The sequence below is a fragment of the Cellulomonas sp. NPDC055163 genome (assembly GCF_053607065.1).
Genome location: NZ_JBSGSU010000013.1, coordinates 1 through 86,537, shown reverse-complemented (window position 1 = coordinate 86,537; position 86,537 = coordinate 1). Strand labels below are relative to the sequence as shown.

Annotated in this window: 74 protein-coding genes and 1 tRNA gene; 49 read left to right on the top strand and 26 right to left on the bottom strand. The window is 72.7% G+C overall.

Annotation, left to right across the window (positions count from 1 at the left end):
* The 3 genes from ACWFNE_RS19820 to ACWFNE_RS19810 form a co-directional block, all read right to left on the bottom strand.
* The coding region (locus tag ACWFNE_RS19820; RefSeq protein WP_452124139.1) for an NAD(P)-binding domain-containing protein at positions 1-236 on the bottom strand (236 nt) is incomplete at its 3' end.
* Between the two features lie 222 nt (positions 237-458).
* Positions 459-1,115 (bottom strand): trimeric intracellular cation channel family protein, encoded by a 657-nt coding sequence (locus ACWFNE_RS19815; protein WP_452124138.1) that lies wholly within the window; start codon positions 1,113-1,115, stop codon positions 459-461.
* Positions 1,116-1,165: 50 nt separating this feature from the next.
* On the bottom strand, positions 1,166-2,305 hold the full coding sequence (locus ACWFNE_RS19810; RefSeq protein ID WP_452124137.1) for an ROK family protein: 1,140 nt from the start codon (positions 2,303-2,305) through the stop codon (positions 1,166-1,168).
* 201 nt (positions 2,306-2,506) lie between these two features.
* Between ACWFNE_RS19810 and ACWFNE_RS19805 the strand changes: the two genes are divergently transcribed.
* From ACWFNE_RS19805 to ACWFNE_RS19790, 4 genes are read left to right on the top strand one after another with little or no spacing between them, the layout of a single operon-like run.
* Positions 2,507-4,738, top strand: coding sequence for an alpha-galactosidase (locus tag ACWFNE_RS19805; RefSeq protein ID WP_452124136.1), 2,232 nt, complete (start codon positions 2,507-2,509; stop codon positions 4,736-4,738).
* A 30-nt stretch (positions 4,739-4,768) separates the two neighbouring features.
* Entirely contained in the window at positions 4,769-6,028 is a 1,260-nt protein-coding gene (locus ACWFNE_RS19800) for an ABC transporter substrate-binding protein (RefSeq protein WP_452124135.1), read from the top strand.
* Positions 6,028-6,957: a carbohydrate ABC transporter permease gene (locus ACWFNE_RS19795; protein ID WP_452124134.1), complete on the top strand. Its 930-nt coding sequence runs from the start codon at positions 6,028-6,030 to the stop codon at positions 6,955-6,957. The genes ACWFNE_RS19800 and ACWFNE_RS19795 overlap by 1 nt, the downstream gene beginning before the upstream one ends.
* Positions 6,957-7,907, top strand: coding sequence for a carbohydrate ABC transporter permease (locus ACWFNE_RS19790; RefSeq protein WP_452124133.1), 951 nt, complete (start codon positions 6,957-6,959; stop codon positions 7,905-7,907). Before ACWFNE_RS19795 ends, ACWFNE_RS19790 begins: the two co-directional genes overlap by 1 nt.
* 268 nt (positions 7,908-8,175) lie before the next feature.
* Here ACWFNE_RS19790 and ACWFNE_RS19785 read toward each other — a convergent pair whose 3' ends face one another.
* Positions 8,176-9,765 (bottom strand): CYTH and CHAD domain-containing protein, encoded by a 1,590-nt coding sequence (locus ACWFNE_RS19785; RefSeq protein WP_452124132.1) that lies wholly within the window; start codon positions 9,763-9,765, stop codon positions 8,176-8,178.
* 147 nt (positions 9,766-9,912) lie between these two features.
* Positions 9,913-10,800: a universal stress protein gene (locus ACWFNE_RS19780; RefSeq protein ID WP_452124131.1), complete on the bottom strand. Its 888-nt coding sequence runs from the start codon at positions 10,798-10,800 to the stop codon at positions 9,913-9,915.
* Positions 10,801-10,938: 138 nt separating this feature from the next.
* Between ACWFNE_RS19780 and ACWFNE_RS19775 the strand changes: the two genes are divergently transcribed.
* Positions 10,939-11,592: a response regulator transcription factor gene (locus tag ACWFNE_RS19775; RefSeq protein WP_452124130.1), complete on the top strand. Its 654-nt coding sequence runs from the start codon at positions 10,939-10,941 to the stop codon at positions 11,590-11,592.
* A 60-nt stretch (positions 11,593-11,652) separates the two neighbouring features.
* On the opposite strand, the gene ACWFNE_RS19770 is transcribed toward ACWFNE_RS19775, so the two are convergent.
* A complete protein-coding gene (locus ACWFNE_RS19770; protein WP_452124129.1) occupies positions 11,653-12,195 on the bottom strand; it encodes a flavodoxin family protein in 543 nt (180 codons plus the stop codon).
* Between the two features lie 537 nt (positions 12,196-12,732).
* On the opposite strand from ACWFNE_RS19770, the gene ACWFNE_RS19765 reads away from it, so the two are divergent.
* Positions 12,733-13,317, top strand: a complete 585-nt coding sequence (locus ACWFNE_RS19765; RefSeq protein ID WP_452124128.1) for a DoxX family protein — start codon at positions 12,733-12,735, stop codon at positions 13,315-13,317.
* Positions 13,318-13,534: 217 nt separating this feature from the next.
* Here ACWFNE_RS19765 and ACWFNE_RS19760 read toward each other — a convergent pair whose 3' ends face one another.
* Both ACWFNE_RS19760 and ACWFNE_RS19755 read right to left on the bottom strand, forming a co-directional pair.
* On the bottom strand, positions 13,535-14,392 hold the full coding sequence (locus ACWFNE_RS19760; RefSeq protein ID WP_452124127.1) for a phosphotransferase: 858 nt from the start codon (positions 14,390-14,392) through the stop codon (positions 13,535-13,537).
* Between the two features lie 58 nt (positions 14,393-14,450).
* Entirely contained in the window at positions 14,451-15,401 is a 951-nt protein-coding gene (locus ACWFNE_RS19755; protein WP_452124126.1) for a sugar-binding transcriptional regulator, read from the bottom strand.
* 98 nt (positions 15,402-15,499) lie between these two features.
* Between ACWFNE_RS19755 and ACWFNE_RS19750 the strand changes: the two genes are divergently transcribed.
* From ACWFNE_RS19750 to ACWFNE_RS19730, 5 genes are all read left to right on the top strand, one after another.
* The gene (locus ACWFNE_RS19750; protein WP_452124125.1) at positions 15,500-16,903 is read left to right on the top strand and encodes an ABC transporter substrate-binding protein; all 1,404 of its coding nucleotides are present in this window, start codon (positions 15,500-15,502) and stop codon (positions 16,901-16,903) included.
* A 70-nt stretch (positions 16,904-16,973) separates the two neighbouring features.
* Positions 16,974-17,939, top strand: a complete 966-nt coding sequence (locus tag ACWFNE_RS19745) for a carbohydrate ABC transporter permease (protein ID WP_452124124.1) — start codon at positions 16,974-16,976, stop codon at positions 17,937-17,939.
* Positions 17,936-18,829 carry a carbohydrate ABC transporter permease gene (locus ACWFNE_RS19740; RefSeq protein ID WP_452124123.1) on the top strand — a complete coding sequence of 298 codons (894 nt, stop codon included), beginning with the start codon at positions 17,936-17,938 and terminating at the stop codon, positions 18,827-18,829. The genes ACWFNE_RS19745 and ACWFNE_RS19740 overlap by 4 nt, the downstream gene beginning before the upstream one ends.
* Positions 18,826-20,322 (top strand): mannitol dehydrogenase family protein, encoded by a 1,497-nt coding sequence (locus ACWFNE_RS19735; RefSeq protein ID WP_452124122.1) that lies wholly within the window; start codon positions 18,826-18,828, stop codon positions 20,320-20,322. Before ACWFNE_RS19740 ends, ACWFNE_RS19735 begins: the two co-directional genes overlap by 4 nt.
* Positions 20,319-21,395, top strand: a complete 1,077-nt coding sequence (locus ACWFNE_RS19730) for a zinc-dependent alcohol dehydrogenase (RefSeq protein ID WP_452124121.1) — start codon at positions 20,319-20,321, stop codon at positions 21,393-21,395. Before ACWFNE_RS19735 ends, ACWFNE_RS19730 begins: the two co-directional genes overlap by 4 nt.
* A 26-nt stretch (positions 21,396-21,421) precedes the next feature.
* Here ACWFNE_RS19730 and ACWFNE_RS19725 read toward each other — a convergent pair whose 3' ends face one another.
* Positions 21,422-22,318 carry an AraC family transcriptional regulator gene (locus ACWFNE_RS19725; protein ID WP_452124120.1) on the bottom strand — a complete coding sequence of 299 codons (897 nt, stop codon included), beginning with the start codon at positions 22,316-22,318 and terminating at the stop codon, positions 21,422-21,424.
* A 167-nt stretch (positions 22,319-22,485) separates the two neighbouring features.
* Here ACWFNE_RS19725 and ACWFNE_RS19720 point away from each other — a divergent pair, with 167 nt between their 5' ends.
* From ACWFNE_RS19720 to ACWFNE_RS19705, 4 genes are read left to right on the top strand one after another with little or no spacing between them, the layout of a single operon-like run.
* A complete protein-coding gene (locus ACWFNE_RS19720) occupies positions 22,486-23,805 on the top strand; it encodes an MFS transporter (RefSeq protein WP_452124119.1) in 1,320 nt (439 codons plus the stop codon).
* A gap of 3 nt (positions 23,806-23,808) precedes the next feature.
* Positions 23,809-24,378, top strand: coding sequence for a PfkB family carbohydrate kinase (locus tag ACWFNE_RS19715; protein WP_452124118.1), 570 nt, complete (start codon positions 23,809-23,811; stop codon positions 24,376-24,378).
* Positions 24,269-24,823: a PfkB family carbohydrate kinase gene (locus ACWFNE_RS19710; protein WP_452124117.1), complete on the top strand. Its 555-nt coding sequence runs from the start codon at positions 24,269-24,271 to the stop codon at positions 24,821-24,823. The genes ACWFNE_RS19715 and ACWFNE_RS19710 overlap by 110 nt, the downstream gene beginning before the upstream one ends.
* Entirely contained in the window at positions 24,820-25,890 is a 1,071-nt protein-coding gene (locus ACWFNE_RS19705) for a zinc-dependent alcohol dehydrogenase (RefSeq protein ID WP_452124116.1), read from the top strand. The genes ACWFNE_RS19710 and ACWFNE_RS19705 overlap by 4 nt, the downstream gene beginning before the upstream one ends.
* 345 nt (positions 25,891-26,235) lie before the next feature.
* Here the strand turns inward: ACWFNE_RS19705 and ACWFNE_RS19700 are convergent.
* Positions 26,236-26,309 (bottom strand) — tRNA-Leu (locus ACWFNE_RS19700).
* A 111-nt stretch (positions 26,310-26,420) separates the two neighbouring features.
* Between ACWFNE_RS19700 and ACWFNE_RS19695 the strand changes: the two genes are divergently transcribed.
* Together ACWFNE_RS19695 and ACWFNE_RS19690 are read left to right on the top strand one after the other, a co-directional pair.
* Positions 26,421-27,098 (top strand): ANTAR domain-containing response regulator, encoded by a 678-nt coding sequence (locus tag ACWFNE_RS19695; RefSeq protein ID WP_452124142.1) that lies wholly within the window; start codon positions 26,421-26,423, stop codon positions 27,096-27,098.
* Positions 27,099-27,296: 198 nt separating this feature from the next.
* Positions 27,297-28,556 carry an ABC transporter substrate-binding protein gene (locus tag ACWFNE_RS19690; RefSeq protein ID WP_452124115.1) on the top strand — a complete coding sequence of 420 codons (1,260 nt, stop codon included), beginning with the start codon at positions 27,297-27,299 and terminating at the stop codon, positions 28,554-28,556.
* Between the two features lie 507 nt (positions 28,557-29,063).
* On the opposite strand, the gene ACWFNE_RS19685 is transcribed toward ACWFNE_RS19690, so the two are convergent.
* The 4 genes from ACWFNE_RS19685 to ACWFNE_RS19670 are packed head-to-tail and all read right to left on the bottom strand — an operon-like array spanning position 29,064 to position 33,262.
* Entirely contained in the window at positions 29,064-29,918 is an 855-nt protein-coding gene (locus ACWFNE_RS19685; RefSeq protein WP_452124114.1) for an ABC transporter ATP-binding protein, read from the bottom strand.
* Positions 29,915-30,865 (bottom strand): ABC transporter ATP-binding protein, encoded by a 951-nt coding sequence (locus ACWFNE_RS19680; RefSeq protein ID WP_452124113.1) that lies wholly within the window; start codon positions 30,863-30,865, stop codon positions 29,915-29,917. The genes ACWFNE_RS19685 and ACWFNE_RS19680 overlap by 4 nt, the downstream gene beginning before the upstream one ends.
* Complete coding sequence (locus ACWFNE_RS19675; protein ID WP_452124112.1) at positions 30,855-31,841, bottom strand: branched-chain amino acid ABC transporter permease; 987 nt, start codon at positions 31,839-31,841, stop codon at positions 30,855-30,857. The genes ACWFNE_RS19680 and ACWFNE_RS19675 overlap by 11 nt, the downstream gene beginning before the upstream one ends.
* 14 nt (positions 31,842-31,855) lie before the next feature.
* Positions 31,856-33,262, bottom strand: coding sequence for a branched-chain amino acid ABC transporter permease (locus ACWFNE_RS19670; RefSeq protein ID WP_452124111.1), 1,407 nt, complete (start codon positions 33,260-33,262; stop codon positions 31,856-31,858).
* Positions 33,263-33,594: 332 nt separating this feature from the next.
* Here ACWFNE_RS19670 and ACWFNE_RS19665 point away from each other — a divergent pair, with 332 nt between their 5' ends.
* Positions 33,595-34,311: an N-acetyltransferase family protein gene (locus ACWFNE_RS19665; RefSeq protein WP_452124110.1), complete on the top strand. Its 717-nt coding sequence runs from the start codon at positions 33,595-33,597 to the stop codon at positions 34,309-34,311.
* On the opposite strand, the gene ACWFNE_RS19660 is transcribed toward ACWFNE_RS19665, so the two are convergent.
* Positions 34,224-34,640: a PaaI family thioesterase gene (locus ACWFNE_RS19660; protein WP_452124109.1), complete on the bottom strand. Its 417-nt coding sequence runs from the start codon at positions 34,638-34,640 to the stop codon at positions 34,224-34,226. The genes ACWFNE_RS19665 and ACWFNE_RS19660 overlap by 88 nt on opposite strands.
* Here ACWFNE_RS19660 and polA point away from each other — a divergent pair.
* The 3 genes from polA to ACWFNE_RS19645 all read left to right on the top strand — a co-directional run bounded on the left by polA (position 34,639) and on the right by ACWFNE_RS19645 (position 39,567).
* Positions 34,639-37,395 carry a DNA polymerase I gene (polA, locus tag ACWFNE_RS19655; RefSeq protein WP_452124108.1) on the top strand — a complete coding sequence of 919 codons (2,757 nt, stop codon included), beginning with the start codon at positions 34,639-34,641 and terminating at the stop codon, positions 37,393-37,395. The genes ACWFNE_RS19660 and polA overlap by 2 nt on opposite strands.
* A gap of 181 nt (positions 37,396-37,576) precedes the next feature.
* The gene (locus ACWFNE_RS19650) at positions 37,577-37,912 is read left to right on the top strand and encodes a DUF485 domain-containing protein (RefSeq protein ID WP_452124107.1); all 336 of its coding nucleotides are present in this window, start codon (positions 37,577-37,579) and stop codon (positions 37,910-37,912) included.
* Positions 37,909-39,567: a solute symporter family protein gene (locus ACWFNE_RS19645; RefSeq protein WP_452124106.1), complete on the top strand. Its 1,659-nt coding sequence runs from the start codon at positions 37,909-37,911 to the stop codon at positions 39,565-39,567. Before ACWFNE_RS19650 ends, ACWFNE_RS19645 begins: the two co-directional genes overlap by 4 nt.
* 103 nt (positions 39,568-39,670) lie before the next feature.
* Here ACWFNE_RS19645 and ACWFNE_RS19640 read toward each other — a convergent pair whose 3' ends face one another.
* On the bottom strand, positions 39,671-40,498 hold the full coding sequence (locus ACWFNE_RS19640) for a class I SAM-dependent methyltransferase (RefSeq protein WP_452124105.1): 828 nt from the start codon (positions 40,496-40,498) through the stop codon (positions 39,671-39,673).
* A 176-nt stretch (positions 40,499-40,674) separates the two neighbouring features.
* Between ACWFNE_RS19640 and ACWFNE_RS19635 the strand changes: the two genes are divergently transcribed.
* The 11 genes from ACWFNE_RS19635 (at position 40,675) to ACWFNE_RS19585 (ending at position 54,825) form a co-directional block, all read left to right on the top strand.
* On the top strand, positions 40,675-42,306 hold the full coding sequence (locus tag ACWFNE_RS19635) for an ABC transporter substrate-binding protein (RefSeq protein ID WP_452124141.1): 1,632 nt from the start codon (positions 40,675-40,677) through the stop codon (positions 42,304-42,306).
* A 15-nt stretch (positions 42,307-42,321) separates the two neighbouring features.
* Positions 42,322-43,326 (top strand): ABC transporter permease, encoded by a 1,005-nt coding sequence (locus tag ACWFNE_RS19630; protein WP_452124104.1) that lies wholly within the window; start codon positions 42,322-42,324, stop codon positions 43,324-43,326.
* On the top strand, positions 43,323-44,261 hold the full coding sequence (locus tag ACWFNE_RS19625) for an ABC transporter permease (protein ID WP_452124103.1): 939 nt from the start codon (positions 43,323-43,325) through the stop codon (positions 44,259-44,261). The genes ACWFNE_RS19630 and ACWFNE_RS19625 overlap by 4 nt, the downstream gene beginning before the upstream one ends.
* 5 nt (positions 44,262-44,266) lie before the next feature.
* Positions 44,267-46,012 (top strand): ABC transporter ATP-binding protein, encoded by a 1,746-nt coding sequence (locus ACWFNE_RS19620; RefSeq protein ID WP_452124102.1) that lies wholly within the window; start codon positions 44,267-44,269, stop codon positions 46,010-46,012.
* Positions 46,013-46,141: 129 nt separating this feature from the next.
* Positions 46,142-47,167 (top strand): 6-phosphofructokinase, encoded by a 1,026-nt coding sequence (locus ACWFNE_RS19615; protein WP_452124101.1) that lies wholly within the window; start codon positions 46,142-46,144, stop codon positions 47,165-47,167.
* Between the two features lie 199 nt (positions 47,168-47,366).
* Complete coding sequence (gene rpsA / locus ACWFNE_RS19610) at positions 47,367-48,854, top strand: 30S ribosomal protein S1 (RefSeq protein WP_452124100.1); 1,488 nt, start codon at positions 47,367-47,369, stop codon at positions 48,852-48,854.
* Positions 48,855-48,951: 97 nt separating this feature from the next.
* Positions 48,952-49,581, top strand: a complete 630-nt coding sequence (coaE, locus tag ACWFNE_RS19605) for a dephospho-CoA kinase (RefSeq protein WP_452124099.1) — start codon at positions 48,952-48,954, stop codon at positions 49,579-49,581.
* Positions 49,578-50,216: a pyroglutamyl-peptidase I gene (pcp, locus tag ACWFNE_RS19600; protein ID WP_452124098.1), complete on the top strand. Its 639-nt coding sequence runs from the start codon at positions 49,578-49,580 to the stop codon at positions 50,214-50,216. Before coaE ends, pcp begins: the two co-directional genes overlap by 4 nt.
* A 97-nt stretch (positions 50,217-50,313) precedes the next feature.
* Positions 50,314-52,419 (top strand): excinuclease ABC subunit UvrB, encoded by a 2,106-nt coding sequence (uvrB, locus tag ACWFNE_RS19595; RefSeq protein ID WP_452124097.1) that lies wholly within the window; start codon positions 50,314-50,316, stop codon positions 52,417-52,419.
* A gap of 399 nt (positions 52,420-52,818) precedes the next feature.
* Positions 52,819-53,877, top strand: coding sequence for a TerC family protein (locus ACWFNE_RS19590; protein ID WP_452124096.1), 1,059 nt, complete (start codon positions 52,819-52,821; stop codon positions 53,875-53,877).
* Between the two features lie 213 nt (positions 53,878-54,090).
* Positions 54,091-54,825: a Type 1 glutamine amidotransferase-like domain-containing protein gene (locus ACWFNE_RS19585; RefSeq protein ID WP_452124095.1), complete on the top strand. Its 735-nt coding sequence runs from the start codon at positions 54,091-54,093 to the stop codon at positions 54,823-54,825.
* A 57-nt stretch (positions 54,826-54,882) separates the two neighbouring features.
* On the opposite strand, the gene ACWFNE_RS19580 is transcribed toward ACWFNE_RS19585, so the two are convergent.
* A complete protein-coding gene (locus ACWFNE_RS19580) occupies positions 54,883-56,145 on the bottom strand; it encodes an NAD(P)/FAD-dependent oxidoreductase (protein WP_452124094.1) in 1,263 nt (420 codons plus the stop codon).
* Positions 56,146-56,537: 392 nt separating this feature from the next.
* Between ACWFNE_RS19580 and ACWFNE_RS19575 the strand changes: the two genes are divergently transcribed.
* A complete protein-coding gene (locus ACWFNE_RS19575; protein WP_452124093.1) occupies positions 56,538-57,719 on the top strand; it encodes an ABC transporter substrate-binding protein in 1,182 nt (393 codons plus the stop codon).
* Positions 57,720-57,747: 28 nt separating this feature from the next.
* Here the strand turns inward: ACWFNE_RS19575 and ACWFNE_RS19570 are convergent, their stop codons facing one another.
* Positions 57,748-58,044: a YciI family protein gene (locus tag ACWFNE_RS19570; protein ID WP_452124092.1), complete on the bottom strand. Its 297-nt coding sequence runs from the start codon at positions 58,042-58,044 to the stop codon at positions 57,748-57,750.
* Between the two features lie 76 nt (positions 58,045-58,120).
* Here ACWFNE_RS19570 and ACWFNE_RS19565 point away from each other — a divergent pair, with 76 nt between their 5' ends.
* Positions 58,121-58,972, top strand: a complete 852-nt coding sequence (locus ACWFNE_RS19565) for an aldo/keto reductase (RefSeq protein ID WP_452124091.1) — start codon at positions 58,121-58,123, stop codon at positions 58,970-58,972.
* An 82-nt stretch (positions 58,973-59,054) separates the two neighbouring features.
* Here the strand turns inward: ACWFNE_RS19565 and ACWFNE_RS19560 are convergent, their stop codons facing one another.
* Both ACWFNE_RS19560 and ACWFNE_RS19555 read right to left on the bottom strand, forming a co-directional pair.
* Positions 59,055-59,762, bottom strand: coding sequence for an MBL fold metallo-hydrolase (locus ACWFNE_RS19560; protein WP_452124090.1), 708 nt, complete (start codon positions 59,760-59,762; stop codon positions 59,055-59,057).
* Positions 59,759-61,597: a glycoside hydrolase family 15 protein gene (locus ACWFNE_RS19555; RefSeq protein ID WP_452124089.1), complete on the bottom strand. Its 1,839-nt coding sequence runs from the start codon at positions 61,595-61,597 to the stop codon at positions 59,759-59,761. The genes ACWFNE_RS19560 and ACWFNE_RS19555 overlap by 4 nt, the downstream gene beginning before the upstream one ends.
* 119 nt (positions 61,598-61,716) lie before the next feature.
* Between ACWFNE_RS19555 and uvrA the strand changes: the two genes are divergently transcribed.
* Entirely contained in the window at positions 61,717-64,578 is a 2,862-nt protein-coding gene (uvrA, locus tag ACWFNE_RS19550; protein WP_452124088.1) for an excinuclease ABC subunit UvrA, read from the top strand.
* A 73-nt stretch (positions 64,579-64,651) separates the two neighbouring features.
* Here uvrA and ACWFNE_RS19545 read toward each other — a convergent pair whose 3' ends face one another.
* Complete coding sequence (locus tag ACWFNE_RS19545) at positions 64,652-65,188, bottom strand: OsmC family protein (RefSeq protein WP_452124087.1); 537 nt, start codon at positions 65,186-65,188, stop codon at positions 64,652-64,654.
* A gap of 114 nt (positions 65,189-65,302) precedes the next feature.
* Between ACWFNE_RS19545 and uvrC the strand changes: the two genes are divergently transcribed.
* The 9 genes from uvrC to ACWFNE_RS19500 all read left to right on the top strand — a co-directional run bounded on the left by uvrC (position 65,303) and on the right by ACWFNE_RS19500 (position 74,506).
* The gene (gene uvrC, locus ACWFNE_RS19540) at positions 65,303-67,402 is read left to right on the top strand and encodes an excinuclease ABC subunit UvrC (protein WP_452124086.1); all 2,100 of its coding nucleotides are present in this window, start codon (positions 65,303-65,305) and stop codon (positions 67,400-67,402) included.
* Positions 67,403-67,420: 18 nt separating this feature from the next.
* On the top strand, positions 67,421-68,365 hold the full coding sequence (gene rapZ / locus ACWFNE_RS19535; RefSeq protein WP_452124085.1) for an RNase adapter RapZ: 945 nt from the start codon (positions 67,421-67,423) through the stop codon (positions 68,363-68,365).
* The gene (locus ACWFNE_RS19530) at positions 68,362-69,351 is read left to right on the top strand and encodes a gluconeogenesis factor YvcK family protein (RefSeq protein ID WP_452124084.1); all 990 of its coding nucleotides are present in this window, start codon (positions 68,362-68,364) and stop codon (positions 69,349-69,351) included. The genes rapZ and ACWFNE_RS19530 overlap by 4 nt, the downstream gene beginning before the upstream one ends.
* 25 nt (positions 69,352-69,376) lie before the next feature.
* Entirely contained in the window at positions 69,377-70,357 is a 981-nt protein-coding gene (gene whiA / locus ACWFNE_RS19525) for a DNA-binding protein WhiA (protein ID WP_183294629.1), read from the top strand.
* Positions 70,358-70,603: 246 nt separating this feature from the next.
* A complete protein-coding gene (gene gap / locus ACWFNE_RS19520; RefSeq protein ID WP_452124083.1) occupies positions 70,604-71,611 on the top strand; it encodes a type I glyceraldehyde-3-phosphate dehydrogenase in 1,008 nt (335 codons plus the stop codon).
* Between the two features lie 135 nt (positions 71,612-71,746).
* Positions 71,747-72,946: a phosphoglycerate kinase gene (locus ACWFNE_RS19515; protein ID WP_452124082.1), complete on the top strand. Its 1,200-nt coding sequence runs from the start codon at positions 71,747-71,749 to the stop codon at positions 72,944-72,946.
* A 3-nt stretch (positions 72,947-72,949) separates the two neighbouring features.
* Positions 72,950-73,744 (top strand): triose-phosphate isomerase, encoded by a 795-nt coding sequence (tpiA, locus tag ACWFNE_RS19510; RefSeq protein ID WP_452124081.1) that lies wholly within the window; start codon positions 72,950-72,952, stop codon positions 73,742-73,744.
* A gap of 162 nt (positions 73,745-73,906) precedes the next feature.
* Complete coding sequence (gene secG, locus ACWFNE_RS19505; protein WP_452124080.1) at positions 73,907-74,149, top strand: preprotein translocase subunit SecG; 243 nt, start codon at positions 73,907-73,909, stop codon at positions 74,147-74,149.
* Positions 74,150-74,158: 9 nt separating this feature from the next.
* Positions 74,159-74,506 (top strand): RNA polymerase-binding protein RbpA, encoded by a 348-nt coding sequence (locus ACWFNE_RS19500; protein ID WP_034624303.1) that lies wholly within the window; start codon positions 74,159-74,161, stop codon positions 74,504-74,506.
* A gap of 154 nt (positions 74,507-74,660) precedes the next feature.
* Here ACWFNE_RS19500 and pgl read toward each other — a convergent pair whose 3' ends face one another.
* The 5 genes from pgl to tkt all read right to left on the bottom strand — a co-directional run bounded on the left by pgl (position 74,661) and on the right by tkt (position 81,273).
* Positions 74,661-75,467, bottom strand: a complete 807-nt coding sequence (pgl, locus tag ACWFNE_RS19495) for a 6-phosphogluconolactonase (RefSeq protein WP_452124079.1) — start codon at positions 75,465-75,467, stop codon at positions 74,661-74,663.
* Entirely contained in the window at positions 75,464-76,381 is a 918-nt protein-coding gene (gene opcA / locus ACWFNE_RS19490) for a glucose-6-phosphate dehydrogenase assembly protein OpcA (RefSeq protein ID WP_452124078.1), read from the bottom strand. The genes pgl and opcA overlap by 4 nt, the downstream gene beginning before the upstream one ends.
* A complete protein-coding gene (gene zwf, locus ACWFNE_RS19485) occupies positions 76,378-77,919 on the bottom strand; it encodes a glucose-6-phosphate dehydrogenase (protein ID WP_452124077.1) in 1,542 nt (513 codons plus the stop codon). Before zwf ends, opcA begins: the two co-directional genes overlap by 4 nt.
* Positions 77,916-79,037 (bottom strand): transaldolase, encoded by a 1,122-nt coding sequence (gene tal, locus ACWFNE_RS19480; protein ID WP_452124076.1) that lies wholly within the window; start codon positions 79,035-79,037, stop codon positions 77,916-77,918. The genes zwf and tal overlap by 4 nt, the downstream gene beginning before the upstream one ends.
* A 67-nt stretch (positions 79,038-79,104) precedes the next feature.
* On the bottom strand, positions 79,105-81,273 hold the full coding sequence (tkt, locus tag ACWFNE_RS19475) for a transketolase (RefSeq protein ID WP_452124075.1): 2,169 nt from the start codon (positions 81,271-81,273) through the stop codon (positions 79,105-79,107).
* Positions 81,274-81,738: 465 nt separating this feature from the next.
* Here tkt and ACWFNE_RS19470 point away from each other — a divergent pair, with 465 nt between their 5' ends.
* The 5 genes from ACWFNE_RS19470 (at position 81,739) to scpB (ending at position 86,401) form a co-directional block, all read left to right on the top strand.
* Positions 81,739-82,620 (top strand): heme o synthase, encoded by an 882-nt coding sequence (locus tag ACWFNE_RS19470; RefSeq protein WP_452124140.1) that lies wholly within the window; start codon positions 81,739-81,741, stop codon positions 82,618-82,620.
* A gap of 13 nt (positions 82,621-82,633) precedes the next feature.
* Positions 82,634-83,611 (top strand): site-specific tyrosine recombinase XerD, encoded by a 978-nt coding sequence (locus tag ACWFNE_RS19465; RefSeq protein WP_452124074.1) that lies wholly within the window; start codon positions 82,634-82,636, stop codon positions 83,609-83,611.
* 249 nt (positions 83,612-83,860) lie between these two features.
* Positions 83,861-84,727 carry a ParA family protein gene (locus tag ACWFNE_RS19460; RefSeq protein WP_452124073.1) on the top strand — a complete coding sequence of 289 codons (867 nt, stop codon included), beginning with the start codon at positions 83,861-83,863 and terminating at the stop codon, positions 84,725-84,727.
* The gene (locus ACWFNE_RS19455) at positions 84,711-85,742 is read left to right on the top strand and encodes a segregation and condensation protein A (RefSeq protein WP_452124072.1); all 1,032 of its coding nucleotides are present in this window, start codon (positions 84,711-84,713) and stop codon (positions 85,740-85,742) included. The genes ACWFNE_RS19460 and ACWFNE_RS19455 overlap by 17 nt, the downstream gene beginning before the upstream one ends.
* Positions 85,739-86,401 carry an SMC-Scp complex subunit ScpB gene (gene scpB / locus ACWFNE_RS19450; RefSeq protein ID WP_452124071.1) on the top strand — a complete coding sequence of 221 codons (663 nt, stop codon included), beginning with the start codon at positions 85,739-85,741 and terminating at the stop codon, positions 86,399-86,401. Before ACWFNE_RS19455 ends, scpB begins: the two co-directional genes overlap by 4 nt.
* The last annotated feature ends 136 nt before the right edge of the window (positions 86,402-86,537 follow it).

Below are 86,537 nucleotides of genomic sequence, written 5' to 3'. Positions count from 1 at the left end.
AGCAACGGGACCAGCTCGCCGATCACCGCGTCCGTGGCCGCACCCGCCTTGACCATGATCACCACCTTGCGCGGACGCTCCAACGACGCCACGAACTCCGCCATCGACTCCGACGCCACGAACACCCCCTCGTCCCCGTGATCCGCGACCAGGGACTCGGTCTTGGCGAACGACCGGTTGTGCACCGCGACCGTGTACCCGTGCCGCGCGAAGTTCCGCGCCAGGTTCCGACCCATCACAGCCAAACCCGTCACACCGATCTGAGCAGTTCCTTCGGGCATCGCACGATCCTCTCCTCGTGTGCGTGACGGGCCCGGGGAGGTGCCCGGGCGCCGTGGCGGGACGCAGACGTCCCGCTCCACCATTCACCGCTGCGGGACGTGCGGGTGGCAAGCGGTTGTCGTCACTTGCCCGCGGGCCGGGGCCTGCGGCCGCGCGCCCGGGGGCTCGCGCCCGAGTCACACCCGGGCGCCATCCCCCCGACCGGTGCCGGGCGGGCGTGGAGCGTGCAGGCCGAGGTGCAGTCCGACCATGCGGATCGTGAAGCACACCGCCGCCGCCCCGAGGGCCGCCGGGAGGCCGAGCACCTCGTCGACCCCGCCGGTCGCCGCGGCGACCGCGAGCGCGGCACCGACGAGCGCCGGGATCGCGTACACGCCGCTGCTCAGCACGCTCGGGACCTGCCGCACCAGCACGTCGCGCAGCGTCCCGCCGCCGACCCCGGTGACCGCCCCGAGGATGATCGCCTGCATCGGACCGGCGCCGAGCTCGAGCGCCCGGCCCGCCCCGGTCACGGCGAACAGGCTCAGGCCCGCGGCGTCGAGCACCTCGATCAGGTTGCTGAACCGGCCGAGCCCCCGGCTGAACGCGAACGCGACCAGCCCTCCGGCCGCAGCGACCGTCAGGTAGCGCCAGTCCACGAACGTCGCGGGCGGCAGCGCGCCGAGCAGCACGTCGCGCAGGATGCCGCCGCCGACCGCGGTGATCGCCGCGAGCGTCACGACACCGACGATGTCCACGTGCGCCACGCGGATCGCGGTCAGCCCGCCGTTGAGCGCGAACGCGAACGTGCCCACGAGGTCGAGCACGAGGAGCACGGTCGTCGTGGTGGTCACGACACGGGTCTACCGCACGTGCGGTACCACGGCGCGTACGACGAGCGGCCTCAGGGCGCGCGCAGCACGAAGTCCTGGATCGCGACGACCCCCGCGCCGCGGGCCCACTGCGTGAAGTCGCCGGGCCGGGTCACGAGGTCGAGCGGCGAGGTCCGCGGGTCCCGGTCCCGCGCGACGGCGACGCGCAGGGCCGCCGGGTCCGTGTCGACGAGGGCGACCCCCTCGCCGGTGACCACGACGCGCTCGGGCATCGTGAGGTTGGCGACCGCGGCGACGAGCCGGCCGAGGGCGCTCACCGCGTCGCGCACGATCAGCCGCGCCGCGGGATCGTCGGCGCGGGAGAGGGTGAGCAGCTCGTCGTAGCCGACGGGCCTGCCGAGGGCGACCGTCGCCTGGGCCGTGAGCGACGGGATCGTGAGCATCGCGCTCGCGCAGCCGCGGTGCCCCGCGAAGCAGACCGCGCCGTTGGGGTCGAGCGGGTAGTGCCCGACGAGCCCGAGGCCGCTGTCCCGGTGGGTCACGAGCCGCCCGTGCTGCACGAGCCCGTAGCCGACGCCCGCGCCGATCGTGAGGACGGCCACGCTGCGCAGGCCGCGACCGGCGCCGAACCAGTGCTCGGCGGTCGTGAGCGCCACGACGTCGTTCTCCACGACCGTCGGCAGGCCCGTCGCCAGCTCGGCGCGGGTCGCGACGGCGACGTCGTCCCAGCCGAGGAACGGCGCGCTGCGCACCGAGCGGTGGTCGGGGGAGTGGCCGCCGAGCGCGATACCGAGCCCGGTGACGTCCGTGCCGTCGGCGAGGTCGCGGGTCAGGCGGGCCACCGCGTCGAGCACGCGGTCGGGGTCGTGCTGCACGAGGGGCGTGCTCGCGTGCTCGAGCACCGTGCCGCGCAGGTCGACGAGCACCGCGTGCGCGGCGTCGCCCGTGAGCTTCACGCCGACGAAGTGGTGCGACGCCGGGACGACGTCGAGGGGGCGCGCCGGCCGGCCGGTCGCCGGGTCGCGCGCGGGCTCGGTCTCGACGAGCATGCCGGACTCGAGCAGCGGCTTGGTGAGCCGGGTCAGGCTCGCCTGGGAGAGCTCGAGGCGCCGCGCGAGCTCGGTGCGTGAGAGCGGGCCGTGCAGCAGCACCTCGAGCGCGACGTCGCGCGTCGAGCCCCCGGCAGGCGCCCACGAGGCGACGTCGGTCATGTCTTCTCCTTCGCACCCGTCACGCTCGTCGCGCGCCTCGCTCGACCCGGGACACGCTGTCCTCCGTCGCCGCCCGTGCACGCTGCGGCGCGGAGCATCCTGCCAGCCCGCCGGGCCACCCGTGGACCACGATACCTCCATGACGAAAGCCAGAGCCAGCGATGCGTGACAGAAATGTGATGCGCGTCTCGACTTGACGTCATGAAACTTTCGAGTCAACACTCGAAGTCATCCGATCGGCTCAACGTCTGGAACTCCGTGGCACCGTCGCACCCCTCCCTGCTGCACCTGCGCTCCGCGGGCGTGAGCCTCGTGCTCGACGCCGAGGGCGAGCGTCTCCCGCGCGTCCTGCACTGGGGCGCCGACCTCGGCGACCTGCCCGACGACGAGCTCGCCGGACTGCGCGCCGCGAGCGTCCCCCCGCTCGCGCCCGGCTCGACGGACGCCCCGGTGCCCGTCTCCCTGCTCCCGGAGCAGTCGCTCGGCTGGCTCGGCACGCCCGGGATCACGGGGCACCGCGACGGCGCCGACTTCTCCGTCGCGTTCGCCTCCGCCCGGACGGAGCACGTGCTGCGTCCCGAGGCCGGGGTCGAGCACCGCGTGCAGGTCACGGCGCGCGACGACGTCGCGGGGCTCGGTCTCGCGGTCGAGCTCGAGCTCCTCGGCGGGGGACTGCTCCGGACCCGCAGCACTGTCACCAGCACGGGCCCCGGGACGTACACGCTCGGCTCGCTCGACGTGATGCTCCCCGTGCCGTCCGAGGCGGACGAGGTGCTCGACTTCACCGGGCGGCACCTGCGCGAGCGCTCCCCGCAGCGCGCACCGTTCGACATCGGCACCCGGCTGCGCGAGAGCCGGCGCGGCCGGGCGCACGACGCGACCGTGCTGCTGCTCGCCGGCCGGAGCGGCTTCGGCTACCGCTCGGGCGAGGTGTGGGGCGTGCACGTCGCGTGGTCCGGCAACACCCGCACGCTCGCCGAGCGGACGTCGTCGGGCGTCCGGCTGCTCGGGGCCGGCGAGCTGCTGCTCATGGGCGAGGTGCGGCTCGCGCCCGGTGAGTCGTACGCGAGCCCGTGGGTCTACGGCTCGTACGGCGTCGGGCTCGACGAGCTCGCGGGACGGTTCCACGCCTACCTCCGCTCGCGGCCCCAGCACCCGCGGACCCCGCGGCCGGTGCTGCTCAACGTGTGGGAGGCCGTGTACTTCGACCACGACCTCGACCGACTCCGCACGCTCGCGGACCGCGCCGCCGCGCTCGGGGTCGAGCGCTACGTGCTCGACGACGGCTGGTTCCGCGGCCGGCGCGACGACACCGCCGGGCTCGGCGACTGGTACGTCGACGAGGACGTCTGGCCGGACGGCCTCGGGCCGCTCGTCGACCACGTGCGCGGGCTCGGGATGCAGTTCGGGCTGTGGGTCGAGCCCGAGATGGTCAACCCCGACTCGGACCTCGCCCGGGCGCACCCGGAGTGGCTCCTGCAGACCGGCGGGCGCCAGGGCCCGTCGGCCCGCCACCAGCAGGTCCTCAACCTCGCCCACCCCGACGCGTACGCGCACGTGCTCGAGCGGATCGACGCGATCCTCACCGAGCACCCGGTCGACTACGTCAAGTGGGACCACAACCGCGACCTGATCGACGCCGGCCTGTGGCCGACGGGCCGGGCCGGCGTGCACGAGCAGACGCTCGCGACCTACCGGCTCCTCGACGAGCTGCGCGCCCGCCACCCCGGGCTGGAGATCGAGTCCTGCGCGGGCGGCGGCGGGCGCACCGACCTCGGGATCATGGAGCGCGCCGAGCGCGTGTGGGCGTCGGACACGATCGACGCGCTCGAGCGGCAGAGCATCGAGGCCGGGATGGGGCTGCTCCTCCCGCCCGAGATGATCGGCTCGCACGTCGGCGCCCCGACCGCGCACACCACGGGCCGCACGCACGTGCTGGGCTTCCGCGCGGGGACCGCGTTCTTCTCCCACCTGGGCATCGAGTGGGACCTCACGCGGGCGGACGACGTGGACGTCGCCGCGCTGGCGACCTGGGTGCGCGCGCACCAGGAGCACCGCGCGCTGCTGCACAGCGGCACCGTCGTCCACGCCGACACGCCCGACCCCTCGCTGTGGGTGCACGGCGTCGTCGCGCAGGACGGCACGGAGGCGGTCTTCGCCGTCGTGACGCTCGGCACCTCGGCCACGAGCCCCCCGGGGCGCATCCGGCTCCCCGGCCTCGACCCCGCCGTGACGTACGACGTGCGGCCCCTGCCGCCCGGCGACGCCGCGGCGCACGGGGACGCGATCTACCCCGTCCCCTGGTGGACGGACGGCACGCGGCTGAGTGGCCGCACCCTCGCGGCGGTCGGGATCCAGGTCCCGTCGCTCTTCCCCGAGCGCCTCGTGCTGCTGCACGTGCGCCGGGCACCCAGCGGCCCGATCGCCGACTGAGCCCGTCGACCCCCGGAAGGGGCACCCGTCATGGCACCACCCCGCACCGTCGCGAGGATCCTCGTCGTCGGGCTCGCCGCCTCTGCGCTCGCCGCGTGCGCCGGCGGGACCGGCGAGCGCACCACGATCACGTTCTTCCAGTTCAAGCCCGAGGCCGTCGACTACTTCGAGCAGCGCGCCGCTGAGTTCGAGGCCGAGAACCCCGACATCCGCGTCGTCGTCGACAACGTCCCCGAGCCCGAGACCGCCCTGCGCGCGCGCCTCGTCAAGGACGACGTCCCCGACGTGCTGACGCTCAACGGCAACGGCACGTTCGGCGAGCTCGCCTCGGCCGGCATCTTCGAGGACTACGCGGGCGACCCCGTCCTCGACGACCTCAACGAGGGCTACGTCAAGGTCCTCCAGGACCTCGGTGCCGACGAGCCCGGGGCCGTCAACGGCATCCCGTTCGCCGCGAACGCCAGCGGCGTGCTCTACAACGTCGAGCTCTTCGAGCAGCAGGGCGTCGAGGTCCCGCAGACCTGGGACGAGCTCATCGGCGCGGCCCAGACCTTCGAGGCTGCCGGGATCACCCCCTTCTACGCGATGCTCGGCGACGCCTGGACCGCGCAGGCCCCGCTCGCTCCGCTCACCGCGCAGACCGCCCCGGAGGGCTTCTTCGAGGCCCGGTTCGCCGGGGAGTCGACCTTCGCCGAGGGCTGGCGCGACGCCGCGGAGAAGGAGCTCGAGCTCTTCGAGTACACCCAGCCCAACCCGGCCGCGTTCGGCTACCAGGAGGGCACCGTCGCGTTCGCCGCGGGGGACTCCGCGATGCTGCTCCTCGGCAGCTACGCCGTCCCGCAGATCCGGAGCTTCGAACCGGACTTCACCGTCGGCAGCTTCGCCCTGCCCGCGACGAACGACCCGGACGACACCCGCCTGGTCTCCGGGGTCGACGTGCTCGTCACCGCCGGCGCGGGCGGGGCGCACCCCGAGGAGTCGCGCCGGTTCATCGACTTCCTCATGCAGCCGGAAGCCGTCCAGGAGTACTCCGAGCAGCAGGTCGCGATCCCGGCGCTCGCCGGCGCGACCAACCCCGACCCTGCGCTCGCCGGGATCCAGCCCTACATCCAGCAGAGGCGGCTCGTCGGCTTCGACGACCACCAGTTCATCCCGGCGATCCCGCTCGGGCCCCTGCTGCAGCAGCTGCTCATCGACGAGGACGCCGACGCGTTCCTCGACGGGCTCGACGACTCCTGGGACCGCGTCGCGCAGCGCCGCACCTGGGGCCTCGGGGCGGTGAGCTCCTGATGGCCACCACCGCACCGCGCACCGCCGGCACCCGGACCCCGCCCGCCGGCGGCATCCGCCCCGACCGGACGCGCCTCCCGCGCGCCTTCTACTGGATGGTCCTGCCGGCCGTCGTGCTGTTCCTCGCGTTCCACACCATCCCGGTCCTCCAGGGGATCTTCTACAGCTTCACCGACTCCCCGGGCTACGGGGAGTGGAGCTTCGTGGGCTTCGAGAACTACGTCGCCCTGTTCAGCGACCCGCGCGTGATCGCCGCGTACGGGTTCACGTTCCGGTTCGCGATCCTCGCGACGGTCCTCGTCAACGCGTTCGCGCTCGCCGTCGCGGTCGGCCTCAACGCGAGGATCAAGTTCAAGAACACGCTGCGCGGGGTCTACTTCATCCCCAACGTGCTCTCGGTGCTCGTCATCGGGTACGTGTTCCAGTACCTGTTCTCCGGCGCCGTGCCCGCCATCGCGACGGCGCTCGGGATCGACCGGCTCTCGACGTCGATCCTCGCGGACCCGCAGCTCGCCTGGGTCGGCATCCTCGTCCTGGGCGTCTGGCAGGCCACCGCGTTCAACATCATCATCTACCTCGCCGGGCTCCAGACCGTCCCCGCCGAGCTCTACGAGGCGGCGTCGCTCGACGGGGCGTCGTCCTGGCGCCAGTTCCGCAGCATCACGTTCCCGATGATCGCGGGCTTCTTCACGATCAACATGGTGCTCGCGCTCAAGACGTTCCTGCAGGTCTTCGACCACATCATCGCCCTGACGAACGGTGGTCCAGGGACGTCCACGGAGTCCGTCGGCGTCCTGATCTACCGCGGCGGGTTCCAGGGCGGCGAGTACGGCTACCAGCTCGCCAACGCGGTCATCTTCATGATCGTCATCATCGCGTTCGCGGTGTTCCAGCTCCGTGTCCTGCAGCGCAGAGAGGTGTCAGCCTGATGAGCACCACACCCGTCAGCGGTGCGAACACGATGGCCGCACCCCCGCGCCCCGCACGCGGCTCCGACCCCGACGGCCCCGACCTGCCCGGGCGGCCGGGTGGCCGTGACCGCCTGCGCCGAGGCCCGCGTGAGGGGCACCGGATCAACTGGTGGCTCACCGCGCTGCTCGTCGTCCTCAGCCTGACGATCTTCGTCCCGCTGTACTTCACGGTCGTCACGGCGCTGAAGACCCCGGACCAGCTCGGTGGCACCGGGTTCGGACTGCCGACCGAGTTCGCCTGGGGCAACTTCGCCGAGGCGTGGCGGCTCACCGACTTCCCCCGCAGCGCGCTGAACAGCGCGGTCATCACGGTCGGCGCGGTCGTGCTGACCCTGCTCACCAACTCGATGGTCGCGTACGCGATCGCCCGGAACATGCACCGGAAGCTGTTCAAGGGGCTGTTCTTCTACTTCATCTCCGCGCTGTTCATCCCGTTCCCGATCCTCATGCTCCCCGTGGCCAAGCAGACCGCGCTGCTGGGGCTCGACAACCAGGTCGGCCTGATCCTGCTCTACGTGGTCTACGGGCTGTCGTTCAACATCTTCATCTTCACCGCCTACATCAACTCGATCCCGCGCGAGCTCGAGGAGGCGGCGATCGTCGACGGCGCGTCGACGTGGACGGTGTTCTGGCGGATCATCTTCCCGCTCCTGTCACCGATGAACGCGACCGTCGGCATCCTCACGTGCCTGTGGGCGTGGAACGACTTCCTGCTCCCGCTCATCATCGTGTCCGACCCGCGCGGGGCGACGCTGCCGCTCGTGCAGTACGTGTTCCAGAGCCAGTTCACGACGAACTACACGGTGGCGTTCGCCTCGTACCTCATGGCGATGGCGCCGCTCCTCGTCGTCTACGTGATCGCCCAGCGGTGGGTGATCTCCGGCGTGACCCGCGGAGCCATCAAGTGACGGCCCGCTGACCGGTCACCACGACGCCCCCGTCTCCGCATGCGCCGGGGGCGTCGCGGTGCGCCGGAGGCGTACCGTCCGCGACGGGGCGCGGGAGGGGCGGCGCGACGGGTGCCGTCGTCAGGCGCGCACGGGCTCGACGCCGGGCTCCTCCTCCTCGTGCGGCGGGACGGGGGTCCCGGTCAGCGGCGCCGGGCGGACGGCGTCGGCGTCGAGGGCCGGAGGAGCGGCGTCGCCCGCGCCGGTCGTCGCCCGCCGACGGCACGCCTCACCGGAGCCAGCGGCGCAGGCGCTTGCGGCTGGCCGCGCGCCAGACCGACGGCAGCCGGTCCTCCGCCTCGCGGGCGCGGACCTCCTCCAGAGCGTGGAGCCGCCCGTACTCGAACGCCGTCATCGGGTCTGGCGCGCTCGCGGCGAGGTCGCGCAGGCGCTCACGCAGGACCACGGAGTCCTGGTGCCGACCGAGCACCTCCTGCGTGCTCTCCATGGCCGCGGCGAACGCGCGCGCCTCGTCCCCGAACACGGCGACCGCGAGCTCGGCGGCGTAGCGGGCGCGCTTGGCGGCCTTCCGTGCGTCGTGCAGGGCGTCGCCCCGCTCGCCGACCTCGGTCACCGTCGTCGCCCGCCGCACGAGGCGGCGCACGTCGGCGTACTCGCGTGCGACCCCGCGCCGCACGACCTTCCGCGCGGGTCGCCGCCCGCGCTCGGTGACCGCGACGTCCGACCCCATGCCCTCGAGCGACCGGAGCAGCCGCCCGTACCGCTCACCGTCGAGCTCGACGAGCACGGACGCGCGCGCCGCCTCGTAGGCGTCGTCCCACCGGCGCAGGTCGCGCTCGCGGTCCGGGCCGGTGCCGGCCTCCCGCCGGTGCCCGGGCGGCCCCGCCAGCGAGTCCAGGACACGCTCGCGCATGACCTCCGCGTCGCGCACCGCCCCGAGCGACACCGCCAGCCACGTCAGCTCCGGGACGAGCGGGCGGACGGCCTCCCGGGCGAACACCTTCCGGTAGGTGACGAGGGCGCTGCGCAGGCGACGGGTCGCGACGCGCATCTTGTGCACGCTGCCCGGTGCGTCGAGCCGCACCAGCAGGTCCTGGGTGCGGAGCTGCTCGACCTGCTCGTGCACGTAGGCCAGCGCCACCTCGCTCGCCTCGGTGTCCGCCTCCGCCCACGTCGTGGACCGGCTCGCGCGTGCGCCGTCGCCGGACGAGCTGCCCGCGTCGAGCCCCAGGACGCGCGCCAGCGTGGACGTGTGCGGGGCGGGGCGGAGCCCGCGGGAGACCAGCTCCGCCGCGGCGGCGTCCACCAGCGCGGTCTCGTCGTCCAGGCCCTCGACCTCGAGCTCGCGCCACGTGACCTCCGGACCGGTGGCGTCGCCCGTGCCCGCGAGCGGGAGCACCCGCCGGGCGCTCACGCGGTCGTCGGCCAGCTCGAGCACCGGGCGGTCGGTCGCGTCGAACAACCGGCGCACGGTCCGCCGCGTCGTGACCCGCGCGACGGGCACCAGCGGACGGTCCAGCGTCCGGGCCCGGACCAGGCGACGCAACGGCTCCGGCAGCGGCGAACCGGTGCGCCCGGGCGGCAGGCGGATCTCGGACCGTGCGGTGTCCGGACCGGGCACCTCGAGGTGCCAGCCCGAGTCGCCGCCCCCGGTGCGCCGTCGCAGCGTCAGGCCGTGGCGCGCGAGCGCCAGGTCGTCGGTGTCGTAGTACGTCGCGCGCAGGACCAGCGTCTCGGGCTCGCCCTCGATCCACGGGGTTGCGGCGTCGGCGGACCGCACCAGCTCGAGCAGACCCGGCACGTCGGACGCGTCGTCGGCGCCCAGCTTCACCTCGACCTCGCGGTGGACCTCGGTCATCTGCCCAGTCTGACCGAGCCGCGGCCGCCACGTCGCCCCCTCGGCGCCCGTCCCGGCGGCAGGCGCGGATCCGGCGGCACAGTCCGATCCCGTGGTGGTCGTCGAGCCCGTGCGTGACGGCGGGGCCGCGCTCGGCGAGGACGGACGTCACGCCGCCTCGACCTCATGAACGACGAGCACCGTCGTGGTCGCGGTCCTGACGACGTCACTGCTGACGGCCCCGAGCAGCATCCCCTGGAACGCCCCCAGCCCCCGGGAACCGACCACGAGCAGCTGAGCACCGCGGGACGCCGCCACCAGGGCGTGCACAGGCTCGTCGTCCACCAGGTGCAGCCGGACGTCGAGGCCCGGGTGGGCGTCGCGCAGGCCGTCCGCCACCGTGGTCGCCGCCCGGTGTGCTGCCGCGTCCTCGTCGGCGGTCACCACGGGATCACGGGCGAGGCCACCACTGCCGTAGGGATCGGGGTAGGTCGGGCGGGCGTGGACGACGACGAGGCCGACGCCGCGCAGCTGCGCCTCGCGGGCGCCGACGCGGGCTGCGGCCACGGACGTCGCCGAGCCGTCGACGCCGACGACCACGGGCGCGTCACCCGCGAGGGCGTGGTCGGGGTCGAGGCGCACGACTGCCACGGGACAGCGGGCGTGCGCTGCGAGGTGCGCGCTCACCCGGCCGATGTGCCGGCGGGCGGAGTGGCCTCGTGCCCCGAGGACCAGGAGCTGGGCGTCCTTGCTCTGCGTGCGGAGCTGGGGCACCTCGGCGCCGTGCAGGAGCGCCGTCTCGATCGTGAGCCCGGGGTGACGCGCGGACTCGCGCTCCCAGCGGTCCTCGAGGTACTCCTTCGCCTCGGTGTCGAAGCTCAGGTCCTCGAAGATCGGGTACCAGCTCCACTGCGAGATCTCCCGCGGTTCCTGGAAGGTGCGCGCGAGCAGGACGCGCGCGCCGCGGCGCTCCGCCTCGGCGAGTCCCCACTGCAGCGTCTGCTCGCTGTGGGGCGAGCCGTCGAGCGCGATGACGAGCGGGCCGTCGGTACGCATGACTACCTCCAGGAACGCGGGTGTCGGGACGAGCGGACAGGTCCACGATGGTCACGGGGGAGGCGTGCTGTCTCGGGTCTTCCGACCCTGCTGCGGCGCGGCGCCCACGGCAGCGGACGCCACGGGGAGGGGGTGCACGTGATCGGGGTCTTCGTGCTGGACGACCACGAGATCGTCCGTCAGGGGCTGCTCCGGCTCGTCGACTCCCAGCCGGACATGCAGGTCGTCGGTGAGGCCGGGACCGCGGCGGAGGCCCTCGTGCGCGTTCCGCTGCTCCCCGTCGACGTCGCGGTCCTCGACGTGCGGCTGCCCGACGGCAACGGGATCGAGGTGTGCCGCGAGCTGCGCGCGAAGGACCCGGAGCTCGGGTGCCTCATGCTCACCTCGTTCGCGGACGACGAGGCGCTGCTGGCGGCGGTCACCGCGGGTGCGGCCGGCTACGTCCTCAAGGAGGTCCGCGGGACCGCCCTGGTCGACGCGATCCGCACGGTTGCCGCGGGGACGTCGTTGATCGACGCCGCGACCCGACGGCACGCCGTCGAGCGTCTCCACGCCGCGCAGCGGCACGACGCCCGGCTCGAGCGCCTGAGCGCCCAGGAGCGCGCCACGCTCGAGCTGGTGGGGCACGGGCTCACGAACCGGCAGATCGCCCACCGCATGAGCCTCGCGGAGAAGACCGTGAAGAACTACGTCTCGAGCATCCTCGCGAAGATCGAGGTCCAGGGGCGGACGCAGGCGGCTCTCTACATCACCGAGGAGCACCGGGCGCACCCGGAGGCGCCCACGGACTGAGCGGCGCGCGTCGCGGGTGCGGTGTGCGCGGTGCGTCCCCTCGTGCGCCGACCGGGCGCCTCACGCGCCGACCGGGCGACGCCGGTGGCGCTCGGACGCGGCACGCCCGAGGTCCGTGCCCCACCCGGTCGCTCGCGCGACCTCACCGTGGCGGAGCGGACCGGCCGTCCCGTCGACCCAGAAGCTCTCCGGCGGCAGCGGCGTCGTCAGGCCCCGGCCCTGGAGCCGCCGGTGCGCCGCCCGGGCCGCAGAACCCGGCAGGTGCGGGTGGGCGACCCGGGTGTCGAAGGCCGCGCCCACGACGTCCGCGCCACCCGTGTCGAGCACAGCGAGCCACTCGCGCACGCCGGTCCCCACCTGCGCCGAGTCCTCCGGCGCGCCCGCCTGACGGCGCGCGTCCGCCCGTGTGCTGGGCCGGCTGAGGCTGAACGCGTGGGTCGGCGCACCGACGACGAGCAGGTCCGTCCCGGGACGCAGCTGTCGGGGCGCGTCGACGACGTCGACCACGTCCACGTCCGCGACCGCCGCGAGACCCCGCGCGACCGCGTGCCCCACCTCACGGGTGTTGCCGAACATCGACTCGACCACCACGAGCGCGTACATGTCCCTACCTCCGGTTCCCTTCCGACGGATCGTGCGAGAGCGCCAAGACGGCCCGACGTGCGGCACGGCCCGGCGGGCTCGTCCGGCGCTGCCTCGTCGCCGGGCCACCGCGCTGCGCGTGGAGGTCCCCGACCACGCGGACCTGGACGGGGACGCCGTCGACCACGTCGGGCAGGTCGGGTCGTTCGCGCTCCGAGCGCACGACGACCAGGACGCCCCATCCGTCGCCGCGCCGTACGAGGCCGACACCGCACGCCGCGTCCCCCGTCGCCAGCTCGGCGCGCACCCGCCTCTTGACGGTCCGTGCAGCTCCGATGTCCGACATGGTCAGCACCTCCCGGGACGACGCCGTGTCCTCCCATGACACCCCCGGGGCGCGTCGCGCGGCAGAGTCGAACGTCCCGCCCTCGCGTGCGTCGAGCACCGGCCCGGCGTCGCGGGACGTTCGACCCTGTGCGGCGCGCAGGCCCACGAGGATCGTCGGAGGGGTCAGGCACCACGGCGCACGGAACACGCCACCGACGAAGGAGGCACCTCATGTCTGCCACACGTTCCGCCGAAGCCCGCGTGACACACCCCGCCACGCTCGTCGAGCAGGACCTCGTGACGTCCGCCACCGGCCGGCGCTGGCTCGCCGTGACCCGGATCGCGACGGGCTTCCTCTTCCTGTGGGCGTTCCTCGACAAGACGTTCGGCCTGCACTACAGCACCGGCGCCGCGGTCCCCGGCGGCCAGCCGAGCCTCGCGTGGATCGACGGCGGGACGCCCAGCCAGGGGTTCATGACCCACGCCGCCGTCGGACCGTTCCAGGACGTGTTCGCGTCGATGGCCGGTCCGGTGAGCGACTGGCTGTTCATGCTCGGTCTGCTGGGCATCGGCGTCGCCGTCATGCTCGGCGTCGGGCTGCGCGTCTCCGCCGTCGCGGGCTCCCTCATGATGGCCCTCATGTGGGTCGCGGAGTGGCCGCTGCTCGAGGGCTCGACGAACCCGATCGTCGACTACCACGTCGTGTACGCGCTCGTGCTGATCGTGTGCGCGGCGCTCCTCGCCGGCGACACCTGGGGCCTCGGCCGCTGGTGGGCCGGGCTCCCGCTCGTGCAGAGGGCGTCCTGGCTGCGCTGAGCGAGCGCCGGGTGTTCCGCGCGGCTCACCAGTCTCCGCACGCGGACGGGCCGTCGGCCGGGACGGCGGGAACGGGGTCCCTGTTCCCGCCGTCCCGAGCCGTCGGGGGGCCGAAGGTAGGACGCGGGGGTCGATGGACCAGCCGCACCGCGGTCGGGACGCTGCCGCGGCGAACGGCTGACGCGCGCGGCCGGAGTGCTGGACGGGGGCGGTTGCCCTACGCCGACGTTGATCGACCTGCGCGTCGTTCGTCCTGCCGCTCACGGCCCGCCGTCGGGACGACCTGGTCGGCCAGCGCCTCGCAGTGGTTCGCGAGCCACTCGCGTCCGCGACGCACGTGGGCGCGTCTGCCGGGGGTCCAGGCCTCGACGTACCCCGGCTGCCCGCGTTGCGCGCCGCGGCGCATGACGTCGTAGCACCAGTCGTGGGTCGTGCGCGCGGCTGCGAGCAGGGCCCGGCGCTCCGGTCGAGGCAGCCCGTAGGCATCGGCGAGGGTGACGATCCGGTCCGCTGTGCGGCCGGCGATCTCGGCCGGGACGTCGCGTGGATCACGAAGGGGCACCCACAGCCGCGCTGCGATCGCGAGGTCCCAGACGCGTGACCCGGGGCCGGCGAGGTCGAAGTCGATCAGGGCGACTGCGGAGCCGTCGCGGAAGACGACGTTGTCGAGGTTCGGGTCGTTGTGGCTGACGAGCGGACCCCGCCATCTGTCGGGAACCGCCGTCGCCCAGGTGTGCTCGAACGGGTCGAAGGACTCCACGGCGTCGTGGTACCGGCGCAGCAGCCGACCGACGCTCGCGAGGGACTCGTCGGTCAGAGCCCACTGGGGGTACGGGGCGATGGGCACGTCGCCGCGGATGTAGGTGAGGACCTCGCGTCCGTGGTCGTCGAGGCCGAGGAATCGGGGTGCTCCGTCGAACCCGACGCGTCCGAGATGCTCGAGCAGGGCGTGCACCGCGGGCGCACCGGGTGGGGGAGGTCGCCGCACGGTGTCCCCGACGCGCACCACGAGCCCGTGGTTCGACGTTCCGCCCTCGAGGGTGATCTCTCGAGGGCCCGTGGGCGCCTTCGCCACTACGCCGCTCCGCTCGTCGACGATGATCGCTCGATCCTCGCAGGCGGTTGCTGCGCTGTCAGGAGCCCTGCAGAACCGCCCGCGCGAGGCTCGTGTGCGTGACGAGGCTCGAGACGTAGCCACCGCGGACGGCGGCTCGCACGGCGGCGGCCTTCTCGGTGGCGTAGGCGAGGGCGATGACCTCGGGGATGCGTCGGAGGCCGTCGGCGTCGATGCCGATGAGGCGGTCGGCGAGGGGCCCGTCCACGGGTTCGCCGTCGGGCCCGATGAGCACCCCGCTGATGTCGGCCTGGACCTTCTGGTCGTGCAGGTCCGTGCGCTCGCCGGGAGTGATCGCGTCCCAGAGGGTGGAGTAGGGCGGGTCCCAGCTGCCGAGCCCGACGACGGCCTTGGTGACCTGTGCTGCACGGTCGAGAGCCTGGGCGACGTCGGGCTGGCTGCGCAGCACAGCGGCGGTGGTGGCGTCAGGAACGATCATGGGGGCGTAGAAGAAGTGGGCCTCGCCGCCGCCGAGGCGTGCGATGTCGCGCACGAGCTCGATCGAGCTGCCGTCGACGTCGGCGCGAGACAGGGCGCCCGTGAGCTGCACGACCTGGCAGGCCGGAAGCTGGGTGAGCGCGTCACGCATCGCGATCAGTGATCGAGCCCAGCCCAGCCCCAGCACGTCCTCGCGGGTGACGACCTCACTGAGGAGCTCCGCTGCGGCCCTTCCGATCTGCGTCCGCAGCGAGACCGGGTCCTCGTCCAAGGTGTCGACGACGACGGCGTGCGTGAGCCCGAAGGCCTCCTGGAGGCGTCCGGAGAGCTCGACGTCGACGTTGCCGGGATGACGGATCTCGACGTGGACGAGGCCGGTGGCACGCGCGGTGTCCAGGAGCCGGGCGACCTTGAACCGGCTGAGGCCGAACTCCTGCGCGATGTCGAGCTTCGAGCGCCCGTCGATGTAGTACCGCCGCGCGATCGAGGCGGTGAGCACGAGCTGGGCGGGTCCGAGGGTGGGCTGTGCCATGACCACCTCCTGCTCATCTGAGCGCTATGCCGATCCATTGTGACATTGGCCTTGACCATACCGATTCACAGTGCAAATGTGAGTAGTCAACCGCTCAGATGAGCAGTCTCAACGGGGAGGCAGCGGTGACGAACGTCCATGTGAGGTCTCGGCTGGCCGCGCTCGGCCTGGTCGTGGCACTGGGTACGGCCGGGTGCGCCGCCGGGTGGGGCGGCGCCGGTCTCGGCGGCGGCGGGGAGAACAGCATCAGCGTGCTGATGGTGAACAACCCGCAGATGGTGGATCTGCAGCAGCTCACCGAGGAGCACTTCACCGCGGAGACGGGCATCGAGGTGAACTACACGGTGCTCCCGGAGAACGACGTCCGCGACAAGATCAGCCAGGAGTTCTCGAGCCAGGCGGGGCAGTACGACGTCGCGTCGCTGAGCAACTTCGAGATCCCGATCTACGCGCGCAGCGCCTGGATCGCCCCGCTCGACGACTTCATCGCCGGCGACCCCGGCTTCGACCAGGACGACGTCCTCACGCCGATCGTGCAGTCCCTGTCCGGCGATGACGGCCAGGTGTACGGGCAGCCCTTCTACGGGGAGTCGTCGTTCCTGATGTACCGCCAGGACGTCCTGGACCAGGCCGGGATCGAGATGCCGGCCAAGCCCACCTGGCAGGAGGTCGCCGACATCGCGGCGCGCGCCGACGGTGCCGTCCCGGGCATGGCCGGCATCTGCCTGCGCGGGCAGCCCGGTTGGGGGCAGGTCTTCGCCCCGCTCACCACCGTGGTCAACACGTTCGGAGGCACGTGGTTCAGCGCGGACTGGCAGGCCCTGGTCGACGACCCGAAGTTCCGGGAGGCGACGCAGTTCTACGTCGACCTCGTGCGCGAGCACGGGGAGAACGGCGCGGCGCAGGCCGGCTTCACCGAGTGCCTGAACAACCTCATGCAGGGCAACGTCGCCATGTGGTACGACGCGACGTCCGCCGCAGGATCGCTCGAAGCCGACGGGTCACCCGTGCAGGGCAAGATCGGGTACGCCGCCGCCCCTGTGGTCGAGACCGACAGCTCGGGCTGGCTGTACGCGTGGTCCTGGAGCATCCAGGCGGCCAGCGAGAACAAGGACGCGGCCTGGCAGTTCATCTCCTGGGCGTCCGGCAAGGAGTACGAACGCCTCGTCGGCGAGGAGCTCGGCTGGTCGCGCGTACCCGCCGGCAAGCGCGCCTCGACCTACGAGATCCCCGAGTACCTCGACGAGGCCGGCGCGTTCGCCGAACCCACCGTGGACGCGATCTCGAGCGCCGACCCGCTCGATCCGGGCGTCCAGCCGCGCCCCGCCCCGGGGATCCAGTTCGTCGGCATCCCCGAGTTCCCCGGCCTGGGCACGCAGGTGTCCCAGCAGATCAGCTCCGCCATCGCCGGTCAGATCACGGTCGACCAAGCGCTCGAGAGCGGGCAACGGCTCGCCGAGGACGTCGCGGAGCGCTACCGCGCGCGCGAGGGCGAGCAGTGATCGCGCGTCGACGGCCCGCCATCGCGCGGGTCCCCACGGGTCCCCTGACCAGATCGAACGAGGAGGCGGCATGAGCGTCGCAGTCGAACCCCGACGCCGTGGTTCCGAGCACCCGGGGCAACCGGCCCCGTCCGCGGCGCTGCGCCGCTCCGCCGACTGGGTGCGGCGTGCACCGCTCCTCCCGGCTCTCGTCTTCACGATCATCCTGACCCAGCTGCCGTTCGTCGCGACCCTGGTCATCTCGTTCATGGACTGGAACGCCTACTACCCCGACGAACGGGGTTTCGCCGGACTCGCCAACTTCCGTCGGGTGTTCACCGACGACAACATGCTCGCGTCCGTCATCACGACGATCGAGCTCACCGTCACCGTCGTGGTCGCGTCGCTCGTGCTGGGCATGGCGATCGCCCTGCTGCTCGACCGCAAGTTCCGGGGCCGCGGCATCGTCCGCACGATGATGATCGCCCCGTTCCTCGTGGTGCCCGTGGCCGCGGCGCTCGTGTTCAAGCACGCGATCTACAACCCGGAGTACGGGCTGCTCAACGGCTCCCTGACGTGGCTGTGGGGACTGTTCGGCGACAGCACCCCGCCGCAGCCGGACTGGGTCAGCACGTTCCCCCTGCTGTCGATCCAGCTCGCGCTGATCTGGCAGTGGACGCCGTTCATGATGCTGATCCTGCTCGCCGGGCTGCAGAGCCGGCCGCTGGACGTCATCGAGGCCGCCCGGATCGACGGCGCGTCCGCGTGGGAGGTCTTCCGCTACATGACGTTCCCGCACCTGCGCAGGTACCTCGAGCTCGCGGCGCTGCTCGGCTCGATCTACGTGGTGCAGAACTTCGACGCCGTCTTCACCATCACCTCCGGCGCCCTCGGCACGGCGAACCTCCCGTACACGATCTACGCGACGTTCTACAACGCCCAGGACTACGGCCTCGCCTCGGCTGCCGGTGTCGTCGTCGTCGTCGGCACGATCGCCATCGCCACCTTCGCCCTGCGCACCGTGTCCACCCTGTTCCGAGAGGAGGGCGGGCGATGAGCACCGTCAGCAGCATCGGCCCCGTCCCCGCGACACGCACGCCCGGCGGCAAGCCCCGGCCCGACCGGCGCGAGCGCGGCGGGCCGCTCCTGGGACTCGTGGCCTGGGCCGTCGGCTTCCTCTTCATCGTGCCCGTGCTGTGGATGGTGCTCACGTCCTTCCACGAGGAGGCCGACGCCGCGACCAACCCGCCGTCGATCACCGCACCCCTGAGCCTGCAGGGCTACCGCGAGTTCTTCGGGGCGTCATCGGGGGCCAGCCCCTGGCCCGCCCTGGCGAACTCCATGACGGCGAGCCTCGTGTCCACCGCCCTGGTGCTCGTGCTCGCGATCCCTGCGGCCTACGCGCTGTCGATCAAGCCGGTCCGCAAGTGGACCGACGTCATGTTCTTCTTCCTGTCGACGAAGATGCTGCCCGTCGTGGCGGGCCTGCTGCCGATCTACCTGTTCGCCCAGGTCACCGGGATCCTGGACAACATCTGGTGGCTCACCGTCCTGTACACGTCGATGAACCTGCCCATCGCGGTGTGGATGATGCGGTCCTTCCTCATCGAGGTGCCCGGCGAGATGCTCGAGGCCGCGGCGATGGACGGCGCCACCCTGACGCGCACGCTGCGGGAGGTCATCGTCCCGGTGATCGCTCCCGGTATCGCAGCCACCGCGCTCATCTGCTTCATCTTCAGCTGGAACGAGCTGCTGTTCGCACGCGTCCTGACGGCGACGGTGGCACAGACCGCGCCGGTCTTCCTCACCGGCTTCGTCACGAGCCAGGGCCTCTTCCTCGCGAAGGTCTGCGCCGCGTCGGTCGTCGTCTCGCTCCCCGTCCTCATCGCCGGATTCGCCGCCCAGGACAAGCTCGTCCAGGGCCTGTCCCTCGGAGCCGTGAAGTGAACGCCGTCCTGTCACCCGAGACCCTCGCCGACGTCCCTGCGGTCATCGCCCGGCCCACCTACGACCGCAGCCGGGTGACCGTGGGCATCGTCCACTTCGGGGTCGGCGGCTTCCACCGTGCACACCAGGCGATGTACCTCGACCGGCTCATGCACGACGGCGTGGGGCTCGACTGGGGCGTCTGCGGGGTCGGGGTCATGCCGCACGACCGGCGCATGGCCGACGTCATGGCCGCCCAGGGCGGGCTGTACACCCTCGTCGTCAAGCACCCCGACGGCCGGCTCGAAGCGCAGGTCATCGGGTCGATCGTCGACTACCTGTTCGCACCCGACGACCCCGAGGCAGTGATCGAGCGCATGGCTGACCCGGCCACGCGCATCGTCTCCCTGACGGTCACCGAGGGCGGCTACAACATCCATGCGGTGACCGGGGACTTCGACACCACCGACCCGGCGATCCGCGACGACCTCATTCCAGGTGCCACGCCCCGCACGACGTTCGGGCTCATCACGGAGGGGCTCGCACGGCGCCGCGACCGCGGGGTCGAGCCCTTCACGGTCGTCTCGTGCGACAACATCGAGGGAAACGGTCACGTGGCCCGTCGAGCACTGGTGGCCTTCGCCTCCCAACGGTCCACCGACCTGGGGGAGTGGGTCGACCGCGAGGTGCTCTTCCCCAGCTCCATGGTCGACCGGATCACACCCGTCACGACCGACGAGGACCGGCGGGAGGTCAGCGAGCTGCTCGGGCTGCAGGACGGGTGGCCCGTCGTGTGCGAGCCGTTCCACCAATGGGTCCTCGAGGACTCCTTCCGGGCCCGGCCCGCGCTCCAGGACGCCGGCGTCCAGCTCGTGCAGGACGTCGCCCCGTACGAGCTGATGAAGCTGCGGCTGCTGAACGCCAGCCACCAAGCCTTGGCCTACTTCGGCTACCTCAGCGGGTACCGGCTCGTGCACGAGGTCTGCCAGGACCCGCTCTTCGCCGACTTCCTGCTCGCCTACATGGACGAGGAAGCCACTCCGACCCTCGAGCCGGTGCCCGGCATCGACCTCGACGCGTACAAGAGGCAGCTGATCGACCGGTTCTCCAACGGCCAGGTCCGCGACACCGTCAGCCGACTGTGCGCCGAGACCTCGGACCGGATCCCGAAGTGGCTGCTGCCGGTCATCCGGCACAACCTGGCCCACGACGGCCCGGTCGAGCGGTCCGCGGCCGTCGTGGCCAGCTGGGCCCGGTACGCCGAAGCGGTCGACGAGGACGGCGAGCCGATCGAGGTCGTCGATCGCCTCGCCGAGCGCCTCACGCAGGCCGCGCAGCGCCGGGGGGAGGACCCGCTCGCGTTCGTCCGCGACCGCGAGATCTTCGGCGACCTCGCGGACGAGCCGCGCTTCACCACGCCTTACCTCTGGGCACTCGACCACCTCCACGAGGCGGGCGCACGGCGCACCTTGCTGAGCCTGGCTCACCAAGCGCCGGCGAAGGAGACATCATGACCGACCGCGACCGGGCCACCGGGCCCACGGCCGACCTCGCCGCAGGCACGATGCGCAGGGTCCTGGCCGAGCCCTCCGCAGGGGTGCGGCTGGAAGAGGCCCGCGTGCCCGATCCGGGACCGGGCGAGGTGCTCGTCCGCAGCGCGCTGATCGGCATCTGCGGGTCGGACACCCACGCCGTCGCCGGGCACCACCCGTTCCTCACCGCGCCCTACGTCCCCGGGCACGAGGCGACGGGAGTCGTCGCCGGCACCGGCGCCGGTGCGGGACGCTTCACTGTCGGGCAACGGGTCCTGCTCAAGCCCAACGTCGCGTGCAGTCGGTGCGTGAACTGCGTCGCGGGTCGGACCAACGCCTGCGAGACGCTCGCGTGGATCGGTTGCGACCCGAGTCGTGAGCTGTCCGGGGCGATGGCCGACTACTTCATCGCCCCCGAGGGCAACCTCTACGCCGTGCCCGACGCCCTGAGCGACGAGGCGGCCGCGCTGGTCGAATGCCTCGCCACCCCCGTCCACGCCGCACGCATCGCCGGGGACCTCACCGGTGCACGGGTCGTCGTCCTCGGTGCCGGAACGATCGGTGCGCTGTGCGTGGTCGCCGCGCTGCGTGCCGGGGCCGGGACCGTGGTCGTCACGGACATGGAGCAGTCCAAGCTCGATCGCGCGGGCCGGCTCGGTGCCGCCGGGGGCGTGCTCGCCAGCAGCCCGGACGCCGACGAGCAGGTCGTCACGGCCCTCGGCGCCCAGGCGGACGTCGTGTTCGACTGCGTCGCGAACGAGCGGTCCCTCGCTCAAGGGGTCGGGCTCCTGCGCCGAGCCGGCACGCTGCTGGTGGTCGGAGTTCCGCCTCGGCCAGCGCCGCTGAACCTGCCGATCATCCAGGACTGGGAGATCCGGGTGCAGGGCTGCGCTGCCTACACCGAGCAGGACATCGAGACGGCGATCGAGATCGCCCGCGCCGGCGCCCTGCCCGCCGAAGAGATCGTGTCCGCCACGTACCCGCTGGCCGATGTCGCGCTGGCCTTCGACCGCGCCGCCGCCGACAGCTCGGGGAAGGTGCTCGTCGCTCCCTGAGGGCAGCCGCGCACACCGAGGCCTCTCTAGGTCGCGGTCATCCGGGTGGTCTTGGCTGCGCGTCGGAAGGCTCGGGGGGTCGTGCCCGTCTCTGCCCGGAACTGACGGTTGAAGTTCGAGAGGTTGGTGTAGCCGACGGCGAAGCAGACCTCGGCGACGGGCATGTCCGTGTCCGTCAGCAGCCGGCAGGCCTTGACGACGCGGAGGCGGCGCACGAGCGAGGCGAACCCGCGGCCGGCGGCGTGCTGGAAGAACCGGGAGAACGTCGAGGGGTGCATCCCTACGATGTCCGCGGCTTCGGTCATCCGCACGGTGCCGGCGAGGTTGGTGGTGACGTAGCGCAGCACGGCGTCGACGCGGTCCTGCAGGGCCGGGTCGGCCCCGGGGACCAGGTGCGCGCTGGACATGACCCGACGTTCCTCCACCGGTGCCCGGGCCAGCATCGCCAGCAGCGCGAACAGGTGGCGCAGACGATCGAGCCCGCGCGTTCGCCCGACGTCGTCGAGATACGCAGCGGCCCACACGGCCGTCCTCCCGCTGAACTCCAGGCCGCGTCCCGCGTCCTGGAAGAGCTGCACCGCCTCAGCGGCCTCGGGCGCGACCGCGGCGAGCTGACTCATCCGCTCGGGGTGGATCTGCAGCACTACGTCACGCTTCTCGATCACCTCACCGGGTCTCAGGTCGCTGACCCAGTCGTGCGGCACGCCCGAGCCGACGAGCACCAGGTGGCCCGCGCGGAAGGTCGAGACGCTGTCGCCGACCAGCGCGAGGCCGGTCCCGGCGCGGATGAGGTGGATCTCTACCTCAGGATGGGTGTGCCAGCGCGCCAGCGGGTGCGGGTAGTCGTGCTCGTGCCAGCGCACGATGCTGTCGGCGTCGGCGAGCACGACCTCGCGCACGGGAGACGTCGCGCCCGGGCTCATCGCCACCTCCGCCCTCGGGCCCGCCTCCTTGCGTGCCCTGCAAGTAAGTATCAGTTGTCGGCTCTCTGTGGCGCTAGATCCCGGTTCGTGCGGAACTCACCATGGAAGTCCGCACATCGACGGAGGCGACGCACCGGCGCTCGCCCCTCCCACCACGAGGTGACGCCATGCTGCTCGGACTTCCCCGCAAGCTCGTGTTCGGATTCGTCGCCGTCGCGCTGTTCATGACCGGCGACGGCTTCGAGCTGACCTTCCTCGCCAAGTACCTCGTCGACCTCGGCTACACCCAGGTCGACGCAGCCCTCGTCTTCACCGTCTACGGGTTCGTCGCCGCGATCTCCGCGTGGAGCTCGGGCGTCATCGCCGAGATGTTCGGGGCCCGACGCGTCATGATCACCGGCGGCATCCTCTGGCTCGGCCTGCACGTCGCGTTCCTGACGTTCGGGATCGGCTCGGGGAGCCTGCCGCTGATCCTGACGATCTACGGCGCTCGGGCGCTGGCGTACCCGCTGTTCATCTACGCGTTCGTCGTGCTCATCGCCCAGTCGGTCGACAAGGGCAAGCTCGCCTCGGCCATGGGCTGGTACTGGGCCGCGTACTCGATGGGCATCGGCGTCCTGGGGACCTACCTGCCGAGCTGGCTCATCCCGCTCGTCGGAGAGCGTGCGACGCTGTGGCTCGCGCTGCCGTGGGTCGCCGCCGGGGTCGTGATGTGCATCGTGCTCGTCCCGCGTCAGGTCGGCGCGACCGCGCTCGTCGAGACCCTGGACCGGGGAGACCGCCTGCGTGAGCTCGCCCGCGGGGCGACGATCCTCGGCGAGAACCGCCAGATCCTCCTCGCGGCGATCGTGCGGGTCATCTGCAACCTCACCCTGTTCGGCTTTCCCGTGATCATGCCGCTGTACCTGTCCAGCGAGGACGGCGGCGGGCAGGCCTGGTTCGACGTGACGGAGTGGATGCGGATCTGGGGCGTGCTGTTCGCGGTCACGCTCGTGACGAACGTCGTGTGGGGCCGCATCGGCGACCGCTTCGGGTGGATGCGCCAGATGCGCTGGTACGGGTGCCTCGGGTGCGCCGCCATGACGCTCGCGTTCTTCTACGTGCCGCAGTGGTTCGGGCACAACGTGCCGCTCATGATGGTCGCCGCCGGGCTGCTCGGCGTCACGGTCTCCGCGTTCGTCCCGATGGGTGCGATCTTCCCGGCCCTGGCCCCCGAGCACCGCGGCGCGGCGATCTCCGCGCACAACCTCGCAGCCGGCGCTTCGACGTTCCTCGGCCCCGCGATCGCGTCCGTCCTGCTGCCCGTCGTCGGGCCGGGAGGCGTGTGCTGGGCATACGCCGGCCTGTACGTCGTCGGCGCCGTCCTCACGCTGTTCATCCACCCGCCGCAGCCCGGCGTGATCGAGCGCCGCGCCGTTGCTCGCCCGGTCGGTGCCACCGCCCCGGTCGCCGCCCCGGTCCCGGTTCCGGTCGGCGCGGTGAGCTGAGCCATGACGCTCCCCGCGCAGCGCACTGACGCCGCGACGATCCTCGCCATCGGCGAGGCCCTCATGGATGTGGTCGTCCGCCACGACGGGGCGACCACCAGCCATCCCGGCGGGAGCCCGGCCAACGTGGCCCTCGGCCTGGCGCGGCTCGGCTCGGACGTCGCCTTCGCAACCGAGCTCGGGGACGACGCCTACGGGGTCGCCCTCGCAGCACACCTGGCCGGTGCCGGAGTGCAGGTCCGCGACTACCGGCGTGCCGGCCAGTCATCCGTGGCCCGAGCGGTGCTCGATCCCCTCGGCGCGGCCACCTACACCTTCGACGTGCGGTGGACTCTCGAGGCGTTCGACGTCGGCGAGCTGGGGAGCTCCGCGACACCTTCACACCGGCTCGCTCGCGACGAGCGTGGCGCCCGGCGCGGCGGTCGTCGCCCAGGCGGTCCGCACACTGCGGCGCACGAGCACCGTGAGCTTCGACCCGAACATCCGCACCGATGTGTGCGGGTCGCGCGGCGACGCCCGGGAAGCGGTCGAGCGGTGCGTGGGACTCAGCGACGTCGTCAAGGCCAGCTCTGAGGACGTCGAGTGGCTCTATCCGGGGTCCACGCTCGACGACGTCGCGTCGCTGTGGCTCGGCCTGGGCCCCGCGCTGGTGGTCCTCACGCTGGGCGCGCAGGGCTGCCTCACCGCGACCCGTGACGGCGTCCGCAGACTCGCGGCCCGGCCCGCGCACGTGGTCGACACGGTCGGCGCCGGGGACTCGTTCATGGCAGGTCTGCTCGACGGCCTCGCGGCCGCTGACCTTCTCGGCGTCGATCGGCGAGCGGATCTCTACGCCGCACCGACAGAGCGCCTCCAGAGCGCCGTGACCTGGGCCAGCCGGGCGGCCGAGGTCACCGTCTCGCGAGCCGGCGCAGACCTTCCCGGCGCTGCCGAGCTGCGACGCATCTCTCACTCGATCAACCGCGCCGAGGCACCCGCCCAGCGCACGTCGAACACCTACGAGCGGAGCACGTCATGACCGTGACCCAGTCCAGCCCCACCGCCCTCTCCCTCCTCACGACCATGCGACGCGCGGTCGCCGAGCCCACCGTCGGGATCCGGTTCGAGTCCACCGCGGTGCCGACGCCCGGACCGGGTGAGGTGCTCGTGCACACCACGCTCGTCGGGATCTGCGGCTCCGACACCCACGCGCTGGCCGGGCACCACCCTTTCCTGACCGCGCCGTACGTACCGGGCCACGAAGCCACCGGCACCGTCGTGGCCACCGGTGAAGGCGTCCGGGACCTGGTCGCCGGGGAGCGCGTCCTGCTCAAGCCCAACGTCGCCTGCCAGACCTGCCCGAACTGCCTCGCCGGGCGCAGCAACGCGTGCGTGACACTGGCATGGATCGGGTGCGACCCTTCCCGGGAGCGGTCTGGGGCGATGGCGGACTACTTCGTGGCACCCGAACGCAACCTCTTCCGCGTCCCCGACGGGGTCGACGACGAGGCAGCCGTCCTCGTCGAGTGCCTCGCCACCCCGGTCCACGCCGCCCGGATCGCCGGCGACCTCACCGGCGCCCGCGTCGTCGTCCTCGGCGCCGGCACGATCGGTGCCCTGTGCGTGGTGGCAGCGCTGCGAGCGGGCGCGGCCGAGGTCGTCGTCACCGACATGGACCAGCCCAAGATCGACCGCGCCGTACGCATCGGCGCCGCGGGCGGTGCGCTCGCCTCCGCGCCCGACGTCGACGCGCAGGTGACCGACATCCTCGGTGGCCCTGCGGACGTCGTGTTCGACTGCGTGGCCAACGAACGCTCCCTCGCCCAGGGGGTCGGCCTCCTGCGCCGAGCCGGCACGCTGCTCATCGTGGGTGTGCCCCCACGCACCGGTGCCGTCAACCTGCCGGTCGTGCAGGACTGGGAGCTGCGGATCCAAGGCTGCGCGGCCTACACGGAGGACGATGTGCGCACCGCCATCGGCATCGCCGCCTCTGGGGGTCTGCCCGTTCGGGAGATCATCTCCCTGACCTACCCGCTCGACGCACTCGCCACCGCCTTCAGCCACGCCGCCGCGGACAGCTCGGGCAAGGTCCTCATCCATCCCTGAGCCTCGGTCTTCGTGCGACGGCGACCCATGCGGCGCCCGGCCCGATCGGGTGGCTGGACCGGACGCCGCGGGTGCGGCCGCAGCATCGTCCGAAGCACGCCACATCACCCGTACGCGCTGTCCGAGCTGAGGGGGTGACCCGCCCCAGGGGGAGGCCACGGGGGCGGGTCCGGTCGGAGGTGCTCCGCCTGGTGCTCCGGAAGAGGCGCCGTCGCCGCGGAGCTCTCCGCCGATGGAGCGGTAGCCACCGCTGCAGTGGGCCGCGATCCTCGCACCCGTGGGGCGGAAGTGGGCCGCCGTGGGGGCCCGAAGGTCGTCCACCGGGCCTGACCTGCACCAGCACAGTGCCCCGAGTGGGATTCGAACCCACACTGGATCGGGTTTGAGCCGAACGCCTCTGCCGATTGGGCTATCGGGGCCGCGCAGCAGGGTACCGCGACCCGCCCGGGCCGACGTGCGCCTGTCGTGCCCGAACCCGCGGTTCCGGCACTAGGCTGTGCGCCGTGAGCACCAAGGACGCGAAGCCGAGCATGCCTTCCACCGACGAGTCGGCCACCGCTCTCGACCTGACCGCCACGGGGGAGCCGGCGCCGGCCCCCGAGCCGCAGGACGAGGCGCCGGCGCGCCCGGCACGCCGCGCGGTCGTCGCGGAGGACGAGGCGCTGATCCGCATGGACGTCGTCGAGACGCTGCGCGAGGCGGGCTTCGACGTCGTGGGCGAGGCGGGCGACGGCGAGCGCGCGGTCGAGCTCGCGACGGAGCTCAAGCCGGACGTCGTCGTGATGGACGTCAAGATGCCCGTGCTCGACGGCATCTCCGCCGCGGAGCGGATCGGCAAGGCGCACCTCGCGCCGGTCGTGCTGCTCACCGCGTTCTCCCAGACCGAGCTCGTCGAGCGGGCGCGCGACGCCGGTGCGATGGCCTACGTCGTCAAGCCGTTCTCGCCCGCGGACCTGCTCCCGGCCGTCGAGATCGCCATCTCGCGGTACGCGCAGATCACGGCGCTCGAGTCCGAGGTCGCGGACCTCGCCGAGCGGTTCGAGACCCGCAAGCGCGTGGACCGGGCGAAGGGCCTGCTCATGACGAAGATGGGCCTCACGGAGCCCGAGTCGTTCCGCTGGATCCAGAAGACGTCGATGGACCGCCGCCTCACGATGCGCGAGGTCGCCGACGCGGTCATCGAGCAGGTCGGCGGCGGCAGCGACTGAGCCGAGCAGGTGAAGGGCCCGGACCGGTCGACCCGGTTCCGGGCCCTTCCCATGTGTGCGCTCTTGGTTACAACTCGGCAACAAGATGAGCCGAGGCGGTGCAAGTCACATCGTGGACACAAAGGATGGGTACCTTTCCCGCACAGTTCGACCCTCGGCACTCGTGCCGAGAGGACCGTGACCGAAGGGGTACCTCGTATGACTCGATCGACCGGGCTCCGCGCCTTTGCTGTTGCCGGCGCGCTCGCCCTTGCTCTGACCGCTTGCTCGTCCGACTCGGGAACCTCGGAGGAGCCGTCGGAGACGAGCGCCGCCGGGAGCACCGACGCGCTCGTGATCGGCAGCCTGCTCCCGCAGACCGGTTCGCTCGCGTTCCTCGGCCCGCCCGAGATCGCCGGCGTGAACCTCGCCGTCGAGGAGATCAACGAGGCCGGCGGCGTCCTGGGCAACGACGTGACCGTCGAGCACGCGGACTCCTCCGACGCCGACCACGCCGAGGTCGCCACGCAGTCCGTGACGGACCTCCTCGGCAAGGGCGTGCAGGTCATCATCGGCGCCGCGTCGTCGTCGGTCACCCGCAACGTGGTGGACGACATCACGAACGCGGAGGTCGTGCAGATCTCCCCGGCCAACACCGCCACGGACCTGTCGGGCCGCGACCCGTTCTACTTCCGCACGGCGCCGTCGGACCTGCTCCAGGGTGCGGCGCTCGGCAACCTCATCCTCGGCGACGGCTACACCAACGTCGCGGCCCTCGTCTTCAACGAGGACTACGGCACGTCGCTGCGCGACGTCCTCAAGTCGACGGTCGAGGACGCGGGCGGCACGCTCACCTACGGCAACCCCGGTGAGGAGTTCGACCCGACCGAGCAGAACTACGCGACGATCGTGAGCAACGCTCTCGCCACGAACCCGGACGCCCTCGCGGTGATCGCGTTCGAGCAGACCAAGCTCATCGTCCCCGAGCTCAAGGCGCAGGGCTTCGACACCTCGAAGCTGTACTTCGTCGACGGCAACCTGTCGGACTACTCGGCTGACCTCGAGCCGGGCACGCTGACCGGTGCGCAGGGCACGCTCCCCGGCGCGTTCCCCGACGAGGAGTTCCAGGGCCGCCTCAAGGAGATCGACCCCGAGCTCAAGGACTTCTCGTACGCGGCGGAGTCCTACGACGCGACGATCCTGTCGGCCCTCGCAGCGGTCAAGGGCGGCGGCACGGACGGCAAGACCATCCAGGCCAACCTCGCGGCGGTCTCCGGCGCGAACGGCGGCACCGAGGTCTCCACGTTCGCCGACGGCGTCAAGGCGCTCGAGGCGGGCGACGAGATCACGTACAAGGCGGTCTCCGGTGCGGGCCCGTTCAACGACGACAACGACCCGTCGTCGGCGTTCATCGGGATCTACAAGTACGGCGAGGACAACAAGTACACGTGGATCAAGGCGGAGTTCGGCGAGCTCTGACCTGACCCCCCGGTGACGTCCGCGAGGGCGTCACCGGGAGCTCCGCACAGCACGACGACGGCCCGGTGGGGGACACCCCCGCCGGGCCGTCGTCGCGCCTGCGGCGTCCCGCTCGCAGCGCTGCCGACGGCGCCCGGGATCCGCCGGCCCAGCGGCGCGTGCTCGTGCTGGGGGTCACTGCGGCAGCCCGGCGGCGCGTGCTCGTGCTGGGGGTCACTGTGGCAGCCCGGCGGGGCGTGCTCGTCCTGGCGGTCACCACGGCAGCCCCGGCGAGACGCGCCCGTACCCGGCGTCACGACGGAGGCCCCTGGCGGACGTGCCCGTCGAGCCCCGTGCCACGGCCGTCCAACGGAGCGTGCCGTCCCGGGTGCCACTGCACCACCCCGGCGAGCCGCGGGACCGGCGCCACCCGGCAGGTCCGACGTCGAGGCCCGTGCACAGCCACCCGGGCAGCACGAAGGGCCGGGGTCGTCGACCCCGGCCCTTCGTCGTGCCCCGCGCCCGGCGTCAGAGCACCGGGTCACCGCCGAGCGGCTTGGCCACCGGAACGGCCGGGCCGTCCGCGGTGTGACCGGCGGCGCTCTCGACGTCCGTCGCGAGCGTCCCGAGGTACAGCTCGATGACCTTGGGGTCGTTCATGAGCTGGCGACCCGGGCCCGAGTAGGCGTTGCGGCCCTGGTCGAGCACGTACGCGCGGTCGCAGATCTGCAGCGCGCGGCGGGCGTTCTGCTCGACGATCACGACCGAGACGCCGGCCTTGTTGATGCGCCGCGTGCGCAGGAACGTCTCGTCCTGCCGCACGGGGGACAGGCCCGCGGACGGCTCGTCGAGCAGCAGCACCGACGGGTTCATCATGAGCGCGCGTGCCATCGCGACCATCTGGCGCTCACCACCGGACAGCGACCCGGCGCTCTGCTTGCGCCGCTCCCCGAGCGTCGGGAAGAGGTCGACGATGAAGTCGAACCGCTCGTTGAACGTCTTGGGCGCTTGGAAGACGCCCATCTGCAGGTTCTCCTCGATGGACAGCGAGGGGAACACGTTGTTGTTCTGCGGCACGAACCCGACGCCGCGGCGCACCAGGGAGTCGGCGCGGTGGTTGGTGATGTCCTCGCCCTGGAGCGTCACGCTGCCGGAGCGGATCGTGACGAGACCGAAGAGGGCCTTGAGCAGCGTGGACTTCCCGGCGCCGTTGGGGCCGATGATGCCGACGAGCTCCCCGGGGTGGCACACGAGGTTGCACCCGTTGAGGATGTCGACGCCCGGCAGGTACCCGGCGATGAGGTCGGTGGCGGCCAGCAGCGGCTCGCCCGCGGGCGCCCCGCGGTGCAGGTCGTCGCTCGTCGCGCTCGGCTGGGCGGTCATCGCTGCTCCTTCTCGACGAGGGCCTCGGCCTCGAGCTGCTCGGCGACGTCGTCGGTCAGCAGGCTGTCGTCGCCGAGGTCGGTGTCGTGGTGGGCTCCCAGGTACGCGTCGACGACGGCCTGGTTGTGCATGACGGTCTCGGGCGGGCCCTCGGCGACGATGCGTCCCTCCGCCATGACGACGACCCAGTCGGAGATGTGCCGGACCATGTGCATGTCGTGCTCCACGAAGAGGACGGTCGTGCCCTCGTCGCGCAGCGTCTCGATGTGGCCGAGCAGCGACTGCGTGAGCGCCGGGTTGACCCCGGCCATCGGCTCGTCGAGCATGACCATCGTCGGCTTCGTCATGAGCGCCCGCGCCATCTCGAGGAGCTTGCGCTGACCACCGGACAGGGAGCCCGCGAAGTCGTCCTTCTTCTCGAGCAGCTTGAAGCGCGCGAGCAGCTCCTCCGCCTGCGCGGTGATCTCGGCCTCGCGGCTGCGCCACAGCGGGGGGACGAGCGCGGTGAGGAGGTTCTCCCCGGGCTGGTCCGTCGCGCCGAGCCGCATGTTCTCGATCACGGTCATGCGCGACAGGGCCTTGGTCAGCTGGAAGGTGCGCACCATCCCGGCCCGCGCGACCTTCCCGGCGGGGACCCGCCCGAGCGAGCGGCCCTCGAAGCTCCACGTGCCGGTGTTCGGCCGGTCGAAGCCCGTGAGCAGGTTGAACAGGGTCGTCTTGCCGGCGCCGTTCGGCCCGATGAGCGCCGTGATGGCGCCGCGCTGGACCTCGAGGTGGTCGACGTCGACGGCGGTCATGCCGCCGAACGTCCGGGTCACGTGCTCGGCGACCAGGATCGCGTCGGGCTTCGGCGCGCCCGGGGCTTGCGGGACGTCGACGAGGTCGCGCGCGACCTGGGCCTTGCGGCTCGTGGCGGGCGCCGTGGGGACGGGGGTCTCAGCGGACATCGATCGCCAGCTCCTTCCGGTCTCCGAGGATGCCTTGTGGTCGGAAGATCACGAGCAGCATGAGCGTGAGCCCGACGAGGACCCACCCGAGCATCTCGATCTGCTCCGAGCGCATGACGGTCGTGGGGACGACGTCACGCAGCACCGTCTTGATGAGCATGAGGGTGGTCCAGAGCAGGATCGACCCGAGGACCGGGCCGAACACCGTCGCGGCGCCGCCCAGGAGGAGGATCGTCCAGATGTAGAACGTCATCGGTCGGCCCATGGAGTCCGGTTGGACCGCTCGTGGGAGGGCGTAGACGATGCCGGCGACCGCACCGAACGTCCCGCCGAGGATGAGCGCCTGCATCTTGTACGAGTAGACGTTCTTGCCGAGCGAGCGCACGGCGTCCTCGTCCTCGCGGATGCCCTTGAGCACGCGGCCCCACGGGCTGCGCATCCACAGCCAGATCGTCAGGCACGCGAGCGCCACGAGCGCCCACCCGACGATGCGGATCCACCAGCTGTTGGACAGGTTGTTCGAGTACTCCCAGGGCCCGATGCCGAAGTTCCCGTCGGGCAGCGGCGAGAGGTCCTGGAACGGGCCCTTGAAGCCGTCGCCCGCGAGGCCGGCGTTGCCGCCGGTGAGCCACGTGAGCGAGGTCGACCGCCCGACGATGCGGACGATCTCGGCCGCCGCGATCGTCACGATCGAGAGGTAGTCGCCGCGGAGCTTGAGGGTGGGGATGCCGAGGATGAGCGCGAACACCACGGCGCACGCGATCGCGACGAGCAGCGCCGCCCACACCGGCCAGCCCGCCATCGAGGCGATCGCGAAGCCGTACGCGCCGATGAGCATGAAGCCGGCCTGGCCGAAGTTGAGCAGCCCGGTCATGCCGAAGTGCACGTTGAGGCCGATGGCGGCGAGCGCGTAGGCGGCCGTGGTGGGGGCGATGATCTCGCCCGCCACGTTCGTGAGGATTCTGGTCCAGTCCATGGGGGAGGCCTCCGTCAGCCGATGCGCTCAGCCCGGCCCAGGATCCCCTGGGGCCGGACGAGAAGGACGAGGATGAGGATCACGAGCGCCCCGGCGTACCGCATGTCCGACGGGATCACGAGCGTCGAGAGCTCGACGACCAGGCCGATGACGATGGAGCCGACGAGGGCGCCGAACGCCGTGCCGAGCCCGCCGAGCGTCACGGCCGCGAACATCAGCAGCAGGATCGCGCCGCCCATGTTCCACGCGGTCGCGTTGAAGTAGAGCCCGAGGAGCACGCCACCGAGGGCGGCGAGGCCGGTGCTGAGCGTCCAGACGATGCGCACGATGCGCTCGACCGAGATGCCCGACGCGGCCGCGAGCGCAGGGTTGTCCGAGACGGCGCGCGTCGCGCGCCCGGTCCGGGTCCCGAGCAGGAAGTACCCGACGGCCCCGATCGCCACGATCGCGATGAGCGCCGAGTAGATCGACTGCTGGTTGAGCAGGACCGGGCCGATCCGCACGGGGATCGGGTTCTCCCGGACGATGCGCAGCGGTCCGCCGCCGACGAAGTACTGGAACGCGTACTGCAGGACCATCGACAGGCCGATCGTGACGATCATCTGCTGCGTCGAGCCGAGCCTGCGCTTGCGGAGCTTGTGCCAGATCCCGGCGTCCTGCGCCCAGCCGGACGCGGCACCGACCACGACGGCGAAGATCCCGGCGACCACGAGCGGCTGGCCGAGGACCTGCACGCCGAAGTACGCGAGCAGCGCGCCGAGCGTGACCTGCTCCCCGTGCGCGAAGTTGCTCAGGCCCGTCGTGCCGTAGATGAGCGAGAGGCCGACCGACGCGAGCGCGAGGAGCAGCCCGAAGACGAGTCCGCTGACCGTCTGCTGGAGCACGCGCTGCGCGGTGATGCCGCTCGACGCGCCGCTCGAGGGGGCGTTCGTGCCCGGTGCCGCGCTGGCGCCCGGCTCGGGTGTCGCGCCGGCGCCGCCGCCGGCCGCGGGGGCGCCGAGCGGGAACAGCGCGCCGGCCGACGAGCCCAGGCGCACGGCGACGGTGCGCGGGTTGGCGGCCGGGTCCCGCAGGGTCTCGCCCGCGGGGAGCGTCTCCTCGTCGAGGGTGACGACGTAGTCGCCCGCGGTGGTCACGGCAGCGGACCAGCGGCCGTCGGCCGCGGTCTCCGCCTCGACGGTCCCGCCGGGGCCGTCGACGGTGAGCTGCACGCCCACCGCCGGTTCGCCCGCCGCGGTGCGGATCGTGCCGCCCACGCACGCGGTCGACGCGTCGGTGACGCACTGCGCCGCGGTGGCGGCGGTGGCCGCGCCCGACGACGTGAGCACTGCTGTGGTGGTCAGGAGCAGGGTGAGCGCCGCGAGCGCGAGGTCGCGGCGCGCGCGGTGCAGGGAACGGCCCGTGGTCGCGACTCGGCGCACCTGGGACCTCCATCCGTGGTGTTCAGGCATCAGGGTGGGGCGTGCTTCTCTCCCGGCGACGTTGCCGGGGTGGCGCGGTCCTCCAAGTGGGCAGGACCTTAGGTGGGGTTTGTGTCCGCCATGTGACACGACGCGCGGTGGTGCGAGCGCCATTCGACCATCTTTCCCCATCCGGTGTGACCTTTCGGACGTTCGCGCAGACGTCATCCGGTCGAGCGTCCAACCGGGCCTAGGCAGACGCGGCGGGCTTTGCCATGATCGAGGGGCATCGTCGCCTGGTCGCCGGAACCCCCACCCGCGACCCCGCCAGCACCGTGAGGAGGCCGACGCCCGTGCGCCCTGGTGTCCAGGTCCGCCCCGCCGAGCCGGGCGACCTCCCCGAGATCGTGGACCTGTGCCTCGTGGCGCGTGCGGAGTCGGCCGTCGGCGCGCAGCTGTGCAGCAACGACCGCGAGCGCCTGCGCCAGCAGATCGGCACGCTGCTCGCGACCCCGGGCGGGCAGGTCCTGGTGGGCACGCTCGACGGCCGCACGAGCGGCCTGCTGCTCGGGCGCCTCGTCGGTCCGAGCCCGTTCACCGACGAGGCGAGCCTGACGCTCGAGGCGCTCTACGTGGCACCCGACGCGCGCCGCCGGGGTCTGGGCCACGCGCTGCTGTCCGGAGCGCTCGAGCTCGCGGCGGACGCCGGCGCGAGCGAGGTGTACGCGGCGCCGCTGCCGGGTGCGCGGGGCATGCTGCGGTTCTTCGCCCGCCTGGGCTTCGCGCCCGCGGCGGCGTACCGGGTGGTGAGCACGAGCTCGTTGCAGCGTCGGCTCGCGGGGGACGCCGCGGGCGCCCCGGTCGTCCGCCGGGGGGCTGCGCGCGGTCTCGAGGACCTCATCGCGCGGCGCCGGCAGGTCCGCGCCGCCGCACGGTCCGAGACGGCCGAGGTGCGGTTCGTGCCCCCGGTGGCCGGCGCCGATCAGCCGCGGCGGTCCGCGATGAGCATGCAGGTCAGCCGCGCGGTGCAGACGCGCCGCGACTCCGGGTCCTCGACGACGACCTCGTAGGTCGCGAGGGTCGACCCGAGGTGCACCGCGGTCGCGGTGCCCGTCACGAGCCCGCTGCGTGCCGAGCGGTGGTGCGTCGCGCTGAGCTCGATCCCGACCGCGATCCGGCCCTCGCCCGCGTGCGCGTTCGCCGCGACCGACCCGAGCGTCTCGGCGAGCACCGCGGACGCCCCGCCGTGCAGGAGCCCCTGCGGCTGGGTGTTGCCGTCGACGGGCATCGTGCCGACGACGCGGTCCGGACCGACCTCCTGGATCACGATGCCCATGCGCTCGATGAGGGTCCCGGGGTAGGCCGAGGGGTGCTGCGGCTCGCGGCCGGCGTCAGTCATGCCCGATAGGTTGGCACCCGTGACCGACGCATCGCCAGCCGGCGCCCCCGCCGCGACCGCCCTCCCGTTCGTCCCCGCGCCCGGCGCCCCGCGCCTGCTGCTCATCGACGGGCACTCCATGGCGTTCCGCGCCTTCTTCGCCCTGCCGGCGGAGAACTTCTCGACCACGAGCGGCCAGACCACGAACGCGGTCTACGGCTTCACGTCGATGCTCGCGAAGATCCTCGCGGACGAGGCCCCGACGCACCTGGCCGTCGCGTTCGACGTGGGCCGCACGACGTTCCGCACCGAGCAGTACCCGGCGTACAAGGGCACGCGTGACGAGACGCCGCAGCCGTTCCAGGGCCAGGTGCCGCTGATCAAGGAGATCCTCGCGACGATGCGGGTCCCCGTGATCGAGAAGGAGAACTACGAGGCCGACGACGTGCTGGCGACGCTCGCGACGCAGGCCCGGGCGGCCGGCATCGAGGTCCTGCTCTGCTCGGGGGACCGCGACTCGTTCCAGCTCGTCAACGACGCGGTGACGGTGCTCTACCCGATCCGCGGTGTGTCCGAGCTCACGCGCATGACGCCCGAGGCGGTCCTGGCGAAGTACGGCGTCGGGCCCGAGCGGTACTCCGACCTGGCGGCGCTCGTGGGGGAGACCAGCGACAACCTCCCGGGCGTGCCCGGCGTCGGCCCCAAGACAGCCGCGAAGTGGATCACGGCGTACGGCGGGCTCGAGGGGATCATCGCCTCGGTCGACCAGATCGGCGGGAAGGCCGGGGAGAGCCTGCGCGCGCACCTCGACCAGGTGATCGTGAACCGCCGGCTCAACCACCTGCTCACGGACCTGGAGCTCCCGCTGCAGCCCGAGGACCTCGGGGTGCAGCCGTGGGACCGCGAGGCGATGCACCGGGTGTTCGACTCGCTGCAGTTCACGGCGCTGCGCGAGCGCCTGTTCGCGTCGCTGCCCGAGGCCGCGCCGGCGGTCGAGCCCGGCGACGCGGTGCCCCTCGACCGGCTCGAGCCCGGCGGCCTGGCCGCGTGGCTCGCGGAGCGCGCCGGCCGGACGCTCGGGCTCGACGTGCGGGGGAGCGCCCGGCCGTCGGGCGGGGACGCCTGGGGTGTCGCGATCGCCGACGCCGGCTCGTCGGCCGTCGCGCTCGACCTCGCGTCGCTGGACCCGGCGGACGAGGCGACGCTCGCGGCGTGGCTCGCGGAGCCGAACGCGGCGAAGGCGGTGCACGCCGCGAAGAACGCGTGGCACGCGCTCGTCGGACGCGGCCTCGACCTCGCGGGCGTCGTGTTCGACACGGAGCTCGCCGCGTACCTGTGCCACCCCGACCAGCGTGCCTACGACCTCCCGTCGCTCGTCGTGCGCTACCTGCACCGCGAGCTGTCGGCCGCCGGGTCGCCGGACTCCGGGACGCAGGGCGCGTTCGACCTCGAGCTCGACGGCTCCGACGAGAACCAGCGGTCCGCGGGGCAGGCGGCGGCGGTCGTCGAGCTCGCCGAGGTCCTGCACGGCGAGCTGGGCGACCGGGGTGCGGCCGCGCTGCTCGCCGAGCTCGAGCTCCCCCTCGAGGACGTGCTCGTGCGCATGGAGCGCCGCGGCATCGCCGCCGACACCGGCTACCTGTCCGGTCTCGAGGCGGAGTTCGACGCCGCGGTCAAGGACGCGGCGGCCGAGGCGTACGCGGTCATCGACCGCGAGGTGAACCTGGGCTCCCCGAAGCAGCTCCAGGAGGTGCTCTTCGACCAGCTCCAGATGCCGAAGACGAAGAAGAACAAGACCGGCTACACCACGGACGCCGCGGCGCTGCAGGACCTGTTCGAGCGCACGCAGCACCCGTTCCTCGAGCACCTGCTCGCGCACCGTGACGCGATCCGCCTGCGCCAGACCGTCGAGGGCCTGCTCCGCTCGGTCGCCGACGACGGGCGCATCCACACGACGTTCCAGCAGACCATCGCGGCGACCGGCCGCCTGTCCTCGACGGACCCGAACCTGCAGAACATCCCGATCCGCACCGAGGCCGGGCGCCAGATCCGGCGGGCGTTCGTCGTGGGGCCGGGCTACGACACGCTGCTCACGGCGGACTACTCGCAGATCGAGATGCGCATCATGGCGCACCTGTCGGGCGACGAGGGGCTCATCGAGGCGTTCCGGTCGGGCGAGGACCTGCACTCCTACGTGGGCTCGCGGGTGTTCTCGGTGCCCACCGACGAGGTGACGGCCGCGATGCGCTCGAAGATCAAGGCGATGAGCTACGGGCTCGCGTACGGGCTCTCGTCGTTCGGGCTGTCGAAGCAGCTCAACATCGAGGTCGGCGAGGCCGCGACGCTCATGGAGGACTACTTCTCGCGGTTCGGCGGCGTGCGCGAGTACCTGACGGGCGTCGTCGACGTGGCCCGCGCGACGGGGTACACCGCGACGATCATGGGCCGGCGGCGCTACCTGCCGGACCTCACGAGCGACAACCGCCAGCGCCGCGAGATGGCCGAGCGCATGGCGCTCAACGCCCCGATCCAGGGCAGCGCGGCGGACCTCATCAAGGTCGCGATGCTCGGGGTCGAGCGTGAGCTCACGGCGCGCGGCCTCGGGTCGCGGCTGCTCCTGCAGGTGCACGACGAGCTCGTGCTCGAGGTGGCGCCGGGCGAGCGCGAGGAGGTCGAGTCCCTCGTGCGCGCGCAGATGGGCTCGGCGGCCGAGCTGTCGGTGCCGCTCGACGTCTCGGTCGGGGTCGGGACGAGCTGGCACGAGGCGGGTCACTGACACCCGCGCACGCCCGCTGACCGCGCGGCGCGCCGCCTCCCCGGCCGGGGCGGCGGCGCGCCGTCGGCCTGGTGGGAGGCGTCGACAACGGTATCCAGATCTCTGGCAATCCGGTGTGAACTAGGCCACAGTGGTCGCCGGGTGGCGACGAGGCCACCTCCCGAACCCCCTCGGAGGACGTATGGCCGACGTGGTAGAGCATTCCGAGACCGACTACGAACGCGTGCAGAACTCCCAGGAGTTCCAGCAGCTGCGCCAGCGCTTCCGGAACTTCGTGTTCCCGATGACGGCGTTCTTCCTCGCCTGGTACCTGCTGTACGTGCTGCTGGCCGCGTACGCCCACGACTTCATGAGCATCCGGGTCACGGGCAACATCACGGTCGGCCTGCTCTTCGGCCTCGGCCAGTTCGTCTCGACCTTCGCGATCACGATGATCTACGCGAGCTGGGCCAACAAGCGGCAGGACGCCGTCGCCGAGCGGCTGCGCCGCCACATCGAGGACGGGGAGATCGCATGAGCGCGGTCCTGGGCTCCGCGGTGCTCGCCGCCGAGTCGGAGCAGATCGGTGACCCGGTCCTCAACATCGCGATCTTCGGGGCGTTCGTCGCCGTGACGCTCGTGATCGTGTTCCGGGCGTCGAAGAACAACAGCACGGCCGCCGACTACTACGCCGCGGGACGGTCGTTCACCGGCCCGCAGAACGGCACCGCGATCGCGGGCGACTACCTCTCGGCCGCGAGCTTCCTCGGCATCTGCGGGGCGATCGCGATCAACGGGTACGACGGGTTCCTGTACTCGATCGGGTTCCTGGTCGCGTGGCTCGTCGCGCTGCTGCTCGTCGCCGAGCTGCTGCGCAACACCGGCCGATTCACGATGGCGGACGTCCTGTCGTTCCGGCTGCGGCAGCGCCCGGTGCGGATGGCGGCGGCGCTCGCGACCCTCGCGGTCGTGTTCTTCTACCTGCTCGCGCAGATGGCGGGTGCGGGCGGTCTCGTCGCGCTCCTGCTGGGCATCGAGGGCACCGCGGGCCAGGGGCTCGTGATCGCCGTGGTCGGCGCGCTCATGATCCTGTACGTCCTGGTCGGTGGCATGAAGGGCACCACCTGGGTGCAGATCATCAAGGCGATCCTGCTCATCGCGGGCGCCGGGATCATGACGATCTGGGTCCTCGCGAAGTTCGGCTTCGACCTGTCGGCGCTGCTCCAGGGTGCGGTCGACACGGCGGGCGAGGGCGGCGAGGCGCTCATCGAGCCGGGCAAGCAGTACGGCGCGACGGGCATGAGCAAGCTCAACTTCCTGTCGCTCGCGCTCGCGCTCGTGCTGGGCACGGCGGGCCTGCCGCACGTCCTCATGCGCTTCTACACGGTCCCGACCGCCAAGGAGGCGCGGCGCTCGGTCGTCTGGGCGATCTGGCTCATCGGCATCTTCTACCTGTTCACCCTCGTGCTCGGGTACGGCGCGGGCGCCCTCGTCGGACCCGAGGCCATCAAGGCGGCCCCGGGCGGCGTGAACTCCGCGGCGCCGATGCTCGCCTTCGAGCTCGGCGGGGTCGTGCTGCTCGGCGTCATCTCCGCGGTCGCGTTCGCGACGATCCTCGCGGTCGTCGCCGGCCTGACCATCACGGCGGCGGCGTCGTTCGCGCACGACATCTACGCGTCCGTCATCAAGCACGGCGAGGTGAACCCGGACGGCGAGGTCAAGGTCGCCCGGATCACCGTCGTGGTGATCGGCATCCTCGCGATCGTCGGCGGCATCTTCGCCAACGGGCAGAACGTCGCGTTCCTCGTCGCGCTCGCGTTCGCGGTCGCGGCCAGCGCGAACCTGCCGACGATCATCTACTCGCTGTTCTGGAAGCGGTTCAACACCACCGGGGCGCTGTGGAGCATGTACGGGGGTCTGATCTCCTGCGTGGTGCTCATCGCGTTCTCGCCGGTCGTGTCCGGCAAGGTGGACCCCGTGACGGGGGCGAGCCTGTCGATGATCCGCGACACGTCGATCGACTTCCACTGGTTCCCGCTCGACAACCCGGGGATCGTCTCGATCCCGCTCGGGTTCCTGCTCGGGATCCTCGGCACGCTGCTGAGCAAGGAGCGGCCGGACCGCGAGAAGTTCGCCGAGATGGAGGTCCGCTCGCTCACCGGGGCGGGCGCCGAGAAGGCGACGGTGCACTAGGCGCGCACCGGGCCGGCGCCGAGCCGTCGGTCCTGCGCAGCACGTTCCGAGGTCGCGGTACGGGGACGTCCCCGTACCGCGATCTCGGTGTGCCGGCGGTGGGTCAGCGGCCGGTCCGCCGGTGCGTGACGAAGATCGCCGTCCCGGGCAGCACCCGGCCGCGCACCGGGCCCCAGCCGCCCCACGTGCGGTCGTGACCCTCCGGCCACTCCGGTTCCACGAGCCGCTCGACGGTGAAGCCCGCGGCCACGAGGTCGGCGACGTGGTCGCCGAGCGTGCGGTGGTACTCGGCGTACAGCACCGACCCCGACTCGCCGGTCTCGACGTACGGCCGTCGGTCGAAGTAGGAGCGCGACGCGGTCAGCCCGCGCTCGGAGGGGTCGTCGGGGAACGCCCAGCGCACGGGGTGGGTGACCGAGAGGACCCAGCGCCCTCCGGGCCGCAGCACGCGGGCCACCTCCTGGTGCACGCGCACCGCGTCCGGCACGAACGGGATGGCCCCGAACGCCGTGAACGCGACGTCGAAGCTCGCGTCGGCGAACGGGAGCGCGCGCGCGTCGGCCTGCACGAGCGGCGTCGCCGGGTGCCCGGGCCGGTCGTACGCCGCCCCCGCGGCGAGCATGCCGTGCGCGACGTCGGTCGCGACGACGTCGACCCCGCGGGCCGCGAGCCACCGGGAGCACTGCGCGGCGCCGGCCCCGATCTCGAGCACGCGCGCTCCCGTCAGGTCGCCCAGCAGGCCGGCGTCGGCCTCGCGGAGGCCTTCCGGGCACCAGCGGAAGTCGGCGGTGCCGAGGAACTCCCCGTGCTCCGCGAGGTAGTCGGTGGCGTTCGCGTCCCACCACGTCCGCCCGGCCCGACCTCCGGCCTCGTCGGGGACGTCGCGGTACCCGGCGTCGGCCAGCGGGTCGGGGGGCTGTGTGGAGTTCATGCTCGGCTGATGTACTTTCTGTGGGTCCAAGTTGGATACCGATGCGTAACATCCGCGTGACCACCTGCACCTACGGTCGGGGCCTTCCCGCCCAGGCGCACGTGTGCCCTGGCGGACCGTCGACGAGAGGTGATCGTGTGAGGACCTTCCTGAGGTTCGCAGCGTCAGGCGTGGCCATGGGCCTCGTCCTGACCGGATGTGCGGCGAGTGACCGTGACGGCGGCGGTACCGCCGAGGAGACGTCGGACGGCGCGCGGGACACCTTCATCTTCGCAGCGTCGGCCGACCCCGCGTCGCTCGACCCGGCCTTCGCCAACGACGGTGAGTCGTTCCGCGTCGGGCGCCAGATCTTCGAGGGCCTCGTGGGCACCGAGCCGGGCACGGCCGACCCGGCCCCGCTGCTCGCCGAGTCGTGGGAGACGAGCGAGGACGGCCTCGAGTACACCTTCCAGCTCAAGGAGGGCGTGAAGTTCCACGACGGCACCGACTTCGACGGTGAGGCCGTCTGCTTCAACTTCGAGCGGTGGAACAACTTCACGGGCGTCCTGCAGTCCGAGAGCCTGTCGTACTACTGGCAGAAGGTGAACGGCGGGTTCGCGACGAGCGACACCGCGAGCCTCAACGGCACCGGCAAGTACGAGAGCTGCGAGGCGCCCGACGCGACCACCGCGGTCATCCACCTCAAGAGCCCGCTGCCCGAGCTCGTCTCGGCGCTGTCGCTGCCGTCGTTCTCGATGCAGTCGCCCGCGGCGCTCGAGAAGTACGACGCCGACGGCGTGACCGGTGAGGGCGACGCGCCCGTGCTGCCCGAGTACGCGACCGCGCACCCGACCGGCACCGGCCCGTACGTCTTCGACTCCTGGAGCCCGGGCGAGCAGGTCGTCCTCACCTCGAACGAGGACTACTGGGGCGAGCAGGGCCAGGTCAAGCGCATCGTCTTCAGCGTGATCTCCGACGCGACCGCGCGCCGGCAGGCGCTGCAGGCGGGCGACATCGACGGCTACGACCTCGTCGGCCCCGCCGACGTGGATGCGCTGAAGGAGGCCGGCTTCCAGATCGTCAACCGCGACCCCTTCAACATCCTGTACCTGGCGATGAACCAGGCGAACCCCGACCTTGCCGACCTCAAGGTCCGCCAGGCGATCGCCTACGCCATCAACAAGGAGTCGCTCGTCGCCCAGACGCTGCCCGAGGGCACCGAGGTCGCCACGAACTTCGTGCCGCCGAGCGTCTCGGGCTGGAACCCGGACGTCGCGACGTACGAGTACGACCCGGCGAAGGCCAAGGCGCTGCTCGCCGAGGCCGGCAAGTCGAACCTCACCATCGACTTCAACTACCCGACGAACGTGTCGCGGCCGTACATGCCCACGCCGGAGCAGGTCTTCACCGCGATCAGCGCGGACCTCGCGGCCGTCGGCATCACGGTCAACCCGGTCCCGGAGCCCTGGAGCCCCGACTACCTCGACCGCATGCAGGGGACGCCGGACCACGGCATCCACCTGCTCGGCTGGACCGGCGACTACAACGACACCTACAACTTCGTCGGCGTCTTCTTCGGCGCGAAGTCGAACGAGTGGGGCTTCGACAACCCGGAGCTCTTCCAGGCGCTCGCCGACGCGCGGTACCAGCCGAGCGCCGACGAGCAGAAGGCCGCCTACGAGGAGGTCAACGCGCAGATCATGGACCTGCTCCCGGGCGTCCCGCTCGCGCACCCGGTCCCGTCGCTGGCGTTCAAGCCCGAGATCCAGGGGTACCCGGCCTCGCCGGTCCAGGACGAGGTCTACAACGTCATCACGATCGAGGACTGAGGGCGTGCAGGCTCGATGATCCGACTTGTCCTGCAGAGGATCGCACTCCTCGTCCCCACCCTGCTCGGACTGTCGGTCCTGCTGTTCCTGTGGGTCCGCGCTCTCCCGGGAGGTCCGGCAACGGCCCTCCTGGGGGAGCGCGCCACCCCCGAGGCCGTCGAGCGCATCAACGAGCTCTACGGCTTCAACGAACCGATCGTGAAGCAGTACCTCACCTACGTCGGCGAGCTCGTGACGGGCAACTTCGGGACGTCGACGCGGACCAACCGGCCCGTGCTCGAGGAGTTCCTCAACCGGTTCCCCGCGACGGTCGAGCTCACGATCCTCGCGCTCGTCATCGCGATCGGCGTCGGCATCCCGCTCGGGTACGTCGCGGCACGCCGGCAGGGGAAGCTCACCGACCACGCGACCGTCGTGGCGTCGCTGATCGGCGTCACGATCCCGGTCTTCTTCCTCGCCTTCCTGCTCAAGTGGCTCTTCGCCGTGCAGCTCGGCTGGTTCCCGTCGGCGGGCCGGCAGGACCCCTCGATGGTCGCGACGCACCCGACGGGCTTCTACGTGCTCGACGGGCTGCTCACGCGGGAGTGGGACGCGAGCTGGGACGCGTTCGTCCACCTCGTGCTGCCGGCCGTCGCGCTCGGGTCCATCCCGCTCGCGATCATCGCGCGCATCACGCGTGCCTCGGTGATCGAGGTGCAGAACGCCGACTACGTCCGCACGGCACGCGCCAAGGGCCTGCGGCGCTCACGCCTGCGCAGCCGCGTCATCCTGCGCAACGCGATGCTCCCGGTGTCGACGACGATCGGCCTCCAGGTGGGCCTGCTGCTCTCCGGGGCGGTGCTGACGGAGACCGTGTTCGCGTTCCCCGGGATCGGCAGCTTCCTCGCCGACGCGATCTTCAACCTCGACTACGCCGTGCTCCAGGGCTTCGTGCTCATCATCGCGATCGTGTACGCGCTCGCGAACCTCGCCGTGGACGTGTCCTACGGCGTGATCGACCCCAGGATGAGGACCCGATGACCGAGGCGGACCTGACCACGGCCCCGTCCGCGGGCGACCCCCGCGCCGGCGCGGACGACCCGGCCGACGTCGGCGCGTCCCTGTGGCGCGTCGCCCTCCGCCGGCTGCGGCGCAACCCCGGGGCGATCGTCGGTGCGGCGATCGTGCTCGCGTTCGTCCTCGTCGCGATCTTCGCGCCGCTGATCGCGAACTACGGACCCGGGGAGCTCCCGGGCCGCGCGGAGGTGCGCCCGACCTACATCCCCGGGCCGTCCGACGCGTACCCGCTCGGGCTCGACCGGTACGGCGCCGACCTGTTCTCCCAGCTCGTCTGGGGCGCGCGGGCCTCGCTGCTCGTCGGCGTCCTGTCGACGCTCGTCGGGCTGATCGGCGGCATCCTGCTCGGGCTCATGGCCGGTGCGTTCGGCGGCTGGGTCGACACCGTCACGATGCGCGGGGTCGACCTCATGCTGTCGGTGCCGAGCCTGCTGCTCGCGGTGTCGATCGCGGCGATCATCGGCCAGACGTCCGCGAGCGTCATCATCGCGATCGGCGTCGTCCAGGTGCCGATCTTCGCGCGCCTGCTGCGCGGGTCGATGCTTGCGCAGCGCGGGCAGGACTACGTGCTCGCGGCGAGCTCGCTCGGCCTGAGCCGGCGCACCGTGACGATGAACCACGTGCTGCCCAACAGCGTCTCGCCCGTGATCGTGCAGGCGACGCTCATGCTCGCGACCGCCGTCATCGAGGCGGCGGCGCTGTCCTTCCTGGGTCTCGGCGGCGGCGCACCGACCACGGCCGAGTGGGGACGCATGCTCACGGCCGCCCAGAACGAGCTCGAGGTGGCCCCGCGGCTCGCCCTGTGGCCGGGCGCGTGCATCGCGGTCACGGCCCTCGGCTTCACCCTGTTCGGCGAGGCGCTGCGTGAGGCCCTCGACCCCCGCTCGAGGAAGAGGTGACCACGGTGAGCGCTGCGAGCGCACCCGGGACCGGCGCGGCAGGGCCGCTGCTCAGCATCCAGGACCTCGAGGTCACCTTCACCACGGACGCGGGCCGCTCCGTCGCCGTCTCGGGCGTGAGCTTCGACGTGCGCGCGGGCGAGACCGTCGCGATCGTCGGGGAGTCCGGCTCGGGCAAGTCGACGACGGCGGCGGCGGTGATCGGGCTGCTCGCGCAGAACGGCTCGGTCACCGGCGGGCGCATCCTGTTCGACGGGCAGGACCTCGCGACGATGAGCCCCGGTGAGGTGTCCCGCCTGCGCGGCAGCGAGATCGGCATGGTCCCGCAGGACCCGATGTCGAACCTCAACCCGGTGCGCCGGGTCGGCTCGCAGATCGCCGAGGCGCTCGAGGACAACGGCGTCGCGAAGGGCCGCGCGGCCCGGACCCGGACCGTCGAGCTGCTCGAGGAGGCCGGGCTGCCGGACGCCGAGCGGCGCGCGGAGCAGTACCCGCACGAGTTCTCGGGCGGCATGCGCCAGCGCGCGCTCATCGCGATGGGCCTCGCGTGCCGGCCGCGGCTGCTCATCGCCGACGAGCCGACCTCGGCGCTCGACGTCACCGTGCAGCGCACGATCCTCGACCGCCTCACCCAGCTGACGGACCAGCTGGGGACGTCGGTGCTGCTCATCACGCACGACCTGGGGCTGGCCGCCGAGCGCGCGCACCGCATCGTCGTGATGTACCGCGGGAAGGTCGTCGAGGCCGGTCCTGCCGCCGAGCTGCTGCGCGACCCGCAGCACGAGTACACGCGCCGGCTGCTCGCCGCGGCGCCGTCGCTCGCGTCGCGCCGCATCCAGCTCGCGAAGGCGGCGGGTGTCGACGACACCTCCGACCTGCTCGCGGTGTCGCGCGGGGACGAGGACGGGACGCCGGCGGCCGCCACGGGTGGGCCGGCGAAGACCGACCACATCATCGAGGTCGACCACGTCACCAAGGTGTACGGGCTGCGCGGGCGCCGGATGTTCTCGCGCTCGGAGAGCTTCACCGCGGTCGACGACGTGAGCTTCGTGATCCCGCGCGGTCGCACGGTCGCCGTCGTGGGGGAGTCGGGCTCGGGGAAGTCGACCGTCGCGAAGATGATGCTCGACCTGGTGAAGCCGACGTCGGGCGTCATCCGCTTCGACGGCGGGGCCGTGGGCGGTGCGGACCGCACGGCCGAGGTCGCGTTCCGCCGCCGGGTCCAGCCGATCTTCCAGGACCCGTACTCCTCGCTCGATCCGCTGTTCACGATCGGCCGGACCATCGAGGAGCCGCTGCGCGCGCACGGCGTCGGCTCGACGACCGAGCGACGGCAACGGGTGCGGGAGCTCCTCGACGACGTCGCGCTGCCGTCCGACGTGCTGCGGCGCTACCCGGCCGAGCTCTCGGGCGGCCAGCGCCAGCGCGTCGCCATCGCGCGGGCGCTCGCGCTCAACCCGGACCTCGTGGTGTGCGACGAGGCGGTCTCGGCGCTCGACGTCATCGTGCAGTCGCAGATCCTGCGCCTGCTCGCGGACCTGCAGCAGCGGCTCGGCCTGAGCTACCTGTTCATCAGCCACGACCTCGCGGTCGTGCGGCAGGTCGCGGACCAGGTGTGCGTCATGGAGCGCGGGCGCATCGTCGAGCAGGGCACGGCGGACGACGTCTTCGACGACCCGCAGACGGAGTACACGCGCACCCTGCTCGACGCGATCCCGGGTCGGGACCTCGAGCTCGGCCTCGTCGGCTGAGATCCCCGGACGCGCCGCCCCACCTGGGACGGAAGGCTCAGTGCGCAGCCGGCGCACTGGCTACGCTGGCGGCCGAGGAGCTCGAGGACGCGCCCTCGACCCCCACCCCCTGCGACCAAGGAGTTCCCAGTGCGAGTCGGACTGCTCACGGGCGGCGGCGACGTCCCCGGGCTGAACGCGGCGATCCGCGCCGTCGTCAAGCAGGGTGAGGGCGAGTACGGTCACTCGATCATCGGCTTCCGCAACGGCTGGCGCGGCGTGGTCGACGGCGACGTCTTCCCGCTCGGCCGTCAGCACATCCGCAACGTGCTGACGCAGGGCGGGACGCTGCTCGGCACCGCGCGGTACCACCCCCACGCCAAGGACGGCGGCATCGACGGGGTGCTCGCGACCCTCGAGGCGGAGCGGATCGAGGCGCTGATCTGCATCGGCGGCGACGGGACCCTGCACGCCGCGAGCAAGGTCGCCGAGGCCGGCGTCCGGATCGTCGCGATCCCCAAGACGATCGACAACGACGTGTGGGGGACCGACCGCTCGATCGGCTTCGACACGGCCGTCGGCATCGCGACCGAGGCGCTCGACCGCGTGCACACCACGGCGGAGAGCCACAACCGCGTGATGATCGTCGAGGTCATGGGCCGCCACGCCGGCTGGATCGCCGTCTCGTCCGCGATCGCGTCGGGCGCCGAGCTGGTCCTCACCCCCGAGGAGCCGTTCGACATCGAGCGCGTCGTGAAGTTCCTCAAGCACCGGCACCGCGCGCACGCGAGCTTCTCGATCGTCGTCGTCGCCGAGGGTGCGGTCCCGCTCCAGGGCAGCGCGATGTCGTACGAGGCGCCCGTCGGCAAGTTCGGCGAGATCGTCGCCGGCGCGATCAGCGAGCGCATCAAGGTCGAGATCGAGGAGCGCACCGGGTTCGACACGCGCGTCACGGTGCTCGGCCACGTGCAGCGCGGCGGCACCCCCACGCACACGGACCGCATCCTCGGCAGCCGGTTCGGGACCGCGGCGATCGACGCGATCAGCCGCGGCGAGACGGGTGTCATGACCGCGCTGCGCGGCGAGGACGTCGTGCTGGTCCCGCTCGAGGAGATCGCCGGCAAGGTCAAGCAGGTGCCCGCCGAGCTGCTCCAGGTGGCGCGGGCCCTCGCCTGACGCACGTCACGCCTGCCTTTGACCGGCTCCACGCAGGACCGATAAGGTAGACGGCGGTGCCGCGCGCCTTGGCGACGGTCTGCTCGTGAGGGTCCCGCAGGGATCCCGCCTGTGAACCCCCTTCGGGACGGTCGGCACCGCACACCATGCAGCATCCCTGTCCGTCCTACATCCTGTCCGCAACGGAGCCCATCCCTACATGAGCATTTCCACCCCCGCGAAGCCCGCCACGCCGCAGGTCGCGATCAACGACATCGGCTCGGCCGAGGACTTCCTCGCCGCGATCGACGCCACCATCAAGTACTTCAACGATGGCGACATCGTCGAGGGCACCATCGTCAAGGTCGACCGCGACGAGGTGCTCCTGGACATCGGCTACAAGACCGAGGGCGTCATCCCCTCCCGTGAGCTGTCCATCAAGCACGACGTGGACCCCGGTGAGGTCGTCAAGGTCGGCGACGAGGTCGAGGCCCTGGTCCTCCAGAAGGAGGACAAGGAAGGCCGGCTGATCCTGTCCAAGAAGCGTGCGCAGTACGAGCGCGCGTGGGGCACGATCGAGAAGATCAAGGAGGAGGACGGCGTCGTCACCGGCACCGTCATCGAGGTCGTCAAGGGTGGCCTCATCCTCGACATCGGCCTGCGCGGGTTCCTCCCCGCCTCGCTCGTGGAGATGCGTCGCGTCCGTGACCTCCAGCCGTACGTCGGCAAGGAGATCGAGGCCAAGATCATCGAGCTCGACAAGAACCGCAACAACGTCGTCCTCTCGCGCCGTGCCTGGCTCGAGCAGACGCAGTCCGAGGTGCGCTCGACCTTCCTGCAGACGCTGCAGAAGGGCCAGGTCCGCCCCGGTGTCGTCTCCTCGATCGTCAACTTCGGTGCGTTCGTGGACCTCGGCGGCGTCGACGGGCTCGTGCACGTCTCCGAGCTGTCGTGGAAGCACATCGACCACCCCTCCGAGGTCGTCGAGGTGGGCCAGGAGGTCACCGTCGAGGTCCTCGACGTCGACTTCGACCGCGAGCGTGTCTCCCTGTCGCTGAAGGCGACGCAGGAGGACCCGTGGCAGGCCTTCGCCCGCACGCACGCCATCGGCCAGGTCGTCCCGGGCAAGGTCACGAAGCTCGTCCCGTTCGGTGCGTTCGTGCGCGTCGAGGACGGCATCGAGGGCCTCGTGCACATCTCGGAGCTGGCCGTGCGCCACGTCGAGATCCCGGAGCAGGTCGTCCAGGTCGGCGACGACGTCTTCGTCAAGGTCATCGACATCGACCTCGAGCGTCGCCGCATCTCGCTGTCCCTCAAGCAGGCGAACGAGGGCGTCGACCCGAGCAGCGACGACTTCGACCCCGCGCTGTACGGCATGGCGGCGGAGTACGACGAGCAGGGCAACTACAAGTACCCCGAGGGCTTCGACTCGACCACGAACGAGTGGCTCGAGGGCTTCGAGGCGCAGCGCGAGGTGTGGGAGGCGCAGTACGCGCAGGCCCACGAGCGCTGGGAGGCGCACCGCAAGCAGGTCGCCGAGGCCAGCAAGGCCGACGCGGAGGCCGCGAACGGCGACGGTGGCAGCAGCAGCAGCACCGGCGGTGCGACGGCGTCCACCTACTCGTCGGCCCCGGTCGAGGAGATCGGCGGGACGCTCGCGTCCGACGAGGCGCTCGCCGCTCTGCGCGAGAAGCTCACGGGCAACTGATCCACCGAGCCCTCCGGGGCTCACCACGACGGGCCGGTCACCTCTTCGGGTGGCCGGCCCGTCGTGCGTCCCGCTCCGCGTCGGGCAGGATGGTCCGATGCAACGCATCGGACTGACCGGCGGGATCGCAGCAGGAAAGTCGGTGGCGGCAAGTCACCTCGCCGAGCTGGGTGCGGTCGTCATCGACTACGACCAGCTCGCGCGGGAGGCGGTCGAGCCGGGCTCGGTCGGTCTCGACGAGGTCGCGGAGGCGTTCGGGCCGGGCGTGGTCGGCGCCGACGGCGCGCTGGACCGGGCCGCGCTCGCGGCACTCGTCTTCACGGACGCCGCCGCGCTCGAGCGGCTCAACGGGATCATCCACCCGGTGGTCCGCAGGCTCGCCGCCGAGCGCGAGGCGGCGGCGGCGACCGCGGACGCGGGCGCGGTGGTCGTGCACGACATCCCGCTGCTCGTCGAGACGGGCCGGGGGGACGAGTTCCACGTCGTGGTCGTCGTGCACGCGCCCGTGGCGCAGCGCCTCGGGCGGCTCGTCGAGGGCCGGGGCCTCGCGCGCGACGAGGCGGAGCGCCGCATCGCGGCGCAGACGAGCGACGAGACGCGCGCCGCGGCAGCCGACGTCGTCCTCGACGGCACCGGCACGGACGCGGGGCTGCGCGCGCAGGTCGACGCGCTGTGGGCGCGGCTCGCCGCCGAGCGGGCCGAGGAGCTGGCCGCGGAGGTGCGGTGAGCACGGTCCTGCTGACGGCGTTCGAGCCCTTCGACGGGCAGGCGGTCAACGCGTCGCTCGAGGCGGTGCGGCGGGTCGAGGCTGCGTGGGACGGCCCGGCGACGCTCGTGGTGCGGGTGCTGCCGGTGTCGTTCCGCGGGGCCCGCCAGGAGCTCCGTGCGGCGGTCGCGGAGCTCTCGCCCGAGCTCGTGGTGTGCGTCGGTGAGGCCGGCGGGCGGGCCGCCGTGGGGATCGAGCGCGTGGCGGTCAACGTGATCGACGCACGGATCCCCGACGCCGACGGGTCGGCGCCGGTCGACGTCCCCGTGATCGCCGGGGCGCCGGCCGCGTTCTTCTCGACGCTGCCCGTGAAGGCGTGCTGGACCGCCGCGCGCGAGGCGGGTGCGCCGGCCGAGGTGTCGGGGACGGCCGGCACCTACGTGTGCAACGCGACGTTCTACGCGCTGCAGCACCTGCTGCACGGTCGTGCGGGCGTGCGCAGCGGGTTCGTGCACGTGCCACGGCTGCCCGAGCAGGTCGGTGCGGGGGAGCCGGCGCTCGAGGCCGGGCTGGCCGCGCGCGGGCTGCTCGCGGTGCTGCGGGCGGCGCTCACGACGACGACCGACGTGCGGGTCGCTGCGGGTTCGCTCGGCTGACGCGTCCGCCGGCCGGGTCGTGCCGGGGCGTCGCGCCGACGGCGAACGGAGCGGTCCGGCGGGGGTGCGTGTGGGTGGCGGCACGTAGCGTAGAGGCATGCGCCCCGTGACCGATCTGCAGCGGACCGTCGCCCCGTTCCAGGTGGTGTCGGAGTACACGCCGTCGGGCGACCAGCCCACCGCCATCGCCGATCTCGCCAAGCGAGTCCGTGCGGGGGAGAAGGACGTGACGCTGCTGGGCGCCACGGGAACGGGCAAGTCCGCGACGACCGCGTGGCTCATCGAGGAGCTCCAGCGCCCCACGCTCGTCATGGCGCCGAACAAGACGCTCGCGGCGCAGCTCGCGACGGAGTTCCGCGAGCTGCTGCCGAACAACGCGGTCGAGTACTTCGTGTCGTACTACGACTACTACCAGCCCGAGGCGTACATCGCGCAGACGGACACGTACATCGAGAAGGACTCGTCGATCAACGACGAGGTCGAGCGGCTGCGGCACTCGGCCACGAGCTCGCTGCTCACGCGGCGCGACGTCGTCGTGGTCGCGTCGGTGTCCTGCATCTACGGCCTGGGCACGCCGCAGGAGTACGTCGACCGCATGGTCCAGCTCTCGGTGGGCGACCAGGTGGACCGCGACCAGATGCTGCGCCGGTTCGTCGCGATGCAGTACACGCGCAACGACATGGCGTTCACCCGCGGCACGTTCCGCGTCCGCGGGGACACGGTCGAGATCATCCCGGTCTACGAGGAGCTCGCGATCCGCATCGAGTTCTTCGGCGACGAGATCGAGGCGATCCAGACCCTGCACCCGCTCACCGGCGACGTCGTCCGCGAGGAGCGTGAGGTGCACCTGTTCCCCGCGACGCACTACGTCGCGGGTCCCGAGCGCATGGAGCGGGCGATCGGCGGCATCGAGGCCGAGCTCGAGTGGCGTCTCGCCGACCTCGAGCGGCAGAACAAGCTGCTCGAGGCCCAGCGGCTGCGCATGCGCACGACCTACGACATCGAGATGATGCGCCAGATCGGCTCGTGCTCCGGCATCGAGAACTACTCACGGCACATCGACGGCCGTGAGGCGGGGACCGCACCGCACACGCTGATCGACTACTTCCCCGAGGACTTCCTGCTGGTGATCGACGAGTCCCACGTGACCGTCCCGCAGATCGGTGCGATGTACGAGGGCGACATGTCGCGCAAGCGGAACCTCGTCGACCACGGCTTCCGGCTGCCGTCGGCCATGGACAACCGGCCGCTGCGCTGGGAGGAGTTCGTCGACCGCATCGGGCAGACGGTGTACCTGTCGGCGACGCCCGGCAACTACGAGCTGTCGATGTCCGACGGGGTCGTCGAGCAGATCATCCGCCCGACGGGGCTGGTCGACCCGGAGATCGTCGTCAAGCCGACCCACGGGCAGATCGACGACCTCCTCCACGAGATCCGCGAGCGCGCCGACCGCAACGAGCGCGTCCTCGTCACGACCCTGACCAAGAAGATGTCGGAGGACCTGACCGACTACCTCCTGGAGAAGGGCGTCCGGGTCCGCTACCTGCACTCGGAGGTCGACACGCTGCGCCGCGTCGAGCTGCTCCGCGAGCTCCGGATGGGCGAGTTCGACGTGCTCGTCGGCATCAACCTGCTGCGTGAGGGCCTCGACCTGCCGGAGGTCTCGCTCGTCGCGATCCTCGACGCCGACAAGGAGGGCTTCCTGCGGTCCGGGACCTCGCTGATCCAGACCATCGGCCGTGCGGCCCGTAACGTCTCGGGCCAGGTGCACATGTACGCCGACCGGATCACCGACAGCATGGCCCTGGCCATCGACGAGACCACCCGGCGCCGGGCGAAGCAGGTCGCCTACAACCTCGAGCACGGGATCGACCCGACCCCGCTGCGGAAGAAGATCGGCGACATCACCGACCTGCTCGCCCGTGAGGACGCCGACACCGCCGAGCTGCTGGGCGGCGCCGGGCGCCAGGCGAGCCGCGGCAAGGCACCGGTCCCCGGGCTGGGCTCGAAGGCCGGCGCCCGGACGGAGCGGACCAAGCTCTCGGGGGCAGCGGCGAGCGAGCTCGCGGACCTCATCCAGGAGCTCACCGACCAGATGCACGCGGCGGCGGGGGAGCTCCAGTTCGAGCTCGCCGGTCGGCTGCGCGACGAGATCTCGGGCCTCAAGCGCGAGCTGCGGCAGATGCAGGCCGCGACCGCATGAGCGGGGACGTCCTGTCGGCGCGCGTCCGGTGAGCCCTCGCACAGCCCCCGGTCTCGTCGGCACGCGCCCCAGGCTCCCCGCGCCGGGGCCGCCGCACCGGCGGGGCTCGAACGACCGCACCGGCAGGGCTCGAACGACCGCACCGGCGGGGCTCGAACGACCGCACCGGCCCACAAGTTCCCGCAGCGACCGATCGCACCGTGTGACGTTCCTCCCCGGCGTCGGGCAGGCGCGAGAGGCCGGGCGTGACCTACGCTCGGTCACGTTGGAGGGGAGTATCCCGCCACGACGCGCTCGTCAGCACGGTCGACTCCGTAGTCGCCCCGGTCGCGTCGGCCCGCCGCAGAGCGTCGGGTAGGGAGAGACCTCCGGTACTCGTTGTGTACCGGAGGTGTACCTGTGTCTGTTCCCCTGTGGGTGTGGGGCGCGACGACCGCGCTCGTCGTCGGCATGATCCTGTTCGACTTCTTCGCTCACGTGCGCAAGCCGCACGAGCCGACCTTCCGCGAGTCCGCGACGTGGTCGGTGCTCTACGTCGCGATCGCCGTCCTGTTCGGGATCGGCGTCGGCGTGGTCTCCGGGTGGACGTTCGGCGGGGAGTACTTCGCCGGGTACGTCACCGAGAAGAGCCTGTCGGTCGACAACCTGTTCGTCTTCCTCATCATCATGACGAAGTTCGCGGTGCCGCGGGCGTACCAGCAGAAGGTCCTGCTCGTCGGCGTCGTGATCGCGCTCGTGCTCCGCACGGTGTTCATCCTGCTCGGCGCGGCGGCGATCGAGGAGTGGTCGTGGGTCTTCTACGTCTTCGGCGGCTTCCTGATCTACACGGCGATCAAGCTCGCCCGGGAGAAGCACGACGGCGACGTCGAGCACGAGGCGGTCGAGGAGAAGGACAGCCTGGCGGTGCGCATGCTCAAGCGCGTCCTGCCGACGACGGAGAAGTACCACGGCGACCGCCTGACGGTCGTGGTCGACGGCAAGCGGCTCGTCACGCCGATGCTCCTCGTGATGGTGGCGATCGGCAGCACCGACATCCTCTTCGCGCTGGACTCGATCCCCGCGATCTACGGCCTCACGCAGGAGCCGTACCTGGTCTTCACGACGAACGCGTTCGCGCTCCTCGGGCTGCGCCAGCTCTACTTCCTGCTCGGCGGGCTGCTCGAGCGCCTCGTGTACCTGTCGCAGGGCCTGTCCGTCATCCTCGGCTTCATCGGTGTGAAGCTCGTGCTCCACGCGATGCACACGAACGAGCTCGCGTTCCTCAACGGGGGCGAGGCGTTCCACTGGGCGCCGGAGATCCCGACGTGGCTGTCGCTGTCGGTCATCCTCGCGACGCTCGCGGTCGCGACGGTCGCGAGCCTGCTCAAGACCCGCAACGACGCGCGCGCCGAGGCGGGCCGTCCCGGTGTCGACCGCAGCGACGACGACCCCGTCGAGGTCACCCGCTCCGCGGGCTGAGCCGTCGCCCGCGCGCAGCGGGCACCACGCAGCGCCCGGTCCGCCCCGCACCCGCGGGGACGGGCCGGGCGTCGCGTCGTCCGGCCCGGTCGGCGTGCCGACGGGCGCGCGCCGTCGCCCGGGGCGGGCGGACCCGCGGACGTCGGGTTCGCCCGTCGAGCTCGTGGGACCGACCCGCGGACGAGCAGCCCGTGCGCTCGGTAGCGTGCCGCCATGACTGCCGACACCCCCACCATCGTCGCGACGTCGGGCGGCTACGTCGCCGGTCGGCGCACCCGGCTCGAGCTCGGGCCGCTCGTCCACCACGCGATCGACCTCGCGGGTCCGGCGGGACGCCCGCGGGTGTGCCACCTGGGCACCGCGGGCGGGGACCAGGCGTCGGGGCGGGCGGACCTGCAGGACGCGGCGCAGGTCGCCGGCGTCGACCTCACGCACCTGACGTTGTTCTCGATGCCGAACGTCGACGACGTCGAAGGGCACCTCCTCGGCCAGGACGTCGTGTGGGTGGGTGGCGGCTCGGTCGCGAACCTGCTCGCCGTCTGGCGCGTGCACGGGCTCGACGAGATCCTGCGCCGCGTCTGGGAGGCGGGCGTGGTGCTGGCCGGCGTGAGCGCCGGGTCGATCTGCTGGTACGTCGGCGGCACGACCGACTCGTTCGGTCCGGAGCTGCGGCCGGTGGCGAACGGCCTGGCGCTGCTGCCGTACGGCAACGGCGTGCACTACGACTCCGAGGCGCGGCGGCGCCCGCTGGTGCATGCGCTCGTCGCGGACGGGACCCTGCCGACGACGCACTGCACCGACGACGGGGTCGGGCTCGTGTACCGCGGCACGGAGCTCGTCGAGGCGGTGTCCGAGCGTCCGGGGCAGGGCGCGTACGTCGTGCGGCGGGACGGCGGACGGGCTGTCGAGCAGCGGCTGGAGCCGCGTCGCCTGCCCGCGATCCGCTGAGAGCAGCGCGACCCCGCGGCACCGACCGGCGTCGCAGCCCGAGCGACCGGGTGCCGGTCAGCCCGCGGCTGACCCGTCGAGCCAGGCCAGGGCCCCGTGCGCGGCGGCGACCCCCGTGCTGAACGACGCCTGCAGCAGGTAGCCGCCCGTGGGCGCCTCCCAGTCGAGCATCTCGCCCGCGACGAACGTGCCCGGCATCCGGCGCAGCATGAGCGACCCGTCGACCTCGGCCCACGCGATGCCGCCGGCCGTCGAGATCGCGCGGTCGATCGGCATCGTCCCGGTCACCTCGACGGGCACCGCCTTGACCAGCGCGGCGGCCACGTCGGCGTCGCTCGGCAGGGGACCGCGGGCCGCCTCGCGGACGAGCGAGATCCCGGCGGGGTCCAGGCCGATCGCGCGGCGCAGCCAGGTGGTGCCGGAGTCCTTGGGTCGCCGCCGCTCCCGCAACCGGTCGGCGAGCTGCCGCACCGTGTGGTCGGGGCGCAGGTCGACGTCGAGCACGGCTCGTCCGTCGGCGTCGAGGGCCTCCCGGATGGCGGCCCCGAGCGCGTACACCGGGCCTCCCTCGAGACCGCTGCGTGTCACCATCGCGTCGCCGCGCACGGTCCGTGACGCGCCGGTGCTGCGTGACCCGCCGAGCGACCCTCCGCGCGCGGTCAGTGCCACGTGCTTGAGCGGGGTCCCCGCGAACCGGTCCGCGAACGTGGCGGCCCAGCCGACCCGGACCCCGACGTTCGCGGGCCGCAGCGGCACGACCTCGACGCCCTGCTCGGCGAACGGGCCGGTCCACCCGCCGTCCGAGCCGAGCCGCGGCCAGGACGCCCCGCCGAACGCGAAGACGGTCACGTCGCTCGTGACCTCGGTCTCCGAGCCGTCGGCCCGCGCGAGCCGCACCGTCCCGGGTGGCTGCGCCCAGCCGGTCCACAGGTGCCGCCGCTCGACCCGGACCCCCAGGTCGGCGAGGCGCGCGAGCCAGGCCCGGACGAGCGGCGTGGCACGGAACGACCGCGGGAACACGCGTCCGCTCGAACCGACGAACGTCGGCTCACCCAGTCCCGCGCACCAGTCGCGCAGGTCCTGCGGTCCGAATGCCCCGAGCGCCGGCGCGAGCCGCTCGGAGGCGCTGCCGTACCGGGCGAGGAACGGCCCGGGCGCCTCGGAGTGCGTGATGTTGAGCCCGCCGTGCCCCGCCAGCAGGAGCTTGCGGGCCGGCGAGGGCATGCGGTCGTACACCGTGACCGTGACGCCGGCGCGCCCGAGCACCTCCGCCGCCATGAGGCCGGCCGGTCCGCCGCCGAGCACGGTGGCGGTGGTCATCGTCGGTGCGCGACGAGCCGTGGGTGGGGGGCACACGGCGACGCTAGCCCACCGGTCGCCGCGCGGTCGTCGACGTCCGGCCGCGTGGGGTCGCACGGCACCGGGACGACGGAGCCTCGAACGCCTGGACCGTTCCGCCGGTCCTTCCGCCGCTCTAGCCTGGGCGTGGACGCCGGAAGGAGCCGAGGATGCCCGCGACCGAGCGGTCCCGTTCCCGGGGTCGCGCGCGCCGCGCCGGGGAGCCGTCGCGGCCGGAGCGACACGTCGGGCGGAGCCGGAACGGTCGCCGCCGGCCACGGTCACGGCGGACCGGTGTCGCCGTCGCACTCGTCGCCGCTGTCCTGGGCGCGGGGTGCGGCGCCCAGGACCGCCCGGCACCGTCGATCACCGGCGTGCACGTCGACGTCCTCGGCCTGTGGAGCGGCCCGGAGCGCGACAGCTTCTCGACCGTCGCCTCGCGGTGGGAGTCCGGCACGGGCGCGGTGCTCGACTGGGAGGACTCGCAGGACGTCGCGGGTGACCTGGCTGCGCGGCTGGCGGCCGGTGACCCGCCGGACGTCGCCGTGCTGCCCAACCCGGGCCTGCTGCGTGCGCTCGCGGACCAGGGCGTCCTGGTCCCGCTCGACGCCGACCGCTTCGCGCGGGACTACGGCCCGGCCTGGATCGACCTCGGGAGCCGCGACGGCACGCTGTACGGCGTCGTCGTCAAGGTCTCGAGCAAGGCGACGGTCTGGTACTCCCCTCGCGTGTTCGCCGCCGAGGGGTACCGCGTACCCGCGACGTGGGACGACATGACGGCTCTCGCGGACGACGTGGTGGCCCACGGCCGTGCGGCGTTCTCCGTGGTGGCGCCGCGCGGGCCGGGGAGCGGCTGGGCACTGACGGACTGGGTCGCGCAGCTCGTGCTCGGCGCGTGCGGCCCGGAGCTCTACGACCGGTGGGTCGCGGCTGAGATCCCCTGGACCGACGCGTGCGTGCGCGGGGCGTTCGACCGGTTCACGGGCGTCGTGCGCACCCCGGGGTACGTGCTCGGCGGCGCCGCGGGCATCCTCGCCACGAGCGACGCGACGGGGGCGGACCCGCTGTTCACCGACCCCCCGGGCGCAGCCATGCACCCGCTCGCCTCGTTCGCCCAGGGGTTCATCGCGTCCGCGCACCCGGACCTCGAACCGGGGGAGGACTACGACGTCTTCGCCTTCCCCCCGGTGGACCCCGACCTCGCCGGGGCGACCACGGTCGGCGGCGACGTCGTCGTCCTGCTCGACGACACCCGGGCGGCGCGCTCGTTCGTGACGTTCCTCGCGGGCGCCGACGCCCAGCGGGCCTGGGTGGAGCTCGGCGGGTACACATCAGCGAACCGGCAGGTCCCGCCGCAGGCGTACCGCGACCCCGTCGCACGCAGGATCGCCGCGGACCTCGCCGGTGCCGAGCTCGTCCGCTTCGGGGCCGGCGACCTCATGCCCGCTCCGGTGCAGCGCGCGTGGTGGGCGGGGATGGTGACGCTCGTCGAGGACCCGACGAGCCTGGACGCGATGCTCGACGCGATGACCCGGACCGCCGCGGGCGCGCGCTGATCACCCGCGGGGCCGCGGGTGCCGGGGGTCAGAGCGGCGCGGGCTCCGGCCAGCCGCCGATCACGACGTTCCAGCCGCGCACGGTCGTCGACGCGACGACGCCCTCGCGCGCGAACGGGTCGGCGGCGAGCAGGGCGTCGAGCGTCGCCCGGTCGTCGGTGCGGAACACGAGGAGGGCGCCCGGGTCGCCGTCGGCCCACGGCCCCGAGGCGAGGAGCGTGCCCTGCTCCGCGAGGCCGCGCAGGTAGGTGCGGTGCTCGGGCCGCACGGCGTCCTGCACGTCACGGCGCTCGTCATAGGTGTACGTCACGGCGAAGATCGACATGCGGACATCCTGCCGCACCGCCCGCGTCGCCCGGCCCGGCTGCGCGGGCTGCCCGGGCCGGTGAGAGAGTGCGGGGGTGACCACGAGCGCTCCCACGCAGCCCCCGGTCCCCGACGTCGCGCTGCTCGACGGGACCGCGGTCCCGCAGCTCGGGCTCGGGGTGGACAAGGTCGACGACGACGGTGCGCGGGAGGCCGTCGCGACCGCGCTCGCCGCCGGGTACCGGCTCGTGGACACCGCGACGCTCTACGGCAACGAGGTCGGCGTCGGGCGCGCGCTGCGGGAGTCGGGCGTCCCGCGCGAGGAGCTCCACGTCACGACGAAGCTGTGGAACGACGACCAGGGGCGCGAGCGCACGCTGCGCGCGTTCGACGAGTCCGTCGCGCGGCTCGACGTCGGGGCGCCGGACCTGTACCTGATCCACTGGCCGTGCGCCGGCCGGGACCTCTACGTCGAGACCTGGCAGACGCTCGTCGGGCTCCATGAGGACGGCCGGGTCCGCTCGATCGGGGTGTCGAACTTCCAGCCCGCGCACCTCACGCGCATCGTCGAGGACTCGGGCGTCGTGCCCGTGCTCAACCAGGTCGAGCTGCACCCGTACCTCCAGCAGCGTGCGCTGCGGGAGCACCACGCGCGCCTCGGTGTCGCGACGCAGGCGTGGGCGCCGCTCGGAGCCGGGAACGGCGTGCTCGACGACCCGGTGATCGTGTCCGTCGCCCGGTGCCACCGGGTCACGCCCGCGCAGGTGGTGCTCCGCTGGCACCTCGACCTGGGGACGCTCGTGATCCCGAAGTCGGTGACCCCGGGGCGGATCCGGGAGAACGTCGACGTCTTCGGCTTCGAGCTGACCGACGAGGACCACCGGCTCGTCGCCGGGCTCGACCGCGGCGAGCGGGTCGGGCCAGACCCGGACGTCCTCGGGGCCTGAGCGGGGCCCGCCTCGCACGTCCGGCCCACATCTCGACCCGTCCGGCGCCTCGCACCGCTGCCCGGGCGCACGTCCGTCGCGGTCACCAGCCGCGGGCGCGCCACTCGTCGAGGTGCGGTCGCTCGGCGCCGAGCGTGGTGTCCGCGCCGTGCCCCGGGTAGACCCACGTGTCGTCGCCGAACCGGTCGAACACGCGGTCGACGACGTCACCCAGCAGCGCCGTGAACCGCGCGGCGTCCCCTCCCGTCGCGCCCACGCCACCGGGGAACAGCGAGTCCCCGGTGAGCAGGTGCACCCGGGCAGCGACGGCGCCCTCCGCGTGCACGTGCTCGGGCTCGCGGTAGGCCAGCGCGACCGAGCCGGGGGTGTGCCCGCGCAGCGCGACGACCTCGAGCACCAGGTGGCCGACCGTGAGCGTGTCGCCGTGCCGGAGCCGGCGGCGCACCGGCACGCCGGTCGCCGCGGTGATCGCGTCGGCGTCGGCGTCCCCGGCGGCCACCGGTGCACCCGTGAGCGCGACGACGGACGCGAGCGCGCGGTGGTGGTCCGCGTGCTGGTGCGTGGTCACGACGACGTCGAGCCGAGAGGTCGCGGACACGTCGTGCAGCAGCTCCGCGAGCCGGTCGGGCTCGTCGGCGGCGTCGACCAGGAGCTGTGCGCCGCTGCCGCGGCACGTGAGCAGGTAGGCGTTGTTCGCCATCGGCCCGACGGCGAGCTTGCGCACCACGACCTCGTCGAGCTCGCGCACGTCGGCCGGGCCACCGGGCCGCACGTCCCCGGTGTACGTCACGACGCACCGTCGGGGGTCGTGCCGACCGGCTGCAGCTGCGCGCCGGCGAGTGCACGGTCGTGGCTGCGGACGGCGCGGACCAGGGCGAGGTGCGAGAGCGCCTGCGGGTAGTTGCCGGCCATGCGGCCCTCGACCGGGTCGTACTCCTCCGCGAGCAGGCCGAGCTCGCCGCCGAGCGCCGTGAGGGTGTCCAGCGCGGCGCTCGCCCCGGCCACGTCACCCTGCCGCGCGAGCGCGTCGGCCAGCCAGAACGAGCACGCCAGGAACGGGTGCTCGCTGCCGGCCAGCCCGTCGTCGGTGTGCTCGGCGCGGTAGCGGAGCACGAAGCCCGGGGCGACCTCGAGCTCGCGCCGGATCGCCGAGACCGTCGAGCGCATCCGGGGGTCGTCCGGGGGCAGGAAGCCGACCTGGAGCATCTGGAGCAGCGACGCGTCGGTGTGGGTCGCGCCGTAGTGCTGCACGAACGTCCCCAGCCCTGCGTCCCAGCCGTGCTCGAGGACGTCGGCGTGGACGGCGTCGCGCGCGCGGCGCCACTCGTCGACCGGGCCCGGCAGTCCGTGGTCCTCGACGGCCCGCACGGCGCGGTCGAGCGCGGCCCAGGACATGACCTTCGAGTGCGTGAAGTGGCGGGGCTCGCCGCGGACCTCCCAGATGCCGCGGTCCGGCTCGCGCCAGCTCGTGAGGAGGTCCCGGACGAGGTGCCGCTGCATCGCCCACGAGTCGTCCGACTCGGCGAGCCCGCCCGCGCGCGCCTCGTGCAGCGCGCACATGACCTCGCCCAGGACGTCGTTCTGGGTCTGCCCGACGGCGGCGTTGCCGACGCGCACCGGCCGTGACCCCGCGTAGCCGGGAAGGTGGTCGAGCGTGCGCTCGGGCAGGTCGCGCCGCCCGTCGACGCCGTACATGATCTGCAGGTCGGCCGGGTCGCCGGCCACGGCGCGCAGCAGCCACCCGCGCCACGCCGTCGCCTCGTCGCGGTAGCCGTGCTCCAGGAGCGCCTCGAGCGTCATCGCCGCGTCACGCAGCCAGCAGAACCGGTAGTCCCAGTTCCGCTCGCCGCCGAAGTCCTCGGGGAGCGACGTCGTCGGCGCCGCGACGATCCCGCCGGTCTCGGCGTGCGTCAGCAGGCGCAGCACGAGCAGCGAGCGGACGACCTGCGGGCGGTAGGAGCCGGTGTAGTCGCAGCGCCGGGCCCACTCGCCCCACGCACCGAGGGTCGCGTCGACGCGGTCGGGGATCGTCAGCCGCTCCGGCACCTCGGACCACGAGTGCGTCCACGTGACCGCGAGCTCGGCGCTCTCGCCGGCCGCGAGCTCGAACTCGTCGCGGTGCACGCGCCCGTGCGCCGAGGGCAGACGGTCCCCGCGCAGCAGGAGCGAGTCGGGGCCGGCGACGGCCTGGATGCCCTCGACGCCGTTGACGTCGTGGACGTGGTGCACCCACGGCACGGTCGCGCCGTAGCCGAAGCGCACGACCCACTCGTGCTCGACGGCCACCGTGCCCGCGGTGCACTCGATGCGCCGGACGAGGTCGGCGCGGCCGTCGCCGACCGGCATGGCGTCCGTCACGACCGCGGTCCCGGTGGGCGACGTGTACATCGTCCGGAGCACGAACGAGTCGCCGGCGTAGGTGCGCGAGACGTCCGTCGCGTCGGGGACCGTGAGCAGCCACCGTCCGTGCTCGCGGGTGCCGAGCAGCGCGGCGAACGACGCGGGGGAGTCGAACCGGGGCAGGCAGAGCCAGTCGACCGATCCGCGGCGGGAGACGAGCGCGGCGGTGTGCCCGTCGCCGAGGACCGCGTAGTCGGCGATCGGCGGGGGAGTGTGGAGGCGCATCGGTCCATCATCGGCGAGCTGCGCGCACCGCACCCGGCGACGGCCCGGCGGAGTGGCGCCGGTCACGTTCCGTTCGAACACCTGTGCGGCATGTCGGAGGGTCGACGTAGCATGTCGGGGTGAATGATCGTCTGGTGGTCCAGGGGGCCCGCGAGCACAACCTCCGCAACGTCGACCTCGACCTCCCGCGGGACAGCCTCATCGTCTTCACCGGGCTCTCCGGCTCGGGCAAGTCGTCGCTCGCGTTCGACACGATCTTCGCCGAGGGCCAGCGCCGCTACGTCGAGTCGCTCTCGGCGTACGCGCGCCAGTTCCTCGGGCAGATGGACAAGCCCGACGTCGACTTCATCGAGGGCCTCTCGCCCGCGGTCTCGATCGACCAGAAGTCGACCAACCGGAACCCGCGGTCGACGGTCGGCACGATCACCGAGGTCTACGACTACCTGCGCCTGCTGTTCGCTCGCGCCGGGACCCAGCACTGCCCGGTGTGCGGCGAGCGGGTCACCGCGCAGACGCCGCAGCAGATCGTCGACCGCCTGCTCGAGCTCCCCGAGGGGACGCGGTACCAGGTGCTCGCACCGGTCGTGCGCGGGCGCAAGGGTGAGTACGCCGACCTGTTCAAGGAGCTCCAGGCCAAGGGCTTCGCGCGGGCGCGCGTCGACGGGGAGGTCGTCCAGCTCACGAGCCCCCCGACGCTGGAGAAGAAGCTCAAGCACGACATCGAGGTGGTCGTCGACCGCCTCGTCGCACGCGAGGGCGTGCAGCGCCGGCTCACCGACTCGGTCGAGACCGCGCTCGGCCTCGCAGGCGGCCTGCTCGTCGCCGAGATGGTCGACGCGGACGCGGACGACCCCGAGCGCGAGCGCCGGTTCTCCGAGCACCGGGCGTGCCCCAACGACCACCAGCTGACGCTCGAGGAGATCGAGCCGCGCACCTTCTCCTTCAACGCCCCGTACGGCGCGTGCCCCGAGTGCACCGGGATCGGCTCGCGGCTCGAGGTCGACCCCGACCTCGTCATCCCGGACGAGGACCTCTCCCTCGCGGACGGCGCGGTCGCGCCCTGGTCGCAGGTCTCGAGCGAGTACTTCGCGCGCGTCCTGACCGCGCTCGCGAGCGACCTCGGCTTCTCCATGGACGCCCCGTGGCGGGCACTGCCCGAGCGCGCGAGGAAGGCCGTGCTGTACGGCGAGAACCACGAGGTGCACGTCAAGTACCGCAACCGCTGGGGCCGTGAGCGGCAGTACTCGACCGGGTTCGAGGGCGTCGTGACGTTCCTCGAGCGGCGCTACGCCGAGACCGAGTCGGAGTGGAGCAAGGAGAAGTACGAGGCCTACATGCGCGAGGTCCCGTGCCCCGTGTGCGACGGCGCGCGCCTCAAGCCGGAGGTCCTCGCGGTGCGGGTCGGCGGGCACTCGATCGCCGAGGTCTGCGCGCTGCCGATCCGCGAGGCGCGCGACTTCCTCGACGCGCTCGAGCTCAGCGAGCGCGAGGCGGCGATCGCGACGCAGGTGCTCAAGGAGATCCAGGCCCGGCTCGGCTTCCTGCTCGACGTCGGCCTCGACTACCTCTCGCTCATGCGCCCCGCGGCGACGCTCTCGGGCGGCGAGGCGCAGCGCATCCGCCTCGCGACGCAGATCGGCTCGGGTCTCGTGGGCGTGCTGTACGTGCTCGACGAGCCCAGCATCGGGCTCCACCAGCGCGACAACCGCCGCCTCATCGACACGCTGACGCGCCTGCGCGACCTCGGGAACACCCTGATCGTCGTCGAGCACGACGAGGACACCATCCGCACGGCCGACTGGATCGTCGACATCGGCCCCGGCGCGGGCGAGCACGGCGGCCGCGTGGTGCACTCGGGCGACCTCGAGGGGCTCCTGGCGTCGCCGGAGTCCGTCACGGGTGCCTACCTGTCCGGTCGTCGCTCGATCCCGATGCCGAGCAAGCGGCGCAAGGTCGACCCCAAGCGCAAGGTCACGGTCGTCGGCGCGCGCGAGCACAACCTGACGGGCATCGACGTGTCGTTCCCCCTGGGGACCCTCACGGCGGTCACCGGCGTCTCGGGCTCGGGCAAGTCCACGCTGGTGAACTCGATCCTCTACACCGTCATGGCGAACGAGCTCAACGGCGCACGCCAGGTCGCGGGTCGGCACAAGAGGGTGACCGGGCTCGAGCACCTCGACAAGGTCGTGCACGTCGACCAGGGGCCCATCGGGCGCACGCCGCGGTCCAACCCGGCGACGTACACCGGCGTCTGGGACCACGTCCGGAAGCTGTTCGCCGAGACGACCGAGGCCAAGGTCCGTGGGTACACGCCCGGGCGGTTCTCGTTCAACGTCAAGGGCGGGCGCTGCGAGGCGTGCTCCGGCGACGGCACCCTGAAGATCGAGATGAACTTCCTGCCCGACGTCTACGTGCCGTGCGAGGTGTGCCACGGCGCGCGCTACAACCGCGAGACGCTCGAGGTGCACTTCAAGGGCAAGACCGTCGCCGACGTCCTCGCGATGCCGATCGAGGAGGCTGCGGAGTTCTTCGCCGCCGTCCCCTCGATCTCCCGGCACCTGCGCACGCTCGTCGACGTCGGCCTCGGGTACGTGCGCCTCGGCCAGCCGGCCCCGACGCTCTCGGGCGGCGAGGCGCAGCGCGTCAAGCTCGCCACGGAGCTGCAGCGGCGCTCGACGGGCCGCACGGTCTACGTGCTCGACGAGCCGACGACCGGCCTGCACTTCGAGGACATCCGCAAGCTGCTCGCGATGCTGCAGTCGCTCGTCGACAAGGGCAACAGCGTGATCGTGATCGAGCACAACCTCGACGTCATCAAGAACGCCGACTGGGTCATCGACATGGGCCCCGAGGGCGGCAGCGGCGGCGGCAAGGTCGTCGCCGAGGGGACGCCCGAGCGCGTCGCGCAGGTCGCGGCGAGCCACACGGGGCGCTTCCTCGCCGAGGTGCTCGAGCCCGAGGCGCGGCTCGCGTCAGCCTGACGCACGCACGCACGCACGCACGCACGCACGCGCCGGGCGGGCTGAGCTACGCCCGCCCGGCCGCGTGCACCGCTCAGCCGGGGACCCCGCGCGGGAGGGGCCCGGCGCCCGCGTCGACCGCCGCGCCGGGTGGGCCGACGTGCACCGGCGACGGCGCGTGGCGCACGGGGAAGTTGACCGACCGCGCGATGAAGCAGTGCTCGTGCGCCCGGGCGTGGAGCTCGGCGAGGTCGGTCCCGGGCTCCGCGGACCCCGCCGCGACGGTCACGCGAGGACGCAGGACGACCTCCGTGAACTGCCCGTGCCCCGCGGCCTCGACGCGCATCGTCCCGCTCGCACGGTCGCGGTACCCCGTGACGACGACCCCGGCCGTGGCCGCGAGGTGCAGGAACCAGAGCATGTGGCACTGCGCGACAGCCGCGACGAGCAGCTCCTCGGGGCTGTAGCGGTCGGGGTCGCCGCGGAACGCCGGGTCCGAGGACCCGGGGAGCGGCGGCTTGTCGCCGATCAGCACCTCGTGTTCTCGGCTGTACGCGGTGTAGCTCGTCGTCCCGCTCGTGCCGGCGCCCGTCCAGACGACCTCGGCGGCGAACGTGTGAAGGGGTCCCATCGGCCCACGCTAGCGCGGTGGCCGTCCGGTCCGGCGCGAGTCCGCCCGCCGCGGTGCTCCGCTGCCCGCGAACGCGTGACGTCCGCTGTGGGCGCCCCGACTTAGGCTCGTGGCATGGCCGATCCTGCGACCTACCGTCCTGCCCCGGGCGAGATCCCCGACTCCCCGGGCGTCTACCGCTTCCGTGACGACCACGGCCGGGTCATCTATGTCGGCAAGGCGAAGAGCCTGCGCTCGCGCCTCAACAGCTACTTCCAGGACGTCGCGGGCCTGCACCAGCGCACGCAGCAGATGGTCACGACGGCGGCGTCGGTCCAGTGGACGGTCGTGGGCACCGAGGTCGAGGCGCTCGCGCTCGAGTACTCGTGGATCAAGGAGTTCGACCCGCGGTTCAACGTCAAGTACCGCGACGACAAGAGCTACCCGTACCTCGCGGTGACGCTCGCCGACGCGTTCCCGCGCGTCCAGGTGATGCGCGGTGCCAAGCGGGCGGGGACGCGGTACTTCGGCCCGTACGCGCACGCGTGGGCGATCCGCGAGACGGTCGACCTCCTGCTGCGCGTGTTCCCGGTGCGGACGTGCTCGGCGGGGGTGTTCAAGCGCGCGAACCAGCAGGGCCGCCCGTGCCTGCTCGGCTACATCGACAAGTGCTCGGCGCCGTGCGTCGGGCGGATCTCGCCCGAGGACCACGCCGACCTCGCGCGCGACTTCTGCGACTTCATGGCGGGCGACACCGCGAAGTTCACGCGCCGGCTGACCACCCGGATGCGCGAGGCCGCCGCGGAGCTCGACTACGAGCAGGCGGCCCGGCTCCGGGACGACATCGCCGCGCTCGAACGGGCGACCGAGCGCAACGCGGTGGTGCTCGCCGACGGCACGGACGCGGACATCTTCGCGCTCGTCGGCGACGAGCTCGAGGCCGCCGTGCAGGTGTTCCACGTGCGCGACGGGCGGATCCGCGGCCAGCGCGGGTGGGTCGTGGAGAAGGTCGAGGACGTCACCGACGCCGAGCTCGTCGAGCACCTGCTGCAGCAGGTGTACGGCGACGAGGTGCTCGCCGGCCCCGGACCGGGCGCGGCCGAGGTGCGCGAGTCGCGTGCGGTTCCCCGCGAGGTGCTCGTCCCCGTGCTGCCGCCCGACGTCCCGGGCGTGCAGGCCTGGCTCACGGGGCTGCGGGGGAGCCGCGTCGAGGTCCGCGTGCCGCAGCGCGGCGACAAGCGCGAGCTCGCCGAGACGGTGCGGCGCAACGCCGAGCACGCCCTCGCGCTGCACCGCACGCGCCGCGCCGGCGACCTCACGACCCGCAGCCAGGCCCTCCGCGAGATCCAGGAGGCGCTCGAGCTGCCGACGGCGCCGCTGCGCATCGAGTGCTACGACGTCTCGCACAACCAGGGGACGTACCAGGTCGCGTCGATGGTGGTCTTCGAGGACGGCATGGCGCGCAAGAGCGAGTACCGCCAGTTCTCGATCCGGGGCCCCGAGGGTGAGGGTGCGCGCGACGACACCGCCGCGATGCACGAGGTCATCACGCGGCGGTTCCGGCGCTACCTCGCCGAGCGTGCCGAGTCGGGCGACATGGACCTGGGCCAGGGCATGCCCGACGACGACGACGAGGCCCTGCGCCGCTCCGGCCCGGTCGACGCCACGACGGGCCGCCCGCAGCGGTTCGCGTACCCGCCGAACCTCGTGGTCGTCGACGGTGGCCCGCCCCAGGTCGCCGCCGCCGCGGCCGCGCTCGCGGAGCTCGGCATCGACGACGTCGCGCTGTGCGGGCTCGCGAAGCGGCTCGAGGAGGTCTGGGTGCCCGGCGACGACTACCCGGTGATCCTGCAGCGCAGCTCGGAGGGCCTCTACCTGCTGCAGCGCCTGCGCGACGAGGCGCACCGGTTCGCGATCACCGCCCACCGCAAGCGGCGCAGCAAGGGCATGACCGTCTCGGCGCTCGACTCGGTGCCCGGGCTGGGGCCTGCACGCTCGGCGGCGCTGCTCAAGCAGTTCGGGTCGCTCAAGCGGCTCAAGGCGGCGTCGGTCGACGAGATCATGTCGGTGCCCGGGATGGGGGAGCGGACCGCCGCCGCGGTCGTCGCGGCGCTCGGCGGCGGCGGGGCGGGCGCCGCGGTGGCTGCGGACGACGGGGGTGCGCCGTCGTCCGCCGCCGTCCCGGCCGACGCGCCGGGTGCGGTCGCCTCCGCGTCCCCGACGGGCCGCGCGTGAGGCTGGCATGCTGAGCCCATGAGCGACGAGCCCTCGCCGATCACCGTCCCCTCCGGGATCCCCGCCCTCGAGGCGGCCGCGGAGGCGCCGCGCCTGATCGCTCCCCAGGTCCTGATCATCACGGGCATGTCCGGCGCGGGCCGCACGCGCGCCGCGGCGGTGCTCGAGGACCTCGACTGGTACGTCGTGGACAACCTCCCGGCGCAGATGCTCGTGCACCTCGTCGGCCTCGTCGCCAAGGGCGGGCCGGGCGGCGGCCAGCAGCGGATCGCGGCGGTCGTGGATGTGCGGACGCGCGAGTTCTTCGCGGACCTCGCGCAGGTGCTCGCGGGACTGAAGGCGACGGGCACGGACTACCGGATCCTCTTCCTCGACTCCTCCGACGAGGTCCTGGTGCGCCGCTTCGAGCAGGTGCGCCGGCCCCACCCGCTGCAGGGCGACGGGCGGATCCTCGACGGGATCGCCGCCGAGCGTGCGCTCCTCGCGGACATCCGCGAGCGCGCCGACGTGCTGATCGACACCTCGGAGCTGAGCGTCCACGACCTCGCGCGCGAGGTGCGCGCGGGGGTCACGGGCGACGGCGAGGACGTCCTGCGCGTCAACGTCGTCTCGTTCGGCTTCAAGTACGGCCTGCCGCTCGACGCGGACCACGTCGTCGACGTGCGCTTCCTCGCGAACCCGTACTGGATCACCGAGCTGCGCCACCTCACGGGCCGCGACGAGCCGGTGCGCGACTACGTCCTCGGGCTGCCGGGCGCGACGGACTTCGTCGACCGGTACGCGTCCGCGCTCGAGCCGGTGCTCGCGGGGTACCTGCACGAGGAGAAGCGCTACGTCACGATCGCCGTCGGCTGCACGGGCGGCAAGCACCGCTCGGTGGCGATCAGCGACGCGCTCGCCCGCCGCCTGCGGGAGCGGGGTCAGCGCGTGACGGTGACCGCGCGCGACCTCGGCAAGGAATGAGCGCGGCGCGCGCCGCGGACCCGAGCTACCTGGCCCCGGCGTTCGTCGCGCTCGGGGGAGGGCACGGGCTCTCGGCGACGTTGTCCGCGCTCCGGCTCATGTCGGACCGGCTCACCGCGGTGGTCACGGTCGCGGACGACGGCGGGTCGTCGGGCCGCCTGCGCGACGAGCTCGGGGTGCTGCCTCCCGGGGACCTGCGCATGGCGCTCGCGGCGCTGTGCGACGACTCCGACTGGGGCCGGACGTGGCGCGACGTGCTGCAGCACCGGTTCTCCTCGTCGGGGGACCTGGACCGGCACGCGGTCGGCAACCTGCTGATCGTCGCGCTGTGGGAGCTCCTCGGCGACACCGTCGAGGGCCTGGACTGGGTCGGGAAGCTGCTCGGGGCGCGCGGCCGGGTGCTGCCGATGTCGGCGGTGCCGCTCGAGATCGAGGCGGACGTCGAGGACGGCGCCGGCCGGACGACGGTGGTGCGCGGGCAGAGCGCGGTGGCGGTCACGACCGACCGGATCGCGCAGGTGCGCCTCGTCCCGGGGTCGCCGCCGGCGTGCGTCGAGGCGGTCGCCGCGGTCGACGCGGCGGACTGGGTGGTCCTCGGGCCCGGCTCGTGGTTCACGTCGGTGCTGCCGCACCTGCTGGTGCCGGAGCTCTCGGACGCGCTGCACCGGACCGCGGCGCGTCGCGTCGTCGTGCTCAACCTCTCGCCGGACTCGGGGGAGACCGCGGGCATGTGCGCCGAGGAGCACCTGGCCGTGCTGCACGAGCACGCGCCCGGGCTGCACCTGGACGCGATCGTCGCGGACCCGGGCGCGGTCGACGACGTCGACGTGCTCATGACCCGGGCGCGGGCGTTCGGCGCACGGGTCCTGCTGCGTCAGGTCCGGGTCGGGGACGGGTCTGCGCGGCACGACCCGCTGCGTCTCGCGGCGGCGCTGCGAGACGTCGTGGAGGGTTACCTCGGGGACGTCGGTACCCGCACGAGCTGACCTCAGGTGGTGGCAGGATGACGCCATGGCGCTGACGGCACAGGTGAAGGATGAGCTGGCACGGCTCCAGGTGGACAAGACGTCCTGCCGCAAGGCCGAGGTCTCCGCGACCCTGAGGTTCGCGGGCGGGCTGCACATCATCTCCGGGCGCATCGTCATCGAGGCCGAGCTGGACACGGGGATCGCTGCCCGGCGTCTGCGCCAGGCGATCGCCGAGGTCTACGGGCACGGCAGCGACGTGATCGTGGTCTCGGCGGGCGGCCTGCGCCGCGGCAGCCGGTACGTGGTGCGGGTCGTCAAGGACGGGGAGTCGCTCGCGCGGCAGACCGGCCTGCTCGACAACCGCGGCCGCCCGGTGCGCGGGCTGCCGCCCCAGGTGGTGTCCGCGGGCGTCGGCGAGGCCGAGGCGGCGTGGCGCGGGGCGTTCCTCGCGCACGGCTCGCTGACCGAGCCGGGCCGGTCGTCGTCGCTCGAGATCACGTGCCCCGGGCCGGAGGCCGCGCTCGCGCTGGTCGGGGCCGCGCGCCGGCTCGGCATCACCGCGAAGGCGCGTGAGGTGCGCGGGGTCGACCGCGTCGTGATCCGGGACGGTGACGCGATCAGCGCGATGCTGGCCCGGCTCGGCGCGCACGACACGATGCTCGTGTGGGAGGAGCGGCGCGTGCGCCGCGAGGTGCGGGGGACGGCGAACCGGCTGGCCAACTTCGACGACGCGAACCTGCGCCGGTCGGCACGAGCGGCGGTGGCCGCGGGGGCGCGCGTCGAGCGCGCGTTCGAGATCCTCGGCGCCGACCTGCCCGAGCACCTGCGCGAGGCCGGGGAGCTGCGGCTCGCCCACAAGCAGGCGTCGCTCGAGGAGCTCGGCAAGCTCGCGGACCCCGTGCTGACCAAGGACGCGGTCGCCGGGCGGATCCGCCGCCTGCTCGCCACGGCCGACAAGCGTGCCGCCGAGCTGGGCATCCCGGACACCGAGGCGGGCCTCGCGCCGGAGCTGCTCGACCTGTAGCCGCGGCGTCGCCCGCCGTCCACGGGCCGCCCACCTGCGTACCCGTCTCAGCGCGGACCATGGTCCCGGCGTGAGGTCGGTCACGGGTATAGGCTCACGATCATCCGGTGGAGGTCAAGAGTCGGCCGCGCGCACAGCGTGGCCCTCGCTCGGCAGCCACCGGTGGAGCGCACATCGGCGTGCGTGCTCGTCAATCACCGCAACTGTGTGCGCCGGCCCTTCGTCGGCGCGTGCCGAGGAGGGCAAGTGACCATCCGCGTCGGTATCAACGGCTTCGGCCGCATCGGACGTAACTTCTACCGGGCGATTCTCGCGTCCGGGGCGGACATCGAGATCGTCGGTGTCAACGACCTCACGGACAACAAGACCCTGGCGCACCTGCTGAAGTACGACTCCGTCCTGGGGCGTCTCCCGGTCGAGGTCACGTACGACGAGAAGTCGATCATCGTCGACGGCAAGGCCATCCGCGCGCTCGAGGAGCGCGACCCGGCGAACCTCCCCTGGGGCGAGCTCGGTGCGGACATCGTCATCGAGTCCACGGGCTTCTTCACGGACGCGTCCAAGGCCAAGGCGCACATCGACGCCGGCGCCAAGAAGGTCATCATCTCGGCCCCGGCCAAGAACGAGGACGGCACGTTCGTCGTCGGTGTCAACCACACCGAGTACGACGCCGCGACGCAGCACATCATCTCCAACGCGTCGTGCACCACGAACTGCCTCGCGCCGCTCGCGAAGGTCCTCGACGAGGCCTTCGGCATCGAGCGTGGTCTCATGACCACGATCCACGCCTACACGGGTGACCAGAACCTCCAGGACGGCCCCCACAAGGACCTGCGCCGTGCGCGCGCCGCCGCCCTGAACATCGTCCCGACGTCGACGGGTGCGGCCAAGGCCGTCGCCCTCGTGCTCCCGCAGCTCAAGGGCAAGCTCGACGGCTACGCGCTGCGCGTCCCGGTCCCGACCGGCTCGGCCACGGACCTCACGTTCACGGCGGGTCGCGAGACGACGGTCGACGAGGTCAACGCCGCGGTCAAGGCCGCCGCCGACTCCGACGCCCTCAAGGGCATCCTCGTCTACACCGAGGACGAGATCGTCTCGAGCGACATCGTCACGGACCCGGCCTCGAGCATCTTCGACGCCAAGCTGACGAAGGTCATCGGCGACCAGGTCAAGGTCGTCGCCTGGTACGACAACGAGTGGGGCTACTCGAACCGCCTCGTGGACCTCACGGTCTACGTGGGCGAGCGTCTCTGACGCGTCGTCCCCCACCAGCACGACAATGCGTCCGCGTGCGCCCCACGGCCCTCGGGTCGCGGGGCGCACGCGGACGTCGTCATGTCCCGGGCGGTCGGGCTCCGGTCCGGCTGCCCCGAGTCAGGAAGTAGGACCATGAAGACCATCGAGGACCTCGGGGACCTGCGCGGCAAGCGCGTCCTCGTCCGTTCCGACTTCAACGTGCCGCTCGACGGCACGACGATCACGGACGACGGCCGCGTGCGTGCGGCCCTCCCCACGCTGACGGCGCTGCTCGACGCCGGCGCCCGCGTCATCGTGACCGCGCACCTGGGCCGCCCGAAGGGCGCCCCCGAGGACAAGTACTCGCTCGCACCCGTCGCCGCCCGTCTGGGTGAGCTGCTCGGCAAGCCCGTCACGCTCGCGAAGGACACCGTCGGGGAGTCGGCGCGCGAGACCGTCGCCGCGCTCGGTGACGGCGAGATCGCCCTGCTCGAGAACATCCGCTTCGACCCGCGCGAGACCTCGAAGGTCGACGCGGAGCGTGCGGAGCTCGCCGGCGAGCTGGCGTCCCTCGCGGACGCGTACGTCTCGGACGGCTTCGGCGTCGTGCACCGCAAGCAGGCGTCGGTCTACGACGTCGCGCAGCAGCTGCCCGCTGCGGTCGGCAAGCTCGTCCTCAAGGAGGTCGACTCGCTGCGCAAGGCGACCGAGGACCCGGAGCGCCCGTACGCGGTCGTGCTCGGCGGCTCGAAGGTCTCCGACAAGCTCGGCGTCATCGCGAACCTGCTGACCAAGGCGGACCGCCTGCTCATCGGCGGCGGCATGGTCTTCACGTTCCTCGCGGCGAAGGGCTGCTCGGTCGGCAGGTCGCTGCTCGAGGAGGACCAGATCGAGACCGTCAAGGGCTACCTGGCGCAGGCCGAGGAGCGCGGCGTCGAGATCGTCCTCCCGACGGACATCGTCGTCGCCGACACGTTCGCGGCGGACTCCCCGCACGACGTGGTCGCGGCTGACGCGATCCCCGACGAGCGCATCGGCCTCGACATCGGCCCGGCCTCCGCCGAGCTGTTCCGGAGCAAGCTCGTCGACGCGAAGACGATCGTCTGGAACGGGCCTGCGGGCGTGTTCGAGTTCGAGGCGTTCTCGGGCGGCACGCGTGCGGTGGCGCAGGCCATCGTCGACGCCGGTGCGAACGGCGCGTTCACGATCGTCGGTGGTGGCGACTCCGCCGCCGCCGTCCGGATCCTCGGCTTCGACGAGGCCGGCTTCGGTCACATCTCGACGGGTGGCGGCGCCAGCCTCGAGTTCCTCGAGGGCAAGACCCTCCCCGGCATCGCCGTCCTGGAGGGCTGACTCATGGCAACGCGCATCCCGCTCATCGCAGGCAACTGGAAGCTGAACCTCGACCACAACGAGGCGATCCACCTCGTGCAGAAGCTCGCGTGGTCGCTCAAGGACGCGAAGCACGACTTCTCGGCCGCCGAGGTCGTCGTGCTCCCGTCGTTCACGGCGATCCGCTCCGTGCAGACGCTCGTGGACGCCGACAAGCTCGAGATCGGCTACGGGGCGCAGGACGTCTCGGCGCACGCGAGCGGCGCGTACACCGGCGAGGTCTCGGCCGCGCAGCTCGCCAAGCTCGGCGTCAGCTACGTCGCCGTCGGGCACTCGGAGCGCCGTGAGTACCACGCCGAGTCGGACGCGGTCGTCGCCGCCAAGGCCGTCGCGGCGTTCGGCGCGGGCATCGTCCCGATCGTCTGCGTGGGTGAGGGCCTCGACGTCCGCAAGGCGGGCGAGCAGGTCGCCTACACGCTCACGCAGCTCGAGGGCTCGCTCGCGGGCCTCACGCCCGAGCAGGTCGCCCGGGTCGTCGTCGCGTACGAGCCCGTCTGGGCCATCGGCACCGGCGAGGTCGCGACACCCGAGGACGCGCAGGAGGTCGCCGCGGCGATCCGTGCCCGCCTCGCGGAGCTGTACTCGGCCGAGATCGCCGCTGCGGTCCGTGTGCTCTACGGCGGCTCGGTGAAGTCCTCGAACGTGGCGTCGATCCTCGGCAAGGAGGACGTCGACGGGGCCCTCGTCGGCGGTGCGAGCCTCGACCCCGAGGAGTTCGCGAAGATCGCGCGCTTCCAGGCGCACAACGTCGGCCTGTAGGCCCTCGTACCACCGCGGACGGGTGCGCGCTCGACGAACGCGCACCCGTCCCGTGGCGATGTTGGCCTTCCGGTGCCGGCGTCGCCTACCCTGTACCGCGGTCACCTGTACCGCACCCACCTTCGGGTGACGTCCCAGAACGAGTGAGGAACCGACGCCGACGTGGACGCCTTGCGCATCACCTTCCAGATCCTGCTGGTGCTGACCAGCGTCCTGCTGATCCCGCTGGTCCTGCTGCACAAGGGCAAGGGCGGCGGTCTGTCGGACATGTTCGGCGGCGGCATCACCAGCAGCGCCGGCAGCTCCGGGGTCGCCGAGCGCAACCTCAACCGCATCACCGTCACCGTCGCGATCACGTGGGCGATCATCATCGTGCTGCTGGGCCTGATCCAGCGCGTGAGCTAGGGGGCCCTCGTGGCGAGTGGAAGCGCGATCAGGGGTTCGCGTGTCGGTGCGGGCCCGATGGGCGAGGCCGAGCGGGGGGACAGCGCGCCGCGCGTCTGGATCTCCTACTGGTGCGCCAACGGGCACGAGACCCGGCCCAGCTTCGCCGAGGAGGCCGCCGCCGAGGCGCCCGTGACGTGGGACTGCCCGCGGTGCGGGTTCCCGGCCGGGCAGGACGAGGCGAACCCGCCGTCGCCCTCGAAGAACGAGCCGTACAAGACGCACCTCGCGTACGTGAAGGAGCGCCGCTCCGACGAGGACGGCGAGGCGATCCTCGACGAGGCCCTGGCCGCGCTGCGCGCACGCCGCGGGGGCTGACGCGCGAGACGGACCCACAGGCATGACGGAGGGCGCCTGACCGCGAGGTCAGGCGCCCTCCGTCATGTCCGCCGGCCTCGTGCCCCGGGGGGCCGGCCGTGCCCACCCGGAGCGTCGTCGCGCACCCGGCTCCGGGTTGCGCGCCGTCGCGCGCTCAGGCCGGGATGCCCGCGGCGGCAGCGGCGTCGACGAGCCACAGCGTCCGCTCGCGGCCGTAGGCGCCGGCGGCCGGGGTGGCGGTGACCTCGGCGCCCGAGAGCGCCGCGCCGACCTGCGCGGCCTTCTCCGCACCCGCGGCGACGAACCACACCTGGTGCGCGGCGTTGATCGCCTCGAAGGTCAGCGACACACGCTCGGGCGGCGGCTTCGGCGAGCCGTGCACGCCGACCGTCGGTGTCCCCGTGACCGTCAGGGCGGCGTGCCCCGGGAACAGCGACGCGACGTGCCCGTCGGGTCCCATGCCGAGCAGCAGCACGTCGAGCTCCGGCGTGGCCGCACCCTCGGCGGCGAACCGTGCGAGCTCGGCGGCGTACGCCGACGCGGACTGCTCCGGAGTGTCGACGCCGTCGCCAGGTCCGGGCATCGCGTGCACGTTCTCGGCCGGCAGGAGGTCGGCGAGAGCCCCGAGCAGCGCGTCGCGCGCCTGGGTCTCGTTCCGGTCCGGGTCGCCCGCGGGGAGGAACCGCTCGTCGCCCCACCACACGTGCACGCCGGACCAGTCGACGACGTCGCGGATCGGGCTGCGGGCGACGGCCCGGAGCAGCTCGATGCCCACGGTCCCGCCCGTCAGGCCCACGTGCACGGGGGAGTGCAGCGACTGCACGTCGAGCAGCCGGGTGAGCAGTCGCGCCGCGACCGCCTCCGCGAGAGTGCCGGCGTCCGGGTGGACGACGACGCGGCGCCGGTGGTGCGGCTGCCGCTCCGGGGCCGCCACCGACGGCTCGGGGGCCGGCGTGCTCACGAGCTCAACCTCGCGAGGCCCTTCTGCAGCACCTCGCCGTAGACCTCGTCGGCGTCGAGCCGGCGCAGCTCCTCCGCGAGGCACTCCCGCAGCTGCCGGATCGGCAGGGCGATGCGGTGCTCGGGCTGGTCGGGCTGGATGAGCGCAGCCGTCTTGCCGTCCGGGCGGTCGAGGACGATCGGGCCCGACGCCCGCTCGAGCCGCACCGTCGTGATCGCGGGCGCGTCCGCGATGCGCTCGACCTCGACGGGGCAGCGCAGCGACTGCGCGAGCCACGCGGCGATGAGGTCGACCGACGGGTGCGTGCTCTCACCCGAGACGACGACCCGCTGGACCTGCTCGTACGGCGGCTGGTCGAGCGCCGCGGCGATGAGCCCGCGCCACAGCGTCGCGCGCGTCCAGGCGAGGTCCGTGTCGCCCTCGGCGTACACCTGGGCGAGCTGGCGCAGGACCTCGCCCGGCTTCGCGCACTGCGTCGAGTCGGTGATCCGGCGCTGGGCCATGCGGCCGAGCGGGTGCTGCGCCGGGTCCTCGGGGATCTCGTACGGCCACCACACGACGATCGGGGCGTCGGGCAGCAGGAGCGGCATGACGAGCGTGTCGAGGTGGTGGGCGAGCTGCCCGAAGGGACGCAGGACGATGACCTCGCTCGCCCCGGCGTCACCACCGAGGCGGATCTGCGCGTCGAGCCGGGACTTTCCGGCCGTGGTGTCCTCGGCGATCACGATCACCCGGCAGGGGTGCTCGCGGCTCGCGTCGTTCGCGGCCTCGATCGCCTCCTCGGCGTCCTGCCCGTCGACGTCGATGATGAGGGTGAGCACGCGGCCGAGCGCGACCGCGCCGCCCTCGTCGCGCGCCTTGACGAGCCGGCGGTTGATCGCCCGCGTGCTCGTGCCGGGCAGGTCGATGATCACGGGAGCCTCCAGGCGCGGCCGTCGCGGGCCATCATCTCGTCAGCGGAGTCGGGACCCCACGTGCCCGAGCGGTACGGGTCGGGCTTGCCCTTGGACGCCCAGAACGAGGTGATCGGGTCGAGGATCTTCCAGGACAGCTCGACCTCCTCGTGCCGCGGGAACAGCGGCGGGTCGCCCAGGAGGACGTCGAGGATGAGCCGCTCGTAGGCCTCGGGGGAGGACTCCGTGAACGCGTGCCCGTACCCGAAGTCCATCGTGACGTCGCGGACGGCCATCGCGGTGCCGGGGACCTTCGCGCCGAACCGGAGCGTCACGCCCTCGTCCGGCTGGACGCGGATGACGAGCGCGTTCTGGCCGAGCTCCTCGGTCGCGGTCGTCTCGAACGGCAGGTGCGGCGCCCGCTTGAACACGACCGCGATCTCGGTGACGCGGCGCCCGAGGCGCTTGCCGGTGCGCAGGTAGAACGGCACGCCGGCCCAGCGCCGGGTGTCGATGTCGAGCCGGATCGCGGCGAACGTCTCGGTCGACGAGGTGCTCGAGAAGCCTTCCTCCTCGAGGTACCCGACGACCTCCTCCGCGCCCTGCCACCCCGCGACGTACTGGCCGCGGGACGTGTGCCGGCCCAGGTCGCGGGGGAGCCGCACCGCCGAGAGGACCTTCTCCTTCTCGGCACGCAGGTCGTCGGCGTCGAACGACACCGGCTCCTCCATCGCGGTCAGCGCGAGGAGCTGCAGGAGGTGGTTCTGGATGACGTCGCGGGCGGCGCCGATCCCGTCGTAGTACCCGGCGCGGCCGCCGATGCCGATGTCCTCGGCCATGGTGATCTGGACGTGGTCGACGTAGTGCGAGTTCCAGATGGGCTCGAAGAGCTGGTTCGCGAACCGCAGCGCGAGCAGGTTCTGGACCGTCTCCTTGCCGAGGTAGTGGTCGATCCGGAACACGTCGTCCGGACGGAAGACCTCGGAGACGACGTCGTTGAGCTCGCGCGCGCTCTCCAGGTCGTGACCGAACGGCTTCTCGATGACGACGCGCCGCCACGCACCGTCGCGGGGCTGCGAGAGCCCCGAACGCGCGAGCTGCTGGCAGACGACGGGGAACGAGCTCGGCGGCACCGAGAGGTAGAACGCGTGGTTCCCGCCCGTCCCGCGCTTGGCGTCGAGGTCCTCGACCGTCTCGCGGAGCCGGTCGAACGCCGCGTCGTCGTCGAACGTGCCCTGGACGAACCGGATGCCCTCGGCGAGCTGGCGCCACGTCGCCTCGCGGAACGGCGTGCGCGCGTGCTCCTTCACCGAGTCGTGCACGATCTGGGCGAAGTCCTGGTCCTCCCAGTCGCGCCGTGCGAACCCGGTGAGCGCGAAGCCCGGGGGCAGCAGCCCCCGGTTGGTGAGGTCGTAGACCGCCGGCATGAGCTTCTTGCGGGCGAGGTCGCCCGTGACGCCGAAGATCACGAGGCCGCAGGGCCCCGCGATCCTCGGCAGCCGACGGTCGCGCGGGTCGCGCAGCGGGTTGTTCGCCGCCGAGACCTTCGAGGGGCTCACCGGCTCACCCGCGCGAGGCCCTCGGTCACGGTCGCGAGCAGCTCCTGCCAGCTGGCCTCGAACTTCGAGACCCCCTCGGACTCGAGCGTCTCGGTGACCTCGTCGATCTCGATGCCGAGGGTCGCGAGCCCGTCGATCACGGACTGCGCCTCGGCCTGCGTGCCGGTCACGGTGTCGCCCTGGACGTCGCCGTGGTCGGCGACCGCCTGGAGCGTGGCCTCGGGCATCGTGTTGACGACGCCGGTCACCACGAGCTCGTCGACGTAGCGCGTGTCGGGGTACGCCTTGTCCTTGACGCCCGTCGACGCCCACAGCGGGCGCTGCGGACGCGCGCCGGCGGCGGCGAGCTCCTGCCACCGCTCCGAGGCGACGACCTCCTCGTACACGCCGTAGGCGAGCCGGGCGTTCGCGATGGCGGCCTTCCCGCGCAGCGCGGCGGCCTCGGGCGTCCCGATCTCGTCGAGCCGCGGGTCGATCGCCGCGTCGACGCGCGAGACGAAGAACGACGCGACCGACGCGATGGGCGCGAGGTCGTGCCCGTTGGCCTTCGCCTTCTCCAGGCCCTCGAGGAACGCGTCGAGCACCGCGCGGTACCGCTCGAGCGAGAAGATCAGCGTCACGTTGACGCTGATCCCCTCGCCGAGCACGGCCGTGATCGCCGCGAGGCCCGCACGGGTCGCCGGGATCTTGATGAACACGTTGGGCCGGTCGACGGTGGCCCACAGGGCCTTGGCCGAGGCGACCGTGCCCTCGGTGTCCTTGGCCAGGCGCGGGTCCACCTCGATCGAGACGCGACCGTCGACGCCGCCCGTGCTCTCGTGCAGCGGGCGCAGCACGTCCGCCGCCTCCCGCACGTCGTCGGTCGTGATCGTGAAGACGGCCGTGTCGACGTCGGCGCCCTGTCCGGCGAGCTCACGCAGCTGCTCGTCGTAGGCGTCGCCCTTCGCGAGCGCGCTCGCGAAGATCGTCGGGTTCGTCGTCACGCCGACGACGCCGCGCGTCTCGACGAGCTCGGCGAGGTTCCCGGTGCGGAGTCGCTCGCGCGAGAGGTCGTCGAGCCAGATCGCGACCCCGGCCGCGGTGAGGCGGTCGAGGGCGCTGCTGCCGGACGGTGCCATGGTGGTTCCCCTTCCCTGCTGTTGCCGGCGCCCGGTGGTGCGGGCGCCGTGATGTCGGAGACCGAGCTCAGAGCTGGTCGCCGGTGCCGCTCTGCGTGGGGGTCGCGCCGGAGGCGGCCGGTGCGGCGTCGCCCGAGGCGGCGGCGATCGACTCGTGCGCGGCGGCCACGACGGCCTCGGCGGTGATCCCGAACTCCTCGTAGAGCGTCTCGTACGCCGCGGAGGCGCCGTAGTGCTCGAGCGAGACGCTGCGGCCCGCGTCGCCGACGATCTTGTGCCACGACAGGGCGATGCCGGCCTCGACCGAGACGCGCGCACGCACGGACGCGGGCAGGACCTGCTCGCGGTACGCGTCGTCCTGCTCGGCGAACCACTCGAGGCACGGTGCCGAGACGACGCGCGTGCCGATGCCGGCCGCCTCGAGCGTCTCGCGCGCCGCGACGGCGAGCTGCACCTCGGAGCCGGTGCCGACGAGGATGACCTGCGGGGTCGGGGTGCTCGACTCGAGCAGCACGTAGGCGCCGCGCGCGACGCCCTCGGCCCCGGCGAAGCCGTCCTCGCCGCGCGGGAACGTCGGGACGTTCTGCCGCGTGAGGATGAGGCCGACCGGGCCGTCGGTGCGCTCGAGCGTCGCCTTCCACGCGGCGGCCGTCTCGTTGGCGTCGGCCGGACGGACGACGGACAGGCCGGGGATCGCCCGGACGGCGGTGAGGTGCTCGACGGGCTGGTGCGTCGGGCCGTCCTCGCCGAGGCCGATCGAGTCGTGCGTCCACACGTAGATCGCCGGGACCCCCATGAGCGCCGCGAGGCGCACGGCGCCGCGCATGTAGTCGCTGAACGTGAAGAACGTGCCGCCGTACGCGCGCGTCAGGCCGTGCAGCACGATGCCCGAGAGGATCGAGCCCATCGCGTGCTCGCGGATCCCGAAGTGCAGGGTGCGGCCGAACTCGTCGCCCGAGAACTCGTGCGTCGAGCGCTCGGCGGGCAGGAACGAGGGCTGGCCCTTCATCGTCGTGTTGTTCGAGCCGGCGAGGTCCGCCGAGCCGCCCCAGAGCTCGGGGAGCACGTCGGCGAGCGCCGAGAGCACCTCGCCCGACGCCGCACGGGTCGCGACGGCCTTGCCCGCGGGGAACGTCGGGAGGGCGTCGGCCCAGCCGGCCGGGAGCTCACCGGCGCGCAGCCGGTCGAGCAGCGCCGCGCGGTCGGGGTTGGCGGCGCGCCACGCCTCGTACCTCGGCGCCCACTCCGCCTGCGCCTGCTTGCCGCGCTCGAGCGCCTTGCGGGTGTGCTCGATGACCTCGGGCGCGACGTCGAACGTCGTCGTCGCGTCGAAGCCGAGGGCCTCCTTGAGGCCGCGGACCTCGTCGGTGCCGAGCTTCGAGCCGTGCGAGCCGTGCGTGTTCTGCTTGGTCGGCGAGGGCCACGCGATGATGGTGCGCAGGCCGATGAACGACGGGCGGTCGGTGACGGCCTTGGCGGCCTCGATCGCGGCGTGCAGCGCGTCGACGTCCTCGACGTAGCCGTCGGGGCCCGCGGTCCAGTCGACGAACTGGACGTGCCAGCCGTAGGCCTCGTAGCGCTTGAGCACGTCCTCGGTGAACGCGATCTCGGTGTCGCCCTCGATCGAGATGTGGTTGTCGTCCCACAGCACGACCAGGTTGCCGAGCTTCTGCGTCCCGGCGATCGACGACGCCTCGCTCGTGACGCCCTCCTGCAGGTCGCCGTCGGACGCGATGACGTACACGTGGTGGTCGAACGGGCTCTCGCCCGCGGGGGCCTCGGGGTCGAGGAGGCCGCGCTCGCGGCGCGCGGCCATCGCGAAGCCGACGGCGCTGGCCAGGCCCTGGCCGAGCGGGCCGGTCGTGATCTCGACGCCCTCGGTGTGCTTGTACTCGGGGTGGCCGGGGGTCTTGGAGCCCCACGTGCGCAGCGCCGCGATGTCCTCGAGCTCGAGGCCGAAGCCGGCCAGGTAGAGCTGGATGTACTGCGTGAGGCTCGAGTGGCCCGCCGACAGGACGAAGCGGTCACGGCCGAGCCAGTGCGGGTCCGCGGGGTCGTGGCGCAGGACGTTCTGGTAGAGCAGGTAGGCGGCGGGCGCGAGGCTGATCGCCGTGCCGGGGTGGCCGTTGCCGACCTTCTCGACGGCGTCGGCTGCGAGGACCCGGACGGTGTCGACCGCCTTGTGGTCGAGCTCGGTCCAACCGACGGTCTGTGCCTGGGGGGCCTTCGCGTTCACCGCACCTCATTCCCGCCGCGGGCTCGATGCTCGGGGCGTCGATCGAACTGGCCGGGCGACCCTCGGTGGGTGCCGGTCACATGGCGTCCGGGCGGGGCCGACGGCCTCGCGGCGCACTGTGCATATCGAGCCTATCTCGCATTCCGCGTGGCGCGCGGTGCCGTCCCACCGTAGCGGATAGCGCTTTCCACGCGCCATCGCCGCGGGCAGGGCGACCGATCTCACACCGTCCCGCGGAGCCCGGGGGCCGATCCGGGCGCGGTCCGCGGGGGCGGGGGCCGTACGATGGCCGGGCGACCACCCGACGAGACGAACGGAAGACCGCAGCGCGTGCGCACCACGAGCCCCGCCCCCCTGGACGACGCCGGAGCGTCCGGACGAGCGACCCCGTGGCGGCCCACCGTCGTGAACGTCGCCCCCACCGCCGCACGCACGGACGCCGGATCCGGCGAGCGGGCCCGGCGGGTGCTGCGCCACCTCGGGGCCTACGTCGCCCTGACCAAGCCGCGCATCATCGAGCTGCTGCTCGTCACGACGCTCCCGACGATGATCCTCGCCGAGCGCGGGTTCCCGTCCGTCGGCCTCGTCGTCGCGACCCTCGTCGGGGGAGCGGCCGCGGCCGGCTCCGCGAACACGCTGAACTGCTACCTCGACCGCGACATCGACGAGGTCATGAACCGCACGAAGCGCCGGCCGCTCGTGACGGGCGAGATCACGCCGCGCGCCGCGCTCGTGTTCGGGCTCGTCCTCGGCGCGCTGTCCATCGCGTGGTTCGCGCTCGTCGTGAACCCGGCCGCCGCGTGGCTCACGCTCGGCGCCATCGCGATCTACGTCGTCGGCTACACGATGATCCTCAAGCGCCGCACCGCGCAGAACATCGTGTGGGGCGGTGCGGCCGGCTGCATGCCGGTGCTGATCGGCTGGTCGGCGGTCACCGGCACCGTGTCGTGGGCCGCGGCGCTGCTGTTCGGCGTCATCTTCTTCTGGACCCCGCCGCACTACTGGCCGCTGTCGATGAAGTTCCGGCGCGAGTACGCCGCCGCCGGCGTCCCGATGCTCCCCGTCGTCGCGGCCGACACCAAGGTCGCCCGCGAGATGATTGCGTACACCGTCGCGATGATCGCGTGCTCGCTGCTGCTCGTGCCCGTCGCAGGCATGACGTGGGTCTACGGCGTCGTCGCGCTCGGGCTCGGGGCCTGGTTCCTCTGGTCCTGCATCGGCCTGCTGCGGCGTGCCCAGGACCCCTCGCGCGGCAAGCTCGGCGCGATGAAGGTGTTCCACGGCTCGATCACCTACCTCACGCTCCTCTGCGTCGCCGTCGCGGTGGACGTCTTCCTCCCGATCTGATCGCGGCCGGTCGATGCCCGAGGACCGGCCGGACCCCACGGGGCCCCTGCACGACGCCGTGCGGGACTACCTCGCGCACCTGACCGTCGAGCGTGGCCTCTCGGCCAACACGCTGGGCGCCTACCGTCGGGACCTCGCGCGGTACGTGCAGCACCTCGAGACCGCGGGCCGGCGCGCGCCCGCCGACGTGACCGAGCGTGACGTCGAGGACTTCGTGCTCGTGGTGCGCACCGGCTCCGACGGCGGCGCGGTGCTCTCCGCGTCGTCGGCGGCCCGCGCGGTCGTGGCTGTCCGGGGCTGGCACCGCTTCTGCGCGCTCGAGGGCCTCACGGGGACCGACGCCGCGAGCGCCGTCCGCCCGCCCGCGCAGCCGCGGCGCCTGCCCAAGGCGATCTCGACCGGTGACGTCGAGCGGCTCCTCGAGGCGGCCGGTGCGGGCGACGGGCCCGGTCCGCTGCGCGACCGGGCGCTGCTCGAGCTCCTCTACTCGACCGGGGCGCGCATCTCCGAGGCCGTCGGGCTCGACGTCGACGACCTCGACCTGACGCCGGGTCGCTCGGCGGTGCGCCTGCTCGGCAAGGGCAGCAAGGAGCGCGTCGTGCCGGTCGGCAGCTACGCCGTGGAGGCGGTCGAGGCCTACGTGGTGCGCGGTCGGCCGGCGCTGGCCGCCGCGGGTCGCGGGACGAGCGCGCTGTTCCTGAACACGCGCGGGTCCCGGCTGAGCCGGCAGAGCGCGTGGGCGGTGCTGCGCGCCTCGGCCGAGCGTGCGCAGCTGCCGGCGTCGGCCCACGTGTCGCCGCACACGCTGCGGCACTCGTTCGCGACCCACCTGCTCGCGGGCGGGGCCGACGTGCGCGTGGTCCAGGAGATGCTCGGGCACGCGTCGGTGACCACGACGCAGGTCTACACGCTCGTCACCCGGGACACGCTGCGCGAGGTCTACGCGACCGCGCACCCGCGGGCGATCCGCCGGGAGCCGGCCGGTCGCTGAGTCCCGCGGCGGACCTGCCGGTCACTGAGTCCCGCGGCGGAGCGGCCGGTCGCTGAGTCCCGCCGCAGGCGTGCCGTTCGCCCGGCCCCGTGCCGGGCGCGGTCGCACGGCGTCGGGGCCCGGCCGCACCACCCCCGAGGGCTCGGAGCCGCGTCGAGCCGCCCGTGACCGGCCCCGGCCGCCCGAGAAGCGCGCGTGCGTGCGGTCTGTCGCACGCTCGCTGAGCGAGCCCTCCGGTAGGTTGTGCGCGTGGCGAGCGAGCAGACGACCGAGGCGATCCTCGACCCCGTCGGGCGAGCGCTGCCCGAGTTCCCCGTCCCGGCGCCCCTCCCGAGCCACGGCCCGGCCCGCGTGATCGCGATGTGCAACCAGAAGGGCGGGGTCGGCAAGACGACCTCGACCATCAACCTCGCGGCGTCCCTCGCGGAGTACGGCCGCCGGGTCCTGATCGTCGACTTCGACCCGCAGGGCGCCGCGTCGGTCGGGCTCGGGGTCAGCCCGCACGAGCTCGACCGGACGGTCTACAACCTCCTCATGGAGCCGCACGCGTCGATCCACGAGGTCATCCACGCGACGGGGGTCCCCGGGCTGGACCTGCTGCCGGCCAACATCGACCTCTCGGCCGCCGAGGTCCAGCTCGTCGGCGAGGTCGCCCGGGAGTCCGTGCTGGCGCGCGTGCTGCGGCCCGTGGCCGACGAGTACGACGTCGTGCTCATCGACTGCCAGCCGTCGCTCGGCCTGCTCACCGTGAACGCGCTGACCGCCGCGCACGGCGTGCTCATCCCGCTCGAGTGCGAGTTCTTCGCGCTGCGTGGCGTCGCGCTCCTCATCGAGACGATCGAGAAGGTCCGCGACCGGCTCAACCCGCGCCTCGAGGTCGACGGGATACTGGCCACGATGTACGACCCGCGGACGCTGCACGCACGCGAGGTCGTGGCCCGGCTCAACGAGGCCTTCGGCGACACCCTCCTGCACACCGTGATCGGCCGGACGGTCAAGTTCCCGGACTCGTCGGTCGCCGCGGAGCCCATCACCACCTACGCGCCGACCCACAGCGGCGCCACGGCGTACCGGCAGCTGGCCCGTGAGCTCATCGCCCGTGGCGACGCCGCCTGAGGCGGCCTCTGCAAGCGCGACGACGCCCCCGCCGGCCGAGGTCCCCGGACGCGCCGCGCCGGGCGCCGGCGGCTTCGAGGTCCACCTCACGAACTTCTCGGGTCCCTTCGACCTGCTGCTGGGGCTCATCGCGAAGCACAAGCTCGACATCACCGAGGTCTCGCTCGGGCAGGTGACCAACGAGTTCATCGCGCACATCCGCGCAGCCGAGCGCGCGGCGGCCGAGGGCGGCACCTCGTGGGACCTCAGCCAGGCGAGCGAGTTCCTCGTCGTCGCCGCGACGCTGCTCGACCTCAAGGCGGCGCGCCTCCTGCCGTCCGGAGACGTCGAGGACGCCGAGGACCTCGAGCTCCTCGAGGCGCGCGACCTGCTGTTCGCGCGGCTGCTGCAGTACCGCGCGTACAAGGTCGTCGCCCGGGACGTCGGTGAGCGGCTCGCGGCCGAGGCGCGCCGCTTCCCCCGGACGGTCACGCTCGAGCCGCAGCTCGCGGCGCTGCTGCCCGAGCTCGTGTGGCAGATCGGGCCCGTCGAGCTCGCCGCGCTGGCCGCGAAGGTGCTCGCGCCGAAGGCGCCTCCGCCCGGGGTGGACCTCAGCCACCTGCACGCCCCGGCGGTCTCCGTGCGCGAGCAGGCCGCGGTGCTCGTCGACCGGTTGCGGCACGGCGGCGCGCTGTCGTTCCGGTCGCTGACCGCCGACGCCGACGCGACGATCGTCGTGGTCGCCCGGTTCCTCGCGCTGCTCGAGCTGTTCCGCGAGGGCGCGGTCGGGTTCGACCAGGTCGAGCCGCTCGGCGAGCTCACGGTGCGCTGGACGGGGGCCGAGGAGGGCGACGTCGAGGTGTCCGACGACTTCGACGAGCCGGGTGACGAGCCCGGTGACCACCGCGCTGACGAGCCCGCCGCTGACGACACCGCGGACGACACCGCGGACGTCACCGCGGAGGTCACCGGGCCGCCGCGCACCGGCGACCACCCCGCCGACCTGACCGACCAGCCGCAGGAGCCCACCGCATGAGCCAGGTCCCGCCGCCCGACGCCGTCCCGCAGGACGCCACGCCGCCGGGGGTCGCAGCCGACGAGCTCGCGTTCGACGTCGACGCGCTGCCCGGCGGAGCGCTCGCGGCGCTCGAGGCCGTGCTCATGGTCGCCGACGAGCCGATCCCGGCCGTCCGGCTCGCCTCGGTCCTCGCGCTGCCGACCGTGCGCGTCGAGGAGCTCCTCGGCGAGCTCGCAGCGGAGTACCGCGGGGACCACGGCGGGCGCCCGCGCGGCTTCGAGCTGCGGCTCGCCGGTGCGGGGTGGCGGATCTACTCGGCGTCGCCGTACGCGGACGTGGTGGGGCGCTTCGTGCTCGAGGGGCAGACGGCGCGGCTCACGCAGGCCGCGCTCGAGACCCTGGCGGTCATCGCGTACCGCCAGCCGGTCACGCGCGGGCAGGTCTCGGGGGTGCGCGGGGTCAACGTGGACGGCGTGGTGCGGACGCTCACGGCGCGCGGGCTGGTCACCGAGGCGGGCACCGAGCCGACGACCGGTGCGGTGCTGTACGAGACCACGGGATACTTCCTGGAGCGGATGGGACTCGCGAGCCTGGACGAGCTGCCACCGCTCGCGCCCTACCTACCGGACATCGACACGCTCGAGGGCGTGGACAGGGCGAACGGAGAGGCACGATGAGCGCAACGGACGGACGGCGCGGCGGCACGGGGCGACCCGAGCGAGCCGGCGGAGGCGCGGGACGCGCAGGGGCGGGCCGCGGCGCGCAGGGCGGCGGCGCGGGCCGCGGGCAGAGCGGCGGCGGGCAGGGCGGCGG

Coding starts and splice junctions, on each gene's coding strand:
- ACWFNE_RS19690 (WP_452124115.1), top strand. CDS start 27,297: ATGACTCGATCGACCGGGCTCCGCGCCTTTGCTGTTGCCGGCGCGCTC.
- whiA (WP_183294629.1), top strand. CDS start 69,377: ATGGCGCTGACGGCACAGGTGAAGGATGAGCTGGCACGGCTCCAGGTG.
- ACWFNE_RS19545 (WP_452124087.1), bottom strand. CDS start 65,188: ATGGGACCCCTTCACACGTTCGCCGCCGAGGTCGTCTGGACGGGCGCC.
- ACWFNE_RS19745 (WP_452124124.1), top strand. CDS start 16,974: ATGAGCGTCGCAGTCGAACCCCGACGCCGTGGTTCCGAGCACCCGGGG.
- ACWFNE_RS19585 (WP_452124095.1), top strand. CDS start 54,091: ATGACTGCCGACACCCCCACCATCGTCGCGACGTCGGGCGGCTACGTC.
- ACWFNE_RS19795 (WP_452124134.1), top strand. CDS start 6,028: ATGGCCACCACCGCACCGCGCACCGCCGGCACCCGGACCCCGCCCGCC.
- ACWFNE_RS19625 (WP_452124103.1), top strand. CDS start 43,323: ATGACCGAGGCGGACCTGACCACGGCCCCGTCCGCGGGCGACCCCCGC.
- ACWFNE_RS19680 (WP_452124113.1), bottom strand. CDS start 30,865: ATGTCCGCTGAGACCCCCGTCCCCACGGCGCCCGCCACGAGCCGCAAG.
- ACWFNE_RS19465 (WP_452124074.1), top strand. CDS start 82,634: ATGCCCGAGGACCGGCCGGACCCCACGGGGCCCCTGCACGACGCCGTG.
- ACWFNE_RS19780 (WP_452124131.1), bottom strand. CDS start 10,800: ATGCGTACCGACGGCCCGCTCGTCATCGCGCTCGACGGCTCGCCCCAC.
- ACWFNE_RS19695 (WP_452124142.1), top strand. CDS start 26,421: ATGCCTTCCACCGACGAGTCGGCCACCGCTCTCGACCTGACCGCCACG.
- ACWFNE_RS19790 (WP_452124133.1), top strand. CDS start 6,957: ATGAGCACCACACCCGTCAGCGGTGCGAACACGATGGCCGCACCCCCG.
- ACWFNE_RS19515 (WP_452124082.1), top strand. CDS start 71,747: ATGAAGACCATCGAGGACCTCGGGGACCTGCGCGGCAAGCGCGTCCTC.
- tal (WP_452124076.1), bottom strand. CDS start 79,037: ATGGCACCGTCCGGCAGCAGCGCCCTCGACCGCCTCACCGCGGCCGGG.
- ACWFNE_RS19555 (WP_452124089.1), bottom strand. CDS start 61,597: ATGCGCCTCCACACTCCCCCGCCGATCGCCGACTACGCGGTCCTCGGC.
- ACWFNE_RS19650 (WP_452124107.1), top strand. CDS start 37,577: ATGGCCGACGTGGTAGAGCATTCCGAGACCGACTACGAACGCGTGCAG.
- ACWFNE_RS19800 (WP_452124135.1), top strand. CDS start 4,769: ATGGCACCACCCCGCACCGTCGCGAGGATCCTCGTCGTCGGGCTCGCC.
- ACWFNE_RS19730 (WP_452124121.1), top strand. CDS start 20,319: ATGACCGACCGCGACCGGGCCACCGGGCCCACGGCCGACCTCGCCGCA.
- ACWFNE_RS19580 (WP_452124094.1), bottom strand. CDS start 56,145: ATGACCACCGCCACCGTGCTCGGCGGCGGACCGGCCGGCCTCATGGCG.
- rapZ (WP_452124085.1), top strand. CDS start 67,421: ATGAGCGACGAGCCCTCGCCGATCACCGTCCCCTCCGGGATCCCCGCC.
- ACWFNE_RS19750 (WP_452124125.1), top strand. CDS start 15,500: ATGAGCAGTCTCAACGGGGAGGCAGCGGTGACGAACGTCCATGTGAGG.
- ACWFNE_RS19660 (WP_452124109.1), bottom strand. CDS start 34,640: ATGACTGACGCCGGCCGCGAGCCGCAGCACCCCTCGGCCTACCCCGGG.
- ACWFNE_RS19725 (WP_452124120.1), bottom strand. CDS start 22,318: ATGAGCCCGGGCGCGACGTCTCCCGTGCGCGAGGTCGTGCTCGCCGAC.
- ACWFNE_RS19675 (WP_452124112.1), bottom strand. CDS start 31,841: ATGGACTGGACCAGAATCCTCACGAACGTGGCGGGCGAGATCATCGCC.
- tpiA (WP_452124081.1), top strand. CDS start 72,950: ATGGCAACGCGCATCCCGCTCATCGCAGGCAACTGGAAGCTGAACCTC.
- ACWFNE_RS19635 (WP_452124141.1), top strand. CDS start 40,675: ATGGGCCTCGTCCTGACCGGATGTGCGGCGAGTGACCGTGACGGCGGC.
- ACWFNE_RS19685 (WP_452124114.1), bottom strand. CDS start 29,918: ATGACCGCCCAGCCGAGCGCGACGAGCGACGACCTGCACCGCGGGGCG.
- ACWFNE_RS19705 (WP_452124116.1), top strand. CDS start 24,820: ATGACCGTGACCCAGTCCAGCCCCACCGCCCTCTCCCTCCTCACGACC.
- ACWFNE_RS19640 (WP_452124105.1), bottom strand. CDS start 40,498: ATGAACTCCACACAGCCCCCCGACCCGCTGGCCGACGCCGGGTACCGC.
- ACWFNE_RS19570 (WP_452124092.1), bottom strand. CDS start 58,044: ATGTCGATCTTCGCCGTGACGTACACCTATGACGAGCGCCGTGACGTG.
- scpB (WP_452124071.1), top strand. CDS start 85,739: ATGAGCCAGGTCCCGCCGCCCGACGCCGTCCCGCAGGACGCCACGCCG.
- ACWFNE_RS19805 (WP_452124136.1), top strand. CDS start 2,507: ATGAAACTTTCGAGTCAACACTCGAAGTCATCCGATCGGCTCAACGTC.
- ACWFNE_RS19785 (WP_452124132.1), bottom strand. CDS start 9,765: ATGACCGAGGTCCACCGCGAGGTCGAGGTGAAGCTGGGCGCCGACGAC.
- polA (WP_452124108.1), top strand. CDS start 34,639: ATGCCCGATAGGTTGGCACCCGTGACCGACGCATCGCCAGCCGGCGCC.
- ACWFNE_RS19530 (WP_452124084.1), top strand. CDS start 68,362: ATGAGCGCGGCGCGCGCCGCGGACCCGAGCTACCTGGCCCCGGCGTTC.
- ACWFNE_RS19715 (WP_452124118.1), top strand. CDS start 23,809: ATGACGCTCCCCGCGCAGCGCACTGACGCCGCGACGATCCTCGCCATC.
- ACWFNE_RS19770 (WP_452124129.1), bottom strand. CDS start 12,195: ATGTACGCGCTCGTGGTGGTCGAGTCGATGTTCGGCAACACCCGTGAG.
- rpsA (WP_452124100.1), top strand. CDS start 47,367: ATGAGCATTTCCACCCCCGCGAAGCCCGCCACGCCGCAGGTCGCGATC.
- ACWFNE_RS19740 (WP_452124123.1), top strand. CDS start 17,936: ATGAGCACCGTCAGCAGCATCGGCCCCGTCCCCGCGACACGCACGCCC.
- ACWFNE_RS19810 (WP_452124137.1), bottom strand. CDS start 2,305: ATGACCGACGTCGCCTCGTGGGCGCCTGCCGGGGGCTCGACGCGCGAC.
- ACWFNE_RS19765 (WP_452124128.1), top strand. CDS start 12,733: ATGTCTGCCACACGTTCCGCCGAAGCCCGCGTGACACACCCCGCCACG.
- coaE (WP_452124099.1), top strand. CDS start 48,952: ATGCAACGCATCGGACTGACCGGCGGGATCGCAGCAGGAAAGTCGGTG.
- uvrC (WP_452124086.1), top strand. CDS start 65,303: ATGGCCGATCCTGCGACCTACCGTCCTGCCCCGGGCGAGATCCCCGAC.
- uvrB (WP_452124097.1), top strand. CDS start 50,314: ATGCGCCCCGTGACCGATCTGCAGCGGACCGTCGCCCCGTTCCAGGTG.
- ACWFNE_RS19755 (WP_452124126.1), bottom strand. CDS start 15,401: ATGGCACAGCCCACCCTCGGACCCGCCCAGCTCGTGCTCACCGCCTCG.
- ACWFNE_RS19630 (WP_452124104.1), top strand. CDS start 42,322: ATGATCCGACTTGTCCTGCAGAGGATCGCACTCCTCGTCCCCACCCTG.
- ACWFNE_RS19645 (WP_452124106.1), top strand. CDS start 37,909: ATGAGCGCGGTCCTGGGCTCCGCGGTGCTCGCCGCCGAGTCGGAGCAG.
- ACWFNE_RS19720 (WP_452124119.1), top strand. CDS start 22,486: ATGCTGCTCGGACTTCCCCGCAAGCTCGTGTTCGGATTCGTCGCCGTC.